This window comes from Gluconobacter albidus (assembly GCF_002723915.1).
GTDB classification, from domain to species: domain Bacteria; phylum Pseudomonadota; class Alphaproteobacteria; order Acetobacterales; family Acetobacteraceae; genus Gluconobacter; species Gluconobacter albidus.
The window spans coordinates 394356-509169 of the sequence record NZ_BEWL01000001.1 but is presented as its reverse complement, the minus strand read 5'-3'; the positions used below and the strand labels follow the sequence as shown (position 1 = coordinate 509169).

At 60.9% G+C, this 114814-nt stretch carries 107 protein-coding genes, 1 tRNA gene and 1 riboswitch (2 of these 109 only partly in view); of the genes, 56 read left to right on the top strand and 52 right to left on the bottom strand.

Annotation, left to right across the window (positions count from 1 at the left end):
- The 3 genes from GAL01_RS02420 to GAL01_RS02410 form a co-directional block, all read left to right on the top strand.
- On the top strand, positions 1–257 hold the final stretch of the coding sequence (locus GAL01_RS02420; RefSeq protein ID WP_062030199.1) for a DJ-1/PfpI family protein. The gene continues 325 nt to the left of window position 1, outside the view; the window shows 257 of its 582 coding nt (coding positions 326–582); its start codon lies off the left edge, out of view; the stop codon is at positions 255–257.
- Positions 258–336: 79 nt separating this feature from the next.
- A complete protein-coding gene (locus GAL01_RS02415; RefSeq protein ID WP_062030151.1) occupies positions 337–966 on the top strand; it encodes a TIGR00645 family protein in 630 nt (209 codons plus the stop codon).
- Entirely contained in the window at positions 966–2573 is a 1608-nt protein-coding gene (locus GAL01_RS02410; protein WP_062030149.1) for an NAD(P)/FAD-dependent oxidoreductase, read from the top strand. Before GAL01_RS02415 ends, GAL01_RS02410 begins: the two co-directional genes overlap by 1 nt.
- Positions 2574–2591: 18 nt before the next feature.
- Here the strand turns inward: GAL01_RS02410 and GAL01_RS02405 are convergent, their stop codons facing one another.
- Positions 2592–3851, bottom strand: a complete 1260-nt coding sequence (locus GAL01_RS02405; RefSeq protein WP_062030147.1) for an MFS transporter — start codon at positions 3849–3851, stop codon at positions 2592–2594.
- A 48-nt stretch (positions 3852–3899) separates the two neighbouring features.
- A complete protein-coding gene (locus GAL01_RS15930) occupies positions 3900–4031 on the bottom strand; it encodes a hypothetical protein (protein ID WP_255308565.1) in 132 nt (43 codons plus the stop codon).
- Between the two features lie 108 nt (positions 4032–4139).
- Here GAL01_RS15930 and GAL01_RS02400 point away from each other — a divergent pair, with 108 nt between their 5' ends.
- On the top strand, positions 4140–5111 hold the full coding sequence (locus GAL01_RS02400; protein ID WP_231865330.1) for an EAL domain-containing protein: 972 nt from the start codon (positions 4140–4142) through the stop codon (positions 5109–5111).
- Positions 5112–5183: 72 nt separating this feature from the next.
- Here the strand turns inward: GAL01_RS02400 and GAL01_RS02395 are convergent, their stop codons facing one another.
- Both GAL01_RS02395 and GAL01_RS02390 read right to left on the bottom strand, forming a co-directional pair.
- Positions 5184–5573, bottom strand: coding sequence for a YidB family protein (locus GAL01_RS02395; protein WP_062030143.1), 390 nt, complete (start codon positions 5571–5573; stop codon positions 5184–5186).
- 164 nt (positions 5574–5737) lie between these two features.
- Complete coding sequence (locus tag GAL01_RS02390; RefSeq protein ID WP_062030141.1) at positions 5738–6442, bottom strand: pirin family protein; 705 nt, start codon at positions 6440–6442, stop codon at positions 5738–5740.
- Between the two features lie 236 nt (positions 6443–6678).
- Between GAL01_RS02390 and hemA the strand changes: the two genes are divergently transcribed.
- Positions 6679–7896, top strand: a complete 1218-nt coding sequence (gene hemA, locus GAL01_RS02385; RefSeq protein WP_062030139.1) for a 5-aminolevulinate synthase — start codon at positions 6679–6681, stop codon at positions 7894–7896.
- A 106-nt stretch (positions 7897–8002) separates the two neighbouring features.
- On the opposite strand, the gene GAL01_RS02380 is transcribed toward hemA, so the two are convergent.
- The gene (locus tag GAL01_RS02380) at positions 8003–9865 is read right to left on the bottom strand and encodes a Hint domain-containing protein (protein WP_062030138.1); all 1863 of its coding nucleotides are present in this window, start codon (positions 9863–9865) and stop codon (positions 8003–8005) included.
- 383 nt (positions 9866–10248) lie between these two features.
- Here GAL01_RS02380 and GAL01_RS02375 point away from each other — a divergent pair, with 383 nt between their 5' ends.
- The 3 genes from GAL01_RS02375 to purF are packed head-to-tail and all read left to right on the top strand — an operon-like array spanning position 10249 to position 12479.
- On the top strand, positions 10249–10449 hold the full coding sequence (locus GAL01_RS02375; protein WP_231865328.1) for a hypothetical protein: 201 nt from the start codon (positions 10249–10251) through the stop codon (positions 10447–10449).
- A gap of 1 nt (position 10450) precedes the next feature.
- Positions 10451–11014: a CvpA family protein gene (locus GAL01_RS02370; RefSeq protein WP_062030134.1), complete on the top strand. Its 564-nt coding sequence runs from the start codon at positions 10451–10453 to the stop codon at positions 11012–11014.
- Between the two features lie 25 nt (positions 11015–11039).
- Positions 11040–12479 (top strand): amidophosphoribosyltransferase, encoded by a 1440-nt coding sequence (gene purF / locus GAL01_RS02365; protein WP_062030132.1) that lies wholly within the window; start codon positions 11040–11042, stop codon positions 12477–12479.
- A gap of 72 nt (positions 12480–12551) precedes the next feature.
- Here the strand turns inward: purF and GAL01_RS02360 are convergent, their stop codons facing one another.
- The 12 genes from GAL01_RS02360 to GAL01_RS02310 all read right to left on the bottom strand — a co-directional run bounded on the left by GAL01_RS02360 (position 12552) and on the right by GAL01_RS02310 (position 24601).
- Positions 12552–14768 (bottom strand): histidine kinase dimerization/phosphoacceptor domain -containing protein, encoded by a 2217-nt coding sequence (locus GAL01_RS02360; RefSeq protein ID WP_062030197.1) that lies wholly within the window; start codon positions 14766–14768, stop codon positions 12552–12554.
- 228 nt (positions 14769–14996) lie between these two features.
- Positions 14997–16496, bottom strand: coding sequence for a S10 family peptidase (locus GAL01_RS02355; protein ID WP_062030130.1), 1500 nt, complete (start codon positions 16494–16496; stop codon positions 14997–14999).
- 119 nt (positions 16497–16615) lie between these two features.
- Complete coding sequence (locus GAL01_RS02350) at positions 16616–18019, bottom strand: class II fumarate hydratase (protein WP_062030128.1); 1404 nt, start codon at positions 18017–18019, stop codon at positions 16616–16618.
- Positions 18020–18145: 126 nt separating this feature from the next.
- Positions 18146–19042, bottom strand: a complete 897-nt coding sequence (locus GAL01_RS02345) for a DMT family transporter (RefSeq protein WP_062030126.1) — start codon at positions 19040–19042, stop codon at positions 18146–18148.
- An 88-nt stretch (positions 19043–19130) separates the two neighbouring features.
- Positions 19131–19412, bottom strand: coding sequence for a hypothetical protein (locus tag GAL01_RS02340; protein ID WP_062030124.1), 282 nt, complete (start codon positions 19410–19412; stop codon positions 19131–19133).
- Entirely contained in the window at positions 19409–20152 is a 744-nt protein-coding gene (ccmI, locus tag GAL01_RS02335; RefSeq protein WP_231865327.1) for a c-type cytochrome biogenesis protein CcmI, read from the bottom strand. The genes GAL01_RS02340 and ccmI overlap by 4 nt, the downstream gene beginning before the upstream one ends.
- Before the next feature lie 2 nt (positions 20153–20154).
- Positions 20155–20625 carry a cytochrome c-type biogenesis protein gene (locus GAL01_RS02330; protein WP_062030122.1) on the bottom strand — a complete coding sequence of 157 codons (471 nt, stop codon included), beginning with the start codon at positions 20623–20625 and terminating at the stop codon, positions 20155–20157.
- Positions 20622–21176 carry a DsbE family thiol:disulfide interchange protein gene (locus tag GAL01_RS02325; protein WP_062030120.1) on the bottom strand — a complete coding sequence of 185 codons (555 nt, stop codon included), beginning with the start codon at positions 21174–21176 and terminating at the stop codon, positions 20622–20624. Before GAL01_RS02325 ends, GAL01_RS02330 begins: the two co-directional genes overlap by 4 nt.
- A 12-nt stretch (positions 21177–21188) precedes the next feature.
- Positions 21189–23168 carry a heme lyase CcmF/NrfE family subunit gene (locus GAL01_RS02320; protein ID WP_062030118.1) on the bottom strand — a complete coding sequence of 660 codons (1980 nt, stop codon included), beginning with the start codon at positions 23166–23168 and terminating at the stop codon, positions 21189–21191.
- Positions 23169–23175: 7 nt separating this feature from the next.
- Positions 23176–23679 carry a cytochrome c maturation protein CcmE gene (ccmE, locus tag GAL01_RS02315; protein WP_062030116.1) on the bottom strand — a complete coding sequence of 168 codons (504 nt, stop codon included), beginning with the start codon at positions 23677–23679 and terminating at the stop codon, positions 23176–23178.
- A complete protein-coding gene (locus GAL01_RS15630) occupies positions 23676–23843 on the bottom strand; it encodes a hypothetical protein (protein WP_167315815.1) in 168 nt (55 codons plus the stop codon). Before GAL01_RS15630 ends, ccmE begins: the two co-directional genes overlap by 4 nt.
- A complete protein-coding gene (locus GAL01_RS02310; protein WP_062030193.1) occupies positions 23840–24601 on the bottom strand; it encodes a heme ABC transporter permease in 762 nt (253 codons plus the stop codon). Before GAL01_RS02310 ends, GAL01_RS15630 begins: the two co-directional genes overlap by 4 nt.
- Positions 24602–24811: 210 nt before the next feature.
- Here GAL01_RS02310 and GAL01_RS02305 point away from each other — a divergent pair, with 210 nt between their 5' ends.
- Positions 24812–25231, top strand: a complete 420-nt coding sequence (locus GAL01_RS02305) for an EVE domain-containing protein (RefSeq protein WP_062030114.1) — start codon at positions 24812–24814, stop codon at positions 25229–25231.
- Here the strand turns inward: GAL01_RS02305 and GAL01_RS02300 are convergent.
- Positions 25228–25746 carry a hypothetical protein gene (locus GAL01_RS02300; RefSeq protein WP_062030112.1) on the bottom strand — a complete coding sequence of 173 codons (519 nt, stop codon included), beginning with the start codon at positions 25744–25746 and terminating at the stop codon, positions 25228–25230. The two genes, GAL01_RS02305 and GAL01_RS02300, sit on opposite strands and share 4 nt — an antisense overlap.
- Positions 25747–25900: 154 nt before the next feature.
- Here GAL01_RS02300 and GAL01_RS02295 point away from each other — a divergent pair, with 154 nt between their 5' ends.
- Both GAL01_RS02295 and GAL01_RS02290 read left to right on the top strand, forming a co-directional pair.
- The gene (locus GAL01_RS02295) at positions 25901–26740 is read left to right on the top strand and encodes an EcsC family protein (protein WP_062030109.1); all 840 of its coding nucleotides are present in this window, start codon (positions 25901–25903) and stop codon (positions 26738–26740) included.
- A 27-nt stretch (positions 26741–26767) separates the two neighbouring features.
- Positions 26768–27157, top strand: a complete 390-nt coding sequence (locus tag GAL01_RS02290) for an MAPEG family protein (protein ID WP_062030107.1) — start codon at positions 26768–26770, stop codon at positions 27155–27157.
- Here GAL01_RS02290 and GAL01_RS02285 read toward each other — a convergent pair.
- Positions 27144–27347, bottom strand: coding sequence for a hypothetical protein (locus GAL01_RS02285; protein WP_062030105.1), 204 nt, complete (start codon positions 27345–27347; stop codon positions 27144–27146). The genes GAL01_RS02290 and GAL01_RS02285 overlap by 14 nt on opposite strands.
- 144 nt (positions 27348–27491) lie before the next feature.
- On the opposite strand from GAL01_RS02285, the gene aat reads away from it, so the two are divergent.
- The 11 genes from aat to GAL01_RS15925 all read left to right on the top strand — a co-directional run bounded on the left by aat (position 27492) and on the right by GAL01_RS15925 (position 40130).
- The gene (gene aat, locus GAL01_RS02280; protein WP_062030191.1) at positions 27492–28169 is read left to right on the top strand and encodes a leucyl/phenylalanyl-tRNA--protein transferase; all 678 of its coding nucleotides are present in this window, start codon (positions 27492–27494) and stop codon (positions 28167–28169) included.
- Positions 28166–29098 carry a hypothetical protein gene (locus GAL01_RS02275; protein ID WP_062030098.1) on the top strand — a complete coding sequence of 311 codons (933 nt, stop codon included), beginning with the start codon at positions 28166–28168 and terminating at the stop codon, positions 29096–29098. Before aat ends, GAL01_RS02275 begins: the two co-directional genes overlap by 4 nt.
- Entirely contained in the window at positions 29095–29700 is a 606-nt protein-coding gene (locus tag GAL01_RS02270) for a hypothetical protein (protein WP_062030096.1), read from the top strand. Before GAL01_RS02275 ends, GAL01_RS02270 begins: the two co-directional genes overlap by 4 nt.
- Positions 29701–29865: 165 nt before the next feature.
- Positions 29866–30261 carry a hypothetical protein gene (locus GAL01_RS02265; protein WP_062030094.1) on the top strand — a complete coding sequence of 132 codons (396 nt, stop codon included), beginning with the start codon at positions 29866–29868 and terminating at the stop codon, positions 30259–30261.
- A 63-nt stretch (positions 30262–30324) separates the two neighbouring features.
- Complete coding sequence (bcp, locus tag GAL01_RS02260) at positions 30325–30828, top strand: thioredoxin-dependent thiol peroxidase (protein ID WP_082790719.1); 504 nt, start codon at positions 30325–30327, stop codon at positions 30826–30828.
- A gap of 125 nt (positions 30829–30953) precedes the next feature.
- On the top strand, positions 30954–34151 hold the full coding sequence (locus GAL01_RS02255; protein WP_255308564.1) for a DUF3971 domain-containing protein: 3198 nt from the start codon (positions 30954–30956) through the stop codon (positions 34149–34151).
- Between the two features lie 95 nt (positions 34152–34246).
- On the top strand, positions 34247–35632 hold the full coding sequence (locus GAL01_RS02250; RefSeq protein WP_169926391.1) for a replication-associated recombination protein A: 1386 nt from the start codon (positions 34247–34249) through the stop codon (positions 35630–35632).
- Positions 35629–36639 carry an RluA family pseudouridine synthase gene (locus tag GAL01_RS02245; RefSeq protein ID WP_062030088.1) on the top strand — a complete coding sequence of 337 codons (1011 nt, stop codon included), beginning with the start codon at positions 35629–35631 and terminating at the stop codon, positions 36637–36639. Before GAL01_RS02250 ends, GAL01_RS02245 begins: the two co-directional genes overlap by 4 nt.
- On the top strand, positions 36636–39152 hold the full coding sequence (locus tag GAL01_RS02240; RefSeq protein WP_062030086.1) for an AsmA family protein: 2517 nt from the start codon (positions 36636–36638) through the stop codon (positions 39150–39152). Before GAL01_RS02245 ends, GAL01_RS02240 begins: the two co-directional genes overlap by 4 nt.
- Complete coding sequence (locus GAL01_RS02235; RefSeq protein WP_062030084.1) at positions 39149–39844, top strand: ATP12 family protein; 696 nt, start codon at positions 39149–39151, stop codon at positions 39842–39844. Before GAL01_RS02240 ends, GAL01_RS02235 begins: the two co-directional genes overlap by 4 nt.
- 154 nt (positions 39845–39998) lie before the next feature.
- A complete protein-coding gene (locus GAL01_RS15925; protein WP_255308563.1) occupies positions 39999–40130 on the top strand; it encodes a hypothetical protein in 132 nt (43 codons plus the stop codon).
- A 77-nt stretch (positions 40131–40207) separates the two neighbouring features.
- On the opposite strand, the gene GAL01_RS02230 is transcribed toward GAL01_RS15925, so the two are convergent.
- From GAL01_RS02230 to metZ, 3 genes are all read right to left on the bottom strand, one after another.
- Positions 40208–41374 (bottom strand): bifunctional 2-C-methyl-D-erythritol 4-phosphate cytidylyltransferase/2-C-methyl-D-erythritol 2,4-cyclodiphosphate synthase, encoded by a 1167-nt coding sequence (locus GAL01_RS02230; RefSeq protein WP_062030187.1) that lies wholly within the window; start codon positions 41372–41374, stop codon positions 40208–40210.
- 84 nt (positions 41375–41458) lie between these two features.
- Complete coding sequence (gene apaG / locus GAL01_RS02225) at positions 41459–41932, bottom strand: Co2+/Mg2+ efflux protein ApaG (RefSeq protein WP_062030082.1); 474 nt, start codon at positions 41930–41932, stop codon at positions 41459–41461.
- Positions 41933–41973: 41 nt separating this feature from the next.
- A complete protein-coding gene (gene metZ, locus GAL01_RS02220) occupies positions 41974–43167 on the bottom strand; it encodes an O-succinylhomoserine sulfhydrylase (protein ID WP_174694423.1) in 1194 nt (397 codons plus the stop codon).
- A 72-nt stretch (positions 43168–43239) separates the two neighbouring features.
- Positions 43240–43319, bottom strand: a riboswitch (SAM riboswitch).
- Positions 43320–43437: 118 nt separating this feature from the next.
- Between metZ and GAL01_RS02215 the strand changes: the two genes are divergently transcribed.
- Positions 43438–43511: transfer RNA gene (locus GAL01_RS02215), tRNA-Gly, on the top strand.
- A 22-nt stretch (positions 43512–43533) separates the two neighbouring features.
- Here GAL01_RS02215 and GAL01_RS02210 read toward each other — a convergent pair.
- The 5 genes from GAL01_RS02210 to GAL01_RS02190 all read right to left on the bottom strand — a co-directional run bounded on the left by GAL01_RS02210 (position 43534) and on the right by GAL01_RS02190 (position 48484).
- Positions 43534–44073: a hypothetical protein gene (locus tag GAL01_RS02210; RefSeq protein ID WP_174694422.1), complete on the bottom strand. Its 540-nt coding sequence runs from the start codon at positions 44071–44073 to the stop codon at positions 43534–43536.
- A 52-nt stretch (positions 44074–44125) separates the two neighbouring features.
- Positions 44126–44875, bottom strand: a complete 750-nt coding sequence (locus GAL01_RS02205; RefSeq protein WP_062030075.1) for a 2OG-Fe dioxygenase family protein — start codon at positions 44873–44875, stop codon at positions 44126–44128.
- A gap of 80 nt (positions 44876–44955) precedes the next feature.
- Positions 44956–46185 (bottom strand): NAD(P)/FAD-dependent oxidoreductase, encoded by a 1230-nt coding sequence (locus tag GAL01_RS02200; protein ID WP_062030073.1) that lies wholly within the window; start codon positions 46183–46185, stop codon positions 44956–44958.
- Between the two features lie 132 nt (positions 46186–46317).
- Positions 46318–47553: a bifunctional glutamate N-acetyltransferase/amino-acid acetyltransferase ArgJ gene (argJ, locus tag GAL01_RS02195; protein ID WP_099253042.1), complete on the bottom strand. Its 1236-nt coding sequence runs from the start codon at positions 47551–47553 to the stop codon at positions 46318–46320.
- A 4-nt stretch (positions 47554–47557) separates the two neighbouring features.
- Positions 47558–48484 (bottom strand): peptidylprolyl isomerase, encoded by a 927-nt coding sequence (locus GAL01_RS02190; protein WP_062029170.1) that lies wholly within the window; start codon positions 48482–48484, stop codon positions 47558–47560.
- A 313-nt stretch (positions 48485–48797) separates the two neighbouring features.
- Here GAL01_RS02190 and secA point away from each other — a divergent pair, with 313 nt between their 5' ends.
- The 16 genes from secA to glmM all read left to right on the top strand — a co-directional run bounded on the left by secA (position 48798) and on the right by glmM (position 66824).
- On the top strand, positions 48798–51572 hold the full coding sequence (secA, locus tag GAL01_RS02185; protein ID WP_062029178.1) for a preprotein translocase subunit SecA: 2775 nt from the start codon (positions 48798–48800) through the stop codon (positions 51570–51572).
- Between the two features lie 34 nt (positions 51573–51606).
- Positions 51607–52356, top strand: a complete 750-nt coding sequence (locus GAL01_RS02180) for a YebC/PmpR family DNA-binding transcriptional regulator (RefSeq protein WP_062029168.1) — start codon at positions 51607–51609, stop codon at positions 52354–52356.
- Positions 52353–52859 carry a crossover junction endodeoxyribonuclease RuvC gene (gene ruvC, locus GAL01_RS02175; protein WP_041111979.1) on the top strand — a complete coding sequence of 169 codons (507 nt, stop codon included), beginning with the start codon at positions 52353–52355 and terminating at the stop codon, positions 52857–52859. The genes GAL01_RS02180 and ruvC overlap by 4 nt, the downstream gene beginning before the upstream one ends.
- The gene (gene ruvA, locus GAL01_RS02170) at positions 52856–53458 is read left to right on the top strand and encodes a Holliday junction branch migration protein RuvA (protein ID WP_062029166.1); all 603 of its coding nucleotides are present in this window, start codon (positions 52856–52858) and stop codon (positions 53456–53458) included. The genes ruvC and ruvA overlap by 4 nt, the downstream gene beginning before the upstream one ends.
- Positions 53455–54504, top strand: a complete 1050-nt coding sequence (gene ruvB / locus GAL01_RS02165; RefSeq protein WP_062029165.1) for a Holliday junction branch migration DNA helicase RuvB — start codon at positions 53455–53457, stop codon at positions 54502–54504. The genes ruvA and ruvB overlap by 4 nt, the downstream gene beginning before the upstream one ends.
- 52 nt (positions 54505–54556) lie before the next feature.
- Positions 54557–54982, top strand: coding sequence for a tol-pal system-associated acyl-CoA thioesterase (gene ybgC / locus GAL01_RS02160; RefSeq protein WP_062029163.1), 426 nt, complete (start codon positions 54557–54559; stop codon positions 54980–54982).
- 29 nt (positions 54983–55011) lie between these two features.
- Positions 55012–55803, top strand: a complete 792-nt coding sequence (gene tolQ / locus GAL01_RS02155; protein ID WP_174694421.1) for a protein TolQ — start codon at positions 55012–55014, stop codon at positions 55801–55803.
- Between the two features lie 3 nt (positions 55804–55806).
- Positions 55807–56247: a protein TolR gene (gene tolR, locus GAL01_RS02150; protein ID WP_062029159.1), complete on the top strand. Its 441-nt coding sequence runs from the start codon at positions 55807–55809 to the stop codon at positions 56245–56247.
- A 12-nt stretch (positions 56248–56259) separates the two neighbouring features.
- Entirely contained in the window at positions 56260–57255 is a 996-nt protein-coding gene (locus tag GAL01_RS02145) for a hypothetical protein (RefSeq protein ID WP_062029157.1), read from the top strand.
- Between the two features lie 16 nt (positions 57256–57271).
- Positions 57272–58633, top strand: a complete 1362-nt coding sequence (gene tolB / locus GAL01_RS02140) for a Tol-Pal system beta propeller repeat protein TolB (protein ID WP_062029155.1) — start codon at positions 57272–57274, stop codon at positions 58631–58633.
- Between the two features lie 106 nt (positions 58634–58739).
- Complete coding sequence (locus tag GAL01_RS02135; RefSeq protein ID WP_062029152.1) at positions 58740–60251, top strand: glycoside hydrolase family 32 protein; 1512 nt, start codon at positions 58740–58742, stop codon at positions 60249–60251.
- Positions 60252–60537: 286 nt separating this feature from the next.
- Entirely contained in the window at positions 60538–61017 is a 480-nt protein-coding gene (gene pal, locus GAL01_RS02130; protein WP_062029150.1) for a peptidoglycan-associated lipoprotein Pal, read from the top strand.
- Between the two features lie 144 nt (positions 61018–61161).
- Positions 61162–62049, top strand: a complete 888-nt coding sequence (locus tag GAL01_RS02125) for a tetratricopeptide repeat protein (protein WP_062029148.1) — start codon at positions 61162–61164, stop codon at positions 62047–62049.
- 62 nt (positions 62050–62111) lie between these two features.
- Complete coding sequence (tilS, locus tag GAL01_RS02120; RefSeq protein ID WP_062029146.1) at positions 62112–63293, top strand: tRNA lysidine(34) synthetase TilS; 1182 nt, start codon at positions 62112–62114, stop codon at positions 63291–63293.
- A gap of 171 nt (positions 63294–63464) precedes the next feature.
- Positions 63465–65369, top strand: coding sequence for an ATP-dependent zinc metalloprotease FtsH (ftsH, locus tag GAL01_RS02115; RefSeq protein WP_062029144.1), 1905 nt, complete (start codon positions 63465–63467; stop codon positions 65367–65369).
- Positions 65370–65465: 96 nt separating this feature from the next.
- On the top strand, positions 65466–66824 hold the full coding sequence (glmM, locus tag GAL01_RS02110; RefSeq protein WP_062029142.1) for a phosphoglucosamine mutase: 1359 nt from the start codon (positions 65466–65468) through the stop codon (positions 66822–66824).
- Positions 66825–66881: 57 nt separating this feature from the next.
- Here the strand turns inward: glmM and GAL01_RS02105 are convergent, their stop codons facing one another.
- Entirely contained in the window at positions 66882–67625 is a 744-nt protein-coding gene (locus GAL01_RS02105) for a response regulator transcription factor (RefSeq protein ID WP_062029140.1), read from the bottom strand.
- Between the two features lie 189 nt (positions 67626–67814).
- Here GAL01_RS02105 and fliI point away from each other — a divergent pair, with 189 nt between their 5' ends.
- Both fliI and fliJ read left to right on the top strand, forming a co-directional pair.
- Entirely contained in the window at positions 67815–69173 is a 1359-nt protein-coding gene (gene fliI, locus GAL01_RS02100; protein WP_062029138.1) for a flagellar protein export ATPase FliI, read from the top strand.
- 13 nt (positions 69174–69186) lie between these two features.
- The gene (gene fliJ / locus GAL01_RS02095) at positions 69187–69612 is read left to right on the top strand and encodes a flagellar export protein FliJ (protein ID WP_062029133.1); all 426 of its coding nucleotides are present in this window, start codon (positions 69187–69189) and stop codon (positions 69610–69612) included.
- On the opposite strand, the gene GAL01_RS02090 is transcribed toward fliJ, so the two are convergent.
- The 3 genes from GAL01_RS02090 to GAL01_RS02080 form a co-directional block, all read right to left on the bottom strand.
- The gene (locus GAL01_RS02090; protein ID WP_062029131.1) at positions 69603–70025 is read right to left on the bottom strand and encodes a hypothetical protein; all 423 of its coding nucleotides are present in this window, start codon (positions 70023–70025) and stop codon (positions 69603–69605) included. The genes fliJ and GAL01_RS02090 overlap by 10 nt on opposite strands.
- Positions 70026–70090: 65 nt before the next feature.
- Positions 70091–70651 carry a hypothetical protein gene (locus GAL01_RS02085; RefSeq protein WP_062029176.1) on the bottom strand — a complete coding sequence of 187 codons (561 nt, stop codon included), beginning with the start codon at positions 70649–70651 and terminating at the stop codon, positions 70091–70093.
- The gene (locus tag GAL01_RS02080; protein ID WP_062029128.1) at positions 70648–71931 is read right to left on the bottom strand and encodes an aminopeptidase; all 1284 of its coding nucleotides are present in this window, start codon (positions 71929–71931) and stop codon (positions 70648–70650) included. Before GAL01_RS02080 ends, GAL01_RS02085 begins: the two co-directional genes overlap by 4 nt.
- Positions 71932–72046: 115 nt before the next feature.
- Here GAL01_RS02080 and GAL01_RS02075 point away from each other — a divergent pair, with 115 nt between their 5' ends.
- A complete protein-coding gene (locus tag GAL01_RS02075) occupies positions 72047–72835 on the top strand; it encodes a glycosyltransferase family 2 protein (RefSeq protein WP_231865288.1) in 789 nt (262 codons plus the stop codon).
- Between the two features lie 54 nt (positions 72836–72889).
- Here GAL01_RS02075 and GAL01_RS02070 read toward each other — a convergent pair whose 3' ends face one another.
- The 4 genes from GAL01_RS02070 to GAL01_RS02055 all read right to left on the bottom strand — a co-directional run bounded on the left by GAL01_RS02070 (position 72890) and on the right by GAL01_RS02055 (position 75924).
- The gene (locus tag GAL01_RS02070) at positions 72890–73165 is read right to left on the bottom strand and encodes a hypothetical protein (protein ID WP_062029124.1); all 276 of its coding nucleotides are present in this window, start codon (positions 73163–73165) and stop codon (positions 72890–72892) included.
- 139 nt (positions 73166–73304) lie between these two features.
- Positions 73305–74372, bottom strand: coding sequence for a histidinol-phosphate transaminase (hisC, locus tag GAL01_RS02065; RefSeq protein WP_062029123.1), 1068 nt, complete (start codon positions 74370–74372; stop codon positions 73305–73307).
- On the bottom strand, positions 74369–74869 hold the full coding sequence (locus tag GAL01_RS02060; protein WP_062029121.1) for an ankyrin repeat domain-containing protein: 501 nt from the start codon (positions 74867–74869) through the stop codon (positions 74369–74371). The genes hisC and GAL01_RS02060 overlap by 4 nt, the downstream gene beginning before the upstream one ends.
- A gap of 50 nt (positions 74870–74919) precedes the next feature.
- Complete coding sequence (locus GAL01_RS02055; protein ID WP_062029174.1) at positions 74920–75924, bottom strand: MBL fold metallo-hydrolase; 1005 nt, start codon at positions 75922–75924, stop codon at positions 74920–74922.
- 137 nt (positions 75925–76061) lie between these two features.
- Between GAL01_RS02055 and tkt the strand changes: the two genes are divergently transcribed.
- From tkt to GAL01_RS02005, 11 genes are all read left to right on the top strand, one after another.
- Positions 76062–78119, top strand: coding sequence for a transketolase (gene tkt / locus GAL01_RS02050; RefSeq protein WP_062029120.1), 2058 nt, complete (start codon positions 76062–76064; stop codon positions 78117–78119).
- 12 nt (positions 78120–78131) lie between these two features.
- Positions 78132–81005 (top strand): bifunctional transaldolase/phosoglucose isomerase, encoded by a 2874-nt coding sequence (locus GAL01_RS02045; protein WP_062029117.1) that lies wholly within the window; start codon positions 78132–78134, stop codon positions 81003–81005.
- Between the two features lie 3 nt (positions 81006–81008).
- Positions 81009–82007, top strand: coding sequence for a phosphogluconate dehydrogenase (NAD(+)-dependent, decarboxylating) (gene gnd, locus GAL01_RS02040; RefSeq protein WP_062029115.1), 999 nt, complete (start codon positions 81009–81011; stop codon positions 82005–82007).
- Positions 82008–82114: 107 nt separating this feature from the next.
- Positions 82115–82975: a Cof-type HAD-IIB family hydrolase gene (locus tag GAL01_RS02035; protein ID WP_174694420.1), complete on the top strand. Its 861-nt coding sequence runs from the start codon at positions 82115–82117 to the stop codon at positions 82973–82975.
- Positions 82972–83712, top strand: coding sequence for a 6-phosphogluconolactonase (gene pgl, locus GAL01_RS02030; protein WP_062029113.1), 741 nt, complete (start codon positions 82972–82974; stop codon positions 83710–83712). The genes GAL01_RS02035 and pgl overlap by 4 nt, the downstream gene beginning before the upstream one ends.
- Positions 83709–84404, top strand: coding sequence for a ribose-5-phosphate isomerase RpiA (gene rpiA, locus GAL01_RS02025; protein WP_174694419.1), 696 nt, complete (start codon positions 83709–83711; stop codon positions 84402–84404). Before pgl ends, rpiA begins: the two co-directional genes overlap by 4 nt.
- Entirely contained in the window at positions 84401–84943 is a 543-nt protein-coding gene (locus tag GAL01_RS02020; RefSeq protein WP_062029110.1) for a gluconokinase, read from the top strand. Before rpiA ends, GAL01_RS02020 begins: the two co-directional genes overlap by 4 nt.
- A gap of 3 nt (positions 84944–84946) precedes the next feature.
- A complete protein-coding gene (locus GAL01_RS02015) occupies positions 84947–85474 on the top strand; it encodes a YaiI/YqxD family protein (protein ID WP_062029107.1) in 528 nt (175 codons plus the stop codon).
- A 192-nt stretch (positions 85475–85666) separates the two neighbouring features.
- On the top strand, positions 85667–85795 hold the full coding sequence (locus GAL01_RS15920) for a hypothetical protein (protein ID WP_255308562.1): 129 nt from the start codon (positions 85667–85669) through the stop codon (positions 85793–85795).
- Between the two features lie 69 nt (positions 85796–85864).
- Positions 85865–87307: an aldehyde dehydrogenase gene (aldA, locus tag GAL01_RS02010; protein WP_062029105.1), complete on the top strand. Its 1443-nt coding sequence runs from the start codon at positions 85865–85867 to the stop codon at positions 87305–87307.
- A 56-nt stretch (positions 87308–87363) separates the two neighbouring features.
- On the top strand, positions 87364–87891 hold the full coding sequence (locus GAL01_RS02005; RefSeq protein WP_062029103.1) for a type 1 glutamine amidotransferase domain-containing protein: 528 nt from the start codon (positions 87364–87366) through the stop codon (positions 87889–87891).
- A gap of 75 nt (positions 87892–87966) precedes the next feature.
- Here the strand turns inward: GAL01_RS02005 and GAL01_RS02000 are convergent, their stop codons facing one another.
- The 4 genes from GAL01_RS02000 to GAL01_RS01985 form a co-directional block, all read right to left on the bottom strand.
- Complete coding sequence (locus GAL01_RS02000) at positions 87967–89073, bottom strand: glycerophosphodiester phosphodiesterase family protein (protein ID WP_062029101.1); 1107 nt, start codon at positions 89071–89073, stop codon at positions 87967–87969.
- A 13-nt stretch (positions 89074–89086) separates the two neighbouring features.
- A complete protein-coding gene (locus GAL01_RS01995; protein ID WP_062029099.1) occupies positions 89087–91480 on the bottom strand; it encodes a TonB-dependent receptor in 2394 nt (797 codons plus the stop codon).
- Between the two features lie 108 nt (positions 91481–91588).
- A complete protein-coding gene (locus GAL01_RS01990) occupies positions 91589–93028 on the bottom strand; it encodes an ATP-binding protein (protein ID WP_062029097.1) in 1440 nt (479 codons plus the stop codon).
- 4 nt (positions 93029–93032) lie between these two features.
- Complete coding sequence (locus GAL01_RS01985) at positions 93033–94268, bottom strand: TIGR03862 family flavoprotein (RefSeq protein ID WP_218017098.1); 1236 nt, start codon at positions 94266–94268, stop codon at positions 93033–93035.
- A gap of 74 nt (positions 94269–94342) precedes the next feature.
- On the opposite strand from GAL01_RS01985, the gene panC reads away from it, so the two are divergent.
- From panC to GAL01_RS01970, 3 genes are all read left to right on the top strand, one after another.
- On the top strand, positions 94343–95170 hold the full coding sequence (panC, locus tag GAL01_RS01980) for a pantoate--beta-alanine ligase (protein ID WP_099253040.1): 828 nt from the start codon (positions 94343–94345) through the stop codon (positions 95168–95170).
- A 58-nt stretch (positions 95171–95228) separates the two neighbouring features.
- The gene (gene ade, locus GAL01_RS01975) at positions 95229–96926 is read left to right on the top strand and encodes an adenine deaminase (protein ID WP_062027035.1); all 1698 of its coding nucleotides are present in this window, start codon (positions 95229–95231) and stop codon (positions 96924–96926) included.
- A 229-nt stretch (positions 96927–97155) separates the two neighbouring features.
- A complete protein-coding gene (locus GAL01_RS01970; protein WP_169926390.1) occupies positions 97156–98163 on the top strand; it encodes a glycosyltransferase family 8 protein in 1008 nt (335 codons plus the stop codon).
- A 276-nt stretch (positions 98164–98439) separates the two neighbouring features.
- On the opposite strand, the gene GAL01_RS01965 is transcribed toward GAL01_RS01970, so the two are convergent.
- The 13 genes from GAL01_RS01965 to GAL01_RS01905 form a co-directional block, all read right to left on the bottom strand.
- Complete coding sequence (locus GAL01_RS01965) at positions 98440–99045, bottom strand: hypothetical protein (protein WP_062027039.1); 606 nt, start codon at positions 99043–99045, stop codon at positions 98440–98442.
- Positions 99042–100484, bottom strand: a complete 1443-nt coding sequence (locus tag GAL01_RS01960; RefSeq protein WP_099253038.1) for a phage fiber-tail adaptor protein — start codon at positions 100482–100484, stop codon at positions 99042–99044. Before GAL01_RS01960 ends, GAL01_RS01965 begins: the two co-directional genes overlap by 4 nt.
- Positions 100481–101248, bottom strand: coding sequence for a C1 family peptidase (locus tag GAL01_RS01955; protein WP_062027705.1), 768 nt, complete (start codon positions 101246–101248; stop codon positions 100481–100483). Before GAL01_RS01955 ends, GAL01_RS01960 begins: the two co-directional genes overlap by 4 nt.
- Positions 101249–101323: 75 nt before the next feature.
- Positions 101324–101824: a hypothetical protein gene (locus GAL01_RS01950; RefSeq protein ID WP_062027703.1), complete on the bottom strand. Its 501-nt coding sequence runs from the start codon at positions 101822–101824 to the stop codon at positions 101324–101326.
- Positions 101825–101907: 83 nt separating this feature from the next.
- Positions 101908–102243, bottom strand: coding sequence for a hypothetical protein (locus GAL01_RS01945; protein WP_062027700.1), 336 nt, complete (start codon positions 102241–102243; stop codon positions 101908–101910).
- A 64-nt stretch (positions 102244–102307) separates the two neighbouring features.
- Positions 102308–103846: a hypothetical protein gene (locus GAL01_RS01940; protein ID WP_145995595.1), complete on the bottom strand. Its 1539-nt coding sequence runs from the start codon at positions 103844–103846 to the stop codon at positions 102308–102310.
- Positions 103846–104349 (bottom strand): lysozyme, encoded by a 504-nt coding sequence (locus GAL01_RS01935; protein ID WP_062027695.1) that lies wholly within the window; start codon positions 104347–104349, stop codon positions 103846–103848. Before GAL01_RS01935 ends, GAL01_RS01940 begins: the two co-directional genes overlap by 1 nt.
- Positions 104350–104422: 73 nt before the next feature.
- Positions 104423–106390 carry an AAA family ATPase gene (locus tag GAL01_RS01930; RefSeq protein WP_082790614.1) on the bottom strand — a complete coding sequence of 656 codons (1968 nt, stop codon included), beginning with the start codon at positions 106388–106390 and terminating at the stop codon, positions 104423–104425.
- A 269-nt stretch (positions 106391–106659) separates the two neighbouring features.
- Positions 106660–106989, bottom strand: coding sequence for a hypothetical protein (locus GAL01_RS01925; protein ID WP_062027691.1), 330 nt, complete (start codon positions 106987–106989; stop codon positions 106660–106662).
- A gap of 68 nt (positions 106990–107057) precedes the next feature.
- Positions 107058–108137 (bottom strand): hypothetical protein, encoded by a 1080-nt coding sequence (locus GAL01_RS01920; RefSeq protein WP_062027689.1) that lies wholly within the window; start codon positions 108135–108137, stop codon positions 107058–107060.
- A complete protein-coding gene (locus GAL01_RS01915) occupies positions 108137–108892 on the bottom strand; it encodes a hypothetical protein (RefSeq protein ID WP_062027687.1) in 756 nt (251 codons plus the stop codon). Before GAL01_RS01915 ends, GAL01_RS01920 begins: the two co-directional genes overlap by 1 nt.
- Before the next feature lie 6 nt (positions 108893–108898).
- Positions 108899–110575, bottom strand: coding sequence for a hypothetical protein (locus GAL01_RS01910; protein WP_062027685.1), 1677 nt, complete (start codon positions 110573–110575; stop codon positions 108899–108901).
- A 1-nt stretch (position 110576) separates the two neighbouring features.
- On the bottom strand, positions 110577–114814 hold the 3' portion of the coding sequence (locus GAL01_RS01905; protein ID WP_062027683.1) for a hypothetical protein. Its footprint extends 811 nt past the window's final position; only the last 4238 of its 5049 coding nucleotides appear in the window; its start codon lies beyond the right edge, outside the window; it ends in the stop codon at positions 110577–110579.

The following is a 114814-nucleotide window of genomic DNA, read 5'->3' as shown; positions in this document are numbered from 1 at the left end:
TCGAGAGCGGCAAGCCGGTGGCGGCCGTGTGTCACGGTCCGCAGCTTCTGGCGGCGGCAGGCGTCATCAAAGGCAAAAAGATTTCGGCCTATCCGGCCTGTCGTGCGGAAGTGCTGCTCGCCGGGGCCGAATATCAGGCCCTTCCAATGGATGGCGCCGTGACGGACGGGCAGTTTGTCACCGGTCCGGCATGGCCCGCGCATCCGGCCTGGATCGGGCAGCTCCTCAAGGTTCTGGGCACGCAGATCACACCGTAAGGGATGGGCAGCGGATCGCTCACGCCCCCATGCTCACAACATGGTGGCGAAACGCCCCCTGAAATCGTAGAGAGGAAGCATGACGACTTCCTCTCCTTCTCCCGATCCGCAGTCCACCCGACGTACCGGCAGTTTCGGCCGTGCCGAGGGCATGATGGAGCGCGCCTTCTTCGCGACCCGCTGGATCGCCGCACCGCTTTATTTCGGCCTGACGATCGGGCTGCTGCTGGTGGCGTTCAAGTTCTTCCAGCAGTTGATTGGACTGGTGCTGAAGGCAACGGGGCTGGATTTCGACGATGTGTTCGTCGGTGTGCTGGATCTGATTGATCTGGTCCTGCTGGCCAATCTTCTGCTGATCGTGATGTTCTCGGGCTACGAGAACTTCGTCTCGCGGCTCGATATCCGCAGTCATGAGGATTATCCGAGCTGGATCGGGCATGTCACGTTCGGGGACATCAAGATCAAGCTGATGGCGTCGATCGTGGCGATGTCCGCGATCCATGTGCTGGCGGATTTCATCCGCGTGGACGAGACCTCGACACGCGCTCTGGAATGGAGCGTCGGCATCCATCTGGCCTTCGTCGTCTCCGGTGTGCTGATGGCCATCATGGACCGGATCATGGAGGGCTCACCGGATACGCATCATGCCGATCCCGCGCCGCCAGTTGCGGGAAAGGCAGGGAATGATTCGGGGAACGGACACCACTGATGATCCGCATAACTGAACTGCGCCTCCCGCTTGATCATGCGGCGGAGGCGCTGCGCGAAGCCGTGTTTGCGCGTCTGAACATTGCTTCTGAAGATCTGAACAGCCTGACCGTGGCGCGCCGCGGATATGATGCCCGCAAGCGGGGCCATATCGTGCTGGTCTATAATGTGGACTGTGACGTTGCGAACGAGGCCGCAGTTCTGGCCGCACATGCGAACGATCAGCATATCCGCCCGACACCAGACACGACCTATCATTTGCCCAAGGCGACGTTGCCGGAAGGGATGCCGCGCCCTGTCGTGATCGGGGCGGGGCCGTGCGGGATCATGGCGGCGCTGACACTGGCTCAGGCCGGTCTGAAGCCCATCATTATCGAGCGCGGCAAGGACGTGAAGGCGCGGACGGTCGATACGTTCGCCCTGTGGCGCAAATCCGTCCTGACGCCCGAAAGCAACGTTCAGTTCGGCGAAGGTGGAGCCGGGACGTTCTCGGACGGCAAGCTCTATTCCGGCGTGTCAGACGCGCGGCATCTGGGGCGGCATGTTCTGGAAGAATTCGTCCGCGCGGGGGCCCCGGAAGAAATCCTGACCATTTCCAAGCCCCATATCGGCACGTTCCGTCTGGTCACGATGGTCATGTTCATCCGCGCTGAAATCGAGCGTCTGGGCGGCGAATACCGTTTCGAGACCCGCGTTGAAGGGTTTGAGATGGACGGCGAGGGTGAGGAGCGTCGTCTGCGCGGCTTGCATCTTTCGAATGGTGAAAACCTTCCGGCGGAGCGGGTCATTCTGGCGGTCGGGCATTCGGCGCGCGATACGTTTGAAATGCTGCGTCAGGCCCATGTGGAGATGGACCCCAAGCCGTTCTCCATCGGCGTACGGATCGAACACCCCCAGTCCGTGATTGATGTGGCCCGTTTCGGCGCCAGTGCCGGACACGAGATGCTGGGGGCTGCGGATTACAAGCTCGTCCATCATGCGTCGAATGGCCGTGCAGTCTATTCGTTCTGCATGTGCCCGGGCGGCCAGGTTGTGGCGGCGACCTCCGAGGAAGGGCAGGTCGTCACCAACGGGATGAGCCAGTATTCGCGGGCCGAGCGCAATGCCAATAGCGGTATCGTCGTTGAGGTGAAGCCCGAGCTGGATTTCCCGGACGACGTTCTGGGCGGCATGGCGTTTCAGCGCCAGTGGGAAAAGGCGGCGTTCATCGCTGGTGGGGGCAATTACAATGCCCCCGCCCAGCGGGTCGGGGATTTTCTGGCAAGGCGTCCGTCCACGTCACTGGGGAATGTCGTGCCGTCCTATCAGCCCGGTGTAACGCCGACGGATCTGACGCTGTGCCTGCCGGCTTTCGTCACAGACGCCATCCGTGAGGCCCTGCCGCAATTCGAGCGCAAGCTGCGCGGCTTTTCCATGGATGATGCCGTCATGACAGGTGTGGAGACGCGGACATCATCTCCGATCCGCCTGCGGCGTGACCGTGACGGTCAAAGCCCGACCCTGCGCGGGCTGTTTCCGGCGGGCGAGGGGGCGGGCTATGCCGGTGGCATCCTTTCCGCCGGGATTGATGGCATCCGGGCGGCGGAGTGGCTTGCGGCCTCTCTTTAAGAGACCGCCACACAGCCCTCACATATGTTCGCCGGGAAGTTCCTTCGGTCGGATCAGGGCGATCGCACCCGTCACGAGACTGGTGCCCAGCACGAAAAGTTCGGCTGAGAGCGGCAGTGTAAGAATGGTTGGGCCGAACATGGGCACGAGTTTCTGCGCCATGCCCTGCCCGATGGAGCCGAGCGCATAGCCCAGTCCCATGCCGAAGCTGCGTGTGTCGGACGGAAAACGTTGTGCCAGATAATGCGGGACAAGCGCGAAAATCCCCGAAGCTGCAGCGCCCATGACGAAGGCTGCGGTCAGCAGCATGGTCCAGGTGGGTGCGCTCAGGAACGGCCAGATCGTCAGCATCACGACGACCAGCGCGCTGAGCATGACTCGGACTTCCCCGAAACGCTCTGCCAGCCAGCCGCAAAGGACTTTTCCGCCAAACGATCCGAGGCAATAGAGCGTCACCGGCCAGAAAACGGCCTGCTGCGTCAGATGGTGACTGCCACGCAGAATGGTCGGGTAATAGGTGTAGATCGCGGCTTTCTGAAATTCGAGAAAGCTCATGAAAGCGATCGCCTGAAGCGCTGCACCCGTCAGACGGAATTTCGGACGCGGTGGGGGCGCTGTGTGGTGCCGCTTTCTGGCCAGACGGTCTTCGTGGGTCCGCAGCCAGACCGGGCTTTCCGGCACACCAATCCGAATGAACAATGCCAGCGCAGCAGGGGCGAGGCCGATGAAGAACAGCACGCGCCATCCATAATGCGGCAGGATCAGAGCCTGCACGCCAGCCGCAGCGAAATAGCCGACTTCATAGCCCGACATCATGAGTGCGGAGGCCATGGGGCGTGTCCACGCCGGGACGCTTTCCATCAGCAGAGCGGCTGAGGCGGTCCATTCGCCGCCAAAGCCGATTCCGAACAGGAACTGCACGGCCATCAGCACATAAAAGTGATGGGAGAGCCCGGTCATGGCGGAAAAGACCGCAAACCAGACGACGCCAAGCATGAAAGCCGGCTTGCGACCATAGTGGTCAGCCAGCCATCCCCAGCCGGTATTGCCAACAGCGCGCCCGATGGACTGCCCCATCAGCACAGCCCCCAGATCGGCGATCGTGCATCCGAAATCATGGGCGATGTCGGGGAGGGTGAACATAAGTGTTGTCTGGTCGAAAGCGTCCAGAAACCAGCCCAGAAAGGAAGCAAAAGTGACCTGCCAGTAGGGCAGGAGGGCAACAAGAGAGCCTTGGGAAGATGTAGATACGGCGGAGCGGGTTGTGGCATCCGGCATGCAGAATGGTCCTGTCTCGGAGGGGAATAGACCCCACGCCCAAGGGTGTCACAGGCCCGGAAGAAGGTCCGGACACGAAACCGTAGCAGCTTTGTCCGGATTGATCGAACGAAGAGTTTCGGCATGCCGGGGGCGATAGGCCAGGCGGGTATAGGCCGGTAATCCGGGTTCAAACGACATCAGAAAAGCCTGCACCATTAAGGAAAAATTAGGGTGTTGAGCGGCAATGTCCCGACATGAAGAACGGAGGTGTCCGCATTGGATGATCTAGGACGGGGAGCGACTTCGGTGGCGGCAACTCCTCAGGACCTGTATGTCGGTCAGACAGACAGGGTGGATGGGCTGTCCGAACCGCCCGAAGGTAAACCGGACTATGCAGCCTCCATGGCTGAGTCCAGTGCGGGAATGTTTGCCACGACGCTGCGGAGTCGCAGGGCCCGGCAGAAAAGCGCCCTGCCTCCCCTACGATGGCTGCCACGCTTCGTGCTGGGACGCAGCGGAACAGACAAGGTGCTCGGGGCGCAGGTGGACATGAGCCAGCTCTGGCTCTCGGTCCCACGTCGGACCCTTCGCAAGAGCAGGCGCAAGAGTCTGGGCCAGCAGCAGAGGGAGTTTGACTCGGATCTGCTGGGGAATGCGTGTTCACAGGCCGCGACATGGCCGGATGGGATGCGTCTGATGGTCTCTCTGGAGGACGATCAGGCTCCTGACGGAGACTTTAACGGTCGCCTGAATGCGGTTCTTCAAAGTAGCGATTTTCCTGTCAGCCGTCTGGATCTGGTTTTTCAGGAAAGCGGCCTGGCACAGGAGGACAAGGAGACCTGTTACACGCTCTCCGCCCTGCGCGATCAGGGATGCCAGATTTTTCTTGGTGGGTTTGGAAGTGCCCCCTCCAGCCTGAGCCTTTTGCGTGAGCGTGCTGTCGGGGGGTTGTTGGACGGCGTTCAGTTCGACGCGTCTCTGCTGGCACCCTCGGACATGACATGGCGGCAGTCGGGGCAGGCTCCGCTGTTGGATGAAAGCGCTATGCTTTTCTACCGGGCGGCCCTTGAAGCCGTGAAAGCGCTCGGCCTGAAGGTGCGGGGTGTGGGAGTGGACTTTCCGGATCTTCTTGCATTCGTACAGAAAGTCGGATGTGTCGAAGCATCCGGGGCTGTTCTGGCTGCGCCGGAAACGACCGCCCAGATCAGTGAACGATTTGAAGAAAACGCAGGGCGGCCGCGTCGTCGACGTATGGCGAGAACGGCGGAAGGTCTCTGACGAGACCTCCGCCGTTCAAAAACCTGCAATTCCCGGTCTCTGCAATTTCTGATCAGTGACCGAAGGAAGGATTCAGTTGATCTTGCATTGGTAACTGAAGAGGCGTTCCGGGTTTTCCCGAAGCATGGACGCCAGCATGGGAAGCACTTCGGTGAGGGCTGTCTCAACAGCTTCCGGCGACTGGCCTGTCTGCTGGCAGATGTGGTTTATCCTTTTTTCCCCCATGAGATCCTCGACCTGCTCCGGTGAAAGCGGGGTCGAGGGGGGAACGCGGACTTCACTGATCGTCGTGGCAAACTGACAGTCTTCCTTCATCATCCTGATCGTGACTTCAGTCAAACCCGAGCGATCGGTACTGGCTCCACTCAGCCAGTCACCAAAACGGGTAAAAACGGATGTTGAGGCCTGGGCTTCGGTCTGGCACTTGCCGGACTTCGTTGTGTATGTGCTCTGGATGGTCATTGTCAGGCTCCTTCTGTCAGAAGAAAACGGGCCTTTTCCGGGCTGGTGGCCCTCTCACAACAACGTCTGTTCCCTGATCGGGATGCGAGAAGGAAGAAACACCTTTCTGTGTTGTTTGTCACAGAAATTCCTCCTCTTGTCACAAAGCCTGACTGCCCTTCCTGTCAGCGCAAGGCCGCGCTTTCCACGAGGACGATTTCCGCATCTTCCCGCGCGGTGATCGTGATGCTTTCCACATCACGAAGGGCTGCACCGTCCCGGTGTCCAACGATCCGTCCGTCGATTTCCACGCTGCCTGTAGCCGGAACGAGGTAGGTAAACATGGTGCGGTCCGTCTGGAAGGTCAGGGTTTCTCCTGCCATGAGTGTGGCGCCGCAGACCCGCCCGCGTGTGCGGATGGGGAGGGCGTTATCTTCCGGAAAACCCGAAGCGAGGGGGACGAGGCGCCCGTTGCGCTCATGACGTGGAAACGGACGGGTGCCCCATGATGGTTTGCCACCCGTCCCATCCGGGATCAGCCAGATCTGAAAGAGCGTTGTGGCTTCGTCTTCTCGATTGAACTCGGAATGCGTGATCCCGCTGCCTGCCGACATGACCTGCACATCCCCCGCTTCGGTCCGGCCGCGATTGCCGAGGCTGTCTTCATGTGTGATCGCGCCTGTGCGGACATAAGTAATGATTTCCATGTCGCGGTGCGGGTGTGCGCCGAAGCCGTTATGGGGCGCGATGCGATCGTCGTTCCATACGCGCAGCCGCCCCCAGTGCATCCGGTTACGATCCTGATAGTCGGAAAAGGAAAAATGATAATGGGCGTCGAGCCAGCCGTGATCGGCATGACCGAGAGTGGCGAAGGGTCTGATGTCCAGCATGGCGTCATGCTCCTGATTGATGTCTTGCTGAAGATAATGGGGTGGAGTGGTCATGGAGAAAATGGAAAGTATGGAAATGCACAGTTTCCAGGAACGACATGGTAGATCCGTCACGTCATGCAGGTCGGTTGACTTCCAGGGTTGGGAAATAAACGGCTGCGGTTACGGTCTTATCCGATGGGAGATCTTGGCGAGACCGTGTCACAGGATTACAGTGCCGGGCAGGAGAAAACGCGATGAACTATGATGCGATGTTTCAGTCCGCTCTCGACGGTCTGCATGCGGATGGCAGTTACCGTTACTTTGCGGATCTGGAACGCCGGGCAGGTCATTTTCCCAAGGCTTTCCATCATGGCCTGGGCCGTGATGTAACGGTCTGGTGCTCGAACGACTATCTCGGCATGGGCCAGCACCCCGAAGTCCTGACGGCCATGCACGACGCACTGGACGAAACGGGCGCCGGAGCTGGTGGAACCCGCAATATTTCGGGAACCAACCACTATCATGTGGAGCTGGAAAAAGAGCTCGCTTCCCTGCATGGCAAGGAAAGCGCACTGCTTTTCAACTCCGGTTATCTGTCAAACTGGGTAACGCTCGGGACCATTGCAGGGCGTCTTCGCAACTGTGTCGTGCTCTCTGACGAGCTCAATCACGCCTCCATGATCGAAGGCATCCGTCACTCACGGGCCGAGAAACAGATCTTCCGTCATAATGATATCGCGGATCTGGAACGTCGCTTGAAGGAACTTCCTGCGGACGTTCCCAAGATCATCGCGTTCGAGTCCGTCTATTCTATGGACGGCGATATCGCTCCGATCGAGGCGTTCTGTGACCTAGCCGACGAATATGGCGCCATGACCTACCTCGACGAGGTTCATGCGGTTGGCATGTATGGCGATCATGGTGCGGGTGTGGCCGAGAAGCTGGGTCTGTCCCACCGTCTGACGGTAATCGAGGGAACGCTGGGCAAGGGCTATGGCGTCGTGGGGGGCTATATTGCTGCCTCTGCTGCGCTTTGTGACTTTGTCCGCTCGTTCGGGTCCGGGTTCATTTTTTCCACGGCCCTTCCGCCGATGATCGCGGCTGGCGCTCTGGCCAGTGTGCGGTATCTGCGCAACAGCAGTGCCGAGCGTGAAGGCCAGCAGCGGGCCGTGGCCTATCTGCGTCAGGCTCTGGACAAGGCGGGCCTGCCCCATGTCATGAACCCGAGCCATATCGTGCCGGTCATGGTAGGTGAAGCCGAACTGTGCCGCAGCCTGTCGGATGAGTTGCTGAACCGTTTCGGTAACTACATCCAGCCCATCAATTTCCCGACTGTCCCGCGTGGCACGGAACGTTTGCGCATTACGCCGACGCCGCTTCATACGAACGAGATGATCGACGAACTGGTGGAGGCGCTGGCCACGCTGTGGCAGGAGCGCCAGCTCAAGACGTCCAAATCCGTAGCAGCCTGAATGAGGAAAGGGCGGATTTTTCTGCTCTCTTTTCTCGGGTCATAGAAAAGGCAGACCCTTTGTAAAGGGTCTGCCTTTTTTTGTTTCGTTCAGGCTTGGGAGGATTTCAGGCCGCAGCGGCTGTCTGAGCTCCGTGCGACAGAATATGGAGGCTCAGGATTCCTCCCGACGTCTTCAGCACGTTCCCAAGATCCAGTCGTGCATTGCCTGCGGTCCAGCGAACGTGGCTGCTTTCGACGCCCCACCAGCCGTCAGCATAAGGGTCTGACAGATGGCGGGACAGATGCTGTGTCTGTTCATCGCTCCAGACGGTCACGTCTCCCACCAGAACGCCCAGCATCCGGCGATCGTCCACGAAAGGTCCGATCCGGTCAGCCGGACGGGCTGCGGCGCTCAGGATGCGGACACTCTGGCAGCCTTCGGGCAGCATGAAGACGAACTGTTCGCCGTTGGTGCGAATGGGGTATAGAACCGTTCCATCTTCCAGAACGAGACGGGTTTCATCCGCGCTTTCCGTCAATGGAAGAGTTTGAGGGCCGGTGTAGCCAAGAGCCTGCGCACGCAGTGCGAGTGCTGCGAAAATCGGTTCGACATGCGAGCGGTCGGTGACCAGCGGTGCGGCTGCGTCCTTTTCCCAGCTCAGGGCATGCAAACGCTCGATCTGATATCCCTGCATGAGGGCATCCGGACGATGGCCGACATCCATGAAGCTTTCTGACAGCGCGCCGTTTGCTGTCAGGATGGCGTGCTTCTCGGTTTCGAGGTGATAATAGTCATATTCGGCGATGGAGTGGTCATAGGCGATGGTCATGCCGTTGACGAGCATCCGCACGGGAATGAAGGTGTCTTCGAGCATCATGCAGTGCTCCGGCGTCACCAGAAGATCGCGGCTTGGAATGCCATCTGCCAGAGCATCCGCGCGGATGCGGACGGGCACAGCGTCCATGTCTGCCAGACCGGTGGTGCCGACTGTCGTATGGGCATGCCCGACGCGTAGTATCGTCTGGCTGTGAAGCGCTCCGTTTTCGCAAACCGTAACCTGATCTCCGGCCTGCAGGGTCTCGATGGCGCGTTCGCCGTCGGGGGTGAGGATCATGGATCCGGCCAGATAGCAGATCTGTCCATTATACCCGGTTGCCCCGCCGACGACGCTCCAGCTTCCGTTCGTGTTCTGAACGATTTTCGGTGTGCCGGGGGTGGAGTTGGGGCCGAAAGAGACGTTCGAGAGCGTGATGCCGTTATTGTATTGGTCGAAGGCAATTTTCAGCGTGTAGGTGCCGTTGCTGTTGGCAACGAATGTCGCGCTGATGGGAGGCGATCCGCCGTGGCCGACAGTGATGACCGAAGCGGCATCGTAGCCCGTGATCGGGGTCGAGACTGTCTGGTTGTAGTCGGCCAGAAGCAGCTGGTTCGGAGAACCGTCCACGGCGTCGCGGCCAAACACGATCCTTCCGCCAGCCGTGGCGTTGTTGACGTACAGGGACGCGCCATTTTGAAGAACCGTTGTCAGGGAGGAGCCCATCTGGAACTGGGCGTTGGTGCTGCCCAGAGTTGTATGATCCAGAATCAGCATTCCGGTGCCGCCGACACTGTTGCTGCTGATTGAAATGGACGGGTTTCCCGAAATCTGGAGGGTGCCATTGATGGTCGGATTGCTACCGAGATTGACGGCACTTGGGGTGTCAACAATCATCGTTCCGTCCTGCGCAACGGTCAGGCTGTTGGCATAAAATGCCGTAGCGCTGGGCGTGGCGGACGTTGCGGTGACGTTGAGTGTGGCATTGCTGCCGACCTTTAAGGTGGTGATCTGTGTTGCGTTGGCCTGCGCGACATTGATTGTCACCGCGCTTCCGTCGGGCTTTCCGGCCAGGATGTCCACCCATCCTTTATTGGGAGGAGCCACACCTTCGCTCCAGTTTGCCGCTGCGAACCAGTCGCCGTTTACACCGCCAATCCAGTAGTTCGTCATCTCATGATGTCCTGATGGTGTCAGGAGCGAGAGGAAGGAGTTCCACACCTGACCTGTTGAGCATTTTCTCACGAAAAGAGTTAATTATTGGATGATGCGGGTTCCAGATCACGCATATTTCAAAAAAGGAAACATCAATGACAAATCATCACGGCAATATTTGTTCTGAAATGTGTTCCTGTGCCGGAATAAATATTTTTTCAGGAAAACCGTCCGCAGTATGCCCCGGAAAAGCGCAGCGACGGCTTGCCTGACATCGGTCTTCCGCTCATCATGTCGTGATGACACCACAGGAAAAATCAGTTCCATTTCGTAAGAATCGAAAAGTAACGAAGCTTTCGCAGCGTCTGGGAGTTTCGAGTGCGGCCTGTGTTCTTGATGTCATGATCAACGACCGGCCTGCTCTGGTACGCGACAGCGCAGCGTTTATTGTGTTGCTGGAGAAAATCTGGAAAGCGCGGGACGTCGAGGCCGGATTGGTCTGGGCGGAGATCGAGGAGCGCATCCGCCTGGCGGACGAGTTGCGCGTTGGTGGAATACGTCCCTACAAGGGGGGCCGTTTTCGTTCGACGAAGCTGCCGTGACATGCCGCCCCTGCCAGACCTCTCCCATATCACGCCTGCGGATCTGACCCGTCTCGATCTCGTCGCTCTGGGCATCATGGCGCTTTCGGCCCTCTGGGGGCTGACGCGTGGTTTTGCAACCGAACTGGCCGGACTGCTGGCATGGGTCGGGGCGATCGTTCTGACCTACCGGTTTCATGGACTGCTTGAACCCTATCTGGTGCCCTACCTCCATCAGGCTGCGCTGGCCGGAAGTGCGAGTACAGCAATTCTGTTCGTTGTCGTGCTGCTGGTTTTCACCATGATCGGTGCCAGGGTGGGGGCTGCGGCGCGGGGTGTTCTGTTCGGGGGCGTGGACCGCATTCTGGGGGCCGTGTTCGGTGTGGCGCGGGGTTATGTGGCCCTGATCGTCCTTTATCTGCTGGCAGGCTCTTTTTTTGGCTCGTGGATGTCCTATGTGATGCAGGGAAGCCTCATCGGCCCTTACATTGCCGCCGGGGCGACCCATCTGACAGGTTATCTGCCTCATTTCCTGCAACCGCATCTTGCGTCTGAGGTCACAAGCGGCCATGAGGCGTCCTTGTGAAACCAGTCCGGAAAGGCCGCGCCGCATGACCCAGTCCGACAGTCTCAACCGCCCCTATGAAGAATGCGGGGTTTTTGGCGTCTGGGGTGTGCCTGATGCATCGGCCCTGACAGCCCTGGGCCTGCACGCCCTCCAGCATCGTGGACAGGAAGCTGCGGGTATCGTCAGTTTCGATGGCGAACGATTCCACCAGCACAAGGGTCTGGGTCTGGTGGGCGATGTGTTCGGAGACAGCCGCGTCATGGCGACGTTGCCCGGCACGGTCGCCATCGGCCACAACCGTTACGCCACGACGGGCGGAACGCATGTTCGCAACGTTCAGCCGCTTTATGCCGATTATGAGTTCGGTGGTCTGGCGGTTGCGCATAATGGCAACCTGACGAATTCCGCGACGCTCAAGCAGGCGCTGGTCAAGCGGGGATGCATTTTTCATTCCTCGACGGATACGGAAGTCTTCATCCATCTGATCGCCATTTCGCTCTATACGACCGTGCTCGACCGCTTCATTGATGCGGTCAAACAGGTCAAGGGCGCCTATTCGCTGATTACGCTGACCCCCGATGACGGTCTGATTGGCATGCGCGATCCGCTTGGCGTGCGTCCGCTCGTTCTGGGCCGGATGCCGGGTCATGAGCAGGACAATGGTGGCTGGGTTCTGGCCAGCGAGACCTGTGCGCTGGACATCATCGGGGCGGATTATGTCCGCGACATCGAACCGGGCGAGATTGTCGTCATCAACAATGACGGTCTGCGCTCGCTGCGTCCTTTCGGGGATCAGGGCGGCCGGTTCTGTGTGTTCGAATACATCTACTTCGCGCGGCCTGATTCCGTGCTTGAAGGCCAGCCGGTCTATGAAGCACGCCGCCAGATCGGTTGCGAACTGGCACGGGAAAGCGCAGTCGAGGCCGATGTTGTGGTGCCAGTGCCGGATTCCGGTGTGCCGTCCGCGATTGGCTATGCGGCGGAAAGTGGTATTCCGTTCGAACTCGGTATCATCCGCAACCACTATGTGGGTCGGACCTTCATTGAACCGACTGACCAGATCCGCAATCTCGGCGTGAAGATGAAGCACTCGGCCAACCGGCCGGTTCTGGCCGGCAAGCGCGTCATTCTGGTGGATGACTCGATCGTCCGTGGCACGACGTCGCGCAAGATTGTGGACATGGTCCGTGCCGCGGGGGCGACGGAAGTGCATATGCGCATCACCTCTCCGCCGACGAAACATGCCTGCTTTTATGGCATTGATACGCCTGAAGAGAGCAAGCTGATGGCTGCGACCCATACGCTTGAGGAAATGGCGCGGGCGATCGGTGTGGATAGTCTGGCGTTTGTCAGCTTCGACGGCCTCTACCGTGCGCTGGGCCATGCGAACCGCGCCGAGGGTGCGCGCCGTTATTGCGATGCCTGCTTCACCGGGGATTATCCGATCCAGCTGGTGGACAAGGAAGGCAATCTCGTCGCGTAACCCGCTGACGGCGACGTGTTGTGAGAAAGGCGCCCGACCTGCTGGTCTGGCGCCTTTTTTGTTGGGTGGTGTTCAGGGATATGGATAGGGCGTCTGTGAGGACGTGTCCCTGGGACGGGGCTGCGTTTCCGTAGGGAGCAGGGAGTCCAGAGGCAGGGTCATGACGGCTTCCAGCCCTGGATTCAGCGTCGTGTAGGTCAGGGTGCCGGCAAGGCTGCTGACGACGGCATTCATCATGCGTGTCCCGAACCCCGTTCCCTTGAGCTGGGGGGTGCATTCACCCTGATCCGAGACCGTCAGAACCAGTCGGGTGCCCGCCTGGGCCAGTCCGACATACAGCGGCCCGGCATGGCCGCTATAGGCGTATTTGCTGGTGTTGATGATCAGTTCCGTCAGGATCAGGCCGATATTGATGGCGCGGTCTGCGGCAATCATGATCGGGAAGAGAGAGAGATGCATCTGGTCGTGCCAGCCCTCGCCCAGTGACGTGCACAGTTCCTCCATTAACTCTTCGATATACCGGCCCAGATCCACGACGCCGACATGTTCGTCACGATACAGGCGACGGTGCACGAGCCCGATGGCGGCGATCCGGTGCTGGGCTTCCTTCAGGGCTGTGGTGGTATCGTCATTTGAGGCGCTGCGGGCCTGAAGTTTGAGGAAGGATGCGACCATCTGAAGCGAGTTCTGGACGCGGTGATTGACCTCACGGATCAGGAAGTCCTTCTGGCGCAGCAGGTCTTCGCGTTCCTCCAGCGTGGCGGCGAGGGTCGCGTTGAGTTCGCGGAGCTGCTGGGTCTGGTCGTCCGCAATCAGGACGCGACGCAGGCGGCGGGCGGCCTGTTTCTGCTCGCCGGTCCAGCGGGTGCTGTGCCCGCGGATGGTCTGCTCCCATGTTCTGAAAGACGTGCGCGGGCGCAGGATGCCGTCGCTGTCTGCATCGTCTTTGTGGGGATTTCCGGCCCATTCGATCGTCTGGATGATTTCGACCCGGCTCCAGAGGAGACAGATGGGCGTGCGGAGCGGGAGTGTGATGGCCAGGAGCCCGGCGCAGCGTTCAGGCCAGTCGGCTGCCGGGGAGTAATCCCGGCCCAGCAGGGCGCTGCTGAAGATGCCGCCATGGTTGCCCGCTCTCAGCCAGTCATGCAGTTGGTGAAGGCTTTTCGTATCGGGAAGCACGCCGGTTGCACTGATGGTTTCGTCACTGATGACCGCAAAGCCGTTGCAGGGAAAGAGGGCCTGCAACTCGTTGATGCAACTGCGAAGATTGTTTTCTAGCGGACGGCGCACGTCGAAATGGGACGTGACGGATTCCATCGCGTTGCGCAGGCGCAGACGCTCCTGATAGGTGACCAGCTCTTCCTTGTTCCGCAACTGGCGGGACATGACGCCGGCCAGAGTCCGGCAGGCGGCTCGGATGTCTTCGGGCAGAGGTTTCGGAGACGAATTATGGCAGGCGATCAGCCCCCACAGTACGCCATCGACGACCAGCGAGACGGAGGCCGAGGCCCGGACGCCCATATTGGCCATGTACTGAAGGTGGATCGGCGAGACGCTGCGGAGCTGGACGTCGCTGAGATTGAGGCCCGCAAGTCCGGCGTCGGATGGACGGATGGGGGCGGCTTCGTAGGTGATGTCCGGGATAACGCGGATGCGGTTGCGGACATAGAGAGCCCGGGCCTGCGTGGGGATGTCGCTGGCCGGGAAATGGTGGTTCATCAGGGACGGGAAGGTGTCGTTACGACTTTCGCCTACAACGCGGCCCGTGCCGTCTTCCATGAAGCGATAGACCAGAACGCGGTCAAAGCCGGTGACGCGCTGAAAGATCGTCGCGCCATGACGACAGACGGACGCGATATCCGGGCAGCGTTCAAAACGGTCTGCCGTCCTGTCGATCTCGCCGAAAATATCCCAGGTGAGCAGAGTGTGGGACTCGATGGGTTCAAGTTCGACGAGAAAATGCGTGTCCTGGGCGTGACAGACGACGCTGAAGGTCTCGCCTGCGAGCCCTGAAATCCGAAGATCGGACAGGGAGACATGTCTTGCGTCTTCAAAGCGCCCGGTCGGGACGTCCAGGATGCTCGCGAGATTACGTCCAAGCCAGTCGGGGGTCAGGCGGCCTTCGATGTCTCCCGCGCCGCCAAGCACGGTGAGGCTCGCGATGTCGGCAATCAGCAGAAGACCATGCGGCTGAATGGCATCCGGCCGCTGAATGGGCTCCCGGTCACAGGAGGTTGTGACGGCATGTTCCAGCGAATAGCCCGGCTCCGAGCCCGCCTGACGCTGCACCGTCAAGCGGCGGTCCGCCTGAGGGAGGAAGAGACTGCCTGCCGGGCAGACGGTCTCCAGTGCGCCGAGGCAGTTTGAAAAGCGTCTGACATGAAAGGCTCCCTGTTAGAGGCGGCCTTCTCAGTAGGGAGAGGCCCGGTCAGGTGAGGTCCAGAAGTTACTCTGTGCATTATCTGTTCCTCACCGTCGGCTGTCAATTTATGACATTGTATTTCAGGTTTGGATATTTCAGGGCTGGCGACCGTCTGCCTGGATCCAGGATGCCACATCGGCCGAGAGGGCATGGCGGCTGGCCGGGCGCGTGTAGAGCATATGACCACCCTGATAGAGATGCAGCGACACGCGGTCGGCGCCGACCGTCAGGTGATCCTTCATCCAGCGCGCGGTCGCGAACGGGCAGGCGACGTCATAATAGCCATTCGCCACGAAGACGCGCAGTCCCGGATCGAGGGCCAGAAGGCGGTTCAGAACCGGGATCTGATGGATCGGCGACGGGCCGCCTGAGCTCCACTTCCAGCTTCCGTTCACCTTGAAAGACAGCAGATCGTAGGTCAGGGGTGTCTTGAATCCCAGATCGTTCGCGGCATAGCCCGAGAAGGCGTTGCCATAGGCGCGGCCAAAGCCGAACAGCGTCGGATCGGGGCTTTCGTCGAGACCATCGGCCGAGGGGTCGGCGATGGACTGCGTGAAGTCGTACAGTCCGTACAGGCGACCGTTGCGGGACATGATATCATGCGAGCCAATGGCCGGGATGCCGTGCTGACGGGCTATCACGTCCTGCGGGAGGCCGGTGCGCTGGGCGATCTCGGCATAGAGGGCCTGACCTTCGCTGCCAGACGGCAGCTTGCCGGCGATCTTTGGCAGGTAGGTGCTCAGGGACCACTGATAGGCGTCTTCAGCAGTTTTTTCCGTCACGTTCGGGCTCTGATGCGCGGCGATGAGGCTCGGCATCATGAGAGCTGCGGAAAGCGGATTTTCGTCCGAATCCAGCAGGGGCATCTCGATGGCCGGGGAGATCATCACGATGCCGTTGAGCAGGATGCCCTGTTCCATCTGAAGCGCATTCGCGACCTGGATGGAGCGGATGCCGCCATAGCTTTCGCCCACGAGATAATGCGGCGAGGCTTCACGACCATTCGCTGCCGTCCACAGGCCGATGGCTTTGGCAAAGGTGCTGGCATCCTGTTTGACGCCATAGAACTGGTCTCCAGCCTTGGCCGTATCGGTGGGGCGGGAATAGCCCGTGCCCACGGCGTCGATGAAGACCATGTCGGTGACCGGGAGCCAGCTGTCGGGGTTGTCACCGAGCTGGGCGTGGGTGCCGTCCGTCGGGTCCTTGGCGGGCATGGTCAGGGCCTTGGGGCCAGCCGCGCCGAGGTTCAGATAGGCCGTGGCCGCGCCCGGTCCGCCGTTGAAGAAATACGAGACCGGACGGGTGCCAGCCGGGACGCCATCCTTCGTGTAGGACACGTAGAACATGCGGGCCGTGGGTTTGCCGTCAGGGCCGCGCAAAATGAGCGTGCCGGCATGGGCAGTGTAGGCGATGCCGTTCAGATGATGCTGCGTGACGGAATCCGCCGGGAGCAGGGCGGGTTCGCCCGTGAAGGCGTCGGTTGCCTTGCCGGCTTCGAGCTTGCTGGCGTCGGTCTTGGGGGCATCGGCCGCCGCAGCCGTACAGACGGGGGAGAGGAGCGTTAAAGCGAGCAGGGCTGCGCGGCGGGTCATCATCTGACGGGCATCTCCGGGAAAAAAGCAGAAGAGTCCGCCGTATCAGTCCTGAGACGTAACGGCCATCGCTTCCGCATGAAGTTTTCGTCATGCGGAAGCAGTTTGAAGCTGGCGTTCAATCAGGTTCCGGGGGGCGTGATGTTGGGGCGGAGCATCAGGCGCGGATCGGCGACGCGGTCATACTCTTCGGATGTCATGAAACCCAGTTCCAGTGCAGCTTCACGGGGGCTCAGATCCTTTTCCATGGCGTGATGCGCGACTTGTGCGGCGCGGTCGTAACCGATGGCTGGCGAAAGGGCCGTGACGAGGACCAGAGAGCGTTCCAGATCCTGTTTCAGCTTGTCCGTATTGGCTTTCGTGCCTTCGACGAGGAAGCGGCGGAAGTTTTCCGAGCCGTCATGCAGAAGGGTGATGCCCTGCATGATGTTATGGATCATGAGCGGCTTGTAGACATTCATGTCCAGCATGCCCGCAGCCCCGCCCAGGCCCACCGCAACATCATTGCTCATGACCTGAAGGGCGAGCATGGCCAGCGCCTCGGCCTGCGTCGGGTTGATCTTGCCCGGCATGATCGATGATCCCGGCTCGTTCTCCGGCAGGTGCAGTTCGCCCAGACCGGCGCGTGGTCCGCAGGCGAGCAGGCGGACGTCATTGGCGATCTTGAAGAGGCTGCCCGCCGTTGTGCGCAGCGCACCCGACAGATGCACCAGCGCGTCATGCGCGCCCTGAAGTGCGAACTTGTTCTCGCCAGCTGTGAAGCCGAGGCCCGTCAGGCGGGCAATTTCCGCGCAGGCGCGGCGGTCGAAGCCTTCATCCGTGCTCACACCCGTGCCGAGTGCCGTGCCGCCGAGGGCGAGCGGGAACAGACCGTCGCGGGCCTGTTCCAGACGGACGATATTGTCCGTCAGCATCCCGGCATAGCCGTGCCATTCCTGACCCAGTGTGATGGGCACGGCATCCTGAAGATGCGTGCGGCCGACCTTGACCAGATCGCGCCACTCCTCTGCCTTGGCGGCCATGGCGTCACGCAGGCGCGTCAGGGCCGGGATCAGGCGACGATGCGTACCGAGGACGGCCGCGATATGCATGGCGGTCGGGAAGTTGCAGTTGGTGGACTGCGACATGTTGATGTGATCGTTGGGGTGCAGCGGCGTCTTGCTGCCGAGCAGATTGCCGGTGATCTGGCAGCCGCGGTTTGCGATGACCTCGTTGACGTTCATGTTGAACTGCGTGCCCGAACCCGTCATCCAGACATGGAGCGGGAACATCCGGTCATGTTCGCCCTTGATGATCTCGTCGCAGACGGTCCGGATTAGATCCGCGCGGTCCTGCGACAGACGACCGCTGGCGGCGTTGGCCGTGGCGCAGGCGCGTTTCATGATCGCATAGGCTTCGATCATTTCATGCGGCATCAGTTCGCGGCCGATACTGAAATATTTCAGGGAGCGCTGGGTCTGGGCCCCCCACAGCACATCGTCAGCGACTTCGATCGGGCCCATGCCATCGGTTTCGGTACGGCTCATTGTCTGTTTTCGGCTTTCCTGCGGGTGATCCGGCTCATTTCACGGGGGAAATTATCGCACAATCGCCGCAGGACAAAGAAACCCAGCCATAGAAAATCCGGATGCCGTCACAGCGAGGAAACGGCTTCAGGATTCCACGATCTGGGCAACCGGGTGGCGGCCATAGGTATTGGTCAGGATCACACCGGCCATAACGATCGCGCCGCCGATCAGGGTGCGCAGGGACGGGACTTCTCCGGTGAGGAAATAGGCCAGAACCATCGTCACGGGTGGCAGCAGGTAAAGCAGGGCTGCACCGCGTGAGGCGCCGAGATGCCCGATGACGAAACCCCAGGCGGCATAGCCGAACGCCGCCGGGAAAATCCCGAGTTCCAGCACAGCCGCCTGTCCCTGCCATGAGGCATGGGAGAAATTCGTGAGGCCCTGCGGCAGCCAGGGAGTAAGGAAAATCGCACCGGAAATCAGGACATAGGCGATGGTCGGGAGTGCGCCGTAGCGGCGGATCAGGCCCTTCTGGAGGATCGTGTAAAACGCCGCGCAGACGGCCGCGCCAAACACCAGTGTGGCGCCGGAGCCAAAGGAAAGACCGCCGCTCTGTCCTTTGGCGATCATGGCGACGCCACTGAAGCTCAGGATCGACCCGGCCCAGCCCCAGCGGGACATGCGCTCGCCAAGGAATGCCATGGCCAGAAGCCCGGCCATCAGGGGCGCTGCGCTGATAAGAAGGCTGGCCGCTCCGGACGAGACGGTCACTTCCCCGCAGTTGAACAGGATGTTGTAGAGCATGATCCCGATCATGCCGCAGGCGAGGATCTGCGGGATATCGGATGTCAGGGGGCGGGCGGGGCGTTTCCAGAAAAGCCAGAGAGCCGCCATGACAGCCGCGACGGCGTAGCGTAATGCGGCCAGAGGCACGGGCGCGAAATCATGCAGGGCAATCCGGACGACGGGATAGGCGCTCGCCCAGGACAGGATGGCCACAGCGACGAAAAAGGGCAGGGAACGTCCGGAAGATTGGGTCATTCCTGCCCATTAGCAGGAATGTTCCGGATCCGGGAAGAGTGTCGGAAGCGGGATGGCCGGATCGTACCGCGCCGGGCATCCCGAGCCCTTATTTCAGCCAGCGATCGCCGCTGAAACGATTGTGGGAAAAGAGAAAACCAGCAACCAGCCCGATGGCGGCGAACATGATGGTCCAGAGCGAAATCGGCAGGAGCAGGGTGGAAACCGCCGAAAGCAGGACCATTCCGGCAAAGGCGCAGACGGCGGATTCGAGGAGCCGTGGGCCGTAATGACGTTCAGCACCGCAATGTGGGCATTTCTCCGATGTCGGACGCATGGGTTTGCGACAGACGGGGCACAGCGCGATGGCGTTGGCTTCGGGTTTTCTCACTGACCGTTATTCTCCTGATGTTCGCCAACCGCGATACGGGCTTCCACGGCCATACGCCAGGGCGCATCGGCCGGTGCCGCGGCCAGGGCGCGGCGATAGAGGTCGAGGCTTTCGGCAGAAATATGGCTGCCGTTACGACTTTCAAGCTCGGCGAGACGAATGGCAAGCTCGGGCTCGAAATGGGCGTCGAGGGCAGCTTTCCAGTCCCGGATCGCATCTTCCGTCAGACCGGACTTGGCCTCGACCTCTCCTAACATGAAGTGTCCGGTCGCATAAGTCGATGACGTGGCAGGAATCATGGCGACTTCGGTCTGAAGTTTGTGGATTGTTTCCAGACCCTTCGCGTCTGGTCCCGTCTGACGCCCGCTCAGCGGCTGGGGCGGGAGGGACGGGTGTCCATTAACGATATAGAGCGCAAAAGCCAGTACCGGGATACCAAGTCCGACCGCCAGAACAGGAAGAATCTGGCTGCGCTTTGCGGGTTCAGCCGAAAGATCCTCAACGGCGGCTTCTCCGTCAGTGGCCAGAAGGCGTCGCTGAACTTCAAGGCGGGCGGCCTGGTATTCTTCATCATTGATGAGTGCGAGGGCGTGGTCGCGCTCCAGATCACCAAGCTGTCCACGATACAGCGTCAGGGCAGAGTCGCGGGCGTTCACGCGGCGACGCAGGGTCCGCAGGCCCAGAAATGCGGGGCACAGGGCCACCGCGGCGATAATCAGGATTCCCAACCAGAACAACAAGACTACTCCCGGCCCGAAAGGGCATCCAGACGCGCGCGCTCGTCATCCGTGAGCGGCGCAGGCGTGGCGATGACGCGGCGTCTGGCCGTACGCCATGCAATGACAAGTCCGGCCACCAGCGCGAGCGCCGGCATCAGCCAGAGCAGGGCGGTGGACCATGAAAACTGTGGGGCCAGACGGATGAATTCGCCGTAGCGTTCGGTCATCCAGTCCATGATCTGCTGATCGCTTTTGCCTGCCGCGACCTGTTCGCGGACAACCTTGCGCAGATCGCGGGCGAGGGGAGCGCTGCTGTCCTCGATGCTCTCGTTCTGACAGACCAGACAGCGCAGATGGGCGCCGATGGCTTCGGCGCGTTTTTCCTGCGCCGGGTTGGACAGCATTTCGGCGGGATCGTCCACGGCAAGGGCTACGCCGCTGCCGATCAGGCCAACCGCAAGCAGCAGGGCCGGAAAACGTCTGGAGGCCTTCATAATCCGGCCAGCCTTGGGCGGATTTCCGCCTCATAGATCTGCGGGTCGAGGGCAGCGCTGCCGTGCCAGATGATGCGGCCGCCTGGGGCAACCAGAAAGCTCTCGGGCACGCCGGTTACGCCCCAGTCGATGGCCACGCGGCCATGCCGGTCTGAGGCGACGCGGGCGTAAGGCGAGCCGTCGCGCTGGATGAAGGCACTGGCGTTTTCGGGCTTGTCCTCATAGGCGATTCCCCAGATCGGCATGTTGCGCGAAATGGCGCGCAGGCCGGGCATTTCCGCCACGCAGGGAATGCACCATGAGGCGAAGAAATTGACCAGAACCGGGCGGTGCTGGGCTTTGAGTTCGGCATCCGTGAAGCCGTCCCCAAGGCCGGGGAGGCCCGGCATGGCGAAGCTCGGGATGGGTTTGCCGACATTGGGGTTCTTGATCGCGCGCGGGTCGAAGGCGCCGCTGCGCATGTCGCTCAGCATCCGCCAGAACCCGACGCCCAGAACGCCTGCGCCGATAATGGGCACGGCCGTGAGGATGCCCCGTCGTGTTACGCTCATGTCCGTTTCTCCTCAGGCGCGGGCCATGTTGCGGGCAGCGGCACGCTTGGGGGCGCCGATCCGCATCCGGCGGTCGGAGAGCGAGAATGCGCCGCCGATGGCCATGACCAGTCCGCCCAGCCACATCCAGGGCGCGAGCGGATTGCGGTGCAGGCGCAGGACATAGGTCGTGTCCTTGCCCGTACCGTGCCGGTCACCGACCACGCCGTACAGGTCGGTGATGAAATTGGTGTGGATGGCGACTTCGGTCGTGGTCTGGCTCTGCGTCGTGAAGTCGCGTTTTTCAGGATGCAGGATGGTCACGAGTTTGCCGTTGTGACGGATGGCGATGTCGGCCTGCATGGCCTTGTAGTTCGGGCCGATATAGTTGTGCACATCGAGAAGAGTCCAGTCGTCCCCGGCCAGAGAGCGCGTTTCGCCGATATGGACTTCGACAATGGCGTGCTCGGCCTGAGACATGCCGCACAGCCCCAAAATGGTGATGCCTGCGCCGATATGGGCGAGTGCTGCACCCCAGCTTGAACGCGGCAGGTTCTTCATGCGCTCCCATACGCCCTGGGCGGACGTATGGCCGATGCCAATCCGGCGCAGCACGTCCGACACGGAAGCCGCGATGACCCAGACGGCCAGCGCGCCGCATGCGATGGGCAGGATGCCGGAAAGCTTCCAGAAGCACAGGGCCAGCCCGATCGCGGCAATGCCGGCGGCGGCATAGAGATGCGAGAATGTCCGGGCGAGTTGCGCGCGTTTCCAGGGCAGGGCGGTGCCGATGCCCATGGCCAGCAGAAGCGGCAGGGTCAGCGGGATCGTGGCGGCGTCAAAGAACGGCTTGCCGACGGAAATGGTGCGCCCGGCCAGAAGCTGCATGAAGGGCGGGTACATCGTGCCCGTCACGACGACGGCGCAGATCGAGCACAGCAGGATGTTGTTCAGGACCAGCGAGCCTTCACGCGAGACCGGCGAGAAGAGGCCGGTCGAGGTGAGGGAGGGCGCGCGCCACGCAAACAGAGCGAGCGAGCCGCCGATGACGATGGCGAGCAGGGCGAGGATGAACACGCCGCGGGCGGGATCGTTGGCGAAGGCATGGACCGAGTTCAGAATGCCCGAGCGGACGAGGAACGTGCCCGACAGCGAGAATGAGAAGGTCGCGATGGCGAGCAGGACCGTCCATATTTTCAGGCCTTCGCGCTTCTCCACGACGATGGCGGAATGCACGAGGGCCGTGCCTGTCAGCCAGGGAATGAGGGAGGCGTTTTCCACCGGGTCCCAGAACCAGTAGCCGCCCCAGCCCAGCACATAATAGGACCACCACGAACCGAGTGCGATGCCACAGGTCAGGAAGCACCAGGCGGCCACGGCCCAGGGACGGACCCAGCGGCCCCATGCGGCATCGACACGGCCTTCGATCAGGGCGGCGACGGCGAAGGCGAAGGGAACGGCGAAACCGACATAGCCGGTGTAGAGAATGGGTGGATGGAAGGCGAGGCCCGGGTCCTGAAGGAGCGGGTTCATGCCCTGACCGTCCATCGGAGCGGGGAAGACGCGCTCAAATGGATCTGACGTCAGGAGGCAGAACATCTGGAATCCGGCGGAGACGCCTCCGAGAATGGCCAGAACGCGCCCGCGCAGAATGTCCGGCAGGTTGCGGCCGAACAGGGATACCGCACCGCCGCAGACGGCGAGGATCAACGTCCAGAGCAGCACGGAGCCTTCATGGTTTCCCCAGACGCCCGTGATTTTATACAGCAGCGGCTTGGAGACGGCGGAGTTTGCCGCGACGTTCTGGACCGAGAAATCGTCGCTGACGGCGCACATTACGAGGCACAGGAACGAATAGCCCAGCGCAAGCAACTGCGAGACCGCGAGATAGGGCGCAAGCCCCACGAGGCGCGCGTCGCGGCGGCTGGCGCCCCAGAGCGGGACGGCGAACTGCACGAGGGCGAGCACGCAGGCGAGGGCCAGGGCGAAATGGCCCTGTTCTGGTCCGAACATCAGGCGATCAGCCCCCTGCTTTCTTTGCGGTCATGGTGTCCCAGCTCGACGCGTCCGGCGCTTTGCCGAAGCGCGGGTCCCATTTGCCGGTACGCTTGAGTTCGTCCGCGACTTCCTTGGGCATGTAGGTCTCGTCATGCTTGGCGAGGACTTCGCTGGCGGTGAAACCACCGTCTTTCTGGACGGTGCCGAGGGCGACAACGCTCTGTCCTTCGCGGAACAGGTCAGGGAGGATTCCGGTGTAATGGACCTCGACCGCAGCCTGTCCGTCCGTCACCTGAAAGGCGTTCACGGGGGTGCCGTTTTCGTTGATGCGATGCAGGCTGCCGGCCATGACCATGCCGCCGAGGCGGATGGTGCGATCGGGTGAGGGCGGACTGGCCTTCACCTGCGACGGCGCCATGAAAAAGACGATGTTGGACGAAAAGGCCCGCAGCGTCAGGGCGGCGGCCGAGCCGACACAGGCCAGACAGGCAATGACGATCCAGAGACGACGGGTCTTGCGGGTCATGAGGCTGACCTTTCACGACGGCGGGCATGGCCTTCGACGGCGGCCAGACGGGCCTTGGACTTCCGAAGGCGCAGGGCGGCACCAACACCGAGGACAAGGGAGCAGCCCAGTGTCAGGGCATAGGAGGCCGCGATATACGGCCAGTGGTTCGGGAGATGCATCATGCTGCTTGACTGTCCCTGCGGTCGAGACGCGAACGGGCCATCATCTGGCGTGCGCGGCTTTCATGGATGGCGGCGCTGAGCCGGGTGAAAATGACGGCCGCAACACCGAGTGTGAAGCCGATCGTGCAGATCAGCAGCGGCCAGAGCATCATCATGGACATGGTGGGGGCGCCGGTCAGGGTGATGCTGTCGGGCTGGTGCAGGGTGTTCCACCACTGGACGCTGAACTTGATGATCGGAAGGTCGATGACGCCGGCCAGAGCGAGGATCGCGGCGGCGCGCTGGCCGCGAGCAGGCTCATCGAAGGCGCGGATCAGGGCGATATGGCCGAGATACAGGAAGAACAGCACCAGCATGGAGGTCAGGCGCGCGTCCCAGACCCACCAGGTGCCCCACATCGGCTCACCCCACAGCGAGCCCGTAATCAGGCACAAAGCGGCGGCGCAGGCGCCGACGGGTCCGATTTCAATGGCGGCCAGATCGGCCAGCGGGTGTCGCCAGACCAGCGAAAGCACGCCGCAGGCTGCAAGCCCGAGGTAGCAGGACGATGCCAGCCAGGCCATCGGAACATGCACATACATGATGCGCACGGTGTCGCCCTGCTGCCAGTCGGCCGGGGCGATGAACAGCCCCCAGATGACGCCGACCACGAGAAACACGATCGCGCCAGCCGTCAGCCAAGGCAGCAGCGTGCGCGCCAGACGCAGGAACTGCCCCGGATTGGCATAGCGATGGAGCAGGTTGGGGGTAGGGCGCACTGGGACACGGACCTCGGCAGAGTGGCAACGCGGCGATGGGTTTCCCGCGACAGGTTCCCCATTGAAATAGTCCGAAGCAATCATATTCGGAAGAGGCGCGTTGTCCCATTGTTCCGATCACTGTTATCACGTTTCACGGAATTGAGCGCTAAATGCCCCAGGGCGGCCCCGAGGTGGCTCTTGGGATGGCCTTTGTGGCGGGAGTGAGAGATGGCTTTCTGGCTGGTGAAATCGGAACCCGAGGCGTTCTCGTGGGCGCAGCAGGTCCAGAACGGCGTCGAGCCGTGGACGGGGGTGCGCAACTATCAGGCGCGCAACAACCTCTCGGCCATGAAAAACGGCGATCTGGCGTTTTTCTATCATTCCGTCAGCGAAAAACGGATTGTGGGCGTGGTGCAAGTCGTGCGGGAGGCCTATCCGGACCCGACTGCGGATGATCCGCGCTGGGTCTGTGTGGATGTGAAGGTGATGGGGGCTTTAACCCGTCCCGTGAGCCTCGCCGAGATCAAGGCTGACCCGGCTCTGGCGGACATGGCACTGCTCAAACAGTCCAGACTGTCCGTAGCACCGGTGACGGAGGAGGAGTTCCGTCACCTGACGCAGATCGGGGAGTGGGTGCGTCTTTCTTAATGAATGGGAGAGGCGTCGCCGTTCACGAGGATATTCGTCTGGCCATTGACCGGATGACCGGCATAGCTCGTCGGTGAATCTTCATCTTCATAAGGGGACTGCACGGGCGCGTTGAACTTCACCGGCATGCCGAACAGGGAGAAATGGGACGGCAGGTTGTTGGGGCCGTTGGTTTTCTGCTGCGCGTTCGGGCCTGGCATGCCGACCGGCAGATGCGTCCGCACCCGGTCGCTGTAGCTGGCGAGGGCGGTTTCCGAGTCTTCCACTTCCGTATAGCCATGCGGGGGAGGCGGGGCGCCTTCATCGGGGAGCGCAGCCTGCTGGGCCGGGGTCAGCGGCTTTGCCGGTGCGCCGACGATCTGTCCGGCAGTCGGCCCCATCTGCGGCAGGTTGGCCGTCCCGTGAGAGGCATGATGGCGGGGGTGGGCCTGGGCGGCAAAAGCCGGGGAAGCGGCCGGAACGAGGAGGCTGACGGCCAGCGGAGCAGACAGGATCCAGCGCGATAATGCGGTCATTGGTATAATTCTCCTCACCCCGACGGTGCTCGTCCGGATAGTTGGCCCGGGTAGTCTTATGGCGCCGATATCCCCATGATGGTGCCATGTTAGGATATGAAACCTGCTATCCGGTAAACGGTTTCGGGTCTTACGAACAGGAGTTTTGATCGTCATGACCTCAGTGAATGACACGCAGCTTCCGACCAGCAAATTCGCCTCGGCGGCGCTGGACGGGGATTCCCTGGCACAGCTTCAGTCGGTCCTTGAAAAGGTGGAGCAGGGCCGTGGGGTTCTCGTGCGGCTGGCCGACCTGATGGGCGGCGCGGTCGGACAGGCCACGCGACTCGGCATGCAGGGACTCGGACTGGCCCCGGCGGTGCAGGAAAAATTCCACAAGACGGCGGAAATGGCCATCGAACGTGCGTTCCGCGTGGCTGTTCTGGGTATCGACAACGATGCGCCCGCCCCGCGTGATCCCATGCGTGAGAACCTGGGGCAGGCCGCGGTTGCCGTCTCAGGTGCGCTGGGCGGTTTCGGGGGGATTTTTGGTCTTGCGCCGGATGTCGGCTTCACGACGCTGGCCATCATGCGCGAAATCGCCCGCATCGCCCGCGAGGAAGGCGAGGATCTGCGCAACGAGGATACGCGCCGGGCGTGTCTGGAAGTCTTTGCGCTGCGTAGTTTCCCGGCGCGTCAGAGCGACGAGGAAGGTGAACTGGGTTTCTTCTCGGCGCGTGCGCTGCTGCGGGGACGCCCCATCGTGATGCTGATGGCGGAAGTGGCGTCGCATTACGGAATCGGCCTGTCGCGCAAGTTCGCGTTGCAGATGGTGCCGGTGGCGGGGGCTTTGTGCGGGGCGTCGCTCAACACGGCATTTCTGGCGCATTACCGGGCGCTGGCGCGGGCCCATTTCACAATCCGTCGTCTGGAACGCACCCATGGGCTGGCCGTTAAGGAGGCTGCTGCCGACCTGCGTGCAGGGGGAATGGGCACATCTGAAACATTTTCCTGATTTTCAGGATTTCCCGGAGAAACGCCCATGCCGCTCGGTCTTGTCTGGCTTGGATGGACACTGGTGCTGGCGTTCGTTCAGCTCTTCCTGACCGCTGCCGCCTGCCGCCAGCAGGACGGGCTGCAATGGGCGAGCAGCAACCGTGACGGGGAACCTCCCCGTTACACCGGGATGGCGGCGCGGCTGAAACGTGCGCAGGCCAATCTGGCGGAGACGCTACCGATTTTCATCGGCGCTGTCCTGCTGTCCTGGGTCTCGGGCCGTTACAGCCCGCTGACGGGCTGGGGGGCCGGGATCTATTTTCTGATGCGGGCGATCTATATCCCGGCCTATGCCTTGGGATGGGGTGCGATCCGCAGTCTGATCTGGGGCATTTCAATGGCTGGTTTGATGCTTGTGCTGATCAGTCTGTTGTGAAGGAGGCCTCGGTCAGGGACGGGGGAGGCTTGCCCTCACGCATCATCCACAGGTCTATGAGGGCCGAGATGACCAGACAGGTCGCGCTGACTTTGGCTAGAACCATCATCAGGCCGTGTGTTTCGGGCATCAGCAGGCGCAGGACGCCAAGTATGACGAGAATGATGGCGTAAATGAAGGCAAGCGGCACTGGCGGTCTCCCTATGGCATGCCACCCTTATCATGGTCGCTGGCCGTACGGCCATGATTTCGCGCGGCAGGCTCCACGGCGGCGCGCTTCACGCACGTGGTCTGCGACGCCGCGGTTCAGGAAACGGATAAAGACTGTGTCATCATGGACGAGATAACGCCGGACCTGCTGCTTCAGGCCTATGCCTCGGGAATTTTTCCCATGGCCCCGGACGCGGAAAGCGCGGAACTGACATGGTATCTGCCTGAAGAACGCGGGATCATGCCGCTGGACGGGATGCATGTTCCGAAAAAGCTCATGCGTCTCGTGATGTCGGGCAGGATGACGGTGACGGCGGACCGGGCGTTCGATGACGTCATGCTCGCCTGTGCCGAAGCTGCTCCGGGGCGCGAGACGACATGGATCAGCGCGCGCATCCGACATCTTTATGGTGTCCTGCACCGTCAGGGAAACGCCCATTCCATTGAAGTCTGGGACGGTGAGGCGCTGGTGGGTGGCCTGTATGGTGTGTCGCTGCGGGGGGCTTTTTTCGGCGAGAGCATGTTTTCGCGGGAACGTGATGCTTCTAAGGTGGCGCTGGTCCATCTTGTCGCAGGGCTGCGACAGGGGCGATACACGCTGCTGGATACGCAATACACCACGCCCCATCTGACGGGGCTGGGTGGGATCGGGATTCCGGCGGAGGATTATCAGTCCCTGCTTCATCAGGCGCTGACCGTGCGTGCGGTCTGGCCTGACGATTTCAGTCTTCAGGCCCTGCGTGAATCCATCGCGTCCCTGCGTTCACTTCCCGGGCGCGCGCCTGCCGGAGATCCGCCATGACTGTTTTCACGCGCTCCCTCCTCATGTCTGCCGCGCCGCTCGGGCTGCTGGCGGCCGTGTTGTCTCTGGCGGGCCGGGCTCGTGCAGACGAGCATCCACGTCTGACGCCGACGCGGGATGTTACGGTCGTATATGAGCTTTCCACGCCGTCGAGCACGGCGAAAGGCCATCCCGATACCGTCCGGGTAGCGTTCTCGGGCGCGGGAGACCTGTTGCGGATCGATTCGCAGGATGGCAACGGGGTGACGATTCTTGACCGCCCGGCGCAGCAGGTCACGCTCGTGATGATGAAGCAGCAGGTCTATACGCGCCTTCATCCGAGCCACGGTCTGCACAATCCGTTCATGCTCGATCTGGACATGCAGTATAAGGCCGCCGGTCATGACACCGTGGCGGGTGTTGCGTGCGACCGCTGGACCATCCAGAGCAGCCACGGCAAGGCCAGCGCCTGCGTGACGCAGGACGGCGTCATTCTGGCGGAAAATGGTGTGGATGCGGACGGCGTGGAAGGCTCCATCAAGGCGCTTTCGGTGTCCTATCAGGACATTCCGTCGTCCACGTTCGAGCCTCCGGCAGGGTTTCATGTGCTGGAGCCGAAAATGCGTCCGGCCCATCAGAGCCAGGCGGGCAGTGCGACGCCCTCTCCGGTGCCTGAGGCGTCGGGTACTGATGCCGGCTCGGAGATGAAGACGACCACGCATGAGGCCGCAGCCCCCGATGTGTCGGATTCCGATACGCCCGTGATCGGAGACAGGGATACGCCCGCCCCGGCCACGACAACGCCGGGTGCGCATACGACACTGTTGCCGGGGCAGAGTGCTCAGCCCGATACGACGCAGCCGTCCGTTTCCAATGATTCTTCAGGGGATGGCTCCGTGTCCGCGCCGGATCAACCGCCGAGTGGCCCGGCCAATGGAAATCGCAAATGAGACTGACGGTGTTGCGTGCAGCGGGAACGGCGGTCTGTGTGCTGATGGGGGCTGTGGTCGGATTTTCAGCAAAGGCGGACGTTTCAGGCTCCGCTCCGCTTCAGGCGCAGGCCCCGCTCGTGACGCCGCTGCATGATGCCGATATCGACTATGTTCTGACGGGTCCTGCCGGACAGCATCTGCATCAACGGATGCGCTGGACGTCCACGTCGTGGCGGCAGCGGATCGAGCCCGAAGGGTCGGCCACGGTCATGCTGACGGATTATCACACCCATATTCTGATGGTGCTGGATGGGACGAAGCGCACGGCCACGGTCATGCCCGCGCCGGGCGGGAGCTTTGCGGTCCCCGGAACCCCTGCCGCCGGATCATGGCGCAGAATGGGGCAGGGCCGGATCGCCGGGGAAGCCTGCACGATCTGGGAAAGTACGGACACCGACCGCCATCCGACCACCTTCTGTTACACGGAGGACGGGTTGATGCTGGGGGCGGTTCATGACGGAAAGCCGGTCGTGGAAGCGGTTTCGGTCAGTCGTTCTCCGCAGCCGCTGGAGGTTTTCGACCCGCCGCCGGGTTATCGCCGGGTCGAGTCGCCGCGCTGAGCCGGAGGCTCCGGGATGGGGCCGGTGTCTGTTACAATTTGTCCGGCTCCTGCCATGATTGGCGCCTCTTGCTGCCATTTTCAGCGGGCATGATCTTTCTCATGGACGGAAAAGCCTGTTTTTGACCGGCTCTTCCGGACCACGTGTTTCGAGGAGAAAGATGCCATGCGTCGCATCACACGTGCAGTTCTTATGGCCGCTCCGCTGCTGATCGGTTCCGCAATCGTCCCGAATGCTGTCGTGCCGCAGGCACAGGCTCACTGGCATGGAGGCGGGCCGGGATATGGTCCGGGCTACGGTCGCGGTTATGGATATGGCGGCCCGCCCGGCAGTGGGCGCGGTGGCTGGCATGGCGGGTATCACAACCATTCCGGCGCCATTGTTGGCGGCATTCTGGGTGGTCTGGCTCTGGGCGCTGTAGGCGGTGCCCTTCTGGCACAGCCCTATGCTCCGCCGCCTCCGCCGCCACAGGTGGTCTATGCTCCGCCGCCGGTCGTCTATGCGCCTCCGCCACGGGTGGTTTACGGGCCGCCCCCCGTTGTGATGTATCCGGGATACTGATCCCGGAATACTGAACGGTTTTCGTCCGGTTTGCCTTGATCGGATCGGACGGGTCGGGCAATCATGCCGCTTATGACCGTTTCTTCACAGAATACAGACCTGCAACCGGGCGACCGGGCGCCAGATTTTACGCTTCCCGCTTCTTCCGGGCGCACTGTGAGCAGTGCCGCGCTGAGCGGGACGCCTTATCTGCTGTATTTCTATCCGAAAGCCGACACGCCCGGCTGTACGACGCAGGCCTGTGGTCTTCAGGAGGTTCTGCCCGAATTTGATGCCGAGGGTCTGACGATCATCGGTGTGAGCCCGGACCCTGTGGCGAAAATTGAGAAATTCGCCACGAAATATGGTCTGAAGTTCCCGCTGGCCTCGGACGAGGACCATGCCGTCGCCGAGGCTTACGGAACCTGGGTTGAGAAATCCATGTATGGCCGGACCTATATGGGGATGGAGCGCAGTTCCTTTCTGGTGGATGGCCAGGGCGTCATCCGTAACGTGTGGCGGAAGGTAAAACCTGCTGCACATGCCGCTCTGGTGGCGGAGGCTTTCCGGAACCTTCCGGAAGCCTGAGGGCTTACACCCCCAACTCTCACGAGGGAGACAGGCCGGAAACGCGCCGATGACCGTCTATGGCCGTCCACGACTTCCCGCGTCCTCCTCGCAGGCGTCTGCATCCGTTCTGCCCGGGGCCGCATATGCCGCGACACTGGCATGTTGCGCGCTGGGCCGCGCTGATCTGCGTGACGCCGGTCGCGCTCGCGGCTGCGGCAGGCAGTGTGTTCCTGTGGAAACTGGCCCATGGCCCCGTGGATATTACGCGCGTCTCCCATCTCGTGGAGCCGGTCTCGATCGCGGCGGGCAAACGTCCCGGGCACCCGGCTGGTCGCCTGAGCTGGGACAGGCTCTGGATCCAGTGGCAGCCGAGCGCGGGCGGTGTTCCGGCCGGGCTGGTGCTGATGGCGCGTGGACTGAAAGTCACCCGGTTTGACAATCTGGTGGCAGAACGCGCGACTGAGGCCGATGCTGTTCTCTCGCTGAGTGCGCTTTTTGAAGGCGTGATTGCGCCTCGGACCCTGCGTCTTGAAGGCGCCACTCTGGCCCTGCGCCGTCTGCCAGACGGCGATGTGGACATGGATCTGCCGGAGCAGAAACGGGGTGGCCGGGGCGTGCCGACACGGCTCGACCGTCTGCGGGCCGTAGATGTCCATAATGTTTCCATCACCTTAGCCGGGCTTCCAAAGGACCGGACCGCTGTGATCGGAGACGTGGACATGAAAGCGCGCCGGATCCGGGTGGCGCCGCACTCACGGGATTTCGTCTGGGTCGGGTCCGGGCATACCACGATTGCGCTCGACGGTTTCCGCACCACCCTGACGGCGCAGGCGCGCCAGGTCGGGCATAACGGTGTGCTGCATCTGGAGGCGACGCCATTTGAGCCGGCACAGCTCGGGATTTTCAACCCCGTGGCTGCGGACTGGCACGTTCCCGTGTCCATCGGGGCGGATGCGGTCTTTGTGCCGCAGGGCATGGATGCGCTGCCGTCGGAACTGACGCTGAACCTGTCTCTCGGGGAGGGGAAGGTTTTTCAGAAAATCGCCGATCCGCTCCATCTTCATGCGGGACAGGCGCGTGTGCATCTGCGGATGGATCGGCCGGGGCTGAAGGGTGGCGCGCGGCTCGCCGTGCCTTCAGCAACGCTGGACGTGGCGGATACCAACGGTGAGCTGACCCATCTGCAGGCTTCAGCCGGTGTCAGGCTGGACAATCTACTCAGGCCGAACGTTCTGGATGGCGACGCGGAGGCCGGGCTGGATACGATCCGTTTTGCAACGCTGGGGTCCATCTGGCCCGCAACGATCGTCAAGGGTGGCCGCCGCTGGGTTTCAAAGAACATTACGGATGGGAACGGGCGGGATCTTCACGTCAAAGCCCATCTGCACAGCGATCATGGCCTGGACAGGATCCTGCCGACTTCCGTCGAGGGAAAGCTGACGGGACATGGGCTGACGGTTCACTGGCTGCGTCCTGTTCCTCCGGCCACAGGGCTTGATGCGTCGCTGCATTTCGATGGTCCGGAAACGCTCGTTATTGATCTGAGCCATGGTGTCCAGCCCACGGATGTGAAGCAGAACGTGCTGCTGCCCGAGGGAGAAATCCGGATTGGCAAGCTCTACGCCAAGGACCAGACGGGCGATATTTCCACGCATCTGACGGGACCTCTGGCGGCGTTCATGTCCGCTCTGGCGCATCCGAGGCTGCATCTGCTGTCGCGGCATCCGCTGCCGTTCACACAGCCCGGGGGCATGGTGGACGCGCATGTCCGCATGACGCTGCCGCTTGTGGCGCATATTCCGGACGGAGCGCTGCATGTCTGGACGCAGGCTGCGTTCTCGGGCGTGCATCTGGGTAATGTCCTGATGGGGCGTGCGGTGGATGGCGCTGCGGGCAGGATGTCCGCCACCGAGGATGCGCTGGACCTGACGGGAGAGGGTCAGCTTGCGGGGATTCCCACGCATGTCGTCCTGCACGAGAATTTCCGGGGCGGGGCGCCGTCGCGCGTGTTGCAGACGATTGATGCGCGCTCGGTTCTGGACCCACAGTCTGTGGCCAAGGCGCGGATCGCGCCGGTGGGGCTGTTTGATGGCCATGCAGTCCTGAATGCGCATTTCGTGCAGCAGGCCAACGAGGCGTCTGATCTGAAACTGTCGCTGGACATGGCCCAGGCCGCTCTGAGCGTGCCGATCTGGGCCAAGCCCTTGGGTGAGCCTGCGACGGCCATGGTGCATATCGCGTTTCAGAACGGGAAAATGTCGGCTCTGGACGGCTTGCAGGCGCACGGGACTGATCTTTCCGTGGCGGGCAGGGGCGTCACACGTGCAGGCAGGCTGACCGGGATCGTGCTGGAAGGTTTCCGTATCGGGCGGACGCAGGGAGATGCACGCATTGCCCTGCCGCAGAGCGCGGAACAGCCGGTCGGCGTGACGGTCGATGCCGATCCGCTGGATCTGGCGCCGATGTTCGCGCCGCATCCAGCGGTGGCGGATACCGGATCGCAGGGCGGACCGGGCGGGAAAAGCGCGCCCATGGGCGACAGCTGGTCCATCGCGCTGAACGCGCCGCATGTCTATTATGGTCCGAAGGCGCAGGTGGGGGGTGTCGTCTCGCAGATCGAACTGCGCAACGGACATCTGACATCGGGGCGGTTTGCGCTGGATGCGCCGACCCGGGTGCGGGCGGTTCTGGACGATACGGGGCGTGAGCATCCGTTCGTGCTGGATATCGACAATCTGGGCCTGCTGCTGAAAAATCTGGGGCTGTATGATCGTATTCAGGGCGGGAAGACGCATCTGGAAGGGGTTTTTACGCCGGACGAAACCAGCGTGCGGAAGGTTCCGGAAGGGCGGAGTGCGAAGTCGGCGGGTCTGTGGGGAGGCCTGCCGCCGTTCCGGGGGCATGTGGACATGGGGCCGTCGGAGTTCCTGCGGCCGCCGCTGACGCTGACGGCAGTCTCCGACCTCTCACCGCTGCACTGGCTGACCAATCATCTGGACCGGTTCGAGATCAGCCACCTCTCCACGCGGCTCACTCTGGCGGGGAACATGCTGGTGCTGCATGACGGGGTGATCGGCAATCAGGCGCTGGGCGCCACGATGGAAGGGCCGATTGATCTGAAGACGTCCGGACTGAACCTCAACGGGACGATCGTGCCGGTTTTCGGGCTGAATGCGCTTCCGGGAAAGCTGCCGGTTCTGGGGCATCTGATGGCCCCCGAAAAGGGCGGCGGACTGCTTGCGGCGACGTTTGAGCTGCATGGAACGGTTGAAAAACCCGATCTGTCGGTCAATCCGCTGTCGATGCTGTTGCCGGGCGTTCTGCGGCGTATTCTGCATTAAGAGAGCGGTCAGGGATTATCCTGACGGGCCGAACGTCCCATATCTGGGGAAGAATTCGAAGGACATTCGCGGAGCGGGGGACGCCAGTGACAGACATGACAGATCTTTTCGGCGGCGCTCCCGGGGCGAAGCGCCCGCCCGCCCATGCTCCGGAGCCTGCGCGGCGAGAGCGTTCGGTCGAAGCACCGCAGGTGCAGCGGCGTCCCCCATCGCGCACGCAGCCTCTGGCGGATCGTCTTCGGCCGAAGCGGCTGGAAGACGTGCAGGGGCAGGATCATCTGCTTGGGCCTGAGGGGACACTGACCCGGATGCTGGCGCGCGGGACGCTGTCCAGCCTGATTCTGTGGGGTGGTCCGGGATGTGGCAAGACGACGATCGCGCGGCTGCTCGCAGGACGGGCCGGGCTGTTTTATTCCCAGATTTCGGCGGTCTTTTCGGGCGTGGCGGATCTGCGCCGGGCGTTCGAGGAAGCGGATCAGAAACAGGCGGCGACCGGCAAGGGCACGCTGCTGTTCGTGGACGAGATCCATCGCTTCAATCGCGCACAGCAGGACGGGTTTCTGCCTTATGTGGAGCGCGGGACGGTGGTTCTGGTGGGTGCGACGACCGAGAACCCGTCTTTTGCGCTGAATGCGGCATTGCTCTCGCGGTGTCAGGTTCTGGTGCTGAACCGGCTGGATGATGCGAGCCTTGAGAGCCTGCTGGAACATGCGGAAGAGGAAGTCGGCCGTCCGCTGCCGCTCGATCCCGAAGCGCGGGCCAGTCTGCGGGCCATGGCGGATGGGGACGGGCGGTATCTGCTGAACATGGTCGAGCAGCTTGTGGCGCTTGACCCCTCGAAAGTACTGACGCCGCGCGATCTGGCGGCGATCCTGTCCCGTCGGGCGATCCTCTATGACCGGGACCGGGAAGAGCACTACAACCTCATTTCCGCCCTACACAAATCGCTGCGGGGCAGTGATCCGGATGCTGCTCTGTACTGGTTCGCGCGGATGCTGGAGGGCGGGGAGGACCCGCGCTACATCGCCCGGCGTCTGACGCGGTTCGCAGCCGAGGATGTGGGGCAGGCCGATCCCTCCGCGCTGCCGATGGCCGTGGCGGGATGGCAGACCTATGAGCGGCTGGGCTCTCCGGAAGGGGAGCTGGCGCTGGCGCAGGTCGTTGTGCATCTGGCGACGGCGCCGAAATCCAATGCGGTCTATGCGGCTTATAAAGCGGCCCGCGCTCTGGCGCGCGATACCGGCAGCCTGATGCCGCCGTCGCATATTCTGAATGCGCCGACGTCCCTGATGAAGGATATCGGGTACGGCAAGGGCTATGAATACGACCACGACAGCGAGGACGCATTTTCGGGTCAGAACTACTTTCCGGAAGGGATGCCCAGAGCGTCCCTTTATCATCCCACGGACCGCGGACATGAGGGGCGTATCAGAAAACTTCTGGACATGCGGGCCGCCAAGAGGGCATCCCGCGAACCATGACAGTTACCAACCGCATCGTGACCGAGGATGAGGCCGATATTCGCCTCGACCGCTGGTTCAGACGTCACTACCCCAATCTGACGCAGGGCGCGCTCCAGAAGCTGTGCCGCAAGGGACAGATCCGCGTGGAGGGAGGCCGTGTTCAAACCAATACACGTCTGATCCCCGGACAGAGCGTTCGCATCCCGCCGCTGCCGGATGTGGACAAGCCCGCTCCGCTGCCCCCACCGGACCCGATGCTGGAGCGCGAGATCCGCAAGATGGTGATTTACGAGGACGAGCATCTGCTGGTTCTCGACAAGCCGTCCGGTCTTGCGACGCAGGGCGGTCCGGGCATTACGAAGCACGTGGACATGATGCTGGACGGCCTGCGGCCCGAGGGCGGGGATCGTCCGCGTCTGGTGCACCGCATCGACCGTGATACGTCCGGCATCCTGCTAATTGCGCGCACGCCAGGTGTGGCGGCGAAGCTTGCGGCGGCGTTCCGCGGTCGCGATGTGGAGAAGACGTACTGGGCTGTGGTTGTCGGGCGGCCTTCGCCGGAATCCGGCATCATCGACCAGCCTCTGGCCAAGATCGGTGCGGGTGGCGCGGCTCTGGTGATCGCGGCCTCACGCGATGAGGAAGACGCGGCGTCGGCCAAGACGGACTATGCGACGCTGGACGCGGCCGGAAAGAAGCTGAGCTGGCTGAAGCTGTCTCCGCTGACCGGGCGGACGCATCAGCTTCGTGTGCATACCGAATCCATCGGCACACCGATCCTTGGCGATCCGCGCTATGGCGGGAAGGCCGCGCATCCGGAAGGGTTCATCGACCGGCTGCATCTGCATGCGCGCCAGCTTGATATTCCCCATCCTGCCGGTGGGCGCCTGATCGTGACGGCCCCTCTGCCGCCGCATATGCGCGAGACGTTCCGGACGCTGGGCTTCGTGCCGGGTGAAACGCCCGCGCCCAAGCGCGTTCGGGGCAGCGGGAGCAGCAGCAAGGGCCGGGGGCCTGCGAAATGAAGAAGCTTACCGGCGGTCTGATTGCCGTCATCGTTGCTTTTGTCGGTGTGAGCGTGGCTACCCATGTCCTGATTGATCAGGATGCGCTCCGCGAGCGTGTGGCCGTGGCGCTTAGGCACCAGACCGGGCTTTCGATGCAGGTCCGTCATTCGTCGGTGCAGCTTCTGCCCTGGCCGGCCTTCGAGGCCTCCGATGTCGTTCTGACGCGCGATGGACAGACGCCGGTTCTCAAGGCTCATACGATCCATGCGGGGATTGCCATTTTCGCCCTGCTGCACCGTGAGGTGCGGTTTCAGGACGTTGTGATCGAGAAGGCGACGGTCAATCTGGTGCGCGGTTCGGATGGACAGGCCAACTGGTCCCTGACGCCGGATCGTGAGGACGAGGATGCCTCCCTGCCGGTGAAGACACGGAGCGGCCAGCGGATTCACGCGCATTGGGACCTGTCGCTTGATGGGCTGCATGTCACGCAGACCGCCGTGCTCTGGAATGACCGTTTGACCCGCACCAGCGGATCGTTCGGTCTGGATGTGCTGGATCTGGCGGGGCTGCGCAGCCCCAGTCCGTGGATCAGCCTTCAGGGCCATCATGCCGGGACGCCGTTCACGCTGAAGGGGCATATCGGCAATTTGTCGCAAATTCAGGGAACTCAACCCTGGGCGTTCAGCATCGGCACGACGTTGGGTGAGGGCGACAGGCGGGATTGGCTCAATCTGGACGGGCGGATCGGTAATCCCTCCCGGATGGAAAACGTGTTGCTGACGGTTCAGGGCGAGTGGCCCAACCTTCAGGACGCACATCGTCTGTTCCCGCATGCCAATCTGCCGGATGTTCCGTCTCTGGGCGGAGATGTCGCGCTTCAGAGCAGCCCCGGTTCGCTGGCCGGTCTGGACGGGAGCGCACTGCTGCACCGGCTTGTGGAGACGATGACGCCCACGCGCGTTCATCTGCATGCCGGTTCTGTCGGGCTGAGACAGGGTGCGGTCCAGAATCTCCATCTTGATGCTGCGGCTCCGGATGCGGCGCTGACGGTCACGGCGGATACGCAGTGGCGCGATACGGCGTGGCATGTGGAAGCCGGGGCCGAGACGATGCAGCAGGCGCTTACGGCCTGGCGGAATGGCCTGCAGACTGCGGTGCCGCTGACGGCGGAACTGCGCAGCCAGACCACGCTCCTCTCCGGTGCGCCATCCCTCAATGCGCAGGACAAGGCCCGTGTCGCCGTTTCGGGAACGGTTGGTGCGGAGAGTGGGCATCTGGTGGCGGAAGGGAGCGGCAAAACACTCCATCTGCCGGGTGCGCTCCTGCATGATGTGAGCCTGCATGGCACGCTGGAGACACATGACCGCGAAAGCCTTTCGCTTGATGGCCTGACATTCGGCAGTCAGGAACTGTCTGTGGATGGGGCTCTGAAGGTGGTTCTGGGGCAGGGCGTGCCGCCGGTTGTGAGCGGAAACATTCATGCCGCGAACATGGATCTGGACGTGCTCAAGGGGCTCTGGCTTGAGCCGGCCCCCAAAGCTGCTGCTGCGCCGGCTGCGGCTGCTCCGAATGCGACGGAAAGCCCGTCGCAGGACGTGAAGAGCGTTCCGGCCCAAGCGGAGGAACATCCGTCCGCCGGGATCCAGAGCGCTCCGGATCCCACGCCAGTCTGGGTCAGGCGTCTGCGGGCGCAGGATCTGAACCTGCATCTGGCGGCTGATCACGTCGTGTTTGCGGGGCGGGAGTATACCGGTCTGGCGACGCGCCTGACGCTTTCGGGCGGGCATCTGCGTCTGGACCCGATTTCCGGGCAGGCGCAGGGGCTGACGCTTTCAGGGATGGCGGAACTGGATGCCGGTGCGCTTCCGGTTACGGGGAACGTGACGTTCCAGCCGCTCATTCTGCCGGCTGGTCTGATGGAGACGCGGCTTGGAATGCCGCTTCTGCTTCAGGGGCCTGTGCAGGTCGTGGGGTATCTCTCGGCCCGGGGCAACAGCGCTGACGAAATGCGGCAGTCGCTGGAGGGACATCTGGGCCTCTCGATGGTGGACGGTCAGGTGCAGAGCGCGCTGCTTGGGCAGATGGCAGGGTCTGCGGCCAGTGTGGTCATTGGGAAAGGGGATCGGTCGCTGCGGTGTCTGGGGCTGCATATGAGTATCGCAAACGATATGGCGCATATCGACACGCTGGGGCTCCAGTCCGGGCGCTTTTCTGTCTCCGGGAGTGGGACGGTCGGTCTTGGGACGCAGGTTCTGGATCTGCGCCTTCTGCCGGTGGTGGATTTTGAAGGCGCGGGGGCGTCCACACCCGTGGTTCTGACGGGCACGCTGGATGCACCGCATGTCGCGCAGGACCGGGATGCGGGCGGCAATTTCCATGTAACGATCGGCGGGGATGGTAATGCTGCCGATCCGTGCACGGCGCCCCTCGCTGCTGCGCGTGAGGGACAGCCGGGTCCGGCCCCCGAGGCGATCAAGGTCCATCATTCGAAAGCCGGGGACATCCTGCGGGCTCTGGGAGTTCTGCATTGAGCGGGCACAAGCGTTTCTGGAAAGCGGTTTCGGTAGTATCCGAGAACGGCTTGTTCGAACCGCGTCTGGATGGACGGCCGATCCGTCTGCCGCAGGGACGGGTTCTGGCCGTCCGGTCGTCTGCTCTGGCCGAGGCTATTGCCGGGGAGTGGGGAGGGATTGCGGAAAATGCGTCCTTCACGCCTGATGCGCTGCCCCTGACCCGGATCGCTGGGACGATGATCGAGAGGATCGCGCCGGATCCGCGGGCAGCACGGGACATGCTCCTCGGACTCGGGGTGGATGACGGACTCTGTTATTGCGAAGACGGGATCGGGCCGGTTGCGAAGCAGGTTTTTGCCTGGCTTTCGGGTTACGGGATCCACCCGAGTGTAACCGATGGTCTCATGCCGGTCGTACAGCAGGAGGGATATCTGGACGCTTTGGCCCAGTTGCTGGCAGGGCGGGACGATCTGGAACTTGCGGTTCTGGGCGTTCTGGCACAGGCGACGGGCAGCCTGCTTCTGTCGCTTGCGGTCGTGGGAGGGGCTGTCAGCCTCGTGGATACGGTTCTCTGGGCCAATCACGACGAAAAGTCCCAGCTTGCGAAATGGGGGCAGGATGAGGAACTCGTCCGCACGATGGAAAATCGCGAGAAAGATATTCTCGATGCGGGACTGTTCCTGACACTGGGGCGCAAGGTTTCGATCTGAGAGGAAAATGCCCTGAATGGGGCATGATCTTGCCATATTCGGGGATCATTGAAGGCCCTGCCATGTGACAGAACGAGATGATTGGTGACTCGCCCCCGCCGGGGACCGGGCGCTATTTCCGGTTCTGTCGAATACTGTCAGAGTCGAGGAAATTATGTCTGTATCCGTTCGTAAGCCCCTGCTGCGTCACATGGGTACCCGTATCGTGAAAACCTGCTCCATAGGAGCCTGGCTCTTTTTGGCCGCGACACCACTGATCGTGGTGGTCTGCGCCATTCACGGCTGATTTTCCGGTTATTCAGGCAATAAAAAAGCCCGGTTTCCGTGAGGAAGGCCGGGCTTTTTCGTAACCGGAACTGCCGGTCAGGCTTCTCCGTTATCCGGGACCATGATGCTGACGGTCGCGGTGGCGGCAATCCCTTCTTCACGGCCCGTAAAGCCCAGGCGCTCGGAGGTCGTGGCTTTGACCGAGATGCGGCTGATGCTAACCTTCAGCAGATCGGCAAGACGCTGACGCATGGTTTCGGCATGGGGGCCGATCTTGGGGCGTTCGCAGATCAGCGTGACGTCGGCGTTCACGAGAAATCCGCCGCGCTCGCGGATGCGTTCGCCAGCGTGGATCAGGAAGCGTGCCGAGTCCATGTCCTTCCATTCATTGTCGGAAGGCGGGAAATGGCGGCCGATATCGCCTTCAGCCAGTGCACCGTAAATGGCATCGCACAGCGTGTGGATGCCGACATCGGCGTCGGAATGCCCGGCGAGGCCCTTCGTATGGGGCACCTCGATACCACACAGGATCAGCTTGCGGCCTTCCTCGAAGGCATGGACATCATAGCCCAGTCCGACGCGGGGCAGCAGGTTCCGGTCAATCACACCTTCAAGACGCATCAGGTCCTCCGCAACAGTCAGTTTGATATTGTCTTCCGACCCCTGAACGATCGCCACCGGATGGCCTGCCTGTTCGAGCAGGGCGGCGTCGTCGGTGCGGGCATCGCGCAGGGTACGGTGAAGTTCGAGCAGGGTGCCGAAGCGGAAGCCCTGCGGGGTCTGGGCACGCCACAGTCCGTCCCGCGGGACGGTGTCGACGATGATGCCGTCGGTGGCCTTCTTGATCGTGTCGATGACGGCGACGGCCGGGATCACGCCCTCATGGGTTTTCAGCGCGCTGATGACGTTTTGTACGACGTCTGCCGGGACGCAGGGGCGGGCGCCGTCATGAACCAGCACCAGATCGGGCGGCTCGGGGAGGGCAGCAAGGGCTTCGAGGCCGTTGCGCACGCTGTCATGGCGTTCCGTACCGCCGCTGACGGGCGGCAAAACGTCCAGCCCTTTCAGGCTGTCGGCCAGCAGGGGATCGTCCCCAACCGGCAGCAGCACGTCCACATGCGGCAGGAGGGCTTCGGCGGCTCTGCGGATGACGGGTTTGCCCCGCAGCATCCGGAACTGCTTGGAAGAAGTGTCCCCGTTCGGCGAGGACGCATCGAAGCGCCGGCCACGACCGGCAGCGAGAAGAAGGGCAGCGATACGCATGGGGGAGGAATGGGCCGGGACGGCAGGGACGTCAAGGTCGCGCTGCTGTCCGCGCCGTTCTGCGCAGGTTCCCGGCACGGCCTGTCAGTGGATCAGCGTGCTGTCGTGGGGGCTGTCGAGGCTGAACACGGGGATGCTGACGTCGAAGCGGTGGCCCGAACGCGGCTCCAGCATGTGATAGGTGCCGTGCATGAATCCCGAGGGCGTGGTCAGCATGGCGCCGGACGTGTAGTCGAACTGTTCCTGCGGGGCGATCACCGGCTGTTCGCCGACGACGCCATCGCCATGGACATGCTCCTTGCGGCCCAGTCCATCCACGATTTCCCAACTCCGGGACAGGAGCTGGAAGGTGTCTTTCCGCTCGTTCTCGATGCTGATGTGATAGGCCCAGGCGTACTGGTGGTCTTCAGGATGGGACTGGTCGTCCAGCCAGAAGGTCCGGACCGTGACTGTCACGTCGTCCGTGGTTTTGCTGAAGCATGGTGCAGTTTCCATGGCTTCGGCGAGTGCCGTTTCGGGGTCGGCATGGAGAAGGGGGTGGGATGACTTGTCAGGCATAATGCCATTGTAAAGCCATCCCGCCCTTTTGTCAGGAAAACTTATGCAAGGGCCGCAACTGCTGCGGCACCGCGCTTCAGATCGTCGATCAGGTCTGCAGGATCTTCGAGGCCGACGGAGAGGCGAATGGCTCCGTCTGTGATGCCCAGACGCGCGCGTTCATCTTCGCTGACGCGCATATGGGTCGTCGTGGCGGGATGCGTTGCAAGGCTGCGGGCGTCGCCAAGATTGTTGGAAATCGCGATGACCTTGAAGGCATTCATGAAGGCGAATGCGCCTTCACGGCCTTTGTCCACCACGAACGCCACCATGGAGCCGCCATTGCTCATCTGTGCTTTGGCAAGTTCATACTGCGGATGGTCGGCGCGGCCCGGATAGCGGACCTGAACGACACCTGGCAGTTCGGCCAGCGCATCGGCGACGGCGGCGGCATTGCGGGCCATGGCGTCCGTCCGGAGCTGGAGCGTTTCCAGACCCTTGAGCAGAACCCAGGCGTTGAACGGCGAGAGGGCATTGCCGGTATTACGGGTGTAGGGCTGAAGCGTCTCGTTGATCCATGCGCTGGACCCGAGCACTGCGCCGCCAAGAACACGGCCCTGACCGTCGATATGTTTCGTACAGGAATAGACGATCACATCGGCGCCCAGCTTGAGCGGGGATTGCCCGAGCGGTGTTGCGAACACGTTGTCCACGATCAGCAGGCCGCCAGCCTTGTGCGTCAGCTCGGCCACGCGGGCGATGTCGAGGACGTCGAGCATCGGGTTGGACGGGCTTTCGATCAGAACCGCAGCCGTCGGCTTGGAAAGGGCGCGCTCCCAGGCGTCGTAATCCGTGCCGTCCACCAGTTCGGTCTCGATGCCGTAGCGGGGCAGGAGGTTGGTGACGATCCAGTAGCAGGAGCCGAAAATGGCGCGGGAGGCCACGACGCGGTCTCCGGCTTTTACATGCGACAGGATAGCCGAGGAGACGGCGCCCATGCCGGTTGCGGTGGCAACGCAGGCTTCAGCACCCTCGAGGAGTGCGAGGCGCTCCTGAAGTGTATCGACGGTTGGGTTGCCGAAGCGGGAATACTGGAAATGCTGGACGTCGCCCGTGAAGGTTGCGGCGGCCTGTTCAGCACTGTCATAGACGAAGCCGGAGGTCAGGAAGAGGGCTTCCGAGGTCTCGCCGAATTCTGTGCGGTTCGGGGCTTCGTGCAGGAGGCGCGTGGCGGTGCGCCAGTTTTCTGTAGACATGATGTGTCCCTCCATAAAACGCCCTGCTGAACAGGACGCATGTGGCGGGCCGTGGAAGTCCTGGGAATCGTTCGATAACGACGCAGGGCCTCTTTAGCGCAATTCTTTAACCTCGCCGCAAGCCGGCCGCTCAAATCACGAGGGTCAGCTACGTCGGAGCGCTTCTGACAGCCGGACTATGGGCTGTATTTCGGTTTTGCGTCAACACCCTGAAGTTCGGGTGAGGTGGATTGCGGAAGAAAGGCGGAGCAGTTATGCTCAGCGCCGAGTGCGGGCGTAGTTCAATGGTAGAACGGCAGCTTCCCAAGCTGCATACGGGGGTTCGATTCCCCTCGCCCGCTCCAGACCTTCCAGAAAAAACAGCAGTTATTTGGGCATCGGCGGGGCGCTGAGCGTGTCCTGATATTCCTTGCCGTTCCAGATCCAGCGGTCGTTCGGGCTGATCAGAAGGTCGTGCATGCCTTTATGGCGTGTGGGCAGGACGGAAATATCGCCGTTCACCGAGTCCAGAACCGTATTCCAGGTATCGTTGTGCTTCAGATAGACCGAGGTGGTGCAGCCTGCGGAGCCGCAGAGGCGGGCGGACTGGAGCTGTACGAACAGGGCTTCGTCATTCTTGCCGGACGAGAGCGATGCGGAACCGACGAGTACAACCGGCTGATCGTGATGCTTGGCCGCGTCCTGCAGGTCGTCTTCGTTCAGTTTGCGGGCGTCTTCATCCAGCTTCGTTCCCGGATGCGCCGTCAGGATGACGGGAGCCGCACCGGCATTGGCAGGCTGCGCGGCGTGACGCGTATGGTGATGGTTTTTGCCGGTGGCGGCATCCGCACAGGACAACGCTGCGGGGAGCATGACGGACAGGGCCAGAACTGCCGCGCGGCGGGAAAGAATCTGCTGGATCGACATAAGACCTATCATAACACGAAATTGAAGACGGGCATCTGTGAAGGTTCTGATGTCATTCATGACGGAGCGTGACCACGAGCACGTCCCGGTAAGCCGGCTGAGACGGATCGACAGGTTGTACCGCTGTAACGCCGTGATAGACGCGGTGATCGTCCACGATGGCGGCATCGAGCGGATTGATGAGGGTAAAGGAGCCGAGCGGTTCCTTTCGCATGTCGTGGATGGTGGTGACGCCCTGTTCCACGTTGTGCCGGGCAACCATGAGGACCAGAACCCAGTCTACACCGTCGCGGTGCAGGCCCTCAGGTGTGGGGCGTCCTTCATTGCCGGGCCGGGCCTCAATGCGGAACTGATGCACCTCGACATGCCAAGACGGGGGCTTTTCCGTCGGTGGCGTCAGGGCATCCGCGATCGTGCTGATGGTGCGGATTGCGGCTGTCATGGCGGGATGGGATGCCGTCGAATCCGCCACGGCCGGAAACCAGCGTTCAACGCCGCCATTGAGCAGGTTGTAGTCCCGGCTCTGGTAATGGGGCTGATGTTTTTTTCGTGTGATGGTCTCGCCCGAGACGGCGAAGGTCGCATAGCGGCGACGGCGGTAACGGCCGCCATCCGCCATGTAACGGTCAAGGCCCAGATGGTTCCAGCTCTCGGCGAAGCCCTGCCAGTCGGTCAGGCCTTCATGTTCGAGCAGCGGGCGTGTGGTCTGGGCCTGAAGGAAGGCGAACCCTTTTTCCAGCAGGGTGTCTTCGATGCCGGTCAGAACCCTGTCAAAGGGCGGGGAGAGATCGGTGGGGCTCATGAATCCTCGGAACAGGGGACGCAGGGTCTGGGGACACTACGTTCCACATTCCCCCTTTGACAGGGTTCTGAAAAGGGTTTTCAGCTCCCCAGATCAGGTTTGACCGGAGAAAGATGCTCGCGGAGCGTGCTGCAGGCCGTCGGTGTGACGCCCAGAATGCCCGCGAGATGCTGACGGTACAGGCCTTCATGGATCAGGCGCGCGGCCAGACCCGAGAGCAGACCGCCCCCGAAACTGCGCTTGGCGTCCAGCATACCCCAGCCGTTATAGTCCCCGAGGGCCACGACAGCGCCACGATCGTTATAAGCGAACGGGGTGGGGGTCTTGCCGGCGATGATGTCCGGCAGGGCGCGTCCGATATACTGACCCTGCTGGCGTGCGGCCTGTGCCGTGGGGGCAATCGGCGCGGCGTCGATGCGGGAGCAGTCACCGATCGCGAAGACGGACGGGTCCTGCGTGGTCTGAAGCGTCGTGGTGACGCCAAGCTGGCCTGAGCGACCGCGTTCCAGACCTTCGAGAAGGTTCGTGGCATCCGAAGCACGCACGCCAGCTGCCCAGACGCGGAGGCTGGCGGGGATATGTTCGCCGGATTTGAGGCTGAAACCCGTTTCGTCCGCACCGACGACCATGGCTTCGGTTCGCACGGAAATTCCGAGCTTTTCGAGCTGGCGTGCGGCGGCCGAGGAGACGGCTTCAGGGAAGGCCGGAAGGATGCGTGGTCCGGTTTCGATCAGCACGGCGTTCAGCAGGGATTTGCGAACGGCAGGACCCAGACCGCGGGCGTCGTCAATGGACTTGCACAACTCGGCAATGAGCTGCACGCCCGTTGCACCTCCGCCGACAATGCCGACGGAGAGCTTTTCGCCAGCCGCCCGGGCCTTCTGGACCGCTTCGCGGAAGGTTGCGAACAGGGCATCGGCATCGTTCAGGCTGTCAATGAACATGCAGTGATCGACAATGCCGGGAATGCCGAAATCATTCGCGCGCGAGCCGAGGGCCACCACCAGATAGTCGTAGGGCAGCGTGGCGCCGGTATCGAGCGAGACTGTCTTGCTGTCGCGGTTGACCGTCGTGGGGCTGCCCTGGACGAAGGTGAAGCCGAATTTGGCTGCTGTTTCAGTAAAGGGGATGCAGTTGCCCTGATGCTGCATGGTACCTGCAGCGAATTCGTGAAGGGCCGGTTTCCAGTAATGGACGGGGCTGCGATCAACGAGTGTCAGGGAAATATTCTGGTGACGGCCCAGAGCCGCAGCGGCTTCAAGCCCACCGACGCCACCGCCAAGAACAAGCACGCGAGCTGCAGCAGACATGGACATTTTCCTTATATCAGGTGCGAAACGGCACCCGGTTTTGCGAGCGCCTGAAGTGTATCAACAACAGATTTTGCTATCGACAGAGGCGGGGACGCACAAGCCCCGCTCTCGCTGACGTGTTGGATACGTTTAGCTGCGGTAGGAGCCATTGATGTCGATGTAGCCATGCGTCAGATCGCAGGTCCAGACACGGGCCTCGCCGTCACCGAGGCCGAGATCGACGACGATTTCGATTTCCTGACCCTTCATGTGGGCAACCACCGGGGCTTCGTCATAATTCTCGACGACGCCACCTTCTCTGGCGATCCACGTGCCACCGATGGCGACGGAAAGCCGGTCGCGATCTGCTGGTTCGCCGCTTTTTCCAACGGCCATGACCACACGGCCCCAGTTGGCGTCCTCGCCCGCGATGGCGGTTTTTACGAGGGGGGAATTGGCGATGCAGAGCGCGATACGGTGGGCGGAAAGGTTGCTTTCAGCACCCGTGACGCCGATGCGGACGAGCTTTGTTGCCCCTTCGCCATCGCGGACCACCATGAGCGCGAGCTCCAAGAGGAGGTCGTTCAGCGCGAGGGTAAACTCGGCGAGAGCGGGGTCGTTGATGTCGTCGATCTCGGGATTGTCAGCCAGTCCGGTGGCGAACAGCATCAGCATGTCCGATGTGGACGTGTCCGAATCGACGGTGATGGCGTTGAAACTCTGGGAACAGCCCGAGGCCAGCAGGGACTGAAGGATGTTCTGCGGCAGTTTCGCGTCGGTTGCGACATAGGCCAGCATCGTGGCCATGTCGGGAGCGACCATCCCCGAACCCTTGGCGATGCCCTGAATGCGGACGGGCGTTCCGGCAATCGTCACGTCACGGCGTGCGGCCTTGGGGAAGGTGTCCGTCGTCATGATGGCGCGGGCGGCATCGGCCCAGCCGTTTTCGTCCAGCCCGGCCTTGGCGGCGGGGAGGGCCCCGATGATGCGGTCCTGGGGGAGTTTTTCGCCGATCACGCCCGTGGACGCGAGAAAGACGTCCTGCGGGGGGCAGTCCAGAAGCCGTGCGGTGGCGTCAGCGCAATCTGCGCAGGCCTGAATTCCGGCGCGACCGGTAAAGACGTTCGCGTTGCCTGCATTGACGAGCAGGGCGCGGGCATAGGGGGGTGTCAGCGCGGTCCGGCACCAGAGCACCGGGGCGCCGGGGCAGGCGTTTTTGGTGTAGACGCCTGCCGCGACCGTGCCGGGGACGAATTCCGCCAGCATCAGGTCCGTACGGCCCTGATAGCGGATGCCCGCGGCGACGGCGGAAAGCCGCACGCCCGCAATCGTTGCAAGGTCCGGCAGCGGACGAGCGAGCGGAGAGACGGGGAGCGGCTTTGCCATGGTCTTACTTCTTTGCAGGTGCGGCAGCCGGCGCTGCGTCCGGAATGACCTTGCCCTGTGCGTCGTAGTGAACGACCTTCACTTGGGATTCGGCGTTCTGTACGATGTCACGCACCTTGTCGCGGATCAGTTCCTGACGGACCTGGTCGTGGACCTGATCGAATGTCGGAATCGGGGCCGTGCGGGTCGCGAGAACCTGGATCACGTGCCAGCCGTACTGGGTGTGAACAGGGGTCTGGGAGATCGTGTTCGGCTTCATGGCGAAGGCGGCAGCGGAGAAAGCAGGCAGCATGTCGGCCTTCTTGAACCAGCCGAGATCGCCACCATTTGCGCCAGCCGAACCCTTGTCCTTGGAGAGCTGTGCGGCGAGCTTGCCGAAATCAGCACCCTTGTTGAGCTGGGCGATGATGTCCTTGGCCTGCGCTTCGCTGTCCACGAGGATGTGGCGGGCGTGGATCTCTTCTTCCGGCTTCTTGTTCGCATAATGCGTCTGGTAGAAGTCGTGCAGTGTGGAATCGGTGACCAGCGGGCCGACCTTTTCTTCGAGATAGGCGTTCTGCAGAGCGTTTGCGGCAGCGGCGTCCATGGCAGCCTTCACGTCCGGCTTGCGGCTCAGGCCTTCCTTGTCGGCAGCGATCTGAACGGCCTTCTGGTCAACGAGCTGGTTGACGATCAGCGGGATCAGAACGGACGGCTGGATCTGCCGGGCCTGGGGCGGGAGGTTGCCGGCAGCGCGCTGCACGTCACCAAGTGTGATCTTCGAGCCGTTGACGGTCGCGATCAGCATGTCCGGGTTGGCTGCAGGAGCAGGAGCTGCCGCAGGAGCCGTTGCGACCGGAGCGGGAGCAGGGGCGGCGAAAGCCGTCGATGCAGCAACCGATGTGCCGGCCAGGAGGGCTGCGAGAGCGAAAGTGGAGCGGGAAAGCCGCATGTGGGACTACCTCGGATATGACCTGAGAATAAGGATGGCCTGCACCATGACAAAGGCTGGTCCGCCCTGCAAGGGTGCGGTCCGTTACCATTCCTTCACGAGGGTGTCGTATGGGGCACGGGCTGCGGGCTGGATGTGACACTGCGATGACAATGCGGACATTTCCTCAAGGTTCTCTGCGGCCTCTCCATTGACCCTACGCGGCCCCGGTCCTATTTCCAGCAGACGTGAAAATCCTGACGGCACGGTGTGCGGGTCTTTCCGCTTCTGGAAAGATCTGGCGTTCCGGGCCATCGGCATCTCAAGGTTCAGCATGTTCGCACGCCTCGCCCGCGCCCTTTTCGGTTCTGCCAACGATCGCACGCTCAAGGCGTATCAGCGCCGTGTGCCCGAGATCAATGCACTGGAGCCTGCGGTCCAGGCTCTCTCTGACGAGCAGCTCCGACAGAAAACGGTCGAGTTCAGGGAGCGGCTTGAGAAAGGCGAAACCCTTGATGGCCTGCTGGCGGAAGCCTTTGCGGTCTGCCGCGAGGCGTCGCGCCGCGTTCTGGGCAAGCGTCATTTCGATGTGCAGCTCATTGGCGGCATGGTCCTGCATGGCGGTCGGATCGCGGAAATGCGGACGGGCGAGGGCAAGACCCTTGTGGCAACACTTGCGGTCTATCTGAACGCGCTGAGCGGCAAGGGTGTGCATGTCGTTACGGTCAATGATTATCTCGCGCGCCGTGATGCCGAGGAAATGTCTGTTCTGTACAGCTTCCTCGGGCTGACGACGGGTGTGATCATCCCGAACCTGTCCGATGGTGAGCGTCGCGAGGCCTATGCGGCGGACATCACCTACGGCACGAACAACGAGTTCGGCTTCGACTATCTGCGCGACAATATGAAATATTCGCTCGCCGATATGGTGCAGCGTCCGTTTAACCATGCGATCGTGGATGAGGTGGACAGCATCCTGATCGACGAGGCGCGGACGCCGCTCATCATTTCCGGTCCGGCGGATGACAGCTCCGACCTGTATCGCTCTGTCGATGATGTGGTCGTGAAGCTCGTTGAAGAGCCTGACGTCTACGACAAGGACGAGAAGCTGCGTTCGGTCACGCTGACCGAAGAAGGGTCGCACCGTGTCGAAGAGCTTCTGGCGCAGGCCGGGGTGCTTCAGGAAGGCGGCCTTTACGACATTCACAACGTGGCGGTGGTTCATCACGTCCAGCAGTCCCTGCGGGCGCATACGCTGTTCACACGCGACGTGGATTACATCGTCCGTGAGGGCAAGGTCGTCATCATCGACGAATTCACCGGTCGTATGATGGACGGGCGCCGCTATTCGGACGGTCTGCATCAGGCGCTGGAAGCCAAGGAGCATGTGGAGATCCAGCAGGAGAACCAGACGCTCGCCTCCATCACGTTCCAGAACTATTTCCGCCTCTACCCGAAGCTTTCGGGCATGACCGGTACGGCCATGACCGAGGCCGACGAGTTCGCGGAAATCTATCATCTCGACGTGGTGGAAATCCCGACGAACCTGCCGGTGCAGCGGATCGACACGGATGACGAGGTCTATCTGACGGCAGCGGAAAAATTCAATGCCGTGGCCGATCTGATCCGCGATATCCACAAGACGGGCCAGCCCATTCTCGTGGGCACGACGTCCATCGAGAAGAGCGAATACCTCTCCCATATCCTCACGCAGCGCGGCATTCCGCATAACGTGCTCAATGCCCGGCAGCATGAGAAGGAAGCCATCATCGTTGCCCAGGCGGGTGCGCCGGGTGCGATCACGATTGCGACCAACATGGCCGGTCGCGGAACCGACATCAAACTGGGTGGCAATATCGAGATGCTGGTGAAGGCCAGTATCGAGCATGTTGAAGACGAAGCACAGCGTACGGCTGTCGAGCAGGATATCCGGGAGAGCATCGAGGAGCATCACGAAGAGGTTCACAAGGCGGGTGGTCTGTATGTGATCGGCACCGAACGCCATGAGAGCCGCCGTGTGGACAACCAGCTTCGAGGCCGTTCGGGTCGTCAGGGCGATCCGGGCAACTCGCGCTTCTTCCTGTCGCTTGAAGATGACCTGATCCGCATTTTCGCCAGCGACCGCATGGGCGCGATGATGCAGAAGATGGGCCTCAAGGAAGGCGAGGCGATTGTTCATCCCTGGCTGAACAAGGCTCTGGAAAAGGCGCAGAAGCGGGTTGAAGCGCGCAATTTCGACATGCGCAAGAACACGCTTAAATATGACGACGTCATGAATGACCAGCGCAAAGAGGTTTATGCCCAGCGCCGCGAATACATGGCGACGGAAGATCTGTCGGGTGTGATCGCCGAACTGCGCGAACATACGATCGAGGATCTGGTGCACGCCCATATTCCCGAAAAATCCTTTGCCGAGGCCTGGGATACGGAAGGGCTGGCGAAAGACGTCTCCCGCATTCTGAACCTGGATCTGCCGATCGCGGACTGGGCGAAGGAAGACGGTATGGATTCCGAAGGCGTGATCGAGCGCATTCAGGCCGAAGCCGCGAAGGCGCAGGCAGCGCGGACGGCTAATATGGGCCCCGAGTTGATGCGCCTGATCGAAAAACAGGTCGTGCTCACGACATTCGATGCGGTCTGGAAAGAGCATCTGCATGGGCTGGACCAGCTCCGTCAGGGCATTGGTCTGCGGGCTTACGGGCAGCGTGATCCGCTGAACGAGTACAAGCAGGAAGCCTTCCAGATGTTCACGGCGATGCTTGACGACATGCGGGTCCGCGTAACGGAGACGATGTGCCGCATTCAGGCCGTGTCCGAGCCGCCGCCGTTCCCGGTCATCAACACCGAGGCGTCCGGCCCGTCCGAAGAGCCTGCTGGCCTGTTCGCGCAGGGCACGACGGGTTCGGAAATTCCGGCATCCCTGCCTGTCCGGGAGCCGATGACGGTCTTTCCGTCCGCGGCGCCGATGTCACGTCCGCAGCCCGTGCCGGTTGGGGAAGAGCCTGATGCGGCGACGCTTCAGCGCTGGTATGCGGAGACGCCGCGAAACGCCCTTTGCCCGTGTGGATCGGGTCTGAAGTTCAAACACTGTCATGGCAGGCTCGCCTGAGCCTCTGACGCGACGATAGAGGAAGGAGCGACCGATGGCCGGTCATTCACAGTTCAAGAACATCATGCACCGCAAGGGTGCGCAGGATGCCAAGCGGGCCAAGCAGTTCGCCAAGGTGCTGCGTGAAATTACGGTTGCGGTGCGCTCGGGTCTGCCCGAAGCCGCCTCCAACCCCCGTCTGCGTGCGGCGCTGTCCATGGCGCGTGAAGTCAACATGCCCAAGGACAATGTCGAGCGCGCCATCAAGAAGGCGTCTGGCACCGCAGGTGGCGATGATTACGTCGAAGTCCGTTACGAGGGCTACGGCCCCGCGGGTGTTGCGATCATCGTTGAAGGGCTGACGGACAACCGCAACCGGACGGCCGGCGAAGTGCGCGCGGCGTTTTCCAAGCATGGCGGTTCGATGGGTGAGACGAACTCGGTCTCGTTCATGTTCCAGCGCCTGGGCGTCATCAGCTATCCGCTGGATGTGGCCTCGGAAGACGAAATGCTGGAAGCCGCGATTGAGGCCGGTGCGGATAATGCCGTCACTACCGAAGACGGTCATGAAGTCACCTGCGAGATGGAAAATTTCTTCGCTGTCCGCGATGCGCTTGAAAGCCGTTTCGGTGAGCCGAAGTCTTCCAAGCTCGACTGGCGTCCGGAAAACAGCGTGACGCTGGATGAGGACAAGGCGCGTTCGGTCATGAAGCTGATCGACGTGCTGGAAGACAATGACGACGTTCAGGCCGTCTACGCCAATTTCGACATTCCTGACGACGTGGCCGAGGCGCTGGCTGCTTGATCCGCCTGATGGGCATTGACCCCGGCCTGCGCTTCATGGGCTGGGGCATCATCGACGTGGACGGTAATCACCTGAAACATGTGGCTTCGGGGGTCATCGGGACCGATGGGTCCGAATCCGTGCCGCTTCGCCTGTGTGAGCTGCATGGCGCGCTTAAAAAGCTGATCCGCGAATACGCACCCGCCGAGGCGGCTGTTGAGGAGACCTACGTGAACCGTAACGGCTCCTCAACGCTCAAGCTCGGCTATGCGCGTGGGGTGGCTCTGCTGACGCCGGCCTATGAAGGGCTTCCGGTTGCGGAATACGGGGCGATGACGGTCAAGAAGTCCGTGGTCGGAACCGGGTCTGCAACCAAGGAACAGGTGACGATGATGGTGAAGCGGCTGCTGCCGGGCGCCGAGATCCGCAAGGCCGATGCATCCGATGCGCTGGCCGTTGCAATCTGTCATGCCCATCACCGCGCGAGTGCGGCGCATGTCGTGGCTGGGAAGCGCATGGCATGATCGGGCAACTGACCGGACTCGTCGGACAGATCGAGGGCGAGCGCTGCATCGTTGACGTCAATGGCGTGGGATATGTGGTTTCGGCCTCGACCCGCACACTGGCGGCACTGCCTCAGCCACCTTCCGTGGCACGCGTGCTGATCGAGACGATCGTGCGCGAGGATGCCATCCAGCTTTTCGGCTTTGCGACCACGGATGAGCGGGACTGGTTCCGTCTGCTGACGACCGTGCAGGGCGTGGGCGCGAAAGTGGCGCTGGCGATCCTCTCGGCGAACAGTCCGGGCGAATTGTTGCTGGCGATCAATGCTGGAGACAAAGGCTCACTGACGCGGGCTGCGGGCGTGGGGCCGCGTCTGGCGGATCGTATTCTGAGCGAATTGCGCAACAAGGTTGCGAAAATGCCGGGCGGGGGCGGGACCGTATCCGCACCCGGGATTGTCTCTGGGCCGAGTGTCGAGAACGATGCGCTGCTGGCGCTGGCGGGGCTCGGGTTCCGCCGGGCCGAGGCGTGGCCTGTTCTGAGCAAGGTACTGGCCGAGAACGAGGATGCGACGCTTGATCTGGCAATTCGTCTGAGCCTGAAGGATCTCGCGCGATGAGTGACACCTACCGCGAAACCGATCCGGCCCGTCAGCCTGAGGATACGGGCGAGGGCAGTCTGCGGCCTGAAACGCTTGCGGACTTTACGGGCCAGAAAGCCAGCCGCGAAAATCTTGCCATCTTCATCGAGGCTGCACGGGCACGTGGAGAGGCGCTGGATCATGTATTGCTGCACGGACCGCCGGGCCTGGGCAAGACGACGCTGGCGCAGATCGTTGCGCGGGAACTGGGTGTGGGATTCCGGGCAACATCCGGGCCGGTCATCCAGCGGGCGGGCGATCTGGCGGCGATCCTGACGAATCTCCAGCCACGTGACGTGCTGTTCATTGACGAAATCCATCGTCTTCAGCCGGCGATCGAGGAGGTCCTCTATCCGGCGATGGAAGATTTCCAGCTCGATCTGATTATCGGCGAAGGCCCGGCTGCGCGGTCCGTACGGATTGATCTGGCGCCGTTCACGCTTGTGGCCGCGACCACGCGTGCGGGATTGCTGGCAACCCCTTTGCGGGACCGGTTCGGAATTCCGCTGCGGCTGGTATTCTATACGCCGGAAGAACTGCGGGCGATCGTCTCGCGCGGGGCTCTGAAGCTCGGGATGCGTCTGACGGACGATGGGGCAGAAGAAATCGCCCGTCGTTCGCGCGGCACGCCTCGGATTGCGGGGCGTCTGCTGCGCCGCGTGCGGGATTTTGCGCTGGTCTCGAAGCATGCGGTCGTGGACCGTGCGCTGGCCGATGCTGCTCTGGGGCGGCTTGAAGTTGACGAGCGAGGCCTGGATGCAATGGACCGGCGCTATCTGAAGCGGATTGCCGAACATCATCATGGCGGCCCGGTGGGCGTGGAAACGCTGGCGGCAGGGCTTGCCGAAGCGCGCGATACGCTGGAAGACGTGATCGAGCCTTACCTGATCCAGGAAGGGCTTGTTCTCAGAACGGCGCGTGGGCGGATGCTGGGTGAGGCCGGATGGCGTCATCTGGGTCTGAACCCGCCCGCGAGCCAGGTGGACCTGCTTTCCACGCTGGAGCAGGACGATTCCGCGCCCTGAAAGTCCCTGAACACGGTTCGCGGGATGGGCGCACCATGACTGGAGAGACAGTATGGCCACGCACAAGATCAGGTTCCGGGTTTACTACGAAGACACCGATGCGGGCGGCATCGTTTATCACGCACGCTATCTGGGCTTTGCCGAGCGTGCGCGGAGCGAGGCGATGCGGGATGCGGACGCGTCCGTGACGGAGCTTCTGAACGATTTCGGCTTGGTCTTCGTCGTGCGTCAGGCGGCGATCCGGTATCGCTCGCCACTCCGACTCGATGACGAGATGGAAATCGAGACGGCCTTGGACGCCATGACGCCGACGCGGCTGAAACTTTGTCAGACTGTCCGGAATTATTCCGGGGGTGGCGAAACAGCTACGGTTATCGACGTGGAACTGGCCTGTCTGAGTGCCGTTGACATGAAACCTGCCAAAATTCCGCCTCGCTGGCGTGATGCAGTGAGAAAACTGGAGGCAGGAGAGGTCTGACCCACTTTCCTGTTTCCGCGTGAAGTGCAATGGAGAGTCCTGACCCGCAAGGGACAGGATCTGTACAGGAGAGAACAGTGGATCATGAGGTAAGTTCGAGTGCGCTTGGGGCGGTCGGTGCGACCGGTCTTTCGCCTCTGGACCTGTTCCTGCACGCCTCCATCGTTGTAAAGCTGGTGATGCTGGGTCTGCTGCTGTGCAGCGCCGGCGTATGGGCGATCATTGCGGAAAAAATCATTCTCATCCGTCGCGTCAACCGCGAGGCGACGGAATTCGAGGACCGTTTCTGGTCGGGCGGATCGCTCGACGATCTCTACGAATCCGACGGTGCGCGCCCGACACATCCGATGGCGGCCGTATTCGGCGCAGCCATGGGCGAATGGCGCCGTTCCGCCCGGATCGGCGGCATCGACCTGTCGCGGGGTGGCGTGCGCGAGCGCGTGGACCGCGCCATCGACATCACCGTCATGCGTGAGAACGACCGCCTGACGCGCCGCCTGATCTTCCTGGCGACGATCGGCCCGGTGGCACCGTTTGTCGGCCTTTTTGGAACGGTCTGGGGCATCATGCATTCCTTCGCGTCCATCGCGCAGATGCACAACACGAACCTTTCCGTTGTGGCGCCGGGTATTTCCGAAGCCCTGTTCGCAACGGCCATTGGTCTCGTGACCGCCATTCCGGCCTATATCGCCTATAACGGCCTGAGCAACTCGTTCGAGAAGTTCACGGACCGCATGGAAGCCTTCGGCACCGAGTTCGCGGCCATCCTGTCGCGTCAGTCCGAGGAACGTGCGGACGATACGACCGGCGGGAAGGCCTGAACCATGGGGATGTCTGCGGGAGGACGGGCTGGAGGAGGCGGACGCCGCAAGCGTCGGCCCGCCTCGGAAATCAACGTAACGCCACTGGTGGACGTCATGCTGGTGCTGCTCATCATTTTCATGGTGACGGCGCCGATGCTGACCAGTGGCGTCAATGTGGATCTGCCGAAAACGGATGCCAGCCCGGTCAATTCGGATTCCAAGCCGATTACCGTGTCTCTGCGGACGGATGGCTCGCTTTATCTGGGCGACCAGCAGGTCACGTCCGATCAATTGATTGACCAGCTCAAGGCGCAGTCGCAGAACGATCCGACCCACCGCATCTTTGTTCGTGCCGATGCCCATATCGACTATGGACAGGTGATGCAGGTCATGGGGCAGATCACGTCGGGCGGCTTCACGCATGTTGCGCTTCTCGCGCAGCAGCCCCAGAGCGGCCAGTAAGAGGCGCCTGCCGTGGTCCGTCCACGCCGCTCTGACAACAGGCGCTTTCGTCATGCGCTTTACGGATCAGCCGCCATTCATCTGGGGCTGATCGCGTATCTGATTGTTCAAATTCCGCCGGAAAAACCGCCCGAACCGCCTGAGCCACCGACGGTGCAGATGGAATTCGAGCAGGCTGGTCCGCCGACTCACCCGGTCAAGGCCGATCATCCGGCCCCTGCGCCCGCTCCGGCCCCTGCACCCGTGAAGAACGAGGCCCCTCCGTCTCCGACGCCGCCTCTGAAGGCGCCGACGGAAGAGCCGCCTCCGCCGCCGCCGCCACCCCAGCCTGTGCCGCCTCCGCCGGAGACGCCGCCGCAGAAGCTGCCGGACATCAAGCTTCCGCCGAAAATGACGGATGAGTCCCCGCAGCCTGTGCCGGCATCACCGCCCACCCCGTCACCGCCGTCGAAATCGACGATGGTCGCGCCGCCGAGCCCGCAGACACAGAAAGCCGACAAGCTGCCCGATATGCCGAAGTTCTCGCATATGACGCAGCCGAATGCGGCAAAGAAGACGGAAGCGGACAGTCATTCGCTGCTGGCGACGCTGGATAATTTCCGCGCCGACCAGAAGCAGACCCATGCGCCGGCCGCAAAGGCCAATCCGCCCCAGGGGGGTGCGCCGAACGGGGGTGGTGTGCCGAATGGTGACATCACTAAGTCGCTGTCCATGGCGGATCAGAAAGCCATCGGCGGTTCTGTGCGCCGTTGCTACACCGAAGATACCGAGGCACGGAACTATGCGAGCTTTGTTGCGCATATGGTCGTGACCGTCGATGCGACCGGTGAGGCGCGGATTGTCAAATTTGCGCCTGATACGGCTGCGAAAATGGCTTCCGACCCGTCTTACCGCGTTCTGGCGGAGCGGGCGCGGGATGCGGTGCTGAGCCCCACCTGTGCCCATCTGCCCATTCCCTCCAAGATGCTTGGTCAGACGCATGAGTTGCGTTTTGTCTTCAGGCCGTAATCCACGAGGAAGTCTCATGTCCTTCATTCCCGATACCGACGCCGAGGCCCTGAGCGCGCTGTTTTCGCGCCGCTCCGTTCTGGGAGCCACTGCTGCTGGTGGTCTCCTGGCAACGCCTCTGGCGGCTTTTGCGCAGTCTGCTGGGGCTTCTGGCCCCGGCGAAGCTGAAATTACCGTCGATCAGGCCCGTCAGGAGCCGATCCCCATTGTCATCCCGAATTTCGGGGCGGGTATGGGTGAGCAGATTTCCGGTGTCATCACGTCCGATCTGAACGGCACCGGCCTGTTCAAGGTCATGAGCGGCAACGTGCCGCCGGGCTCTACACCGGATTTCAGCGCGCTCAAGGCACAGGGAGCCCGTGCTGCCGTGGCCGGTCAGGCTATCGGTTCAGGCAGCGTGCGCGTCGAGATGCGTCTATGGGATGTGCTTTCCGGCCAGCAGCTTCAGGGCACGGCCTATACGGCTTCGACGTCCAACTGGCGCCGGATCGCGCATATCATTGCGGATGTGATCTATGAGCGGATGCTGGGCGAGAAAGGTTATTTCGATACCCGTATCGCCTATATCGCCCGCACCGGCCCGCGCCATCACCAGATCACGCGTCTGGCCCTGATGGATCAGGATGGCGCCAACGAGCGGATGCTGACGAATGGTGAGTGGCTGACGCTGACGCCGCGCTTCAACCCGGTGCGCGACCAGATTGCGTTCATGTCCTACGCCAACAACCGTCCGCGCGTGTATCTGTTCGATCTGGCGTCCGGTCGTCAGCAGATTTTGGGTGAGTTCGCGGGCATTTCTTTTGCGCCGCGCTTTTCGCCGACCGGTGGCTCTGTCGTGCTGTCCGCCACGCGTGGCAGCGGGTCGGACATTTTCGTGGTCGATCTGGCCTCGCGTGCGAAGCGGCAGATCACCAATTCCAATGGCGCAATCGACACCAGCCCGTGCTTCAGCCCGGATGGCAGCCAGATCGTGTTCAACTCGGATCGTGGTGGCAGCCCGCAGCTCTATATCATGAGTGCGTCGGGTGGTCCGGCGAAGCGGATTTCCTATGGCACCGGCCAGTATGGTTCGCCGGTCTGGTCCCCGCGTGGAGATCTGATCGCCTTTACCCGTATCGGCGGCGGAGGCTTTTCGCTCGGTGTGATGAACCCCGATGGCAGCGGTGAGCGTATCCTGACGCAGGGCTTCACAGTCGATAGCGCGACTTTCTGCCCCAATGGCCGTGTGCTGGCGTTCTGCCGCCAGAGTGCCGCAGGTGCGGGCGGCGCGGGCTTCGCATCGGGGATCGGGACGATCGACATTACGGGCTTTAACGAGCGTCCGATCCGGACTTCGACGGGTGCGTCTGATCCAGCCTGGTCGCCGCGCAACGGCTAAGGTTACTGTTCCGTGCTTCCGGTCCGGGAGCACGGATTTGCAAAAGGGCGGGGAACCCTTTTTCCTGTGAGGCGTCGCAAGGACTGCTTGAACAGGAGAATTCCCCATGTCCCTTCAGGAGACACGGCAGTGGCGTCCGCTGCTGCATTATGCCCCGGCCCGGAACTGGATGAATGATCCGAACGGGCCGATCCTGATTGATGGTGTGTATCACCTCTTTTACCAGCACAATCCGGTCGAGCCCGTTATGGGCTATATTTCCTGGGGCCATGCCACCAGCCGTGATCTGCTGCACTGGCAGGAAGAACCAATTGCGCTGCCGTCCACACCGCAGGAGCAAATATATTCCGGCACGGTCATTTATGACCGGGACAATCGGAGCGGGCTTGGGACGGCCCAAAATCCTCCGCTTCTGGCACTTTACACCAGCGTGTTCCGCGACATGCCGGGCGAGCAGGAAGACGGCACCCAGGCGGTTTCGGTTGCGGTCAGTCTGGATCGGGGAGCGCACTGGACCCGCTACGCTCACAACCCGGTTCTGACGCTCGATCCGGTGTCCCGGAATTTCCGGGACCCGGCACTGTGCTGGTATGAAGAGGGCGGATACTGGGTGTTGACGGCGGTCGAGGCCGAACAGCAGGTGGTCAAGCTCTTCCGCTCCACCGATTTTCTGCACTGGGAATTCCTCAGTGACTTTCGCCCGCCCGGCTATCATACGCCGGAAATGCTGTGGGAAGTGCCGGTTCTGGCGCGGCTCCCGATTGAGGGCGAGGCAGGGCGCTCTGGATGGGTGATGATCGTCAGCGTCAATCCTGGTGGTCTGACTGGCGGATCGGGGACGTTCTATTACGTGGGAGATTTCGACGGCACCGTCTTTACGCCCGAAGAGCATCCGGCCGCCACAGATGATCCGTGGCAGTATCGCTGGATGGATTATGGACCGGACAATTATGCGATTGTCTGCTTCGCCGGAACCGCCACGCCCGTCAGCATCGGTTGGATGGGCAACTGGAACTACGCCAACCAGACTCCGACGGCTCCCTGGCGCGGGCAGATGACGCTTCCGGCGCATCTGTCTCTTGCGCGGCAGGGGGATGGCTCGCTTTTGATGAAGCAGAAGCCCGTCAGTCTTGGCGCTCCGATCGAAGTCTTTGCTGCCAGTGAAATCCGTCCGGAAGTGGGAACGCCCTGGAGGCTTCCGGACAGCGTTGCGGACTGTACGGATTTCGCGGATGCGGTTCTTGATCTCCAGCTGGTTATTGATCCTGCAGGGGACGTGGTGGTGCTGACCGTGGCGGCGACGGAGGATGGCAGGTTCGGAACCGAGATCCTCTACGATCCTGCGCGGCAGGAACTGGTCGTGGATCGCAGTCGGTCAGGCGTTGCCGTGCCGAATGCGGCCTTCACGACACGGCATGTGGCGCCTCTCTCCCCGCAGGACGGATCTGTTTGTCTGCGGGTCATTGTGGACCGGAGTTCGGTCGAGATTTTCGCTGCTGACGGACTCGTCAGGATGACGGAGGTGGTCTTTCCCCTTTCTCATGCCACGACTGTAACGCTGGGCAGCTACGCAGGCAGCGCATGTTTCAGGAGCGTGAAAGCCCGCTGGTTTCGATGATGTGGCAGAATTCTGCCACATTTCTCAGAATAGCTGTGACATTTATGCCGAAATTTCTGGTTCCGAATATGAATCGAACTTTTCACATTTAACCGGCGTTAACACGACACTTGACCGGTGATTCGAGTCATGAGTATGGGCGCTTATGGCCACTGATTTTCAGGGTCGGCATGCAGGGATCGGAACCGATTCCTGTCTGTTCCGAACAGGAAAGAGGTGGTCCGGAATAACGCGGCATTTTCCGCATTCGGTTCCCGCTGTGGGGCCGTTCTCAGGATTGAGACACATGAAGTTCAAGGTATTTGGCGCGCTTGGTCTGGCGCTTGTTCTCGCAGCCTGTTCCAACGGCAACACCAACAAGGGTGACAGCAACGGCGCAGGCGCCGTCGCTCAGGAAGCTGGCCCGACGCCCGGCAGCGAAGCCGATCTGGTTGCCAATGTCGGCGACCGCGTCTTCTACGAGCTGAACCAGTCGCAGCTCTCTGAAGAAGCCCGCGCTACGCTGGACAAGCAGGCTGCATGGCTCGCCAAGTATCCGCAGGTCAGCATCCAGGTTGCTGGCAACTGCGATGACCGCGGCACGGAAGAGTACAACATTGCTCTCGGCCAGCGTCGTGCAAACGCAGCCCGTGACTATTTGGTCGCCAAAGGCGTGAGCGCTTCGCGCATCACCACGATCTCCTACGGCAAGGACCGTCCGACCGCCGATGGCGACGACGAGCAGGCCTGGGCACAGAACCGTAACGCCATCACGTCTGTTCGCTGAACCGACGTTTCAGGCCTGACGGACTGGGATGATGAGCGGCCGGGGGGATTATCCCCCGGCCGTTTCTGTTTTATGACTGGGCCATGTTGCGCGCATGACCCGCCTGCGTGCCCGTGAGTGCGAGTTTGTCTCAGGAGATCCGTTATGGTGCTGTCCCGTTCCCTGCGTGCCGTCTTTCTGAGCACGGCTTTTTCCGTCCTGTCGCCCGTCCTTCCGGCTGTGGCGCAGGATGCGCCGGATAGCGGAGAAATTTCCTCACGCGAGGCGATTGCTTTGCAGGATCAGATTGCTTCCCTGCGTCAGCAGCTCTCACAGGTTCAGAATGGCGGTGGCCTGAGTGCCCCCAGTGCGACGGCAGCGGCTCCGGTTGCGGCAGGTGACGGCAACCTGACGGCGCAGCTTCTGGAACGCGTTTCGGCTCTGGAAGAACAGAACCGCCAGATGCGTGGCGAACTGGATCAGCTCAGCAATTCCGTCCGTGACAATCAGGCCAATGTGTCCAAGCAGATTTCGGATATGCAGTTTGCCTCCCAGAGCGGTGGGGGTGCGGCTTCGGCACCTCCCTCTGCTCCTGCATCTGCAAAGGCTCCGGCCGCTGCCGAGGATAAGGCTTCTGCCGCTACTCCGGACACTGCCGAGCAGCCAAAGACCGCTCTGGATGCGCTGAAGGTCGGCAATGCGTCCCTCAGATCCGGGAACTACACCGATGCGGAGAGCAATGCGCGTTTTGCTGTGAAAACTGCCCATAGCGTATCCGGCAAAGTGGATGCCCAGTTTCTTCTGGCGCAGTCTCTGGCAGGGCAGAAGCAGTATCGTCAGTCTGCGGTCGCGTATTATGACGCCTACACGAAGGCTCCGAAGTCCCAGAAAGCTCAGGATTCCCTTCTGGGCGTTGCGGCTTCGATGCTGGCGCTGGGTGACAAGAGTTCGGCGTGTCAGGCTCTGGACAAGCTGAAATCGGAATTCCCAACCCCTGCGCCGCGGGTAAAGACCGCCGAGACCACGTTCCGGAGCCGTGCGGCCTGTCACTGAACGTCGCACCGCAGAAAATCGGGGTCGCCCATCCTGTTGGGGAATGTGAATTCCGTGACCTGATGTCTGGCCTCGGCTCCTGGCCTCCGGACACCGCAGACGCGCCGGTTGCTCTCGCCGTTTCGGGAGGCGCTGACTCCATGGCGCTCGCGTTTCTGGCGCGGCGCTGGCGACGTAATGTCGTGGCATTCGTGGTGGATCACGCCCTGCGGCCTGAGTCGGCTGACGAAGCCCGGCTGACGGTTGAACGGCTTGCCGTCATGGATGTGACAGCCCGCCTCCTGATGCTTGCCCCCTTCCCGAAAGGCCGATTGCAGGAACGGGCGCGACACGCCCGGTTCGAGGCGCTGGAAGCCGCCTGCGTGGCATCAGGGTGCCTGGATCTGCTTGTTGCGCATCATGCAGGCGATCAGGACGAAACCATCTGGATGCGAAGCCTGCGTGCGAGTGGACCTCTGGGGCTGGGTGGTATTCAGCCTAGTGCTGTGCGGGGGCGCATCAGGCTGCTGCGTCCGCTCCTGCGCCTCGATCCCGCGCGTCTGAGGCTGACTTTGAAAGTCGCCGGTCTGCCATGGATCGAAGATCCATCGAACGCCAACCGGCGGTTCGAGCGGGTACGCTGGCGTCAGGACCTGACGCCTGAGCAGAGACTGGATGCCCACGCCCTGCATCTCACGGCCCGGCAGGAGCGCCAGAATCTGGAAGCAGAACTGGCCGAAAATCTTGCATCCCATGCAGTCTGGCATCCTGAGGGATGGGTTTTCCTGAAGCGGGCCGGGATGAACGAAGAGACCCTGTCGGTTCTGATCCGGCTGGTTTCGGGAAATGCCTACCGTCCGGCGAAGGAGGCTGCGCGTCTTCTGCTGAAAAAAGGATGTGGCACTCTGTCCGGAGTGCGTGTTCAGCCGGCTGGCCGGTTTGGCGAGGGGGTGATCCTGGTGCGGGAAGAGAGAGCTCTTGGTGCGCCGGTTGCGGCACGAAAGGGGTGTGTCTGGGACGGGCGCTGGCGTTTTCTGACGCAGGAGGTTCAGGAAGGCAGTGTAATCGGGCCACTTCAGGATGCAGTTCATGGACTGGATCTGCGGAGGCTGGGTCTTCCCTATGCCGCCGCCCGCTGTCTTCCGGGCGTGTGGTATGAAGGGCGGCTGATTTTGTCGCCGCAGATAGGGCAAATGCCGGGCACAGCCGATTTTGTCTGGGCCGCCACAGTCCCTGCGACGGGAGAAAATCATCTCATGACGTAAAAAGCGCCTCAAAAACGCAAGAAATGCGTTTTCCTGCCCTTGATGGGGTAGGATCGTGGACGCGGAGGCTTATGTTATGGAGTCAACGCAGAATGTGACCGGTCGGCCAGTTGTGACGGGTGATCCCCTACTGCATCTGACGGAACAGTCTGAAGGACGACAGAGAGCGAGATGAACAATTTAGGCCGTAACGTCGCGATCTGGGCGGTCATCATCGTGGTCGGAATGGCAGTGCTGACAGCCTTCCAGCCCGGTGGCGGACAGCATGCAGCCCAGCAGATCGCCTATTCCGATTTCATTCATGACGTGGACCAGCATCAGGTCCGTTCCGTTGTGATCCAGGAGCAGAATGTCTCCGGGACCCTGACGAACGGGACGTCTTTCGAGACCTATGCGCCACTTGATCCGAGTCTTCCGGGCCGCCTGACCTCTGCCGGCGTCGAAGTGACTGCCAAGCCGATGGACAGCGGAGAAAGCCCGATTCTGCGTTATGCGAGCGCCTATCTTCCGGTTCTGCTTCTGGTCGGACTGTGCTTCATGGTCTTCCGTCAGATGCAGGGCGGTGGTGGCCGGGCCATGGGCTTTGGCAAATCCCGCGCCAAGCTGCTGACCGAAAAGACTGGTCGTGTGACGTTTGAAGACGTTGCCGGCATCGACGAAGCGAAATCCGAGCTTCAGGAAATCGTCGAATTCCTTCGCGATCCGCAGAAATTCACCCGTCTGGGCGGCAAGATCCCCAAGGGTGCTCTTCTGGTCGGACCTCCGGGTACGGGTAAGACGCTTCTGGCGCGCGCTATTGCGGGCGAAGCCAACGTTCCGTTCTTCACGATTTCCGGTTCGGACTTTGTGGAAATGTTTGTCGGCGTCGGTGCGTCCCGTGTGCGTGACATGTTCGAACAGGGTAAGAAGTCTGCACCTTGCATCATCTTCATCGACGAAATCGACGCTGTGGGCCGCCATCGTGGTGCGGGCCTCGGGGGCGGTAACGACGAGCGTGAGCAGACCCTCAACCAGATGCTGGTCGAGATGGACGGTTTCGAGAGCAATGAAGGCGTGATCCTGATTGCTGCGACCAACCGTCCGGACGTTCTGGATCCGGCTCTGCTGCGTCCGGGTCGCTTCGACCGTCAGGTTGTGGTGCCGAACCCCGATGTGGCCGGTCGTGAAAAAATCCTGCGCGTCCACATGAAGAAAGTGCCCCTGTCTTCAGATGTGGACCCGAAGGTCATTGCGCGTGGAACACCGGGCTTTTCGGGTGCGGATCTGTCCAATCTCGTGAACGAAGGTGCGCTGATGGCGGCGCGTCAGGGTCGCCGAACAGTTGGTATGGCACAGTTCGAGGAAGCTAAGGACAAGGTCATGATGGGGGCGGAACGCCGTTCCATGGTTATGACCGAAGACGAAAAGCGCTCAACCGCCTATCACGAATCTGGACATGCCATCTGCGCGATCTTCACCCCTGGTAGTGATCCGATCCACAAGGCAACCATTGTGCCGCGTGGTCGGGCCTTGGGTCTGGTCATGACCCTGCCGGAGAAGGACAATATTTCTTACAGTCGCAAGTGGTGCCTGGCCCGTCTGGTTATCGCCATGGGTGGCCGTGTTGCTGAAGAAATCATTTTCGGACGTGAGGAAGTCAGCGCAGGCGCATCGGGCGACATCAAGAGTGCGACGGATCTCGCGCGCCGCATGGTCACCGAATGGGGCATGAGCGACACGCTTGGTATGATCGCCTATGGGGATAACGGACAGGAGGTGTTCCTGGGTCACTCCGTGACGCAGAACAAAAACATTTCTGAAGAAACCGCCCGTGAGATCGACAAGGAAGTCAAGGCTCTGATCGATACGGCGTATAAGCAGGCCCATGATCTGCTGACGACGCGTCTTGATGATCTGCATCGCCTGACCGCGGCTCTTCTGGAATATGAGACGCTGACGGGTGACGATGTCGGTCGCATCATGCGCGGTGAAGCCATCGAGCGGACGGCGGATGACGAACAGATGCCTGACAACCGTCGTGCTTCTGTTCCGACCACACGTCCCGGCGCGTTTGATCCGGCGCCTCAGGCGGGCTAATCAGGCAGCCAATCGCACCAACGGGCGCGTCATCGAGGAGATTATCCCCGTTGCCGCGCCTTTTTTATTTCTGGCAGACAGGCAGGATTTTTCATTATGGCCACCAAGAGGTCTCTGTTCGGTACTGACGGCATCCGTGGAACGGCCAATACCGCGCCCATGACGGTTGAGATCGCGCAGAGACTGGGGCAGGCGGCCGGCCTGTATTTCATGCGCAGCCAGAATCGCCGGCACAGCGTTGTTTTGGGCAAGGACACGCGTCTTTCCGGCTATATGCTGGAATGTGCTCTGGTTGCAGGTTTTCTCTCGGCCGGGATGGACGTCATTCTGGTCGGTCCGCTGCCCACTCCTGCCATTGCCATGCTGACACGTTCTCTCCGGGCCGATCTTGGGGTCATGGTCTCAGCGTCCCATAATCCCTTCACCGACAATGGCATCAAGCTGTTTGGGCCGGACGGTTTCAAGCTGTCGGACGAGGTTGAAGGCGAAATCGAGGACCTGATGGCTCAGGATCTTTCGGCCCGGTTGGCTTCGCCCGAACGGATTGGGCGCGCTTCACGTCTGACGGATGCGGCTGGTCGTTATATCGAGAATGCAAAGGCGTCTTTCCCGCGTGGATTGCGTCTGGACGGCCTGAAGATTGTCATTGATTGCGCCAACGGTTCAGCATACCGGGTAGCGCCCAAGGCGTTGTGGGAACTGGGTGCGGAAGTCATCAAGATCGGCTGTGAGCCGGACGGCCTGAATATTAATGATGGCGTGGGGTCCACCCATCCGGAAACGCTTTGTGCGGCGGTTCGGGAGCATGGTGCGGATTTCGGCATTGCTCTGGATGGCGATGCGGATCGCGTCCTGATTGCAGATGAAAACGGCGATCTTGTTGATGGTGACCAGATCATTGGTCTGATCGCTTCCTTCTGGAAGCAGCATGACCGGTTGCGTGGCAACACGGTGGTCACGACCGTCATGTCCAATATGGGGCTGGAAAAAGCTCTGGCAGAAAAGGGTCTTGAGCTTCAGCGGACATCAGTTGGTGACCGGTATGTTGTGGAGCGGATGCGCGAGATTGGGGCCAATCTTGGGGGGGAGCAGTCTGGACATATGGTGCTGTCGGATTATGCCACAACGGGAGATGGCCTGATCGCTGCGTTGCAGGTTCTGGCCGTATCTGTGGAAACCAAGCGATCGGCCAGTGAAATCTGCCGTTTTTTCACGCCGTATCCCCAGCTCCTGAAAAACGTCCGTTATTCAGGAGCCAGCCCGATGGGCAGCCCGGACCTTGCTGCTGCAAAGGCCTGGGCGGATGAACGCCTGGCCGGGAGTGGCCGTCTTGTTCTGCGGGCCAGCGGAACGGAGCCGCTGATCCGCGTCATGGTCGAAGCGGAAGATGAAGCGCTCGTCCATGAAGTGGTGGATCATGTCTGCGATATCATTCGCGCCATTGCCCATGCTTGACTGTGCCTGACGCCGTCCTTCATATGCGTCAGGGGCTGACGTCCTGACCCTGGAGGGTCAGACGGCGGCTTCCACGATGGGGGCGGCGACCTGGGAGGGCAGGCTTGCGAGGGAAACCGTTTCGGCAACATCGTCTTCCCGCAGGATGTAACCACGACCCCAGACCGTGGCAATCAGGTTGCCTGCGCCAACATTCTGTAGCTTCCGGCGCAGTTTGCAGATGAAGACGTCAATGATCTTCATTTCCGGCTCGTCGATGCCGCCATAAAGGTGATTGAGGAACGCGTCCTTGGTCAGGACGGACCCTTTACGGATCACCAGCAGTTCCAGAATGGCATATTCCTTGCCTGTCAGGTGCAGTGCGCCCCCATCGACAGTGACATTTTTGCCGTTCAGATCCAGCTCCAGATTACCTACCCGCAGCTTCGGCTCGGCAAACCCCCGGGAGCGCCGCATGACGGCCTGAAGACGGGCGACCAGTTCGCCTGCGTCATAGGGTTTCGTCATGTAATCGTCGGCGCCCATGGAGAAGGCCCGGATCTTGGCCTGAGAGCGGAGCAGGGCCGACAGAACAAGGATCGGCGTCGTGATACGCGCAGCCCGGACACGCCGGATTACTTCATATCCTTCCAGATCGTTCAGCATCAGTTCGAGCACAACCACGTCATAGTCGTAGTGACGCAGCATCTCGATGGCCTCTTCGCCAGAGGGCGTATGATCAACGGTAAAGGACGCGTTACGCAGGGTCTGGGATAACGTGGCGGCGGCGGACTGATCGCTATCGACAAGAAGGATACGCATGTTTCAACTCCCGGCTTGGTGAACCAATGGTTACTACCCAAGGTTGTGCCTGTCGATAGATATGGATCAAAAATCGTAAAAATGTCATTATTATTCTCGTTAAAGGGGAACATTAAGCTCATCTTAACGATGGGGTTGTAGGGTTGGGAAATCGGAATAATCCGCAGAAAACGGTCAGAAACTGCCACTATGAGCGATTACGCCAAACTGCTTGAAAAGCTCACGAACTTCACGTGTGACTGGGTTGTAGGAAGCGTGAAGGACGTTGTGGGTCTCTGCATGACCGTTATTGGACTCGATGGATTCATCACGATCGGAGATCGAGTCGCGGTTAAGGCGCGTGATGGCCGCCTAGTACAATCAGAGGTTGTTGGATTTCAGGGGGATGTTGCGCGGCTGATGTCTTTTGGTGCGCTGGATGGAATTGGCCCGGGTTGCGAGGCCAGAATTCCTCTCAGTCGTCAAAGCGGCGGCCTGGGTATCAATTCGAGCTGGCTGGGACGCGTGGTGGATCCGCTGGGGCAGCCGATTGATGAAAAAGGGCCTCTGTGGCCGGCGAGCAAACGTCAGGCGATCCAATGTCCGCCGCCCAACGCGGCAAGCCGGGCGCGGCTGGGAGAGAGAATTGATCTTGGGGTGCGGGCTCTTGATGCGTTTGCGACGTGTCGTCGTGGCCAGAGGCTTGGACTTTTCGCCGGGTCGGGTGTCGGAAAATCGACCCTGCTCTCCATGCTCGCACGGGGGGCGGAATGCGATGTCGCTGTGATTTCGCTCGTGGGTGAGCGTGGACGCGAGGTCCGTGAATTCATTGAAGACGATCTTGGCCCCGAAGGATTGGCCCGGAGCGTCCTGGTGATCGCAACGTCGGATTCACCGCCGCTGATGCGTCGTGAAGCGGCCCTGTCTGCCATGGCAATCGCGGAGTATTTCCGGGACCAGGGGAAGTCGGTTCTGCTTCTGATGGACAGTGTGACGCGGTTTTGTATGGCGCTGCGTGAAATCGGTCTGTCTGCGGGAGAACCTCCTGCGACGCGGGGTTATCCGCCTTCGGTGTTTGCCGAACTGCCCCGGCTTCTGGAACGTGCAGGACCGGGATATCCTGATAAGGGGATGATTACGGCTCTCTTCACTGTTCTGGTGGAAGGCGACGATCAGAACGAGCCGGTTGCGGACGCGGTGCGCGGTATTCTGGACGGTCATATCATTCTTGATCGCAAAATCGGCGAGCAGGGACGTTATCCCGCCATTGATGTCCTGCGCTCCCTGTCCCGTGCGGTTCCGGGGTGCAACTCCCCGGAAGAAAACGCTTTGACCCAGCGCGCGCGTGCGGCGATGGCGACCTATCAGCGTATGGCGGACATGATCCGGCTGGGGGCTTACAAGCCAGGCACGGATCGCGAGGTTGACGAGGCCATCGCATTGATGCCCAGACTGAACCAGTTCCTGTCTCAGGGGCGGAACGAGCGTTCTACGCGTGCGGAGGCTTTTGAACAGCTCGCACAGATCATGCAGACGGTTCCGCAAACTACTCCATTGAATGCGGCATGAAGGATCCATCAGAATGGAACAGTCACCCCTTGACACCCTCATTACCCTGCGTGAGCAGGAGCTTGATCTTGTCGAAAGACGCTTCGCGGAGGCCGTCGCACGTGAGACGGCTGCGGAAGAAAAGCTGTCAGCTGCTCAGGAAGAGATCCTGAACGAGCAGCGGATCGCATCCAGCCCCACCGCAGGAGATGGCGCCGTAGAAGCCTTTAGTCGCTGGCTTCCTGTTGGGCGACAGGCTGTTGCGCAGGCGCAGGAACGTTGCCGGGAGGCCGCGCTGGATCGGGAAACCGTGCGTTCCGCACTGATCATTGCCAGAGCTGCCATGGAAGCCGTCAAAACCCTTCGCGAAGAACAGAAGGAAGAAGAGCGGCTGGCGGAGCTCAGAAAAGAGCAGAACACACTGGACGAACTTGCCGTTCGCCAATTCAGTCAGTCCTGAGCGTCGTCCTGTCTGCGGAGTGCGGTCTCGATCTGAGGGGCTGTGCCGACCAGGGCGCAGGCCACAGGATGGGTGCTATCGCGGACAAAGGCCAGAACAAGGTCGGGATCGCTGGAAAAGAGGTCGCTTTGAAGCGTGGTAACAGGCGTCATTTCGCCCGTGTGTGACGCGTTGTGGGCTGCGTGGGCGAGAATACGGGACACGGCTTTTTCAAGAGCCGGAAGAAGCCCTGTGTGAGGGGCATCGTGGTTTGCGGCATGTGTCGCAGCGAGCTCATCCCAGCCTGCTCGGGTGACGAAGGCGGGAATACCATCGGATGGCGTCTCCCGCTCGGCACGCAGAAGGATGCCGGACTGGGCCATGCCGAGGATATCCAGGGCAGGGAGTAGTGCGGGGTCGAGTTTAATGGGCATTCGGGTCTTTTTCGGAGACTGAAGCGGCCATGTGATCCTGCGGAACACACGGCCGCTGTTGCGTATTAGTGTGGTGGATTGCCCATGGCCTGCATCAGGGCCGTAACCTGTTCGGGCTGGGCCTTGAAGAGCGCGACATTGGCGGGATTGGGGCTTGGCATTCCGGCAGGAAGCTGGCCATTGCTGGCGGCAAGAGTCATGCCGAAGGTTGTCATGCCCATCACAAAGCTTTCCGGCGTAAACCCATGGCTTTGCAGGACGGGCGCAAGCCCGGGGATCTGACTGATGCGGCTGATTGTGTCGGCCAGCCCTGTGCCGTGCGAATTGGGGGGCTGAATGTTTCGGGCCTGAAGTTCGGCGATCGTTGCTGCGGCACGGGTCATGAAGTCGGGCGGCAGAGGGTATTGCATGGCGCGCTCCGTATCGGCGCGGACCTGCGGTGGAATCTGTGGAGTCTGCTGCGGTGTTCCCTGAAGCGGTACGCTGCCGTCGATCTGGGTCTGGCTCGTGGTGCCACCCTGAACCGGATAGCCGGGTTGAGCGTAGGTCTGCGCCTGTGCGGCCAGAGGCAGCATTGCGACAGAGACGAAAAGGCCCGCAAGCCCTGTCATACGGAAAAATGTCATGCCTGCACCCATTCTCCAGCGCGCATCAGCGGCACGCGATTGCCGTTCTTGAGCCCATCAAGATCGATTTTGTCCGAACCGATCATCCAGTCAATGTGGATGAGGGAATCGTTCACGCCCCGCTCCAGAAGTTCTTCCGGCGTCAGACCTTCGATATCGACCATGCACTTCGTGTAGGCTTGGCCGAGTGCGATATGGCTGGATGCATTCTCATCGAACAATGTATTGCGATACAGGATCTTGCTGGCCGAAATGGGCGATGAATGCGGCACGAGGGCAACTTCGCCAATCCGGGCAGCGCCTTCATCGGTATCGAGGATCCGCTTGAGCACGTCCTCACCCTGACTGGCTTTTGCTTCGACAATGCGGCCGTTTTCGAAACGCACCGAGATATCATCTATCAGAGTGCCCTGATGGAACAGCGGCTTGGTGCTGCTGACCTGGCCGTTGACCTTGCTGCGATGCGGAGTCGTGAAGATTTCCTCGGTCGGGATATTCGGGTTGCAGACGATGCCATTTCCGGATTTTTCCGAGCCACCCGCCCAAAGATGTCCGTCCGCTAGGCCGACGGTCAGATCCGTGCCTGGGCCGCTGAAATGCAGGGCATCGAAGCGGCTCTCGTTCATGAATTTCGCCCGGGCATGCAGCGCGGCGTTATGGGCGTTCCATTCAGCGACAGGATCGGCCACGTCCACGCGAGACGCCTTGAAAATGCCGTCCCACAGAGCCGCGAGCGCCTCTTCAGGGGATAAATCCGGGAAGACCTGTTCGGCCCAGGCAGGTGTGGCACAGGCGATAATGTTCCAGTTCACGGTGAACTGGGTAATGATTTCCATCGCCGGGCGGTTGGCTTTGGAGCTGGCACGATTGGCGCGTGCGATGCGTTCGGGGTCCTGTCCTTTGAGCAGCGTCGGGTTGGCGCCGGTAATGGCCATGCGGGCGGCGCCTTCACGGAACGCACGCGCCATCCCATCGGCCAGCCATGTGGGGGCAACGTCGAAGGCGTCGTTCGGGGCGTGGATGAAACGTGCGAGCGTGGTTTCATCATCCGCGTACAGGGTCGTCACCAGTGAGGCACCGGCCTTGTAAGCATGTTCCGTGACGCGTCGGACCAGTGCAACGGCGGTAAGGGGCGCGGTGATGAGGAGCTGCTGGCCCGGTTTGATGTTCAGGCCAACGCGGACGGCGACCTCGCCCAGACGGTCGAGCAGTTGTTCGTGCGAAAAGGTGGAGGGAGCGGACACTTTGGACTCTTTCGCAGTGATCATTCTGACTTTCATGGTGTGCCCTGTCGCGTGGAAGTGCAAGAGAGCAGCGCGTGAGGTGACAGGGCTTTGAGGGCGCAGTATCGTGCCGGACATGAAACCCGGACTTCACATTTTCGCTGATCCTGGCATGCCTGACCAGCGACCTTTCGATGTAGCCGTTGTAATGCCCAGCCTGCTGCGGCCTACTATTGTCCGGGCGGTCCAGTCCATTTTCCGACAGAAGGGGGATCTGCGGGTGCAGATCATGATCGGTCTGGACCGGGCACCGGAAGAGGGTGCGGACGATCTGTTTCAGCGCGCGATCGAAGGGCGGCCACCGGGCTGGGCCGTCGAAGTGCTCTGGCCCGGCTATTCGACGTCGCAACGTCATGACGGGTTTGGGCGCGCGAAGGACGGTGGCGTGTTGCGCAGCGTGCTCAGCCAGCTTTCGAATGCACCGCGTATTGCCTATCTCGACGACGACAACTGGTGGGCGCCCGATCATCTGTCCTCCCTCCTGTCGGCCATCGACGGGCATGACTGGGCGTGGGCGGGCCGTTGGTTTGTGCATCCGCAGACACAAAAACCCATTTGTGAGGATCAGTGGGAGTCGGTCGGGATCGGGGGCGGGATCTTCCGCGAACGTTATGGCGGGTTCGTGGATCCGAACTGCCTGATGCTCGACCGGACACGGGTGCCGAACGTCCTGGACGTTTGGAATCAGCCTCTGGCCGGGGATGAAACTCAGATGACGGCGGACCGCAGTGTTTTCAATGCGTTGATGGACCGACCGGGGAAGCCGACCAGACAATATACCGCATATTACGTTCTGACCGAGACAGATGGCCTGCATCCGACGCGGTTACGCTTGATGGGGTCGACTTGGGACAAGGCTTCTGCTGAGGAAGATTACGGGGAAGCCGTTCAGGCTTCCTGATGCAGAAAAGCCGATGCGGGGACGAACCCTGCACCGGCTTTTCTGCGGCGTTCGTTACATGGAACGGATCGTATTGCGGCGCGGCGGACGGCGCTGGCGGTCGGACTGGGCGTCCGGATTGGCAGCTTTGGCGGCTTTTTCGCGCGCGATGGTACGCAGTTCGGTTTCCAGCTCGCGAATGCGGCGCTGAATGCTTTCCTTCAGCGTCGGAGACGTGTGGGACTTCATGGAAGCGATCGTTTCCTTGAGGTCCCGAAGCTGCTTTTCCTTTTCGGCCTGATTGCGGCGAATAGGCTGGTTGTCGGACATCTGTCCTTGAAATGCACGCATGTATTCGGTCTTTCCGCATGAAACATCCACAGGCCTCCCGTTCACCCGGAGGGTGGTGGGATGGAGCGCGCAGAAACGCGCCCGTCTGGCCCTGTCTGGCTCATGATTATGGGGGACGGAATATTACCGTCCGGTTAATTCAGGACCGGGGAGAGAGAATGTCCCGCAAAACGTCTGTCAGGCGGGTGCAGGCTTCGTCCGTTCCGATCGAGATACGCAGCCAGTCCTGGATGCGCGGGGTTGAGAGATGCCGGACAAGGATCGCACGCTCGCGCAGGGCTGCGGCGATGGCTCCGGCCTTGTGCTCCGGGTGGTGCACAAGAATGAAATTGGCACAGGACGGCAGGACTTGGAAGCCAAGATTTTGCAGGTCCGGGACCAGACGGTCACGGCTGGCAACTGTGCGCGTCGTGATGTCCGCAAGCCAGTCGGTATCCTGGATCGCGGCGATGGCCCCGGCCTGGGCCGGGCGGGAGAGGGGGTAGGAATTGAAACTGTCCTTGACGCGGATGAGACCCTCGATCAGTTCCGGGGAGCCGATCGCAAAACCCACACGCAGTCCTGCCAGAGCGTAGGACTTTGACAGCGTCTGGACCACCAGAAGATTGTCATGACGATGTGTCAGTTCAATGGCAGATCGGGCACCGAAATCAACATAGGCTTCGTCAATGATGACGGTCCGGTCCGGAAAGCGGTTCAGGAGGGTTTCGATCTGCTCCAGCGGCAGGGCGATTCCCGTATTGGCATTCGGATTGGCAACGGCGATGCCGCCGCATTCGCCGGTATAGGCGTCGATGTCGATCGTGAAATCGTCATTGAGCGGGATGTGGCGGAACGGCTGTTCGAACAGGCCGCAATAAACCGGATAAAAGCCGTAGGTCACGTCCGAGAACAGGACCGGCGCGTCGTCATGGAACAGCGCGCGGAAAGCATGGGCCAGCACTTCGTCGGAACCGTTGCCGACGAAAACGCGGTCGGTGGTGGTTCCGAACCGGGTGGCGATGGTGTCCCGCAGGTCTGCTGCTGTTGGGTCCGGATAAAGGCGCAGGTCGTCAGAGGCCACGTCACGGATGGCATCGAGCACTTTCGGGCTCGGACCGTAGGGAGACTCGTTCGTGTTGAGCTTCAGCAGGTCCGCGAGTCTGGGCTGTTCGCCCGGCACATAGGGGTGCAGGCCCTGAACGCGGCGATTCCAGAAACGGCTCATGCGGACACTCCGGCGAACAGGCCGGTCATAAGCTGACGTTCGGCCAGATCGCGGGCGGAGACGCCATCCGCGTCCTTCAGGTCCGGGTTTGCGCCGGCGGCAAGAAGCTTTTTTGCCATGTCTTCGCGGTTGAACATGATGGAAAACATCAGCGGCGTGCGGCCGGCATGATTGGCATGATCCACCTCGGCGCCATGATCGAGCAGAAGTGTCGCGATGTCGCTCAGGCCCTTGAAGGCCACGCCCGAGAGCGCAGTAGCCCCTTTGAGATCGGTGGCTTCCGTGTCGGCGCTCCGGTCCAGCAGCAGGCGCGCGGCATCCGTGTGGCCGTTATAGGTGGCGACGATCAGGGCGGTGTAGCCACGGCTGTCGGGCGTATCAATGGCCATGCCGGCATCCAGAAACTGGGTCAGGAGGTCGGTATCGCCTTCACGGGCCGCGTCGATGAACAGGGCAGTGATCTGGTCTGACGTGAAAGTGACGTTCTGGGCGTTCATGACGGTTTCCACATGGCGGTGTCTCTCGACAGGAGGTGTCAGGGGAGAGTTTAGCTTTTTGTGTCAGTTGGCGGAAGAGTGAGGCTGTCACCGTTTTCGAGGGCCCGGAATGGGCGGCCTGCGGGACGGCAGGCGAACTCCAGACGGGTGGGCGGCTCCAGAATGGCCTCGTCCGTGAGCTGGAACGTCCCGAAATGGATGGGGAGGCCCTGTTTTGCTCCGAGCGTATCAAAAGCCATGAGCGCTTCTTCGGGAGACATGTGAACGCGGCGCATCAGGTTTCGCGGGTCGTAAGCTCCGATGGGGAGGATCGCGAGGTCGATGGTGGGCCAGCGGCGGTGGATCGCGTCGAAATGCCTGCCCCAGGCCGTATCCCCCGCGAAAAACACGGTGTGGCCGTCCGCTTTGATCGTGAAACCGCCCCAGAGCGCACGGTTGGAATCGAACGGCGTGCGCGCGCTTCCGTGCAGGGCCGGCGTCGCCGTGATGTGCGCGCCGTCATCGGCCATGCCTTCCCACCAGTCCAGCTCGACGATGCGCGGAAGAGCGGCCTTTTTCAGATGGCGACGGTTGCCCGGGAGGGAAATGCAGAGCGGATCGTCACGTTCGGCCAGCGCCCGCAGGCTCGGCAGGTCCATGTGGTCGTAATGGCAGTGCGAGACGAGGATGATGTCGATGCGAGGAAGGGCATCCAGTGCGATGCCGGGAGGGCAGACGCGGCGGGGTCCGAAACTGCGGAAGGGGGAGCAGCGTTCGGAAAAAACCGGATCAGTGATGATCCGCAGAGGCGCGCGTCCTGTACGGCCGAACTGGAGCAGAACGGTCGCATGACCGACAAACGTGACACAGCATTCCCCGGCAGCAGGCGTGACCTGAGGGTAGGTTTTCTGCGGGGGAAAGGCGTCTGGCCAGCGTGGTCTGAGCCCCATCTGCCAGCGGAAGATGTTCCCGATCCGCTGCGAAGGGCTGCGGGCCGTCCGGGCCTCGTCCGGGCGCCAGTTTTCGGGGTTTCGGTAATGACGCCCGTCGAAATGCGGCAGGTTGTCATCAAGCACAAGAGCGTGTTTCACAATATGGTTTACCGATCAGCCATTGCGTCCGGCGCGACTTCGCGTCATGCCGTGGCAGCAGAAGGTATGGAAGATATCGTTGCTTTTCTTCCTGTCAGTCACAAGCCGGAGATCCCATTCCGATGAGTACGCTTCCTCAGCTCACCATCAATACGATCCGTACCCTTTCGATGGAAGGTGTCGAGCGCGCCAATTCCGGCCATCCCGGCACGGCCATGGCCCTCGCCCCCGCGATGTATGCGGTCTGGCAGCATGATCTGAAATATGATCCGGCCGATCCGTGCTGGCCCGCCCGTGACCGTTTCGTCCTTTCGGTCGGTCATGCGTCGATGCTGCTGTACTCCACCCTGTTCCTCACAGGCGTGAAGGATATCCAGGATGGCAAGGTCGTTGACGCGCCGTCCCTTACCGTCGAAGACCTGTCGCAGTTCCGTCAGCTGAACTCCAAGACGCCGGGTCACCCGGAATACCGCTTTACCGCTGGTGTGGAGACCACGACCGGCCCGCTCGGACAGGGTTGTGGCAATTCTGTCGGTATGGCGATCGCCCAGAAATGGATGTCCGCGCGTTATGACCGCCCGGGCTTCAAGCTGTTCGACTATCACGTGACGGTGTTCTGTGGCGATGGCGACATGATGGAAGGCGTGGCCTCGGAAGCCGCTTCCACCGCTGGCCATCTCGCACTTGGCAACCTGACCTGGATCTATGATTCGAACCAGATTTCCATCGAGGGGTCGACGGACCTGGCCTTCACGGAAAACGTGGGCAAGCGTTTCGAAGCCTATGGCTGGCATGTCCAGACCCTGACGGATGGTAACGACGTCGAGGCCATTCTCGCTGCTCTGAAGGCCGCCCGTGCCGTGACGGATCGTCCGAGCATGATCGTTCTCAAGACGGTCATCGGCTATGGCGCTCCCAAGAAGGCCGGTACAGCTTCGGCCCATGGCGAGCCGCTGGGTGCGGACGAAATCAAAGGCGCGAAGGCTGTCTATGGCTGGCCGGAAGATGCTCCGGACTTCTATGTCCCGGACGGCGTGAAGGAGCATTTCGCAGAAGGTCTCGGCAAGCGTGGCGCTGAAGCCCATGCGGAATGGCGCGAGCTGTTCTCGGCCTATCGCGAAGCGCATCCGGAACTCGCGGCTGAAATCGACTGCATCATCGAGCATCGTCTGCCGGAAGGCTGGGACAAGGACATCCCGACCTTCGAAGCCGATGCGAAGGGCGTTGCCTCGCGTGCCAGCTCGGGTCAGGTGCTGAATGCGGTTGCGAAGAACCTGCCCTGGATGATCGGCGGGTCCGCAGACCTCACGCCGTCCACCAAGACGGACATCAAGGGCGGCGGGTCTTTCCAGCCGGAAAAATGGAACGGCACCTATGGTGGCCGGAACCTGCATTTCGGTGTGCGCGAACATGCGATGGGCTCCATCTGTAACGGTATCGCACTGTCGGGTATCCGCTCCTACGGTTCGGGCTTCCTGATCTTCTCCGATTACATGAAAGCGCCGATCCGTCTGTCGGCCATCATGGAACTGCCGGTTCTGTATATCTTCACGCATGACTCCATCGGTGTGGGCGAAGACGGACCGACGCATCAGCCGATCGAGCAGCTTGCACAGCTTCGCGCCACGCCGGGCATCATGACGATCCGCCCGTCTGACGCCAACGAAGTGTCCGAAGCCTGGCGCACGCTGATCCCGATGACGCACAAGCCGGCCGTGCTTGCGCTGAGCCGTCAGAACCTGCCGACGATCGACCGCACGAAATATGCCTCCGCCGCCGGTCTGGCGAAGGGTGGCTATGTACTGGCGAGCTGTGACGGCAAGCCCGACGTGATCCTGATCGCTTCGGGTTCGGAAGTCAGCCTCGTGGTGACGGCTTACGAGAAGCTGACGGAGGAGGGCATCAAAGCCCGCGTCGTCTCCATGCCGAGCTTCGATCTCTTCGAAGAGCAGAGCCAGGAATACCGCGATTCCGTTCTGCCGCCGGATGTCATCGGCCGCGTCGCGGTCGAGCAGGCCGCAGCGTTCGGATGGGACCGGTATGTCGGCATCGGCGGTGCGATTATTGCAATGAACACGTTCGGTGCGTCGGCCCCGGCCTCCGCACTTCTCACGAAATTCGGTTTCACGCCGGAAGCGGTTCTTGACGCGGCAAAGCGTCAGGCCCTGCGCGGCAAGTAAGGGAGAGATCCTGTGGCAGACACAATCTCCAATACCGGTCTGAACGAAGTCGGCAGCGTGCTGCGCGAGCTTGAGAAATACGGCCAGTCTCCCTGGCTGGATTTCATCCAGCGCAGCTTCACGGAGAATGGAAGCCTCCGTAAGCTGGTGGACGAAGACGGCCTGCGGGGCGTCACGTCCAACCCGGCCATCTTCGAGAAGGCCATTGGTCACGGCACCGAATACGATCCGCAAATCCGCAAGCTGCTGGAAGGCGAGGGCCTTCCCCCCGGTGATCTGTACGAGCATCTGGCGATTGACGACATCCGTTCCGCCTGCGCGGTTCTGTATCCGGTGTTCGAGAAGACCAAGGGGCTGGACGGCTATGTCAGTCTCGAAGTTTCGCCCTATCTGGCATTCGATGCGCACGGGACGATCACGGAAGCCCGCCGTCTGTGGAAAACCGTCGCGCGCGACAATCTGATGATCAAGATCCCCGGCACGTCAGAAGGCACGGGCGCCATCCGCGAAGCCATTGCGGACGGCATCAATGTCAACGTGACGCTGCTGTTCTCGCTGGAAGCCTACAAGGCGGTTCTGGAAGCCTATATTTCCGGACTTGAGGCCCGTGCCGCCCGCGGCGAAGACATTTCGCGCATTTCCAGCGTGGCTTCGTTCTTCGTCAGCCGTATCGACGCCAAGATTGATGGCGAAATCGACCGTCGCATCGCCGCTGGAGATGCAGACGCCGAAGCGCTGAAGGCCGTTCGCGGCAAGGTTGCGATCGCCAATGCGAAGATGGCATATCAGTATTATCTGGATGTCCGTAACAGCCCGCGCTGGAAAGCACTCGCCGAGAAGGGCGCCAACCCGCAGCGTCTGCTCTGGGCCAGCACCGGAACCAAGGACAAGGCCTATTCCGATGTCCTGTATGTCGAGGAGCTGATTGGCCCCGAGACGGTCAACACCATCCCTCCCGCAACGTTTGATGCGTTCCGTGATCACGGCAAGGCCCGCGCCAGTCTGACGGAAAACGTCGAGGAGGCGCGGCATGTTCTGGCCGAGGCCGAACGCCTTGGTCTGGATCTGGATGGTGTGACGACAAAGCTCGTCAAGGAAGGCTGTGCGTCCTTCAGCGTGTCGTTCGACACGCTGCTGACGGCCGTGGCAACCAAGCGTGAAGCCGTCATCGGCAAGCGCCTGCTGCGTGTCAGCGCGGACCTGCCGCCGGAACTGCGTGATGATGTCGCGGGGGCTGAAAAGGACTGGAGCCTGAGCGGCGGTCTTCGCCGGATCTGGCAGAAAGACCCGTCGGTCTGGACGAACGGCCCGGAAGCTGGCTGGCTGAACTGGCTGACGATCGTGCAGGATCGCCTCTGGAACGTTGAGGAGCTGGAAGTTCTGGCCCGCGATGTCCGCAGTCGCGGCTTCAAGGACATCCTGCTTCTGGGCATGGGTGGTTCGAGCCTCGGTCCTGAGGTTCTGGCCGAGACGTTTGGACAGCGCGAAGGTTGGCCGAAACTGCACGTCCTCGACAGCACGGACCCCCAGCAGGTCACGGCGTTCGAGAAAGCCATTGACCCCAAGAACACGCTGTTCATCGTGGCCAGCAAATCCGGCGGAACGCTGGAGCCGAACATCCTGTTCGCGCATTTCTGGCAGGTGGCCGGTCAGGCTCTGGGCAAGAAACCCGGTGACAGCTTCATCGCCATCACCGATCCCGGCTCGCACATGCAGAAAGTGGCCGAGGAAAACGGCTTCTGGCGCGTGTTCTACGGTGATCCAAAAATCGGCGGGCGTTATTCGGTCCTGTCCAACTTCGGTCTCGTTCCGGCGGCGGCAAGCGGCATTGACGTCCGCAAGCTGCTGATGGTCACGCGCCTGATGGTGGAATCCTGTGACGGAAGCGCGCCTCCTGCGGCCAATCCAGGCGCGGTGCTGGGCCTGATCCTGGGTCATGCCGCGCACTGCTTCGGCCGCGACAAGGTGACGATCCTCGCCTCTGACGGCATTGCCTCGCTGGGTGCCTGGCTGGAACAGCTCATTGCAGAAAGCACGGGCAAGAAGGGCCTCGGCCTTATTCCCATTGACGAGGAAGAACTCGGCGCGCCGGATGTCTATGGGACGGACCGCATTTTCGTGGACCTTCTACTGGGCGATGACGTTCCCGACAGCCGTCTTGGCGCTCTGCGCGAAGCTGGTGCGCCGGTCGTCACCATCCGTCTGGCCGATGCGTCCCAGATCGGACAGGCATTCTTCCTGTTCGAATTTGCGACGGCCGTGGCCGGCGCGGTGCTCGGCATCGACCCGTTCGATCAGCCGGATGTGGAATTCAGCAAGCTTGAGACGCGCAAGCTGACCTCCGCCTATGCCGAAACGGGATCGCTGCCGCCGGAAACACCGTTCGCCAAGGACGGCCCGCTGTCCTTCTACGCGGATGCGAAGAACACGGAAGCCGCTGGAAGCAAAAGCGATGCGGTCTCCATTCTCAGGACGCTTTTCGATCGTGTGAAGCCTGGCGACTATGTTGGTCTTCTGGCCTATATCCGCCGCGACCAGCAGACGCGGGACTGGGCACAGTCCGTTCGTATGGAGCTCCGGGACACGCTGAAGGTGGCGACAGCCGCCGAATTCGGCCCCCGGTTCCTGCATTCGACAGGTCAGGCTTACAAGGGCGGCCCTGACAGCGGCGTGTTCCTTCAGGTCACGGCAACGGATGCGGCGGATGTGCCGGTTCCGGGTCATGGCTTCAGCTTCAGCGTCGTCAAGGCGGCGCAGGCAAGAGGCGATTTCGAGGTACTCGCGGCCCGCGGCCGGCGTGCCCTTCGCGTTCATATTGATGGACCGCTGGAAGAGGGGCTGAAGGCTCTGGAAACGGCAATCCACGAAGCACTGGCAGGAGCATAAGTCATGCGGATCGGAATCATCGGACTGGGACGGATGGGCGGCAATATTGCCGTCCGTCTGACGCGCCACGGACATGATGTCGTCGTGCACGACCGTACGCCGGAAGTGACGGCCTCGGTCGTCGGCCGCTGCGAAGCGGGGCGCGCGACGCCCGCCAGTTCCGTGGCCGAGATGGCGAAGCTGCTCGAAGGTGACGAACACCGCGTGGTGTGGGTCATGCTTCCGGCGGGTGCCATCACCGAAGCCTGCGTTCAGGAACTCGGTGGCCTTCTGGGGCGCGGGGATGTCATCATCGACGGTGGTAACACCTATTACAAGGATGACGTCCGCCGTTCGGCCGAACTGGCCGAAAAGGGCATCTCCTACGTGGATGTTGGCACCTCGGGCGGCGTCTGGGGTCTGGAGCGTGGTTACTGCATGATGTTCGGCGGCACGAAAGAGACCGCCGAATATATTGATCCGATCCTCAGCGCGCTGGCGCCGGGCATCGGGGACGTGCCGCGCACGCCTGGCCGTGACGCTGCGGGTCACGATCCGCGGGCCGAGCAGGGCTATCTGCACTGTGGTCCCGCCGGTTCAGGGCACTTCGTGAAGATGGTCCATAACGGCATCGAATACGGCATGATGCAGGCCTTCGCCGAAGGTTTCGACATCATGAAAAGCAAGAACTCCCCGGTTCTTGCGGAAAAAGACCGGTTCGAGCTCAACATGGGCGATATCGCCGAAGTCTGGCGCCGCGGCAGTGTCGTATCGTCCTGGCTGCTGGACCTGACGGCCGAGGCCCTGACCCGTTCGGAAACCCTCAACGAGTTCTCCGGCGAAGTCGCGGATTCCGGTGAAGGCCGCTGGACGATCGAGGCCGCCATCGAGGAAGACGTACCGGCTCCGGTCATGACGGCCGCGCTGTTTACGCGTTTCCGCTCCCGGTCCGGCAACAACTTTGCCGAGAAAGTGCTCTCGGCCCAGCGTTTCGGTTTCGGCGGCCACGTCGAAAAGAAATAAGACTACGCCCCTCATGGGCAATGACTGGCTGGCAGGGTATGGTTTTTGCCATTGCTGACCAGCCAGCCCCCGCAAAGACTCTGACGGGGGTTTTTACAGGGGCTTTTATGTCCGTTGACCTCGACGCCATCCACGCGGATCTGCCGCCGCTGCCAAAGACCATCCGGATGGTCGTGTCCGACATGGATGGCACACTCCTGACGCCAGACAAGACCATCGCGCCATCTACCCTGGCGATGGTGAAAGCGCTTCAGGAACGGGGAATTCCCCTCTGTCTCGCCAGTGCGCGGCCTCCAGCCGCCATGGTACCCTATATAGAGCAGCTCGGTCTGACCGGTCAGAACGCCGGATTTAACGGCGGCATCATCTTCAAACCTGACGGTAGCACGACCGTCAGCCGCGTCCTTGCGCCGGATGTGCTGTCGATCGTGTATGACATGCTGCATCTGCACGGGATTGAAACATGGTTCCTGCGGCAGTCCTACTGGATGGTGCAGGATGCACATACGCCGTTCGTTCAGCATGAGCGGGGCATTACCGGCCTGACGCCAAATCAGGTTCCCGACCTGCGCAGGGAATTCGAGGGCATCGGAAAGGTGATGGGCGTGAGCAGTAATACCAGCCTGTTGCAGGACGTCGAGACCGAACTCGGCGCGATGCTTCAGGGGGATGCGAGCGTGCGCCGCTCTTCCGATATTCTTCTTGATGTGACGCCAGCGCTTGCCAACAAGGGCGAGGCGATCCGCGAACTGGCGGTTGCCCACGGCATTGCGCCGCATGAGGTGGCCTGCCTTGGCGATGCCCATAACGACCTGCCGATGTTTTCTGTCGCAGGGCTGGGAATTGCCATGGGACAGGCTGAAGAGGACGTGAAAGCCGCCGCGCAGGTTTTCACGGACACCAACGAGCGCGATGGCTGGGCCAAGGCTGTCGAGCGCTATATTCTGCCGAGGGTTCCCCATTCATGACGACCGACATTCGTACCGCCACTCTGGAAACCCTCCCTGATTCGGAAGCCGTAGCCCTGCGGATGGCCGAGCTCTTCATCGAAGGCGTTCTCGCCAAAACGGATGGCCTGTTCCGGGTGGCGCTTTCTGGTGGCTCCACGCCCAAGCGCCTGTTCGAGATCCTCGCCACGCCGTCGCGGGCAAAGCTGGTTCCGTGGGAGCGGGTCGAGATTTTCTATGGTGACGAGCGCCATGTGCCGGAAGGCCATGCGGACAGCAACCACACGGTCGGCCAGTCCGTCCTGCTGTCGCATGTTCCGGTGCCCGCGCAGAACGTCCATGCCATCCCGACCGGCGATACGGTGGAGGCGGACGCACAGGCTTACGAGAAAACCCTTCAGACCTCTTATGGTGCTACGGAACTCGATCCGAAGCGCCCGCTGTTCGATCTGGTCATGCTGGGCCTCGGCACGGATGGTCATACGGCCTCGCTGTTTCCGGGACAGCCGGTCCTGAAGGAACGCAAAGCCTGGGTCGGAACAGCCGCACCGTCCACCGCGCCTTATGAACGCATCACGCTGACCTATCCCGCTATTCAGTCCAGCGCGCTGGTGGTGTTTCTCGTGACGGGAGCGTCCAAGGTCGAGATGCTGGAGCGTCTGGTCGAAGGCGACAGTTCCATCCCCTCCGCCCGCGTGACGAGCGAAGGCCGGATCGTCGTTCTTGCAGATCGCGCAGCGGTCGGAGAAGGGGCATGACAGTGTCCGATATGAGCGTTCACAAGCGCACCGCGGCGCGTGAAGCGGCTGATATGGTTAAGAGCGGCATGGTCGTGGGGCTCGGAACGGGCAGCACAGCCGCTTATATGATTGAGCGCCTGGGTGAGCGTGTTGCGGAAGGTCTGGAAATTTTTGGCATTCCGACCTCCGATGACAGCGAAGACAAGGCGATCAAGGCCGGAATTCCGCTGACGGATTTCAGCGCGCATCGCCGGATCGACATTGCGATTGACGGGGCGGACGAGGTCCAGCGCGGTTCGCTCAACCTGATCAAGGGTCTGGGCGGCGCGCTCCTTCGCGAAAAAATCGTGGCACAGGCTGCAAAGCGTTTCGTGGTGATCGTCGATGGCACCAAGCCTGTCGATCTGCTGGGAGAGCGCGCGCCTGTTCCCGTGGAAGTCATTTCCTTCGGCTGGGAATGCACGGCCGAACGTCTGGCGGCCTGTGGCGCTCGCGGTGTAAAGCCGAGAGCGGACCGTGCCGGATCGCTGTTCGTGACGGATACGGGAAACATGATTCTGGACTGCCATTTCGGACCGATCGAAAATCCCGAAGATCTGGCGGAGAAAATCGACCGGATCGTCGGCGTGGTGGAGCATGGCATGTTCCTCAACATGGCTTCGGACGTTCTGGTCGCCACCACAGAAGGCGTGGAGCGGTGGGAGCCATGACGGCTTCGGCAGCACGGGTGAAGATGGGTCTGGAGCCGCGTTTTCTCGTTGTCATGGGCGTCTCTGGGACAGGAAAAACGACGATCGCCACCGGACTGGCGACCCGGCTTGGCTGGCATTTTCAGGAAGGCGATGCCCTGCACCCTCCTGCGAATGTTGAAAAGATGAGCACCGGTCGTCCGCTGACCGATGCGGATCGCGCCCCTTGGCTCGCATTGTGCCATGACTGGCTGCGGGCACAGGTCGAGGCTGGCCATGGTGCGGTTCTGACGTGCTCCGCGCTCAAACGCGCCTATCGTGAACAGCTTCGCGCCAACGGGCTACCGATTGAATTCGTGCATATTGACACGTCTGCCACTGAACTTGCGGCGCGTCTGGAGCGACGGGAAGGGCACTTCATGCCCGCCAGCCTGCTGCCAAGCCAGCTCGCCACGCTTGAAGTGCCGGGTGACGATGAGCCGGTGATTCGCGTTTCAGGCGAAAAGCACCCCGACGTGGTGCTGGAGGATCTGATCCGTCACTTCCAGACGGAGGGCTGATCCATGGCAGATACCACCCGGATTTTGGTGGATGCCGATGCGTGTCCGGTCAAGGATGAAATCTATCGGGTCGGGGCGCGCTACGGCCTGAAAACGGTCATTGTCGCCAATAGCTGGATGAATATCCCGCAGTCTCCGCTCATCGAACGTGTTGTGGTCCCTGAAGGGCCAGACGTGGCGGATGACTGGATTGCGGAGCAGGTGACAGCTTCCGATATCGTCATTACCAGCGATATTCCGCTGGCCGTGCGCTGCCTTGCCAGGAAAGGCACGGTCCTGCGTCCAAACGGCGAGGAAATCGACGAGCGCTCTGTCGGCATGGTATCGGCGATGCGGGATCTGATGCAGGGTCTGCGCGAGACGGGAGCGGTTACGACCTATAATCCGTCTTTCGGCAAAAACGACCGAAGCCGGTTTTTATCCGCACTCGATACACTCATCGTGCGACTCCGCAGGAAAGCTGCTCTGGCGCAATCGCTCCCCACTTCTTCAGAAACAATCCACAGGCCCTTCCCCGGAGATGTTCCCTGATTCTGGGGATATCTTCTCGCGCGGGAAAAGCCGCTTCCGATGGAATATTTTCCCCATAAATTTCATGAACTCTGTTTGCTAAGCAGTATCCTCTGAGGGATTGAAAGTCAGCGTCGGGACGGGGGCGAATTTCCATCCTGGAGGCCATCGACGGGAGCATCTTCTACTTCATCTGGCGTGTTCGGAGACTGAATGTCCCGGATCAGAGATTTCCGCTTCATTCGCCGCCTGATGACAATTCAGGCGCAAAATAAACCGAAGATTCACAAGTTTCCGCTTTTGATTATGAAAGAATGTCGCTCTTTTGCAGTTGTTGAGTGAACTGCCGGCGTCCTGATGCGTCTGTTTCGTGACAGGCGCAAGTCGTCACACAGGAATGCAGGAAACTCCATGACTGAGAAAAGCACTCTTTTCATTAACGGCAGCTGGGTCTCACCGAAGGGTGGCGAATGGATCACGGTTGAAAATCCGGCCACGAAAGCGGTGATTGGCGAGGTTGCCAAAGGCGGACAGGCGGATGTGGATGCGGCTGTCGCGGCTGCGAAAGCAGCCTTTGCCGGCTGGAGCCACCGTACGGCGACTGAACGGGCCGATTACATTCACGCGCTGAAGAATTTGGTAAAGCGGGATCGGGAAAAACTGGCCGCTCTCATCACTTCTGAAATGGGCAAACCGCTGAAGGAAGCCCGGATCGAGGTTGATTTTGCGATTGGCCTGCTGCGTTTTGCTGCGGAAAATGTTTTGCGCCTTCAGGGCGAGATCATTTCGGGAAGCTCGCCGAACGAGAAAATCCTGATCGACCGCGTGCCGCTGGGCGTTATTGGTGCCATCACGGCCTGGAACTTCCCGCTGGCGTTGTGTGCAAGAAAGATAGGGCCCGCCGTGGCGGCGGGAAATACCATCGTTCTCAAGCCGCATGAACTGACGCCGCTGACCTGTCTGCATCTGGCAAAGCTAGTTGGCGAAGCGCGAATTCCTCATGGCGTCATCAATATCGTGACGGGAGATGGCCAGGATGTTGGTGTGCCACTGGTGGCGCATAAAGATGTCCGGCTCATTACGATGACGGGCTCTACCCCGGCAGGCAAGAAGATCATGGCAGCCGCATCCGAAACGCTGAAGGAAGTCCGGCTGGAACTGGGCGGCAAGGCGCCATTCATGGTCATGGAAGATGCCGATCTGGACAAGGCCGCCGATGCAGCGGTGGCTGCGCGTTTTGGCAATGGCGGGCAGGTCTGCACGTCCAACGAACGCACCTATATCCATGAGGCTATTTACGACCGCTTCGTCCAGAAAATCCGCGAGAAAATCGAGGCGCTGAAGGTCGGACTGCCGACGGACGACAGTACGGATATGGGGCCAAAGGTCAGTGAAGACGAGCTGAACAAGGTTCATGGCATGGTCGAAAACGCTATCAGGCAGGGCGCGCGTCTCGCTATCGGTGGCAAGCGGCTGAGGGGTGGCGTGTATGACAAGGGCTATTTCTATGCCCCGACGCTTCTGACCGATGTCACCCAGGACATGGACGTCGTTCATAACGAAGTGTTTGGCCCGGTCATGTCGCTGATCCGGGTGAAGGACTTCGATCAGGCCATCGCGTGGGCCAATGACTGCCGTTACGGCCTGTCAGCCTATCTCTTCACGAATGATCTGGGCCGGGTCCTGCGTATGACCCGCGAACTTGAATTCGGTGAAGTCTATGTGAATCGGCCGGGCGGAGAGGCCCCGCAGGGCTTCCATCATGGTTACAAAGAGAGTGGTCTGGGAGGCGAGGACGGGCAGCACGGTATGGAAGCCTACGTTCAGACCAAAACCATTTACCTCAACGCGTAACGGCCTGACGGACGGCTCTTGGCGGTCGCCCGTTTTTTCTGGAGGGGATCGGGATTATGGTAAAAGTTGCTGTCCTGGCTACGGATGGCCTTGAGGAAATAGAACTGGTCGCGCCTCGCTCCGCGCTTGAAAAAGCCGGTGCGACCGTTACGGTTATTTCCCTCCGGGCCGGTGAGTTTCAGGCCGTGAGCAAGGATATCTATCCCTCCCATAAAATCCGGGCCGATCTGGCGATCGCCGATGCAAATCCAAACGACTATCATGCCCTGCTGCTTCCCGGCGGGGTGGCGTCTCCAGATGCGTTGCGCATGAACCGGGACGTGGTGGCGTTTGCGAGAGCGTTCGTGAAGGCAAACAAGCCCATCGCGGCCATCTGTCATGGTGTGCAGACGCTGATTGAGGTCAATGAACTCAAGGGGCGGACCGTTACGTCCTGGCCAGCCATCCGCCGCGATCTGGAAAATGCCGGGGCGATCTGGGTGGACAACGCCGTTGTGGTTGACGGCCCTTATGTTTTTTCCCGTTGTCCGGCCGATATTCCAGCTTTCAACAAGGCCATGCTCAGGCATTTCAGGCTTGCCTGAAGTCCCTGACGGTCCCACAAAAAAGGAGGCGCCCCTTTTGGGAGAGCCTCCTTTTTTGTGGGGATCTGGCTGGCGTCAGATCGTTCCATCGACGGCTTTGCGCCCTAGAGCGGGATCGTCGGTAAAGAAGCCGTCGATGCCCATGTCCAGATAGCGGCGCAGTTCCGCGATCATGCCCTCGGGATTGCGAGCCGCATCGCCTGCGGTACTGCGAAGCTGTGCGGGGAGGAAATGGTTTTCCGGCCGTGCCGTATAGGAATGCACCAGAAGCCCGGCACGATGGGCATCCGTGACGAGGCTGGATGGCTCCATCCACGCGCCCTTGCTGTCACGCGGGATCAGGTCCGTGTTGGACGGTCCGATCACGTCGGCATAGCGCCGGACTTCCTTAAGGCCTTCAGGCGTCATGAGATCGCCAAAAGTCGTGGTCTTGCCGTCTGCCAGAAGATCGGGCGGTATGTCCTTGCGCTCACCCATCAGCAGCATGAGACGCGCCTGCGGATTGATGGAGAGGACATCAGCCCGGATGCGTCCCAGATTTCCGGTTTCGAAGGACTGGAGTTCCAGCGGTGCCTGCCGGGTGTAGTCGTGTGCCGCGATGGTCTGGAGAAACGCGGCTTCGGGATTGAGGCCAAGGCTGTTGAAATAAGTGGAGTGCTTGATTTCCGGCACCAGACCGAAAACCTTGCCCGTCGCCGCCGACTGAGCCGCGACCTGTTCGATGACCTCCTCGAAGGTCGGGATTTCGAAGTGGTCGTCATAGCGCGTGTTGTGGACGCGGATCGTGGACAGGCGCTCACGGGCACGGAGGGTTTTGAGTTCGGCCAGCGTGAAGTCCGTGGTGAACCAGCCGGTTTCGACCCGTCCGTCGATCTTGAGAGACCGGTGACGGGAAGCGAATTCCGGACGTTCCGAAACATCCGTGGTCCCGACAATGTTGCTTTCGTGGCGGACAACCAGATGACCGTCGCGCGTCATGACGAGATCCGGCTCGATGAAATCCGCGCCATCCATCATGGCGCGGGCATAGGAGGCCAGCGTGTGTTCGGGGCGCAGGGCCGAAGCCCCGCGATGGGCGAATACGAGTGGCTTCGGCGCCAGTGAGGGCGCGGCTTTCGCCCGCAGATGCAGGGCGGGAAGCCCTGCTGCGAGCAGGCCGAGGCTCTGGCGACGTGTCAGCATGGAGCAGTGTTCCTTACAGGGCGGCGCTCAGGCTCAGGAAGAACATGCGCGGCGCGATGGGAAAGGCCGAGAACTGACCCGCAGTCTGGGTGGCATTGATCGTGGACCATCCCTTCGTGTTTGTCAGGTTGGTAATATTGCCCTGAACCTTCAGCGACGCCAGATGCGGAATATTGTGGAACGTATAACCTGCGTTCAAGTTGAACTGGGCGTAGGGTGCAGCCCACATGTCGTTGGTGTAGGTCGCATAACGCTTGCCGATGACATCACCGGTGAACTGGCCGTAGGCATTGCCCCAGTTGGTGGTGAAGACGAACTTCTCCGACCAGTCCGGCATGCCCACAACGTCCTTACCTGCCGTGTGGATGATGCTCGAACCCGTGCTGTAGTTATCGTTGTAGGTGGACTTGTTGTAGGACAGCGCGTTGTACAGCGAGAAATGCGGACCGAAATGGGTGGTGAAGGAGAAATCCATACCATCCGTCGTAACCGAACCCACGTTCGCAAGCGTGGTGGCCGAGCCGATGATGGACGACAGGGTCTGCGTCGTTGCGACGGCCAGCAGGCGGTTTGAGAAGTGAACGTGATAGTATTCGACCTGACCTTCGATCGCCGTCAGCGGGCCGAGATGGATCTGGCGGTGCTCACGCAGACCGGTTTCGTAGGTCCATGAGGTTTCGGGCTTGCCGTTCTTCTTGAACTCTTCGAAAGCGGCCTGGCTGGTCGCGCCCCACGGGGTGGCGTTGCCATAGCCCGCATCCTGGAAGGAGCGCATGTTCTCCTGGATGTTGGCAAACCACTGCTCGTGCTTCGTGATATCCCAGACTGCGCCGAAAGCGGGCAGGAACGGCTTGGCGGCGTCGATTTCGCCACCCGGTGCCGTCACGGCATAGGACGGGGAAAGCGAACCCGGCTTTGCGGCCACCGGAAGCGTGCCGTTGGTATAGACCAGTTCGGACTTGAAGCCCGCCATCAGCGAGAAATTCTTGGAGATCTGCCAGTTGTCCTGCAGATGCGTGACGAACGTGTTGGTGTAGAAATTGTTGGTGTACTGGTCGATCAGGGCGTTCTGCTGGCGCTCGTAAGGCGTGGTCGGGTTGTTGGCGTTCAGCGGATACCAGCGACGGGCCTGGGTGTTGTTGTTGCGCTCATACCAGCCGCCAAGCTCGATCGAGTGCTTGCCGAGATGGTAGCGCAGCGTGGACATCAGGCCACCGCGGTTGTCCCAGTATTCGGTCGTGCGGGTTGCATAGCCCGAACCGCCGAAGACGGTGTTCAGATCCTGACCCGGGAAATAGGCGGCGAACAGCGTCGGCAGGCCGGCGGCCGAAATCGGACCGGCTACAACACCTTCACCCAGATCATGGTGATAATAGATGCTGTTGTCCCAGTGCAGGTTTTCGCTGAAATCATGCGTCCACTTGGAATAGGCGAGGAAGTCCTCGCGCTGGGCCGCAGAGTAATAATTGCGATAGTTCAGGCCGACCGCATTGGCGTTGGCCTTGGCGTAATTGAAATTGGGATAGGTGAACGGGCGAACATAAATGCCATAACCCTGCGGCAGCGTAACGCTGTCTTCGTTGGGCTCGACCTTCTGGGACCAGTCGAAGAACGTCGAGAAATGGTCATGTTCGCTGTTGTGGACGAACTTCGCGTTGACCTGATAGCCGCCCTGATGGCCGGCGAAGTCCCAGGCGCGTGCGTCCTGACGTGCGAAAGAAACATAGGCTGAGTTGCCATTGCCGAACTCACCCGTATCGAGGCGGGCGAAGGTGCGGAACGTAGACCAGCTTCCGAAAACCTGCTCGATCTGCGCGCCGCGCTTCTTCAGCGGGTCCTGCGTGGTGAACTGGAGCGTTCCGCCAAGGTTGGACGTGGAGGCTGTGCCAAGCGCACCTGCACCGGACGAAACCGAAGCCGATCCGATGTTCTCGCTGATGGCTGCGCGCTGCGGAGAGAGGCCGTTGTAGTTGCCGTAAGCCTGATCGCCGAGCGGAATGCCGTCGAGCGTGTAGCCGAGCTGGTTCTGGTTGAACCCGTGAACATAAAGCGAGGAGTTCTGCTCGTTGTTACCCCAGGGATCGGCGTTGTTGAACACGACGCCCGGCAGCATTTCCAGCGCCTTGACCGGGTTCACGCCCGGAAGGATCCGCTGGATCTGCACATGGCTCAGCCCCTGTTCGGAACGTGTGCGCCGTGCCGTGATGACAAGCTGTTCCGTCCCCCCGGCCACGGCATCCACCCTAGCCTTGTGTTTGGCGTCGTTTTTGGCAGCATGTTTGGCCGGTGTGGCTTTTTTCGTTCCAGTCGCAGCGGCACTGGCGGGGTGGGGAAGAGCGGCAGCCAGCGCAAATGGCGAGCAGAAAACAGTCAGGAGCAGGCGGGAACGCAGCAGGTTGCGCGGCATCGAAGATCTTTCCGGAGCAAGAAGGGATCGGACGCGGCGGACCCTAATCTTTCCTTAAAGAACTGCGTGTGAAGCTCCTGTGAACGTGCAGTGACAGAATTATGACAGTCAGGCCGTTTGCCAGCCCAGCCCGACGATCGCGACCCGGCGCCCCAGAGGCGTATCCTGAAGAACGATGACCTCCCGCTCTTCCAGATAGTTGAGCTGACGGCGCGCACGGCCCAGAGAATGCGTCCCATAGGCGCGGGCCAGCGCATCATCGTCCGGGCAGATTTCCGCATCCAGCGCCGTGCGGGCGAGCAGCAGGAAAACGCCCTGCACGTCTTCCGGCAGGGTCGCGGCGACTGTCTGGGCCTGCTTCCACTCTTCGCTTTCGGAGCGCTCCCGGTCCATCCCAGCGCGGATCGTGGCCAGCATCCGGTTGAAAGATCCCAGTTCAAGCACATTGCGCGACAGGCCCTGAATACGTGCCCTGAGCTGGAAGTCCTGATACAGGGTCGCCAGCGGTTTGTAGTCCGACCCGTCTCCGGCCACGACTTCGGTAACCAGCGACCACAGCTGGTCGGGGTCGGCCTCGACGCTGATGGCGGCGGGAGCGGGTTCTTCGGCCTCACGCTCGGCCCCGTAGGCATCGAGCTGGGCGAGAAGGTCCGGCGGAGGGGGGCGGGATTCCCGACGCGCGCGGGGCGTGAACTCATGGACCGGCTCGAGAATGATGTCCCGCAGGTCTTCGGCTGAAACCGGCTCAAGCGGCACGAGAACCGGACCGGTGGCATGGCTTGCGGTTGTGACAGGGCCGATGGCCACGAGTTTCGGACGTCGGCTCAGCGCCGGGCCAAGCGCCATGAACTGACCGCGCGCCAGATCGCGGAAGGATTCCGCCGCCCGTCGCTCCATGCCCAGAAGGTCGGCCGCGCGCGCCATGTCGATATCGAGGAACGTCCGGCCCATCAGGAAGTTGGACGCTTCTGCCGCAACGTTCTTCGCCAGCTTCGCCAGACGCTGGGTGGCGATCACGCCTGCCAGACCGCGTTTTCGGCCACGGCACATCAGGTTCGTCATGGCGCCAAGCGACAGGCGGCGCGCTTCGTCCGATGTGTCGCCGCTGGTCACGGGGGCGAAAAGCTGCGCTTCGTCCACCACCACGAGGGCAGGATACCAGTGCGCACGTGGGGCTTCGAACATGCCGTTGAGGAACGCGCCGGCCGCCCGAAGCTGCATTTCGGCTTCAACCTGTTCGAGGTTCAGCACCACGGAGGCCCGATGCGCCCGCACGCGCTCACCTGCGGCGCGAAGGCTGGCTTCGGACTGGTCTTCGACGTCGATTACCAGATGGCCGTAATGGTCGGCGAGAGTGACGAAATCGCCTTCCGGATCAATCATCACCTGCTGGACGAGGGTTGCCGTCTGCTCCAGCAGGCGTCGCAGGAGATGCGATTTCCCAGAGCCGGAATTGCCCTGGACCAGCAGGCGCGTGGCCAGGAGTTCCGGCAGATCAATGCAGGTGTCGGAGCCGTCGCGGCCCTGTCCGAGAACGATGGATGTCATGGTGTCAGGCGATAGCCGAGTTGCGCGATTCTAGCCACCCAAGGACACCATTTGCCGCCGCATAAGCGGTGGAAAAACACCCCTGAAGCAGATAGCCGCCCGTTGGGGCCTCCCAGTCCAGCATTTCCCCGGCCACAAACACGCCGGGGCGGGACGTCAGCATGAAGCGTGCATCCATGGCGTCCCGCCGCACACCGCCTGCGGTCGAGATGGCACGATCGAGCGTGTCCATGCCGATCAGCGGCAGGGGGAGGGCCTTGAGGGTGTGGGCCAGCTGAAGGGGCGTGGCGTCTTTGGAAGTAGCGAACTTCAGAAGCTCGCGGGACAGCGCATCCAGTGCGAGTGCTTTCCGCAGGCGGTTGGTCTGGCTTTCACGCTCGCGCTGGGCCAGCAGGCGTTTCAGAACCTCGTCGTTCGAAAGTGTGGGGCGTAGATCGAGCGTGAGAACTGCCCGCCCGTCGCGCCGGATCGCGTCCCGCAATGCAGCCGAGAGCGCATAAAGCGCCGATCCTTCAAGCCCGCGGGCCGTGATGGTCAGGTCGCCCCGGCTGTGTTGTTCGTTAAAAGACAGCCCGACCGAATGCAGGACGCTACCGTCGTGCCTTGCTGCGAAATCGGCTGGCCAGTCGGGCAGGAAGCCGCAGTTTGCGGGTGCGAAAGGCGCGGTGTCATCCGGCAGCAGGTCTGCCCAGAGACCGTCCGACCCCAGACGGGACCAGCTTGCGCCCCCCAGTGTCAGGAGGGTCGCATCGGCCTGAACGGAAATCCGGCCGTCAGGAGTATCGAAAACAGGGTCCGAACCCTCCCAGCTGACGAAACGATGCCGGGTCCGGATCGTCACGCCCTGCTGCGCGAGACGCTCAAGCCATGCCCGCAGGAGCGGAGAGGCTTTCATGGCTTTGGGAAACACCCGCCCTGAAGAGCCGGAAAAACATGGCTGTCCGAGGCCTTCCGCCCATTGCCTCAGCGCCTCTGGCGGAAAGGCGCGGATGGCGGGTTCGAGCCAGTCCTGCGCGTTGCCATAACGCTTCAGAAACCTGTCCAGCGGTTCCGAATGCGTCAGGTTCAGCCCGCTGCGTCCGGCCATGAGCAGCTTTCGCCCCACGCTTGGCATCCGGTCGAAGACCTGCACCCTGCATCCCCGCGCAGCCAGGATTTCGGCTGCGAACAGCCCTGCCGGACCGGCTCCTATAATGGCGATGGATGGGCCGATGGACGGGGAAGGGGACGCAGTAGTCATAGGCGTCTGATTGCCATGTGCGGCAGGGTTTGTCAGGTTCTGCGCGGCGGGTTCTGGCCGGAAAGGAAACACAGATGCAGGTTTTTGAGACAATCGCGGCGTTGCGGACCGCCCGGAAAGGCTATGCGACGCTCGGCTTCGTTCCTACGATGGGGTTCCTGCATGAAGGCCATCTGGGCCTCGTCCGCAGAGCCAGGGCCGAAAATGGTGCGGTGGCCGTCAGCATTTTCGTGAACCCGACGCAGTTCGGCCCGAACGAAGACTATGCTTCCTATCCCCGCGATCCGGACCGTGATCTGGCACTTCTGAAAGACGCCGGAGCCGATCTGGTCTTCCTGCCAACGCCGGACGTGCTTTATCCACCGGGTTTCGCAACCCGCATTGAAGTCGGCGGCGTTGCGGACGAACTCGAAGGCCAGTCCCGCCCCGGACATTTCTCCGGTGTGGCAACGGTGGTGACGAAGCTGTTCAACATCGTCCAGCCGCAGCGGGCCTATTTCGGACAGAAGGATGCCCAGCAATGCGCGGTCGTCCGCCGTTTTGTGGCGGATCTGGATATCCCCGTCGAAATCGTGGTCTGCGACATCGCCCGGGAAACAGACGGCCTCGCGCGGTCCAGCCGCAATGTGCGCCTGACGCTAGAAAACCGCCAGAAAGCCCCGGTGCTGTATGAGGCTTTGCAGGAAGCATCGCGACTGTTCCGCAGCGGTGAACGTAACGCGGACGTTCTGGAGGGAGCTCTGCGCGTCAGCCTGATAAAGGCCGGCGTGCCGGACATCGACTATGCTACGGTCGTAAATGCAGACACATTCCGCCGCGAAGACCCCTGTTCCGAAAACGCGCTGGCGCTTCTGGCTGTGCAGGCAGGGGCGGTCCGGCTGATCGACAACATGCCGCTTTGAGATCTGTCTCCTTCGTGCGGTATAAGCATGAATTGCTGACGGACGGAGGATTTCAGACATGCAGAAAACCATCATGCGCCGGGTGGCTCAGGGGCAGGGACGCGAACCCGCCGATCTGGTCATCCGCAATGTCCGGCTGTTCGATCTGGTTACGGGTGATCTTGTTCCCACCGATATCGCCATATGTGGCGACCGGATCGTCGGGACTTATGGTAACTATGACGGTGTGCAGACGATTGACGGTGCAGGCCGGATCGCCGTGCCGGGCTTCATCGACACGCATCTGCATGTTGAATCATCACTCGTCACGCCGTTTGAATTCGACCGTTGCGTCCTGCCGCATGGCGTAACGACCGCCATCTGTGATCCGCACGAAATGGCCAATGTGCTGGGCCGCGCCGCATTCGATTATTTTCTGGCCGCGGCCGAGCGGACCATCATGGACTTGCGGGTCAATCTCTCAAGCTGCGTACCGGCAACGGCTATGGAGACGTCAGGAGCGGTTCTGAATGTCGATGATCTGCTGCCCTATCGAAACCATCCCAAAGTAATCGGCCTGGCCGAATTCATGAATATCCCGGGCGTTCTGAACGGCGATCCGGGCTGCTTGGACAAACTCGCGGCCTTTGCGGACGGCCATATCGACGGCCATGCGCCTCTCATGCGCGGCAAGGCCCTCAACGGCTATCTGGCAGCCGGAATTTCGACCGATCACGAGGCGACAGCAGCCGAAGAAGCGCTGGAGAAAGTCCGGAAAGGCATGACAGTCCTGATCCGCGAAGGCTCTGTCTGCAAGGATCTTGAAGCCCTGGTCCCGCTGCTGAACGTCGCCACATCGCCGTTCTTTGCCTTCTGCACCGATGACCGCAATCCGCTCGAAATTGCTCATGAAGGCCATCTGGATTTCCTGATCCGCCGGGCGATCGAACTCGGTGTGGAGCCTCTGGCTGCATACCGGGCGGCTTCGCTCTCGGCCGCAACCGCCTTTGGCCTGAAAGATCGCGGACAGATCGCGCCCGGCAAACGCGCGGATATCGTCCTGCTCGACGATCTGGAACGTTGTCAGGTGTCCGATGTCATTTCCGCCGGGCGTCTGGTGAACGATGCACTGTTTGCAGGGCGCGAGATCGTGGCGCCCGTCGGGCTGGACAGCGTGCAGCTGCCAAACCCGGTGAGCGCGCGGGATATGCGGATTGAAGGCAGCGGCACAGATCGTCCGGTCATGGGGATCATTCCGGGACAGATCATTACCGAATTCCTGCGTCTGGATCTTCCGGAAGACGATGGTGCCGTTCTGCCTGACCCCGCGCAGGATATCGCAAAGGTCTGCGTCGTGGCGCGGCACGGGCATAACGACAATATCGGGCGCGGTTTTGTTCGTGGCTTCGGCCTCGGACGCGGAGCACTGGCATCCTCAGTCGGACACGACAGCCATAATATCTGTGTCGTCGGAACCAGTGACGCCGATATGGCCTGCGCGGTGAACCATCTGGAAAAGACTGGCGGCGGTTTCGTGGCCGTCCGTGATGGACAGGTGCTGGCGGAACTGCGTCTTCCCGTAGCAGGCCTGATGAGCGACGCCCCCTATGAACAGGTGCGCGATGATCTGATCGTGTTGCGACAGGCCGCGAAAGAGATGGGCGTGGTTTTAGAGGAGCCGTTCCTGCAACTGGCGTTCCTGCCCCTCCCGGTCATCCCCCATCTCAAGATTACGGATTTCGGAATGATCGACGTCCGCAACATGAGTCTGGTGTGACATCAGTGCTGCTCCGCAGGGCAGCCATTGATATGATTACCTCTAATGCCAGATGGATGCAGGCAATGAATACTATGTCTGCAATCCGTTATTGTGAGATTATTTTTCCGTTATCCTGCAGAGCGATCGACAGGACAATGCCGAGAAAAATATTAACTAAACAGTTATGAAATAGTATGGCATCTTCAAAAGAAAATCTGACGGCGTTGTAACGAGAAGGGATCCTGTTTTGGGACATAAAACTGCAATTATCTTTGTCGCGGATAGGAATTTCCTGGTACCAAGCATCCTCGCGATGCTGCAGATCAGCCGACAGAAAGATACGATGAGTGTCGCGGATCTCTTCTTGTTCACAACGGATCTTAATGATGAAGATTTCCGTACGATCACGGATCTCGTCACAGATCACGGCATTACGACCATCAAGCTTGATCTTGATAAAGTATTGAGCGAACAGGAATCTCTTTCGTTCAGAGAAACACATATTTCGATTTCAACTTTGGGACGTTTTTTCACAGGTCCGTGTATAGATCCGAAATATGAGAACATCCTGTATATTGACGGGGACGTTCAGGTCGTCGGGTCAATTTTCGATCTGGCGAATGCCGACATTCCGGATGGCAAAATGTTGGGTGCTATTGATCGACATTTTCTTAAAGCAAAAGAACATGACAAATCCGGAGAAAAAACGCGCGAATACCTCAAAAAACTCGGGGTTTCGCATGAGTCGGATTATTTCAATGCAGGAATTCTGGCTGCAAAGCGTGAGACATGGATCAATCTCTGCAAAGAAGGATTTGATTATTTCGTCAATCACTCCAAAGACTGCATGTTCCACGATCAGAGCGCTCTAAACGCCGTGTGTGTCGGCAGAAGACTGCCTATGTCACCCAAATACAATTTCACGACCATGTTCGCCGAAAATAATTTCGTGAACACTGTGCGGCCGTCGATCATTCATTTCACGGGCGCTGAAAAACCATGGTTCTCAAAAGCACGGCCGTGGCAGGGGCGCTTTATTGCATCTTATGTCGAGCTTCTGAAGCAGTTCCCACAACTTGAGGCTTTTTATTCGCTCAAACAGTATTTCCATTCATCAGGACAAGCCGGTCTGAGCAGGATAGACCGCCATGCGAACAGAATGTGGCTCCTGACCCGTATTCTGACGCCTTGGCGCGTTATCCTGCGACGTCGGAGGCTAATGAACTACCTGAAAACAACACGATTTTTCATCTGAATGTCGTCCTGATGTAGCTCACGCTCTGGGTCTGGATACCAGAGCGGATTACACCGTTGTCACGAACAGAATGTTCTGACTCCCGCAGGCAATGAGATCAGCCAAAAGCATCTGAATTTCTTGAAGTCTGAGGAATTTGGTGGACCTGACGCAACTAGATAAAACCATATAAAACAATGTCTTATATGGTAAAACCTGCAAATTTCTCTAACGGAATATCAAGGGCCGAATCGTCCTAGTGTCAAACCTAAATTTGCTCTCGTAAGGTGGGAGAGGTCATGCACCGTGCCGCATTCCTACGAATGATCGCCCTTCATTCTGATGGCAGATCTCAGAGTATCCCGAGAGTAACGCCGTAATGTGAGCTGCCAGCGCAGATCGGCTTTTCTCAATTCGTGCGGCCACCTCCTGCCGCACAGCATCGTTTTGCCCGAGCAGTGCTCCCGCATAACCGACCTCCCGTCCAGCCTCGGCATCAGCCAAGGCAGAGAGCGGCACGAACTGCACCGGGACGTTCATCGTCTGGCCTTTCGTCCGGCTGGCATCGGCTTGCAGCCCGAAGACCGGCAGAGCTGATGATGCTGATACTGAGAACGATCCCGACTGGCTGAATGTCCCGGACAGGTCCATCGTGACCGGCCCGGCAATCATCGCCACGACCGGATCTGACGTCTGCTGGGCGCACTGAAGCGCCCGAACGTTCGCGTCGAACCGGGCGGCCTGATCCGCTGTCCATGTTTGGATACCAGACACGCTGACCACACCGGCCTTCGTCAGATCGGCCTGAACGCCGGCAATGGCCTGACTGATCGTCACAGGCGCGACCGATCCGGCCGAGCAGGCCGAGAGGGCCAGAAGCCCGCAGAAAGCCAGCGCTCTCATGCCAGAGCCTCCGTCCCGGTCGCGAAATCGCACCATACGCCCGCAGTGTTTTTATAGATCCAGCGCCCGGTACCCGCGCCCGCCGCTTCGCCTGGGCCCCGGGCATCTTTCGCCCAGGCCATCGCACTGGCGACATTCTGGGATGTACTGGCGTTGGCTTTGATGGCCGCGAGCGTGTTGCCGGTGCTGCTGGTGATCGTTGTCTTATTCTGCATGTCCAGAACTGCATCGCTCTGGAAAGCAAAATACCCGTAGACGTATCCAGCTGCGATGTCAGCTTCGTACGACGCCGTGATTTTCTGGGCAGTGATATGGGCCGTACCGCCTGGGAAATTCCCCGTGGTGTAGGCGAACCCCATGTAATCGACCCATGCAGCCCCGTTCCAGAAGAGATAGCATCCCTCCGCCGGGAATGTCTGGCCCTGAAGACCACTGGTCGCATCCGTGCAGAAGACGGCGTCCCCGACCGTGCCGCGCTTCGGCAGTTCAGCAGCCGTGCATTGCGGCACCGTGGCTGCCGGGGCGTATCCAAGCGCCGTCTTGATATTGGCCGCCGTGACATTCGCATCGGACCCCGGTGCACCAGCTGGCCCGGTTGCCCCGCTCGCCCCTGTATCGCCCTTGATGCCCTGTGGGCCAGGCACACCGGCTGCTCCTGCAGCGCCGGCTGGAAGCTCAAAGGTGGCAGGGGCGGTTGTCGTGCCGTCCGTGAGCGTGGCCGTCAGCGTCACGGTCGACGGCTGGCCCGCGACGACAGGATCCTGCGTCAGGTTGATCGCCTTGATCCCGACGCCCTGAGTCCCGCCCGAAGACAGGGCCGCAATCCACTGGCCGATGGTCTGGGCCTTGCCGTCGGACGTGACCTCCAGCCCGGAGCCATCGCCCGCATAGGTCCCGGCCGTCACGCTCTCAAAGGACGGCGTGCCCACAGGAGCCGCGTCTTCCGTCGCCATAACCACGCGGCCGTTCGACGAATATCCCGAAGGGAGCGCCTCGATGCCGGCAATCAGCACCTTGCCGTTCGTCAGAGTATCGGCCGGGAAATCACCGGGCGGGGCCGTTGCCGCCGTCAGCGGCGTGATCTGAAGCACAGCCATCACGGAATAGACGCGGCCCTGAGCGGTCGTGATCTCAAAGAGGATCTTCTGCGCCGTGTTCGGCTGCCCGCTGGCAAGGAAGGCCACGACCAGAGGTCCGGCCACGGCCGACCACATGACTTTGAGGTCATACTCCCCGCCTGTAGCTGTCGTGACGACGGCGGAGCGGATTGCGGTCAGCGTGTCGCCCGTGCCAGCCAGCAGGGTGGAGAAGTCCAGAACATAGTCCAGACAGTCGGCCGAGGCCTTTGGTGTCCACATCACCTGGGCAAACAGCTCGGTGCAGGACTGGAGCGTCACCGTCCGCAGCGGAGACGGCGTGAGATTGTGAACCGTGGTCATGCGGCCGTCACTTCCGCCAGGAGCGCGTCGAAGTCCTCACCGGTCGGAGCCGTGCCGGGAATGCCCAGCCAGTTCTCGCGCGACAGCAGGCCATAGGCTTCATCCGCGATCCGCGTGAAGGTTCCCCACGGCATGAAGGTCCGCGTGCCCCAGGTGTTGAAGAACACGCCGTCCGGGTTGTAGCCGACAAGCGCGATGGCATGGCCCCCGGCAGGCGTATGGTCGGAGATGGCATTCCAGTCCCAGGTTTCACCGAGACCCAGATCGAGGAAGCCTTGCGGCACCTGCACCCCGGCCAGCACGCCGCCCAGATAGGCAATGGCACGGCGGATGCCCACGACGTCCGTGGGCACAATCGAGCCATAGGCGGTCAGGTAATCGCGCGTCTGTCCCGGCCGGAGCAGGCCGTCACGGCGCCAGGCGTTGAGTTCGTCCAGCAGGATGGTGCCGTCATCATTGGCCCCGGTGGCCGGATCGAAGCCTGTCAGCGCCGCATAGTTGTCCAGCACGGTTTCGGTCGAGAGCATCACAAGGCTCTGCGCAGCCTTCGTCCAGGTCGCCACCAGGGCGGCGTGAGCGGCGAAAGCGCAGCAGCCGAAACGGTCATTGCCCCACATCTGATAGGGCACGTTCTGCGACCAGTCCTGCGCGGCGGGCACGGCCGGCAGGCGCACGGCCAGCACCCGGCCGAGGCGGTAGGTGCGCGAATCATGTTTCGGGGCGCGCTTGCCCAGGCAGCGTCCGCCGACAAAAGGTGCACTCATGTGCGAGATCTCCGGAAACAAAAAAGAGGGGAGCAGCCGAAGCCGCTCCCCTTTTTCCCGACGTCGGGAATATGGTCAGACGCCCTGATAGATCCGGGCGCGGACCAGCTCCGGCGACTGGAGAGGCGCGGCATAGGGCGTAGCCGTTACACCGGCCAGCGCCTCAACCAGCGGAATCATCGCCTGGACGGTCTGCATGTAGGTCGCGGCCGAGGGCGAGTAGACCTTCACGATCGGGGTCGCGATCGCCAGCAGGGTTTCGAGATCCGTGCCGAGGCTCTTCGCCCAGTCCTTGCCGGTCGCCACCGTAATCGAGCCGTTCGAGTTGGCCGCGACCTGTGCCGTCACGCTGCGGATCTGTGCGACGAGGTTGTCGAACTTCGCCTTCTCGGAGGCGGAGAGATGGCTTTCCAGTTCGGGGATGCCCTCGATCGCCTGGACGGCATAGGCGATGGCCGTGGCGTCATTGTTGAGCGCTGCCGTGTTGAAGCTGGCCGTGTTGGCGGTCGTGGTGCAGGCCGCCGTGGAGCCGAGAAGAAGGGCACCAAGGCTGAAGGCGAGAAAGCGATTGCGCATGAAGTCTCCGGACATAAAAAAACCGCCTCGGAGGGCGGCGGAAGAAAGAGCGGTCTGACAGGCGGGAGCCTGCCTCCTTCGGGTCAGGCGGTCGGTTTGGGAGGCGCGCCTGCCTTGGGATGGGTGGAGGCCGGATCGAGGCCCAGCTTGGCGGCTTCGATCGTGCGGCTGGCTTCGGCCGGGATCATCAGGGCCTTGGCATCGGGCTGATAGGCGTTCGTGTTCCATCCTTTCGACTGCGCCAGGCTGGAAACGATCTTGTAGAGCAGCGCCAGCCTGCTGCCGGCCGCAGGCGGTTTCCAGAAGCGCATGGCCAGCGCGGCCGCCGCGATCAGGAAGGTGAGGATCGAGACGATATCCCCCGCATACCGCGCAGGCAGGTACGGCAGGACCGTCTGGAACAGGGTTGTCCAGTCCATTTCAGTTCTCCAGACATGAAAAAACCGCCCGGAGGCGGCTGTTCTAAAAGATATGTTCTGTCGCTTACTGAAGAGCGGGCCCGAGTGTCATCGGATACCAGTGCCCATTTTCGTAAACGACAGGCACATGGTCATCGCTGTCATTGAGGATTGTCCCCTCAATCGGATTGGCGACGCCCAGGATCTGCGCTTTCGTCAGTTCCTGAATGCTGGTGACACCATTGAGTTTAATTCGAGAGGCGGTGATCTGGAGAGTACCGCCATCATCTGCCCCCGAAGTGCCACCATCAGATCTGATCTGAGCATCAAAATGGTTCGTCGTCCCCCCGGAGTGTAGGTTGATACTGGTGGACTGCGCTGTCTTCGTGGAGCCAAGGTTTAGCTCAGTGAGAGGTGTGGTCGTATCGTCATTCACGTTGACCACGCCTGTCGCCATGGCGTCCACATGAACCAATCCCGATGCGGTATAAATCCGAGAGGATTTCGTGAGCGTTCCCGCTGCTGTGGACTTCTGATTATACCATGCGATTTCCTGCTGGCCGCCCTCGCTCGTGCCACTATCCAGCATGGCAATGCACGAGTTGAAAAATACGGCATTAGAGCAATCCACCCCATAGGTGTGCCCGTAATACATCCGGAGCGACGCCACTGATGTGCTTGAGGCATCTAGAAAGCCGGTATCGCGCACAGAGTTCCCCTGCACCATATACCCCACATTAAACAGGGGGGACGTGGCAAACGGATTGGCCGCCACCACAAAGGCCGGACTTCCCACGTGATTACTGAGTTGCAGGCCAGTGACCCAAACGCCTGTGTTACCGGGGCATTTCGGATCGGACCAACTGTCAACGGCGGTGTCACAGGTTGCCGCGCGGTTCATGTCTATTTCCATCCCCGCGATGCCCGCTGTGCCGGGGCCTTGCGTCAGGACAATATTCTGCCCCCACAGCGCAGAGTTCGGACTGTCCTGTAGGCCGCCAAGGGCCTGGATGACCTGATACTTCTGGGTGTCAGTCGATTTGTCCTCGTTCACAACACCGATCATCTGTCCCACGACAGCGGGACTGTCGGTGGTGGCCTGAACTGCAATGCATTGTGCCGACGGAGACGTCGTGCCCATCGTGCCCGGGCACATCATCGAAGGGACCGGAACCCGAAGACGCTCTGTCGAGGACGCTGGGTTTATGCCCGAATAGTCGAAGTTTGCCACTCCAGTTGATTGGACAACGCTGTGGGCGTCCAGCGCGGCAACGCCAAGAGGAGATCCGATATCAGACATCTGCAGCGGGCCACTGGTAATGGCCCGTTGATTGATGACTGGATTTTGGAGGTGGCCGTTCTGGGTATCAGCCTTTTTTCCCAGCCATGCAGCAACCGAATTGTCATTTCCGGCCGAAAGAACGAGATCTCTGATGCTCCCCGTCTGGGTAACGGATTTCCAGAGCGGCATGCTTTGTCCAAAGGCTGAAGGCACAGCCAGAAACGTCCATGCGACGATAAGAGGAAATACCCGCATTTTCATTGCTCCGGTCATGTCGCACCGTGAGGAGAGTTCTCCTGTACCGATGGCGGATTTTCGGAGCAGTGTAAAACTCTGGACCATCAGACGTTTCCATTCTTCAGTGTCAGGGGCATGCCGGGGCCAAGAAAAAGCGCCCGCTCACGGGCACGGCGATTTTTCAGGCCAGCCAGCTCGACCAGATGGCCGCGCATGGTGGCCTTGTCCCAGCGCAGCAGCTCGTCAGCCGCGCCGGCATAATCTCCGGCATTCAGCTTGCGCAGCAGGGTCGAGCTTTCGACGGCGGGTGTCCCGACATTGTACTGCCAGGACAGCAGGGCCGCGCGCTGGACGTCCGACAGCGCCACCCGGACCAGACGGGAGAGCGCCGCATCCAGCGCTGTCACGGTCCGGAGCAGGAGACTGCTGGCGGCTGCCTCATCAATGGAAGCGGTCCGGGCCGTGACGGGCTGTCCGTTGGCCAGCCACCGGCTGCCATACCCGATCGTCCAGTACCCGGCCGGGCAGACATAGGGCGATGCGCAAAAGCCCTCGAACCCCGGCCGCCGCAGCAGCGCCGTCGCCAGAGTGATGGCGGTTTCATGCATGGGGATTTTCCATAAAAAAAGCCGCCCGGTTAGGGCGGCTTGGGTAGGGAGACCGGGTCAATAGTGTCCGAGTTCAAGGATTTGCTTCGGAAAGTGTTCTGAAAGCCTCAGCCAGTGGTTTTGGGCACAAGTCAGGGCAATCTTCTAGGACTTGGTCGATTACGGCAAGTGCCAGCTTACCCTTTTGCATAGTAAATTGTTTCAGCGAAGGAAACGCTGTAGAGAGCGCTTCTTCCATCTTATGGCCGTTGCTTTGACAGAATGCCTCATCCGTCATGATAATTAGATCATTAACAAACTTTACCGGAACTTTCTCCTCCGAAGCCCCGGCTGGGTATTTAAGTTTCGATTGGACGGCGTCCGCTATCTCTTGAAGACGGGTGGATTTAAGGCGATCAATACCTACGAAAGGTGGTAAGTTTTCAGAAGGAGGTTTTCTATTTCGGATCAACAGCAATCCAATCAGTAATGGGTGTAAAATTACATTGTCAAATGCATAGTGAGTTCCTTGAGCTAAGATGTGGATTCGGCCACTGGGCGTTCTATCCCCATCCCAATCAAGTAAACCGAAGGTAGAAAGACTGCCGAAGTCAGCCAATCCGCTGACGACTTTTCCGACAGCCGCGCAACCAGTGCCTTGCTCGATTCCTTGTTTGTTTTTAATTCCGGTCGATAGAAAATTAAGGGATCGACGAAGCTGTAGTTTAGCTTTCATAAGCGTGTGGAGCCGATCATAAGCCTCGGCATCGACGTCAGCTTCGACGAAAATTTGCCGACGCTGCGTAAAATCTACCTCCATGGATGGTAGTCCGACCGTTAATTTGTTCAACGCTTCGCGCGTGGAGATCTTCGATAATGGAATATTTTCGCGACGCATCTCAAATAAGGCTTCTTCCGGTGCTAAAGCCACAGTTACCGGAGAGTGTGTCGTCATAATACACGGAATCCCCATCTTCCCGACAACTTTGTCTTGTATCGTCTTTATCCACTGATGAAGAACTGCGGGATGTAGCGATGCATCAATTTCATCTAGTAAAAGCAATGGAGGCTTTTGAATAATAACTCTGGAAGAATCAATATTAAGCATCGAAATAGATAGGAGGACCAGCACTTTCTCTCCCGCGGAAAGTGAAGAGAATTCAACATGCGTGCCCTCTTCGTCTAAGCGCTCGAAATACAAAACAACTGGATCAATTTTTCTTACGCCTGGCGGCGCACAACGGTAATTGAGATCAAACAGCTTCATGCTAGCGGATATCTGCTCCCATGGCGGAATTCCAAATTTATTTTGAAATTCACTGTCGGTAAGCCAGTCATTGCTAGCAGGACGCCCTCCTTGAGGGGATTTTTTAATATTTTCAATATATTCATTACGATATCCATAAAATAATTTTGTAAGTTTGTAATGAAATATATTTTGTATTCCCCAAGACCCAAATCCAATGACATCATCAAAACTCAAAAACCTGGCTTCTATGCCAGAATTATTGGTTACTCTATGTATTTGGTTTTGAATTTTTCTTAATTCTAGTTTATTGCTATGACTAAAAAGGGAACTATTAAAAGAAGACAATATTGTTTCAATATTATTTTTTATTATTTCATCAATTTCAGAACCCCCTAAAGCTAGAATAATTTCTTCTATTGGCTTTTTTGTAATTTCTAATGTAGACAAATCTCTATATTTTGTATTAATGAATATATTTTTTACATCATTATCTATTTTCTTTATTGCTTCGTTTCGGTTTTTCTCAAAATTATCCTTTAAAAGACCGTTGTCTTCTATGTTTTTTTCTATATATAAATCCGAGTCAAGTTTTAATGACGTATTCGTAAGTATAACTGCGCTTGGATTTTCTTGAGATAGTCTTCCTAACATCTCAGGCGCAAGCGCATCACAGTCAACTTTACGGGATTTAATTGCTTCTAATAGCTGTGATTTTCCTGTTCCGTTCAAGCCAATAATTACCGTAAAATTAGGCAATTCAATACTGTCGAAAGCAGGAATTGATTTGTAATTATTGGAAAGCGAGATGCGCATGGGGGGATCCTGATTGAACGTTCCTGCTCTATCAATGATAGAAAAGCAGGCATCTAAGGCGAAATGAATTATAGTCACCTCTCTGCCGCACTAAATCAAGGATTTCGATGGTCTATTGGTTGTTCCTATATATTTGAATGATAATATCTAAATATATGTTTGCTTACACGAAAATTATCAGATTGAAGGCGAAATACTACTTAGTAAATTTATATTTTTTGAAAAAAAATTAAATACTGATCCTTTTATTTGCTCTGCTGTTTTCAATTTTACTTCCCGATCGATACAACCAGATGAACGACTCCCGATCCAAGGATTGAGGTCAGCAGGGTGATGGCGGCCGTGACGACGGAGCGGGCACCGAACAGGCGGTCCAGCTTCGTGTTGATCTGCTTGTTCGCCGTTTCCATTTTCGTCTCCAGACTGGCGATCTGGTTGCGGAGAGAGGCAATCTCCGTGCGGACTTCACTGCGCAGGGTGTCGTGCTTGTCGTTCAGTCCGTCTGCATAGGTTTCGAGCTTGAGCGTACGATCCTGAAGGGTGCGGATTTCAGCCCGCAGGCTAGCGAAAATGTCTTCGGGAGTCTGAGAGACAGGCATCGTTTTTCCATAAAAAAAGCCACCTTGAAGGCGGCTGACAGAAGAATGCGGAGCGGCAGGGCGGCTGGTTACTTCGGACCCTTGGCGATGTAGGTGATGTCCGTCGTCCCGCCATTGTTGATGTGCAGCGAGAAGCCGTTCTTGTCCGGCGCATAGGCGTGACAGTTCACGTCACCATCCCCGAAATTCTGGGCCATGACCTTCGGCGTATCCGAAAACGGCACCGCGAAGGTCACGCGACCACCGGCGGACACGCTTGTCGCGACGTCCATGACGATTTTCTGCCCCGGATCCGTGGGCAGGTCTTCCGTGAAGGCGAAGCCATGCCCGTTCCAGTTGATGGACTGGGAGCTGACACTGAGCACAGGCGCAGTCCCGGAGTAGATAACGAAATTCCCGTCGTCCTGGTATTGAGCGCGCATGGCACCATAAAGGACCGTCAGGCGGGTCGCCGTCCCATCGGTAATATTGAGCTTGGTGCCGTTCGCAGTATTTGCCGCTGCAAGCGCGGAGTTTGCTGTTCCCTGGGCAGAGTTGGCGGATGACATCGCTGTATTGAGCTGAATCGTGGTTGCATAGTTCTGCCCAACCCAGGACTGGAACGCCACATTCCCGAGATCCGTTTTGTCCACCGCAAGGCCAAGGCCTGACCCATCCGTGCGCCAGCCGGCATAAATCTGATTCGTGCCGAAATTGGCGAAATTCCAGCCCTGTTTGACGAACTGGTTTTTGGCATCCACGGCTCCGACAGCCTGATTACTGCTCCAGTCTGAAACCTGCGGGACCAGCAGTTCAGAAAGCACGGTCAGCGATTTGAGGCTCGCCGCGCCGTTCTCATCCAGCTGGACCAGAAACTCGGCCGGGATCTCGTTATAGACCTGCACCCCTCCGGAGAAGCGGAGGAGGTCCGTGGTGTTCTGCGTGTTGCCGATCACCCGGCTGCGGGCCAGCGTGCAGGGATTGCCGATCGTCAGCGTCCCCACGCCCCATTCCGCCTGCGTCCCGTCATCCGCGAAATAGAAGACCCGGCCGCCGTTTGGAAATGCCTGGGAGAACGCCCTGCGATCCGCGACCGCGCCGTTCAGCACGAAGTCCCCGACGCCCGGACTGCTGGCGGTCTCCAGAACAAAATTGGCCAGCATGGTCATTACAGTCGCTCCGTCTGGGTGAAGGTCCAGCTCCGCCGATCGGCGGGGCCGTAAGGATTGCCGATGTCGCCGCCGCTCAGACGCCCGAAGATCGCCTCCTCCTGCGAGGCCGCCGCCGGATCCGGAAGGAAGAGAATATTCTCCCCGACCGCCGCGACCCGCTGGATCTCCCGCAAGGTTGCGGTCTCGGCCGCGCCATAGGACTGATGCGCAATCGAGGCCTTTCGCTGGATCCAGCGCATCTGCGGAAATTCCGCGCCAGACAGCGCCGTTACTTCATCGACGCCAAGATTGAAGCCCGAGCTGCTGTCGGTGGAGAAGTTGCGGACCGGCTGCCAGAGCGGCCCGACATAGGCCAGCGGGACCGAGAGATACCCGTCCGGATTGCCCGGATCCGCGATCGTGATCGCCACGACGTCACATTGCAGCTCGGCCGGCAGAACGCAGACCGCCTGACCCGCCACGATCGCCATGGGCTGGGTTGCATCATGCAGGACGTTGCCGGCGCTGCTGACGACGATCCGCCAGCTGGCCTGCGCCGTCAGGTTGGTGCGATGCACCGAGACGACCCGCACGCCCCCGCGCTGCGACAGCGCCACCGTCAGGGTCGCTGTCGTGGCGTCCGCCCGCCAGGCATAGGCCGGATTGCCCTGCGGGGAGGTCAGGTTCGTGACAGGCAGCGTTGCGGCGGCGCTGTCGGTCGACAGGACAGCGGAGAGCACGGCGTTCTGATAGCCAAGTCCACAGTTTTCCATGAAGTCTCACATAATATCTGGCCCGAAATCACCGCCGTCCACGTCTTGCGGGACGGTCCACAGGGTCAGGATCTGAAGGGTTGCCGTCGCATCGCCGCCCCGGACATGCTCCGCGACAACCACGCCCAGGCATGCATAGGACAGCCCTGGAATGGGAGCCTGAATCAAGACGGTATCGCCAAGGTCGACCTGCCAGCTCAGTTCCACCGGAATGGTGATGGCCCAGAGGGTGCGATAGGCACCCCAGAGCTGGCCATGTGAATTTGCGACGGTCTGGGCGTCTTCCGCGGATGCCAGGGCCGTGACGACCGGCGTCGGATCGTTCGGAACCCGCCAGCGCGTCCGCAGGGTCGCATCGGACCAGACGGCATTGCGATCGGCTGCGGCGATCAGGGCCTGCCGGTCGGCCGGGGCCTGCGGGTGCAGACCCGATCCGGCCGTCTGGACCGTGAAATTATGCTGCCACCCCATGCGCCAGCGCCATGTCGGAGGATTGAGCGAGGCATCCAGAGACACGGACTGGATGTCGGTGATGACAGTCGCATCCAGCGTCAGGGTCGAGGCGGTCAGGTCATCGACCGCTTCCAGCAGGACAGGCCGCAGCGTGCCCGACCGGGTTGGCACGATCGAAAGCGCCAGCCCCGAGAGCAGCGTCCGGACGACGTCCTGTCCCGTGACCGTTTCTGTTCCATCCCAGAACCACCCTGCCCGCCAGGGGGCCAGCGGGCTCTGCGCTGGCCACTGGACGTCGATGTAGGATTCCGGAAGAACGAAGTCCTCCAGGAGCATCGTGCGCAGGATGTCCAGGACGTTCTGCGGCGCGGCTCCGGAGGGGAACGACCCGACTGCGTCCACGGTGATGCCATAGACAGGACGTGTTCCCAGCCGGATCCATGTGCCGGTTCCCCCTCTCTGGATCTGGTAGGTTCCAGGAGCAGGAGACTGGGCATAGAGATCTGAGACCAGACCACCGAAGGCGATGCCACCCGCAAAGCCGCCCTCATAGAGCGCGGAAATCTCGGCCGGCGCATCGCTGACCTGATAGACGTAATTGACCGCATCAATCAGGACGGGTGTGATGTTGCACGCCGTCCCCCGCAGGGTCGGCATGACGCGGCCGGAGACGTTGGCATCTCCGTCCAGACGGCCCGTGCCTCCATAGATCCGACCTGCCATGGTGACATCGAGCCAGGACAGCGCCCCGAGCAGGGGCACGGTCAGGGTGCGACGTCCGGGCTGCCAGAGCGTGCCCAGACCCGCAAAGACCGGCTGAAGATCCGAGCGCTTCGGATCCTGCCAGATCCCCCGGTCCCGGTCGAAAATCTTACGCCCGCTCAGGATCCGGATGGGCAGATGGTCATTCGTGCGGCTGGCCACGAGCGTGTCGAGGGAGCCATCATTGATCAGCGTGACCGAGCCGAATGACGACGTGCCCCCGAGGGCGTCCGAGGTCAGGGAAATGCCGCGGTCCAGATCGAACGCCTGGGTGACGATCGGGACATAGGGAACATGGTTTTCATCGACGTAACCCATATCGGAGAAGCGCAGGGTCTCGATCGTCTCCAGAGACCCCGCACTCCGCCGCAGCGTTCCGCGTGGCCGGCTGCCATGGGCCGGAAGGTCATCGACCTGGACAGCCAGGGTATCGACCAGGTCGATCTCGACTGCCCGGATCACTGTCATGTCATGCTGCCTTTCCGGTGGTGGATTTCATGCTCTGCATGCGGATTTCGCTCAACACCTTTCCAGTCAGATCGACCATTTGGTCCATCGTGGCCTTGAGCGTATCGGTCGAGGACTTCATCAGCTCCTTCATGGCGGAGGCCGTCAGGCTGTCCGTGCTGATGTTGCCAAGACTGCGCATTGCCTGAAGGACTCTGTCATAGTCATTGGCATAGGCCGTGCCCGACCCGTTGAAGGTCTTGCTCTGCGCCAGCAGGGTCTGCATGTCGCCCTGCATCGCCTGAAGCGCCGTGAAGCTGCCGCCCTGGGCTGCCGTCAGATCGGTCGTGAAGTTGTCATTCGCGACCTTGTACTGATCGGCGGCCGACAGCGGAGAGGCATCCGACGTGGCCAGACCCGCGCCATAGGTCTCCAGGCTGGACATGACGCTTTCAGCGCTTTGCAGCGCCTGGTCATTGTACTGTTGCTGGATCTTCAGGCGCTCGGCCGAGAGCGTCTTTTCCAGGTCGGCCGACTGGCTGATATATTCCTTCTGGGACGTGTAGGCGTCCCCGAGGAAGTTCTTCCAGTCGTCCGCCAGCTGCTGGCGCTGCTGGTCCGCGCTGACGTCGAAGTTCGTCAGCGCGGCCCCTTCATCATCGCCCGTGGCCGTCTGGTACCGCGCCTGGACCGACAGATCGCTCTGCCGCAGCGTGTCCAGCTGGGAGGCAAAGCCCTGGTCGTAAAGCGACTGGTACTTCGCATTCAGCTGGGTGCCGTCCAGCCCGTACTGACTGGCCTGCGAGGCGGCTGCCTCATAGGTCTGTTTCAGCGCGGCCATCTGATCCACCCAGGACTGCTGCCCCGAGACCGTGGCCTTGAGCAGCCCCGGCATCGTCGTGTCGACGAAGGTCGTGATGGTGGAGATCTGGGTCTGGAGATCCGACGTCGACAGCGACTTGCCATCAAGCGCCGTGTCCAGAGCCGTTTTCAGGTCCCCGGTGGCCTTGGTGAAACTGCCGACCGTGACCGTACCGTCCGAATTGAACTTCGAGACGGCAACGCCCAGCTGGTCGACCGTGTCGGCCATGGTCTTCAGGTTGGCGATCGCCGTTGCATAATCCGAGACGGATGTTGCATCGCTCGGCAGCCCCTGTTGCAGGGCCTGCTGGAACGTGGCGTCCGACGTGCTGTAGGTCGCCTGTTTCAGCAGATCCGTGAGCGAGACGGACTGGAGGGACTTGTCCTTGTTGTTCTTGTCATCGCGGACCGTGCCCAGTAGCCCGCCATTGCCGCCGCCGATCGTGACCCCGTCCGTGGACAGGACCTTGTTGAACGATGCGATGTCGGATTTGAGCTGCTCCGTGATCTGATCGGTCTGGGCCTGGTTCCAGGTCTTGCCAAGCGACAGCGAGCCTCCCGTCGTCATGACCTGGTCGATCGTGTACGGGTTTTTCTTGTGCCCGAAGAGGCCGCCCAGAAGACCGCCCAGACCGCCGCCGATCAGACCGCCCAGCATGGTGCCGACCACCGGAATGAACGATCCGGCTGCAGCGCCTGCTGCAGCTCCGCCGCCGCTTCCGATCATGCCGTTGGTCTTTGTCCCGCCGCCGATGCCGGACAGGGCCGAGCCGAGCCCGAAGCCCCCACCAATCCCGCTCAGGAGGTTGCCCACCGTGGCCGTGCCAAACAGGTTGGTCTTGAGGCCGGAGGACAGCCAGGACGTGGAACCGCCAAGGACAGATGAAGATGCTCCCCCCGAAGAGAAATTCTCAATGGTGGTCCCCGCTCCGCCGAAAGGATCACTCCCGATGCTTCCGCTCCCGAAGCTACCGGATGACGATGCCCCGGAAAGCACAGAAGAAATATCCCCCAGTGTCGTCCGGCTCTGACCGTCAATCGCATTCAGCAGCGGATTGATCAGCGCCAGCTTGGCCACCATGGAGATGATCTGGGTTTCCAGTCCCTGCATGACGGACTTGAAGGTCACGCCGCCATTCGAGGCATCGACGAAAGCCTGGGTGACATCGCTCGACAGCGTGTCCGCCATCGACGAAATATCTCCCGTCAGCTCCTGCAAGGTCTCCTGCTGATGCTGATACTCTGCCGAGGCCTCTGCGACACGGCCGGTCAGATCAATATAATCCTGCGCTTCCTGCGGTAGAACGTCGCCATACTGCCGGTGCTTTTCCAGCTCCGCCTGCATGACGGCCAGATTGACCTGACGTTGCTCCGCATTCTGTCCGATCGAGGCCGTCTCGGCCTGGATCATATCCAGATTGTCCGACAGTCCGGCATTCTGCTGAAGCTGCTGGGTCTTTATCTGGGCAGCCGTGCTGGCATCGAGCGCAGCCGTCCGCTTTGCCACCGCAGCGGCAAATTCAGGCGACGTCGTGCTGAAGTCGTTCTGGGCTTCCGTGTAAGCCTGCTGGTAATTCGTGGCATGCTGAAGAGCCACGGCAGATCCGCCCGCAGCGTCGGCAATGGCCGCCTGAGACCGCGCCTGACGTTCGGCCGAAACCGTTCCGTCATCATAGGCGGCCGCAAGCTGCCTCTGCTTGGCCGCCATGGCAGCCGTCAGGGCCTGCTGGTCCGTTCCGGTACCGCGCGTCGTCTGATCGAACTGCGCCACGACCTCAGCCATGCTGCGCCAATAACCCGTCTGGGCTTTCAGTGGATCGAGACTGTCCGTCAGCCCCTGAGTGATTTTCTCCTGCGGGCTCAGTGTGTCGGCCAGCGCCACCCTGGCCGTGGTGATGCGCTCCTGGGTTTCCTGCCAGGCTTCGGAACCCGCTTTCTGGGTCGTCTGGAGCTTCTGCTGCGCCTCGATATAGGCTTCGATCCCGGCCCGCTGCTCCGACCAGCTGCTGGACGAATAGCCACCGGCTACATCGGCCGCGCCTCCTGCGACAGAGCGGGTGTTGTCGATGACCGCAGCGGATGTGGCGTGCTGGACCGCCGCAGCAGATCCGGACACCCCGCCTGCGTGATCAACATACTGGTGACCACCGCTCTCATGACCGATGACGCCCTTGAAGAGATTGACCAGACGGGAGGACAGGCCCAGGCGGGACGTTTCCGTGTCGATCAGGCTGGACGTGTCAGAAGGCAGCGTGTTGATGTCGTAGCCATAGACAGAGGAATTATAGGATTTCTGGCCGGAGCTTCCGACCTTGTTCCCGCTGTAATAGGCGAGCGTGTTATCCCAGTTTCCACCTGCACGGGTGTTTGCTTCCTGGAAAATCTTGATCGCCGCATCGATGTTTCCCTGCGGCGTGCTGACGTCATATCCGGAGGAATAGCGGGGATCGACCTGACCCAGTCCGTAGTGATGATTTCCGCCGGCATAATTGTCCAGAAGCTGCTTGCCGGCGAGACCATCTGTCGTGGGCCTCGTGGTCGTCGGGATCAGTTTGATCAGATCCGTCAGCCATTCCAGCAGGCGGCCGCCCATGCCTGTCACCAGATCACTGATGGCATGGGTGACGGGCGAGGCCGCTTTCTCCAGGTTCTCCAGAGACCGCTGGAACGGCGTCAGGCCCTGATCATAGGCATCTTTCGACGCATCCCGGATCTTGCCGATGACCAGCGCGTAAGCCACACCCTGCTGCCCACTGGCCTGAAGGTTTTTGACCTGCTCGACCAGGGCGGCATCCACCCCAGGAAGGTGCTGCTTGTACAGCGCCTCGATCTCGGCTGTCGGATCGACCATGGCGGTCTGAACCGCCTTGAGGCCGTCCTCCAGACTGCCGAAGATGGCTCCGGCATCGCGCGCAATCCCGGATAGCGTCGAAATATCCGTGCTCGACCCGGTGAAATTATACGTTCCGCCGATCGTGGTCGCAGCGGTACGGGCGGAGCTTTCATCCCATCCCGGCATGGCCTTGAGGCTGTCAGAGGCAGACATGATGGCGCCAGCCATATGCTGGGCATCGTCTCGCGTGGCCTTGAGCTGCGTCGAGAGTTTGGCAAGACGGGACTGCTCTTCCTCGGCCATGGACCCCATTTTATACAGACCCGCACCAACAGCTGCCGCTGCCGCGACATACCCTGCTGGCCCCGTCATGGCATTAACCGCCAGATCGACAGACTTGCGAAACCCACCCAGGACACCCACGGCGTTCGGCACTTCATAAAATGCGGCCTGAAGCGGATTGCCGCCTGAGAGGACCATGTCCAGAAACTTGTGAGCTTCATCCATCAGGATGTTGAGCTGGTAGCTTTCCAGCTTGGCGGCATTGCTGTTGTTCCTGTGTCCCT

Coding starts and splice junctions, on each gene's coding strand:
- GAL01_RS02415 (WP_062030151.1), top strand. CDS start 337: ATGACGACTTCCTCTCCTTCTCCCGATCCGCAGTCCACCCGACGTACC.
- GAL01_RS02410 (WP_062030149.1), top strand. CDS start 966: ATGATCCGCATAACTGAACTGCGCCTCCCGCTTGATCATGCGGCGGAG.
- GAL01_RS02405 (WP_062030147.1), bottom strand. CDS start 3,851: ATGCCGGATGCCACAACCCGCTCCGCCGTATCTACATCTTCCCAAGGC.
- GAL01_RS15930 (WP_255308565.1), bottom strand. CDS start 4,031: ATGTCGTTTGAACCCGGATTACCGGCCTATACCCGCCTGGCCTATCGC.
- GAL01_RS02395 (WP_062030143.1), bottom strand. CDS start 5,573: ATGACCATCCAGAGCACATACACAACGAAGTCCGGCAAGTGCCAGACC.
- GAL01_RS02390 (WP_062030141.1), bottom strand. CDS start 6,442: ATGCTGGACATCAGACCCTTCGCCACTCTCGGTCATGCCGATCACGGC.
- hemA (WP_062030139.1), top strand. CDS start 6,679: ATGAACTATGATGCGATGTTTCAGTCCGCTCTCGACGGTCTGCATGCG.
- GAL01_RS02380 (WP_062030138.1), bottom strand. CDS start 9,865: ATGACGAACTACTGGATTGGCGGTGTAAACGGCGACTGGTTCGCAGCG.
- GAL01_RS02375 (WP_231865328.1), top strand. CDS start 10,249: ATGATCAACGACCGGCCTGCTCTGGTACGCGACAGCGCAGCGTTTATT.
- GAL01_RS02370 (WP_062030134.1), top strand. CDS start 10,451: ATGCCGCCCCTGCCAGACCTCTCCCATATCACGCCTGCGGATCTGACC.
- purF (WP_062030132.1), top strand. CDS start 11,040: ATGACCCAGTCCGACAGTCTCAACCGCCCCTATGAAGAATGCGGGGTT.
- GAL01_RS02355 (WP_062030130.1), bottom strand. CDS start 16,496: ATGATGACCCGCCGCGCAGCCCTGCTCGCTTTAACGCTCCTCTCCCCC.
- GAL01_RS02350 (WP_062030128.1), bottom strand. CDS start 18,019: ATGAGCCGTACCGAAACCGATGGCATGGGCCCGATCGAAGTCGCTGAC.
- GAL01_RS02345 (WP_062030126.1), bottom strand. CDS start 19,042: ATGACCCAATCTTCCGGACGTTCCCTGCCCTTTTTCGTCGCTGTGGCC.
- GAL01_RS02330 (WP_062030122.1), bottom strand. CDS start 20,625: ATGAAGGCCTCCAGACGTTTTCCGGCCCTGCTGCTTGCGGTTGGCCTG.
- GAL01_RS02325 (WP_062030120.1), bottom strand. CDS start 21,176: ATGAGCGTAACACGACGGGGCATCCTCACGGCCGTGCCCATTATCGGC.
- GAL01_RS02320 (WP_062030118.1), bottom strand. CDS start 23,168: ATGTTCGGACCAGAACAGGGCCATTTCGCCCTGGCCCTCGCCTGCGTG.
- ccmE (WP_062030116.1), bottom strand. CDS start 23,679: ATGACCCGCAAGACCCGTCGTCTCTGGATCGTCATTGCCTGTCTGGCC.
- GAL01_RS15630 (WP_167315815.1), bottom strand. CDS start 23,843: ATGATGCATCTCCCGAACCACTGGCCGTATATCGCGGCCTCCTATGCC.
- GAL01_RS02305 (WP_062030114.1), top strand. CDS start 24,812: ATGGCTTTCTGGCTGGTGAAATCGGAACCCGAGGCGTTCTCGTGGGCG.
- GAL01_RS02300 (WP_062030112.1), bottom strand. CDS start 25,746: ATGACCGCATTATCGCGCTGGATCCTGTCTGCTCCGCTGGCCGTCAGC.
- GAL01_RS02295 (WP_062030109.1), top strand. CDS start 25,901: ATGACCTCAGTGAATGACACGCAGCTTCCGACCAGCAAATTCGCCTCG.
- GAL01_RS02290 (WP_062030107.1), top strand. CDS start 26,768: ATGCCGCTCGGTCTTGTCTGGCTTGGATGGACACTGGTGCTGGCGTTC.
- aat (WP_062030191.1), top strand. CDS start 27,492: ATGGACGAGATAACGCCGGACCTGCTGCTTCAGGCCTATGCCTCGGGA.
- GAL01_RS02275 (WP_062030098.1), top strand. CDS start 28,166: ATGACTGTTTTCACGCGCTCCCTCCTCATGTCTGCCGCGCCGCTCGGG.
- GAL01_RS02270 (WP_062030096.1), top strand. CDS start 29,095: ATGAGACTGACGGTGTTGCGTGCAGCGGGAACGGCGGTCTGTGTGCTG.
- GAL01_RS02265 (WP_062030094.1), top strand. CDS start 29,866: ATGCGTCGCATCACACGTGCAGTTCTTATGGCCGCTCCGCTGCTGATC.
- bcp (WP_082790719.1), top strand. CDS start 30,325: ATGCCGCTTATGACCGTTTCTTCACAGAATACAGACCTGCAACCGGGC.
- GAL01_RS02255 (WP_255308564.1), top strand. CDS start 30,954: ATGCCGCGACACTGGCATGTTGCGCGCTGGGCCGCGCTGATCTGCGTG.
- GAL01_RS02250 (WP_169926391.1), top strand. CDS start 34,247: ATGACAGATCTTTTCGGCGGCGCTCCCGGGGCGAAGCGCCCGCCCGCC.
- GAL01_RS02245 (WP_062030088.1), top strand. CDS start 35,629: ATGACAGTTACCAACCGCATCGTGACCGAGGATGAGGCCGATATTCGC.
- GAL01_RS02240 (WP_062030086.1), top strand. CDS start 36,636: ATGAAGAAGCTTACCGGCGGTCTGATTGCCGTCATCGTTGCTTTTGTC.
- GAL01_RS15925 (WP_255308563.1), top strand. CDS start 39,999: ATGTCTGTATCCGTTCGTAAGCCCCTGCTGCGTCACATGGGTACCCGT.
- GAL01_RS02230 (WP_062030187.1), bottom strand. CDS start 41,374: ATGCGTATCGCTGCCCTTCTTCTCGCTGCCGGTCGTGGCCGGCGCTTC.
- apaG (WP_062030082.1), bottom strand. CDS start 41,932: ATGCCTGACAAGTCATCCCACCCCCTTCTCCATGCCGACCCCGAAACG.
- metZ (WP_174694423.1), bottom strand. CDS start 43,167: ATGTCTACAGAAAACTGGCGCACCGCCACGCGCCTCCTGCACGAAGCC.
- GAL01_RS02210 (WP_174694422.1), bottom strand. CDS start 44,073: ATGTCGATCCAGCAGATTCTTTCCCGCCGCGCGGCAGTTCTGGCCCTG.
- GAL01_RS02205 (WP_062030075.1), bottom strand. CDS start 44,875: ATGAGCCCCACCGATCTCTCCCCGCCCTTTGACAGGGTTCTGACCGGC.
- GAL01_RS02200 (WP_062030073.1), bottom strand. CDS start 46,185: ATGTCTGCTGCAGCTCGCGTGCTTGTTCTTGGCGGTGGCGTCGGTGGG.
- argJ (WP_099253042.1), bottom strand. CDS start 47,553: ATGGCAAAGCCGCTCCCCGTCTCTCCGCTCGCTCGTCCGCTGCCGGAC.
- GAL01_RS02190 (WP_062029170.1), bottom strand. CDS start 48,484: ATGCGGCTTTCCCGCTCCACTTTCGCTCTCGCAGCCCTCCTGGCCGGC.
- secA (WP_062029178.1), top strand. CDS start 48,798: ATGTTCGCACGCCTCGCCCGCGCCCTTTTCGGTTCTGCCAACGATCGC.
- GAL01_RS02180 (WP_062029168.1), top strand. CDS start 51,607: ATGGCCGGTCATTCACAGTTCAAGAACATCATGCACCGCAAGGGTGCG.
- ruvA (WP_062029166.1), top strand. CDS start 52,856: ATGATCGGGCAACTGACCGGACTCGTCGGACAGATCGAGGGCGAGCGC.
- ruvB (WP_062029165.1), top strand. CDS start 53,455: ATGAGTGACACCTACCGCGAAACCGATCCGGCCCGTCAGCCTGAGGAT.
- ybgC (WP_062029163.1), top strand. CDS start 54,557: ATGGCCACGCACAAGATCAGGTTCCGGGTTTACTACGAAGACACCGAT.
- tolQ (WP_174694421.1), top strand. CDS start 55,012: ATGGAGAGTCCTGACCCGCAAGGGACAGGATCTGTACAGGAGAGAACA.
- tolR (WP_062029159.1), top strand. CDS start 55,807: ATGGGGATGTCTGCGGGAGGACGGGCTGGAGGAGGCGGACGCCGCAAG.
- tolB (WP_062029155.1), top strand. CDS start 57,272: ATGTCCTTCATTCCCGATACCGACGCCGAGGCCCTGAGCGCGCTGTTT.
- GAL01_RS02135 (WP_062029152.1), top strand. CDS start 58,740: ATGTCCCTTCAGGAGACACGGCAGTGGCGTCCGCTGCTGCATTATGCC.
- pal (WP_062029150.1), top strand. CDS start 60,538: ATGAAGTTCAAGGTATTTGGCGCGCTTGGTCTGGCGCTTGTTCTCGCA.
- GAL01_RS02125 (WP_062029148.1), top strand. CDS start 61,162: ATGGTGCTGTCCCGTTCCCTGCGTGCCGTCTTTCTGAGCACGGCTTTT.
- tilS (WP_062029146.1), top strand. CDS start 62,112: ATGTCTGGCCTCGGCTCCTGGCCTCCGGACACCGCAGACGCGCCGGTT.
- ftsH (WP_062029144.1), top strand. CDS start 63,465: ATGAACAATTTAGGCCGTAACGTCGCGATCTGGGCGGTCATCATCGTG.
- glmM (WP_062029142.1), top strand. CDS start 65,466: ATGGCCACCAAGAGGTCTCTGTTCGGTACTGACGGCATCCGTGGAACG.
- GAL01_RS02105 (WP_062029140.1), bottom strand. CDS start 67,625: ATGCGTATCCTTCTTGTCGATAGCGATCAGTCCGCCGCCGCCACGTTA.
- fliI (WP_062029138.1), top strand. CDS start 67,815: ATGAGCGATTACGCCAAACTGCTTGAAAAGCTCACGAACTTCACGTGT.
- fliJ (WP_062029133.1), top strand. CDS start 69,187: ATGGAACAGTCACCCCTTGACACCCTCATTACCCTGCGTGAGCAGGAG.
- GAL01_RS02090 (WP_062029131.1), bottom strand. CDS start 70,025: ATGCCCATTAAACTCGACCCCGCACTACTCCCTGCCCTGGATATCCTC.
- GAL01_RS02085 (WP_062029176.1), bottom strand. CDS start 70,651: ATGACATTTTTCCGTATGACAGGGCTTGCGGGCCTTTTCGTCTCTGTC.
- GAL01_RS02080 (WP_062029128.1), bottom strand. CDS start 71,931: ATGAAAGTCAGAATGATCACTGCGAAAGAGTCCAAAGTGTCCGCTCCC.
- GAL01_RS02075 (WP_231865288.1), top strand. CDS start 72,047: ATGCCTGACCAGCGACCTTTCGATGTAGCCGTTGTAATGCCCAGCCTG.
- GAL01_RS02070 (WP_062029124.1), bottom strand. CDS start 73,165: ATGCGTGCATTTCAAGGACAGATGTCCGACAACCAGCCTATTCGCCGC.
- hisC (WP_062029123.1), bottom strand. CDS start 74,372: ATGAGCCGTTTCTGGAATCGCCGCGTTCAGGGCCTGCACCCCTATGTG.
- GAL01_RS02060 (WP_062029121.1), bottom strand. CDS start 74,869: ATGAACGCCCAGAACGTCACTTTCACGTCAGACCAGATCACTGCCCTG.
- tkt (WP_062029120.1), top strand. CDS start 76,062: ATGAGTACGCTTCCTCAGCTCACCATCAATACGATCCGTACCCTTTCG.
- gnd (WP_062029115.1), top strand. CDS start 81,009: ATGCGGATCGGAATCATCGGACTGGGACGGATGGGCGGCAATATTGCC.
- GAL01_RS02035 (WP_174694420.1), top strand. CDS start 82,115: ATGTCCGTTGACCTCGACGCCATCCACGCGGATCTGCCGCCGCTGCCA.
- pgl (WP_062029113.1), top strand. CDS start 82,972: ATGACGACCGACATTCGTACCGCCACTCTGGAAACCCTCCCTGATTCG.
- rpiA (WP_174694419.1), top strand. CDS start 83,709: ATGACAGTGTCCGATATGAGCGTTCACAAGCGCACCGCGGCGCGTGAA.
- GAL01_RS02020 (WP_062029110.1), top strand. CDS start 84,401: ATGACGGCTTCGGCAGCACGGGTGAAGATGGGTCTGGAGCCGCGTTTT.
- GAL01_RS02015 (WP_062029107.1), top strand. CDS start 84,947: ATGGCAGATACCACCCGGATTTTGGTGGATGCCGATGCGTGTCCGGTC.
- GAL01_RS15920 (WP_255308562.1), top strand. CDS start 85,667: ATGTCCCGGATCAGAGATTTCCGCTTCATTCGCCGCCTGATGACAATT.
- aldA (WP_062029105.1), top strand. CDS start 85,865: ATGACTGAGAAAAGCACTCTTTTCATTAACGGCAGCTGGGTCTCACCG.
- GAL01_RS02005 (WP_062029103.1), top strand. CDS start 87,364: ATGGTAAAAGTTGCTGTCCTGGCTACGGATGGCCTTGAGGAAATAGAA.
- GAL01_RS02000 (WP_062029101.1), bottom strand. CDS start 89,073: ATGCTGACACGTCGCCAGAGCCTCGGCCTGCTCGCAGCAGGGCTTCCC.
- GAL01_RS01995 (WP_062029099.1), bottom strand. CDS start 91,480: ATGCCGCGCAACCTGCTGCGTTCCCGCCTGCTCCTGACTGTTTTCTGC.
- GAL01_RS01990 (WP_062029097.1), bottom strand. CDS start 93,028: ATGACATCCATCGTTCTCGGACAGGGCCGCGACGGCTCCGACACCTGC.
- GAL01_RS01985 (WP_218017098.1), bottom strand. CDS start 94,268: ATGACTACTGCGTCCCCTTCCCCGTCCATCGGCCCATCCATCGCCATT.
- panC (WP_099253040.1), top strand. CDS start 94,343: ATGCAGGTTTTTGAGACAATCGCGGCGTTGCGGACCGCCCGGAAAGGC.
- ade (WP_062027035.1), top strand. CDS start 95,229: ATGCAGAAAACCATCATGCGCCGGGTGGCTCAGGGGCAGGGACGCGAA.
- GAL01_RS01965 (WP_062027039.1), bottom strand. CDS start 99,045: ATGAGAGCGCTGGCTTTCTGCGGGCTTCTGGCCCTCTCGGCCTGCTCG.
- GAL01_RS01960 (WP_099253038.1), bottom strand. CDS start 100,484: ATGACCACGGTTCACAATCTCACGCCGTCTCCGCTGCGGACGGTGACG.
- GAL01_RS01955 (WP_062027705.1), bottom strand. CDS start 101,248: ATGAGTGCACCTTTTGTCGGCGGACGCTGCCTGGGCAAGCGCGCCCCG.
- GAL01_RS01950 (WP_062027703.1), bottom strand. CDS start 101,824: ATGCGCAATCGCTTTCTCGCCTTCAGCCTTGGTGCCCTTCTTCTCGGC.
- GAL01_RS01945 (WP_062027700.1), bottom strand. CDS start 102,243: ATGGACTGGACAACCCTGTTCCAGACGGTCCTGCCGTACCTGCCTGCG.
- GAL01_RS01940 (WP_145995595.1), bottom strand. CDS start 103,846: ATGGTCCAGAGTTTTACACTGCTCCGAAAATCCGCCATCGGTACAGGA.
- GAL01_RS01935 (WP_062027695.1), bottom strand. CDS start 104,349: ATGCATGAAACCGCCATCACTCTGGCGACGGCGCTGCTGCGGCGGCCG.
- GAL01_RS01930 (WP_082790614.1), bottom strand. CDS start 106,390: ATGCGCATCTCGCTTTCCAATAATTACAAATCAATTCCTGCTTTCGAC.
- GAL01_RS01925 (WP_062027691.1), bottom strand. CDS start 106,989: ATGCCTGTCTCTCAGACTCCCGAAGACATTTTCGCTAGCCTGCGGGCT.
- GAL01_RS01920 (WP_062027689.1), bottom strand. CDS start 108,137: ATGACCATGCTGGCCAATTTTGTTCTGGAGACCGCCAGCAGTCCGGGC.
- GAL01_RS01915 (WP_062027687.1), bottom strand. CDS start 108,892: ATGGAAAACTGTGGACTTGGCTATCAGAACGCCGTGCTCTCCGCTGTC.
- GAL01_RS01910 (WP_062027685.1), bottom strand. CDS start 110,575: ATGACAGTGATCCGGGCAGTCGAGATCGACCTGGTCGATACCCTGGCT.